This window comes from Paraferrimonas sp. SM1919, assembly GCF_010993985.1.
Lineage (GTDB): Bacteria > Pseudomonadota > Gammaproteobacteria > Enterobacterales > Shewanellaceae > SM1919.
In genome coordinates, this window is record NZ_WINH01000005.1 from 57672 (window position 1) to 173014 (window position 115343).

At 40.4% G+C, this 115343-nt stretch carries 101 protein-coding genes and 1 tRNA gene (2 of these 102 cut by a window edge); 36 read left to right on the forward strand and 66 right to left on the reverse strand.

The window, feature by feature from the left end; translation table 11 throughout:
* From GFB48_RS04260 to GFB48_RS04350, 19 genes are all read right to left on the reverse strand, one after another.
* Window positions 1-117, reverse strand: partial view of an acetolactate synthase 3 large subunit gene (locus tag GFB48_RS04260; RefSeq protein WP_163931611.1) — the 5' portion only. 1596 nt of this gene lie to the left of the window's left edge; only the first 117 of its 1713 coding nucleotides appear in the window; the start codon lies at window positions 115-117; its stop codon lies beyond the left edge, outside the window.
* Between the two features lie 466 nt (window positions 118-583).
* A complete protein-coding gene (locus GFB48_RS04265) occupies window positions 584-1831 on the reverse strand; it encodes a Y-family DNA polymerase (protein ID WP_163931614.1) in 1248 nt (415 codons plus the stop codon).
* A complete protein-coding gene (gene umuD, locus GFB48_RS04270) occupies window positions 1819-2241 on the reverse strand; it encodes a translesion error-prone DNA polymerase V autoproteolytic subunit (RefSeq protein ID WP_163931617.1) in 423 nt (140 codons plus the stop codon). The genes GFB48_RS04265 and umuD overlap by 13 nt, the downstream gene beginning before the upstream one ends.
* Window positions 2242-2353: 112 nt before the next feature.
* Window positions 2354-2704 (reverse strand): hypothetical protein, encoded by a 351-nt coding sequence (locus tag GFB48_RS04275; RefSeq protein WP_163931620.1) that lies wholly within the window; start codon window positions 2702-2704, stop codon window positions 2354-2356.
* A 62-nt stretch (window positions 2705-2766) separates the two neighbouring features.
* A complete protein-coding gene (locus GFB48_RS04280) occupies window positions 2767-3675 on the reverse strand; it encodes a hypothetical protein (RefSeq protein ID WP_163931623.1) in 909 nt (302 codons plus the stop codon).
* Complete coding sequence (locus GFB48_RS04285) at window positions 3665-4384, reverse strand: glycoside hydrolase family 25 protein (RefSeq protein ID WP_163931626.1); 720 nt, start codon at window positions 4382-4384, stop codon at window positions 3665-3667. The genes GFB48_RS04280 and GFB48_RS04285 overlap by 11 nt, the downstream gene beginning before the upstream one ends.
* A 13-nt stretch (window positions 4385-4397) precedes the next feature.
* A complete protein-coding gene (locus GFB48_RS04290) occupies window positions 4398-5996 on the reverse strand; it encodes a hypothetical protein (RefSeq protein WP_163931628.1) in 1599 nt (532 codons plus the stop codon).
* A 10-nt stretch (window positions 5997-6006) separates the two neighbouring features.
* Window positions 6007-8139 (reverse strand): alkaline phosphatase family protein, encoded by a 2133-nt coding sequence (locus GFB48_RS04295; RefSeq protein WP_163931631.1) that lies wholly within the window; start codon window positions 8137-8139, stop codon window positions 6007-6009.
* 21 nt (window positions 8140-8160) lie between these two features.
* Window positions 8161-9567: a hypothetical protein gene (locus tag GFB48_RS04300; RefSeq protein WP_163931635.1), complete on the reverse strand. Its 1407-nt coding sequence runs from the start codon at window positions 9565-9567 to the stop codon at window positions 8161-8163.
* The gene (locus GFB48_RS04305) at window positions 9564-10037 is read right to left on the reverse strand and encodes a hypothetical protein (protein ID WP_163931638.1); all 474 of its coding nucleotides are present in this window, start codon (window positions 10035-10037) and stop codon (window positions 9564-9566) included. Before GFB48_RS04305 ends, GFB48_RS04300 begins: the two co-directional genes overlap by 4 nt.
* Window positions 10038-10048: 11 nt before the next feature.
* Window positions 10049-11083: a hypothetical protein gene (locus GFB48_RS04310; protein ID WP_163931641.1), complete on the reverse strand. Its 1035-nt coding sequence runs from the start codon at window positions 11081-11083 to the stop codon at window positions 10049-10051.
* A gap of 23 nt (window positions 11084-11106) precedes the next feature.
* A complete protein-coding gene (locus GFB48_RS04315) occupies window positions 11107-11460 on the reverse strand; it encodes a hypothetical protein (RefSeq protein ID WP_163931644.1) in 354 nt (117 codons plus the stop codon).
* Window positions 11461-11516: 56 nt separating this feature from the next.
* On the reverse strand, window positions 11517-12035 hold the full coding sequence (locus tag GFB48_RS04320; protein WP_163931647.1) for a RebB family R body protein: 519 nt from the start codon (window positions 12033-12035) through the stop codon (window positions 11517-11519).
* A gap of 14 nt (window positions 12036-12049) precedes the next feature.
* Complete coding sequence (locus tag GFB48_RS04325) at window positions 12050-12262, reverse strand: RebB family R body protein (RefSeq protein WP_163931651.1); 213 nt, start codon at window positions 12260-12262, stop codon at window positions 12050-12052.
* 71 nt (window positions 12263-12333) lie between these two features.
* A complete protein-coding gene (locus GFB48_RS04330; protein WP_163931654.1) occupies window positions 12334-12600 on the reverse strand; it encodes a RebB family R body protein in 267 nt (88 codons plus the stop codon).
* Window positions 12601-12617: 17 nt separating this feature from the next.
* Window positions 12618-12893, reverse strand: coding sequence for a RebB family R body protein (locus GFB48_RS04335; RefSeq protein ID WP_163931657.1), 276 nt, complete (start codon window positions 12891-12893; stop codon window positions 12618-12620).
* A 19-nt stretch (window positions 12894-12912) separates the two neighbouring features.
* On the reverse strand, window positions 12913-13182 hold the full coding sequence (locus GFB48_RS04340; RefSeq protein ID WP_163931660.1) for a RebB family R body protein: 270 nt from the start codon (window positions 13180-13182) through the stop codon (window positions 12913-12915).
* Between the two features lie 48 nt (window positions 13183-13230).
* Window positions 13231-13518, reverse strand: coding sequence for a RebB family R body protein (locus tag GFB48_RS04345; protein WP_163931663.1), 288 nt, complete (start codon window positions 13516-13518; stop codon window positions 13231-13233).
* Between the two features lie 221 nt (window positions 13519-13739).
* Window positions 13740-15206: an AraC family transcriptional regulator gene (locus tag GFB48_RS04350; protein WP_163931666.1), complete on the reverse strand. Its 1467-nt coding sequence runs from the start codon at window positions 15204-15206 to the stop codon at window positions 13740-13742.
* A 255-nt stretch (window positions 15207-15461) separates the two neighbouring features.
* Here GFB48_RS04350 and yeiP point away from each other — a divergent pair, with 255 nt between their 5' ends.
* Window positions 15462-16028 carry an elongation factor P-like protein YeiP gene (gene yeiP / locus GFB48_RS04355; RefSeq protein ID WP_163931669.1) on the forward strand — a complete coding sequence of 189 codons (567 nt, stop codon included), beginning with the start codon at window positions 15462-15464 and terminating at the stop codon, window positions 16026-16028.
* A 77-nt stretch (window positions 16029-16105) separates the two neighbouring features.
* On the opposite strand, the gene GFB48_RS04360 is transcribed toward yeiP, so the two are convergent.
* The gene (locus GFB48_RS04360) at window positions 16106-19771 is read right to left on the reverse strand and encodes a hypothetical protein (RefSeq protein ID WP_163931671.1); all 3666 of its coding nucleotides are present in this window, start codon (window positions 19769-19771) and stop codon (window positions 16106-16108) included.
* A gap of 164 nt (window positions 19772-19935) precedes the next feature.
* Window positions 19936-22071, reverse strand: coding sequence for an alginate lyase family protein (locus GFB48_RS04365; RefSeq protein WP_163931674.1), 2136 nt, complete (start codon window positions 22069-22071; stop codon window positions 19936-19938).
* A 273-nt stretch (window positions 22072-22344) separates the two neighbouring features.
* On the opposite strand from GFB48_RS04365, the gene GFB48_RS04370 reads away from it, so the two are divergent.
* Window positions 22345-22701, forward strand: a complete 357-nt coding sequence (locus tag GFB48_RS04370) for a hypothetical protein (protein ID WP_163931677.1) — start codon at window positions 22345-22347, stop codon at window positions 22699-22701.
* 68 nt (window positions 22702-22769) lie between these two features.
* Here the strand turns inward: GFB48_RS04370 and GFB48_RS04375 are convergent, their stop codons facing one another.
* Window positions 22770-24176, reverse strand: coding sequence for a BNR-4 repeat-containing protein (locus GFB48_RS04375; protein WP_163931680.1), 1407 nt, complete (start codon window positions 24174-24176; stop codon window positions 22770-22772).
* Window positions 24177-24344: 168 nt separating this feature from the next.
* On the opposite strand from GFB48_RS04375, the gene GFB48_RS04380 reads away from it, so the two are divergent.
* The 4 genes from GFB48_RS04380 to GFB48_RS04395 are packed head-to-tail and all read left to right on the forward strand — an operon-like array spanning window position 24345 to window position 28005.
* On the forward strand, window positions 24345-24890 hold the full coding sequence (locus GFB48_RS04380; protein ID WP_163931683.1) for a GNAT family N-acetyltransferase: 546 nt from the start codon (window positions 24345-24347) through the stop codon (window positions 24888-24890).
* Window positions 24891-24934: 44 nt separating this feature from the next.
* Window positions 24935-25633, forward strand: coding sequence for an aspartate/glutamate racemase family protein (locus GFB48_RS04385; RefSeq protein WP_163931686.1), 699 nt, complete (start codon window positions 24935-24937; stop codon window positions 25631-25633).
* The gene (locus GFB48_RS04390) at window positions 25620-27227 is read left to right on the forward strand and encodes an alpha/beta fold hydrolase (protein ID WP_163931690.1); all 1608 of its coding nucleotides are present in this window, start codon (window positions 25620-25622) and stop codon (window positions 27225-27227) included. The genes GFB48_RS04385 and GFB48_RS04390 overlap by 14 nt, the downstream gene beginning before the upstream one ends.
* A 28-nt stretch (window positions 27228-27255) precedes the next feature.
* The gene (locus GFB48_RS04395) at window positions 27256-28005 is read left to right on the forward strand and encodes a sel1 repeat family protein (protein ID WP_163931693.1); all 750 of its coding nucleotides are present in this window, start codon (window positions 27256-27258) and stop codon (window positions 28003-28005) included.
* A 53-nt stretch (window positions 28006-28058) separates the two neighbouring features.
* Here the strand turns inward: GFB48_RS04395 and GFB48_RS04400 are convergent, their stop codons facing one another.
* The 13 genes from GFB48_RS04400 to GFB48_RS04460 form a co-directional block, all read right to left on the reverse strand.
* Window positions 28059-29228 carry a hypothetical protein gene (locus GFB48_RS04400; RefSeq protein ID WP_163931696.1) on the reverse strand — a complete coding sequence of 390 codons (1170 nt, stop codon included), beginning with the start codon at window positions 29226-29228 and terminating at the stop codon, window positions 28059-28061.
* Window positions 29229-29669: 441 nt separating this feature from the next.
* The gene (locus GFB48_RS04405; RefSeq protein WP_163931698.1) at window positions 29670-30029 is read right to left on the reverse strand and encodes a hypothetical protein; all 360 of its coding nucleotides are present in this window, start codon (window positions 30027-30029) and stop codon (window positions 29670-29672) included.
* 251 nt (window positions 30030-30280) lie between these two features.
* Window positions 30281-31639, reverse strand: coding sequence for an APC family permease (locus tag GFB48_RS04410; protein ID WP_163931701.1), 1359 nt, complete (start codon window positions 31637-31639; stop codon window positions 30281-30283).
* Window positions 31640-31693: 54 nt separating this feature from the next.
* Window positions 31694-32128, reverse strand: a complete 435-nt coding sequence (locus GFB48_RS04415) for a hypothetical protein (protein ID WP_163931704.1) — start codon at window positions 32126-32128, stop codon at window positions 31694-31696.
* Between the two features lie 95 nt (window positions 32129-32223).
* A complete protein-coding gene (locus tag GFB48_RS04420) occupies window positions 32224-33963 on the reverse strand; it encodes a diguanylate cyclase (RefSeq protein WP_163931707.1) in 1740 nt (579 codons plus the stop codon).
* 201 nt (window positions 33964-34164) lie between these two features.
* Window positions 34165-35187, reverse strand: coding sequence for a chemotaxis response regulator protein-glutamate methylesterase (locus GFB48_RS04425; protein WP_163931710.1), 1023 nt, complete (start codon window positions 35185-35187; stop codon window positions 34165-34167).
* 62 nt (window positions 35188-35249) lie between these two features.
* Window positions 35250-36089: a protein-glutamate O-methyltransferase CheR gene (locus GFB48_RS04430; RefSeq protein ID WP_163931713.1), complete on the reverse strand. Its 840-nt coding sequence runs from the start codon at window positions 36087-36089 to the stop codon at window positions 35250-35252.
* A complete protein-coding gene (locus tag GFB48_RS04435; protein ID WP_163931716.1) occupies window positions 36089-38869 on the reverse strand; it encodes a methyl-accepting chemotaxis protein in 2781 nt (926 codons plus the stop codon). The genes GFB48_RS04430 and GFB48_RS04435 overlap by 1 nt, the downstream gene beginning before the upstream one ends.
* A gap of 14 nt (window positions 38870-38883) precedes the next feature.
* Window positions 38884-39411: a chemotaxis protein CheW gene (locus tag GFB48_RS04440; protein ID WP_240464825.1), complete on the reverse strand. Its 528-nt coding sequence runs from the start codon at window positions 39409-39411 to the stop codon at window positions 38884-38886.
* A 44-nt stretch (window positions 39412-39455) separates the two neighbouring features.
* Window positions 39456-41531: a chemotaxis protein CheA gene (locus GFB48_RS04445; RefSeq protein ID WP_163931719.1), complete on the reverse strand. Its 2076-nt coding sequence runs from the start codon at window positions 41529-41531 to the stop codon at window positions 39456-39458.
* A 309-nt stretch (window positions 41532-41840) separates the two neighbouring features.
* Window positions 41841-42236 carry a DUF2391 family protein gene (locus GFB48_RS04450; protein ID WP_163931722.1) on the reverse strand — a complete coding sequence of 132 codons (396 nt, stop codon included), beginning with the start codon at window positions 42234-42236 and terminating at the stop codon, window positions 41841-41843.
* Between the two features lie 223 nt (window positions 42237-42459).
* The gene (locus GFB48_RS04455) at window positions 42460-44052 is read right to left on the reverse strand and encodes an isocitrate lyase (protein WP_163931725.1); all 1593 of its coding nucleotides are present in this window, start codon (window positions 44050-44052) and stop codon (window positions 42460-42462) included.
* Entirely contained in the window at window positions 44049-46211 is a 2163-nt protein-coding gene (locus GFB48_RS04460) for a malate synthase G (protein ID WP_163931728.1), read from the reverse strand. The genes GFB48_RS04455 and GFB48_RS04460 overlap by 4 nt, the downstream gene beginning before the upstream one ends.
* A gap of 216 nt (window positions 46212-46427) precedes the next feature.
* Between GFB48_RS04460 and GFB48_RS04465 the strand changes: the two genes are divergently transcribed.
* On the forward strand, window positions 46428-47048 hold the full coding sequence (locus tag GFB48_RS04465; protein WP_163931731.1) for a sulfotransferase: 621 nt from the start codon (window positions 46428-46430) through the stop codon (window positions 47046-47048).
* An 8-nt stretch (window positions 47049-47056) separates the two neighbouring features.
* Here the strand turns inward: GFB48_RS04465 and GFB48_RS04470 are convergent, their stop codons facing one another.
* Complete coding sequence (locus GFB48_RS04470) at window positions 47057-47413, reverse strand: hypothetical protein (protein WP_163931734.1); 357 nt, start codon at window positions 47411-47413, stop codon at window positions 47057-47059.
* Window positions 47414-47514: 101 nt separating this feature from the next.
* On the opposite strand from GFB48_RS04470, the gene GFB48_RS04475 reads away from it, so the two are divergent.
* On the forward strand, window positions 47515-47994 hold the full coding sequence (locus tag GFB48_RS04475) for a glutathione peroxidase (protein ID WP_163931737.1): 480 nt from the start codon (window positions 47515-47517) through the stop codon (window positions 47992-47994).
* Between the two features lie 32 nt (window positions 47995-48026).
* Here the strand turns inward: GFB48_RS04475 and GFB48_RS04480 are convergent, their stop codons facing one another.
* The 4 genes from GFB48_RS04480 to GFB48_RS04495 all read right to left on the reverse strand — a co-directional run bounded on the left by GFB48_RS04480 (window position 48027) and on the right by GFB48_RS04495 (window position 53184).
* Window positions 48027-48533 carry a TIGR00645 family protein gene (locus tag GFB48_RS04480; protein ID WP_163931959.1) on the reverse strand — a complete coding sequence of 169 codons (507 nt, stop codon included), beginning with the start codon at window positions 48531-48533 and terminating at the stop codon, window positions 48027-48029.
* Window positions 48534-48624: 91 nt separating this feature from the next.
* Window positions 48625-50100: a Ppx/GppA phosphatase family protein gene (locus GFB48_RS04485; RefSeq protein ID WP_163931740.1), complete on the reverse strand. Its 1476-nt coding sequence runs from the start codon at window positions 50098-50100 to the stop codon at window positions 48625-48627.
* The gene (gene ppk1 / locus GFB48_RS04490; protein ID WP_163931743.1) at window positions 50097-52184 is read right to left on the reverse strand and encodes a polyphosphate kinase 1; all 2088 of its coding nucleotides are present in this window, start codon (window positions 52182-52184) and stop codon (window positions 50097-50099) included. The genes GFB48_RS04485 and ppk1 overlap by 4 nt, the downstream gene beginning before the upstream one ends.
* Window positions 52185-52236: 52 nt before the next feature.
* The gene (locus GFB48_RS04495; protein ID WP_163931746.1) at window positions 52237-53184 is read right to left on the reverse strand and encodes a D-2-hydroxyacid dehydrogenase; all 948 of its coding nucleotides are present in this window, start codon (window positions 53182-53184) and stop codon (window positions 52237-52239) included.
* A 234-nt stretch (window positions 53185-53418) separates the two neighbouring features.
* Between GFB48_RS04495 and GFB48_RS04500 the strand changes: the two genes are divergently transcribed.
* A complete protein-coding gene (locus GFB48_RS04500; protein ID WP_163931749.1) occupies window positions 53419-53760 on the forward strand; it encodes a DUF413 domain-containing protein in 342 nt (113 codons plus the stop codon).
* A 49-nt stretch (window positions 53761-53809) separates the two neighbouring features.
* Here the strand turns inward: GFB48_RS04500 and fadJ are convergent, their stop codons facing one another.
* On the reverse strand, window positions 53810-55900 hold the full coding sequence (fadJ, locus tag GFB48_RS04505; RefSeq protein WP_163931752.1) for a fatty acid oxidation complex subunit alpha FadJ: 2091 nt from the start codon (window positions 55898-55900) through the stop codon (window positions 53810-53812).
* Window positions 55901-55907: 7 nt separating this feature from the next.
* Entirely contained in the window at window positions 55908-57197 is a 1290-nt protein-coding gene (gene fadI, locus GFB48_RS04510) for an acetyl-CoA C-acyltransferase FadI (RefSeq protein WP_240464826.1), read from the reverse strand.
* Window positions 57198-57386: 189 nt separating this feature from the next.
* Here fadI and GFB48_RS04515 point away from each other — a divergent pair, with 189 nt between their 5' ends.
* The 6 genes from GFB48_RS04515 to GFB48_RS04540 are packed head-to-tail and all read left to right on the forward strand — an operon-like array spanning window position 57387 to window position 64175.
* Entirely contained in the window at window positions 57387-58343 is a 957-nt protein-coding gene (locus tag GFB48_RS04515) for a MoxR family ATPase (RefSeq protein WP_163931757.1), read from the forward strand.
* Window positions 58344-58346: 3 nt separating this feature from the next.
* Window positions 58347-59264: a DUF58 domain-containing protein gene (locus GFB48_RS04520; RefSeq protein WP_163931760.1), complete on the forward strand. Its 918-nt coding sequence runs from the start codon at window positions 58347-58349 to the stop codon at window positions 59262-59264.
* The gene (locus GFB48_RS04525; RefSeq protein WP_163931763.1) at window positions 59261-59722 is read left to right on the forward strand and encodes a DUF4381 domain-containing protein; all 462 of its coding nucleotides are present in this window, start codon (window positions 59261-59263) and stop codon (window positions 59720-59722) included. The genes GFB48_RS04520 and GFB48_RS04525 overlap by 4 nt, the downstream gene beginning before the upstream one ends.
* Window positions 59723-60685 (forward strand): VWA domain-containing protein, encoded by a 963-nt coding sequence (locus GFB48_RS04530; protein WP_163931765.1) that lies wholly within the window; start codon window positions 59723-59725, stop codon window positions 60683-60685.
* Window positions 60686-60687: 2 nt separating this feature from the next.
* A complete protein-coding gene (locus tag GFB48_RS04535; protein ID WP_163931768.1) occupies window positions 60688-62565 on the forward strand; it encodes a VWA domain-containing protein in 1878 nt (625 codons plus the stop codon).
* Window positions 62559-64175, forward strand: a complete 1617-nt coding sequence (locus tag GFB48_RS04540) for a BatD family protein (RefSeq protein ID WP_163931771.1) — start codon at window positions 62559-62561, stop codon at window positions 64173-64175. Before GFB48_RS04535 ends, GFB48_RS04540 begins: the two co-directional genes overlap by 7 nt.
* Before the next feature lie 336 nt (window positions 64176-64511).
* Here the strand turns inward: GFB48_RS04540 and GFB48_RS04545 are convergent.
* A tRNA-Ser gene (locus GFB48_RS04545) sits at window positions 64512-64602 on the reverse strand.
* A gap of 147 nt (window positions 64603-64749) precedes the next feature.
* Entirely contained in the window at window positions 64750-65961 is a 1212-nt protein-coding gene (locus GFB48_RS04550; protein WP_163931773.1) for a methyltransferase, read from the reverse strand.
* A 415-nt stretch (window positions 65962-66376) separates the two neighbouring features.
* Between GFB48_RS04550 and GFB48_RS04555 the strand changes: the two genes are divergently transcribed.
* The 4 genes from GFB48_RS04555 to GFB48_RS04570 are packed head-to-tail and all read left to right on the forward strand — an operon-like array spanning window position 66377 to window position 72813.
* A complete protein-coding gene (locus GFB48_RS04555; protein ID WP_163931776.1) occupies window positions 66377-70057 on the forward strand; it encodes an ATP-binding protein in 3681 nt (1226 codons plus the stop codon).
* The gene (locus tag GFB48_RS04560) at window positions 70050-70670 is read left to right on the forward strand and encodes a hypothetical protein (protein WP_163931779.1); all 621 of its coding nucleotides are present in this window, start codon (window positions 70050-70052) and stop codon (window positions 70668-70670) included. The genes GFB48_RS04555 and GFB48_RS04560 overlap by 8 nt, the downstream gene beginning before the upstream one ends.
* A complete protein-coding gene (locus tag GFB48_RS04565; protein ID WP_163931782.1) occupies window positions 70670-71926 on the forward strand; it encodes a hypothetical protein in 1257 nt (418 codons plus the stop codon). The genes GFB48_RS04560 and GFB48_RS04565 overlap by 1 nt, the downstream gene beginning before the upstream one ends.
* Window positions 71923-72813 (forward strand): hypothetical protein, encoded by an 891-nt coding sequence (locus GFB48_RS04570; RefSeq protein WP_163931785.1) that lies wholly within the window; start codon window positions 71923-71925, stop codon window positions 72811-72813. Before GFB48_RS04565 ends, GFB48_RS04570 begins: the two co-directional genes overlap by 4 nt.
* A 124-nt stretch (window positions 72814-72937) precedes the next feature.
* On the opposite strand, the gene GFB48_RS04575 is transcribed toward GFB48_RS04570, so the two are convergent.
* From GFB48_RS04575 to GFB48_RS04590, 4 genes are all read right to left on the reverse strand, one after another.
* Window positions 72938-74707 (reverse strand): GGDEF domain-containing protein, encoded by a 1770-nt coding sequence (locus GFB48_RS04575; protein WP_163931788.1) that lies wholly within the window; start codon window positions 74705-74707, stop codon window positions 72938-72940.
* Between the two features lie 56 nt (window positions 74708-74763).
* Entirely contained in the window at window positions 74764-75021 is a 258-nt protein-coding gene (locus tag GFB48_RS04580) for a hypothetical protein (protein WP_163931791.1), read from the reverse strand.
* Between the two features lie 178 nt (window positions 75022-75199).
* Window positions 75200-76198, reverse strand: a complete 999-nt coding sequence (add, locus tag GFB48_RS04585) for an adenosine deaminase (protein ID WP_163931794.1) — start codon at window positions 76196-76198, stop codon at window positions 75200-75202.
* Between the two features lie 61 nt (window positions 76199-76259).
* A complete protein-coding gene (locus GFB48_RS04590) occupies window positions 76260-77456 on the reverse strand; it encodes a CaiB/BaiF CoA-transferase family protein (RefSeq protein ID WP_163931795.1) in 1197 nt (398 codons plus the stop codon).
* A 198-nt stretch (window positions 77457-77654) separates the two neighbouring features.
* Between GFB48_RS04590 and GFB48_RS04595 the strand changes: the two genes are divergently transcribed.
* Window positions 77655-78137, forward strand: coding sequence for a hypothetical protein (locus GFB48_RS04595; RefSeq protein ID WP_163931798.1), 483 nt, complete (start codon window positions 77655-77657; stop codon window positions 78135-78137).
* 16 nt (window positions 78138-78153) lie between these two features.
* Window positions 78154-78945, forward strand: a complete 792-nt coding sequence (locus GFB48_RS04600; protein ID WP_163931803.1) for a DUF2189 domain-containing protein — start codon at window positions 78154-78156, stop codon at window positions 78943-78945.
* A 15-nt stretch (window positions 78946-78960) separates the two neighbouring features.
* Here GFB48_RS04600 and arfB read toward each other — a convergent pair whose 3' ends face one another.
* A complete protein-coding gene (gene arfB / locus GFB48_RS04605) occupies window positions 78961-79380 on the reverse strand; it encodes an alternative ribosome rescue aminoacyl-tRNA hydrolase ArfB (RefSeq protein WP_163931806.1) in 420 nt (139 codons plus the stop codon).
* A gap of 86 nt (window positions 79381-79466) precedes the next feature.
* Between arfB and GFB48_RS04610 the strand changes: the two genes are divergently transcribed.
* Both GFB48_RS04610 and GFB48_RS04615 read left to right on the forward strand, forming a co-directional pair.
* Complete coding sequence (locus GFB48_RS04610) at window positions 79467-79817, forward strand: DUF2750 domain-containing protein (protein WP_163931809.1); 351 nt, start codon at window positions 79467-79469, stop codon at window positions 79815-79817.
* Between the two features lie 18 nt (window positions 79818-79835).
* Window positions 79836-80192, forward strand: coding sequence for a YibL family ribosome-associated protein (locus GFB48_RS04615; RefSeq protein ID WP_163931812.1), 357 nt, complete (start codon window positions 79836-79838; stop codon window positions 80190-80192).
* Window positions 80193-80256: 64 nt separating this feature from the next.
* Here GFB48_RS04615 and GFB48_RS04620 read toward each other — a convergent pair whose 3' ends face one another.
* The gene (locus GFB48_RS04620; RefSeq protein WP_163931815.1) at window positions 80257-81396 is read right to left on the reverse strand and encodes an arginase family protein; all 1140 of its coding nucleotides are present in this window, start codon (window positions 81394-81396) and stop codon (window positions 80257-80259) included.
* A gap of 100 nt (window positions 81397-81496) precedes the next feature.
* On the opposite strand from GFB48_RS04620, the gene GFB48_RS04625 reads away from it, so the two are divergent.
* A complete protein-coding gene (locus GFB48_RS04625; RefSeq protein ID WP_163931818.1) occupies window positions 81497-82459 on the forward strand; it encodes an AraC family transcriptional regulator in 963 nt (320 codons plus the stop codon).
* Here the strand turns inward: GFB48_RS04625 and GFB48_RS04630 are convergent.
* Entirely contained in the window at window positions 82445-83023 is a 579-nt protein-coding gene (locus tag GFB48_RS04630; RefSeq protein WP_163931821.1) for a thymidine kinase, read from the reverse strand. The two genes, GFB48_RS04625 and GFB48_RS04630, sit on opposite strands and share 15 nt — an antisense overlap.
* 62 nt (window positions 83024-83085) lie before the next feature.
* Complete coding sequence (locus tag GFB48_RS04635) at window positions 83086-84645, reverse strand: Na+/H+ antiporter NhaC family protein (RefSeq protein ID WP_163931823.1); 1560 nt, start codon at window positions 84643-84645, stop codon at window positions 83086-83088.
* Between the two features lie 373 nt (window positions 84646-85018).
* On the opposite strand from GFB48_RS04635, the gene GFB48_RS04640 reads away from it, so the two are divergent.
* Window positions 85019-85405: an H-NS family nucleoid-associated regulatory protein gene (locus tag GFB48_RS04640; RefSeq protein ID WP_163931827.1), complete on the forward strand. Its 387-nt coding sequence runs from the start codon at window positions 85019-85021 to the stop codon at window positions 85403-85405.
* Between the two features lie 49 nt (window positions 85406-85454).
* Here GFB48_RS04640 and GFB48_RS04645 read toward each other — a convergent pair whose 3' ends face one another.
* A complete protein-coding gene (locus GFB48_RS04645; RefSeq protein ID WP_163931829.1) occupies window positions 85455-88511 on the reverse strand; it encodes an efflux RND transporter permease subunit in 3057 nt (1018 codons plus the stop codon).
* Window positions 88512-88514: 3 nt separating this feature from the next.
* Window positions 88515-89585, reverse strand: a complete 1071-nt coding sequence (locus GFB48_RS04650) for an efflux RND transporter periplasmic adaptor subunit (RefSeq protein WP_163931833.1) — start codon at window positions 89583-89585, stop codon at window positions 88515-88517.
* Window positions 89586-89689: 104 nt separating this feature from the next.
* On the opposite strand from GFB48_RS04650, the gene GFB48_RS04655 reads away from it, so the two are divergent.
* Complete coding sequence (locus GFB48_RS04655; protein ID WP_163931836.1) at window positions 89690-90568, forward strand: LysR family transcriptional regulator; 879 nt, start codon at window positions 89690-89692, stop codon at window positions 90566-90568.
* Window positions 90569-90635: 67 nt separating this feature from the next.
* A complete protein-coding gene (locus GFB48_RS04660) occupies window positions 90636-91337 on the forward strand; it encodes a hypothetical protein (protein ID WP_163931839.1) in 702 nt (233 codons plus the stop codon).
* A gap of 61 nt (window positions 91338-91398) precedes the next feature.
* Here GFB48_RS04660 and aroA read toward each other — a convergent pair whose 3' ends face one another.
* From aroA to gyrA, 4 genes are all read right to left on the reverse strand, one after another.
* Window positions 91399-92679, reverse strand: a complete 1281-nt coding sequence (gene aroA / locus GFB48_RS04665) for a 3-phosphoshikimate 1-carboxyvinyltransferase (protein WP_163931842.1) — start codon at window positions 92677-92679, stop codon at window positions 91399-91401.
* A gap of 17 nt (window positions 92680-92696) precedes the next feature.
* Window positions 92697-93794, reverse strand: coding sequence for a histidinol-phosphate transaminase (gene hisC, locus GFB48_RS04670; RefSeq protein ID WP_163931845.1), 1098 nt, complete (start codon window positions 93792-93794; stop codon window positions 92697-92699).
* A gap of 1 nt (window position 93795) precedes the next feature.
* Complete coding sequence (serC, locus tag GFB48_RS04675; RefSeq protein WP_163931848.1) at window positions 93796-94875, reverse strand: 3-phosphoserine/phosphohydroxythreonine transaminase; 1080 nt, start codon at window positions 94873-94875, stop codon at window positions 93796-93798.
* A 119-nt stretch (window positions 94876-94994) separates the two neighbouring features.
* Window positions 94995-97661: a DNA gyrase subunit A gene (gyrA, locus tag GFB48_RS04680; protein ID WP_163931851.1), complete on the reverse strand. Its 2667-nt coding sequence runs from the start codon at window positions 97659-97661 to the stop codon at window positions 94995-94997.
* A gap of 312 nt (window positions 97662-97973) precedes the next feature.
* On the opposite strand from gyrA, the gene ubiG reads away from it, so the two are divergent.
* The 5 genes from ubiG to yfaE all read left to right on the forward strand — a co-directional run bounded on the left by ubiG (window position 97974) and on the right by yfaE (window position 103450).
* Window positions 97974-98684 (forward strand): bifunctional 2-polyprenyl-6-hydroxyphenol methylase/3-demethylubiquinol 3-O-methyltransferase UbiG, encoded by a 711-nt coding sequence (gene ubiG / locus GFB48_RS04685; RefSeq protein ID WP_163931854.1) that lies wholly within the window; start codon window positions 97974-97976, stop codon window positions 98682-98684.
* A gap of 1 nt (window position 98685) precedes the next feature.
* Window positions 98686-99372, forward strand: coding sequence for an HAD family hydrolase (locus GFB48_RS04690; protein ID WP_163931856.1), 687 nt, complete (start codon window positions 98686-98688; stop codon window positions 99370-99372).
* Between the two features lie 348 nt (window positions 99373-99720).
* A complete protein-coding gene (gene nrdA, locus GFB48_RS04695) occupies window positions 99721-102009 on the forward strand; it encodes a class 1a ribonucleoside-diphosphate reductase subunit alpha (protein ID WP_163931859.1) in 2289 nt (762 codons plus the stop codon).
* 53 nt (window positions 102010-102062) lie between these two features.
* Window positions 102063-103193, forward strand: a complete 1131-nt coding sequence (gene nrdB, locus GFB48_RS04700) for a class Ia ribonucleoside-diphosphate reductase subunit beta (RefSeq protein ID WP_163931862.1) — start codon at window positions 102063-102065, stop codon at window positions 103191-103193.
* Between the two features lie 2 nt (window positions 103194-103195).
* Window positions 103196-103450 carry a class I ribonucleotide reductase maintenance protein YfaE gene (gene yfaE / locus GFB48_RS04705; RefSeq protein ID WP_163931865.1) on the forward strand — a complete coding sequence of 85 codons (255 nt, stop codon included), beginning with the start codon at window positions 103196-103198 and terminating at the stop codon, window positions 103448-103450.
* A gap of 41 nt (window positions 103451-103491) precedes the next feature.
* Here the strand turns inward: yfaE and GFB48_RS04710 are convergent, their stop codons facing one another.
* From GFB48_RS04710 to GFB48_RS04720, 3 genes are all read right to left on the reverse strand, one after another.
* Window positions 103492-103662, reverse strand: a complete 171-nt coding sequence (locus GFB48_RS04710; protein WP_163931867.1) for a DUF6435 family protein — start codon at window positions 103660-103662, stop codon at window positions 103492-103494.
* A gap of 71 nt (window positions 103663-103733) precedes the next feature.
* Window positions 103734-105008 carry a site-specific integrase gene (locus tag GFB48_RS04715; RefSeq protein WP_163931871.1) on the reverse strand — a complete coding sequence of 425 codons (1275 nt, stop codon included), beginning with the start codon at window positions 105006-105008 and terminating at the stop codon, window positions 103734-103736.
* Window positions 105009-105016: 8 nt separating this feature from the next.
* Window positions 105017-105307, reverse strand: a complete 291-nt coding sequence (locus GFB48_RS04720; RefSeq protein WP_163931874.1) for a hypothetical protein — start codon at window positions 105305-105307, stop codon at window positions 105017-105019.
* 153 nt (window positions 105308-105460) lie between these two features.
* Between GFB48_RS04720 and GFB48_RS04725 the strand changes: the two genes are divergently transcribed.
* From GFB48_RS04725 to GFB48_RS04740, 4 genes are all read left to right on the forward strand, one after another.
* Window positions 105461-107143: a S16 family serine protease gene (locus GFB48_RS04725; RefSeq protein ID WP_163931877.1), complete on the forward strand. Its 1683-nt coding sequence runs from the start codon at window positions 105461-105463 to the stop codon at window positions 107141-107143.
* 67 nt (window positions 107144-107210) lie between these two features.
* On the forward strand, window positions 107211-107726 hold the full coding sequence (gene fabA, locus GFB48_RS04730) for a bifunctional 3-hydroxydecanoyl-ACP dehydratase/trans-2-decenoyl-ACP isomerase (protein WP_163931880.1): 516 nt from the start codon (window positions 107211-107213) through the stop codon (window positions 107724-107726).
* Between the two features lie 162 nt (window positions 107727-107888).
* Window positions 107889-109037 (forward strand): MFS transporter TsgA, encoded by a 1149-nt coding sequence (gene tsgA, locus GFB48_RS04735; protein WP_163931883.1) that lies wholly within the window; start codon window positions 107889-107891, stop codon window positions 109035-109037.
* A gap of 101 nt (window positions 109038-109138) precedes the next feature.
* Complete coding sequence (locus GFB48_RS04740) at window positions 109139-109624, forward strand: GreA/GreB family elongation factor (protein ID WP_163931885.1); 486 nt, start codon at window positions 109139-109141, stop codon at window positions 109622-109624.
* Here GFB48_RS04740 and GFB48_RS04745 read toward each other — a convergent pair.
* The 5 genes from GFB48_RS04745 to GFB48_RS04765 form a co-directional block, all read right to left on the reverse strand.
* Window positions 109596-109928, reverse strand: a complete 333-nt coding sequence (locus GFB48_RS04745; RefSeq protein WP_163931888.1) for a hypothetical protein — start codon at window positions 109926-109928, stop codon at window positions 109596-109598. The genes GFB48_RS04740 and GFB48_RS04745 overlap by 29 nt on opposite strands.
* A 133-nt stretch (window positions 109929-110061) precedes the next feature.
* Complete coding sequence (locus GFB48_RS04750; protein ID WP_163931890.1) at window positions 110062-110718, reverse strand: Bax inhibitor-1 family protein; 657 nt, start codon at window positions 110716-110718, stop codon at window positions 110062-110064.
* Between the two features lie 13 nt (window positions 110719-110731).
* A complete protein-coding gene (locus GFB48_RS04755) occupies window positions 110732-110932 on the reverse strand; it encodes a hypothetical protein (RefSeq protein WP_163931893.1) in 201 nt (66 codons plus the stop codon).
* A 92-nt stretch (window positions 110933-111024) separates the two neighbouring features.
* Window positions 111025-112875, reverse strand: coding sequence for a TonB-dependent siderophore receptor (locus GFB48_RS04760; RefSeq protein WP_163931896.1), 1851 nt, complete (start codon window positions 112873-112875; stop codon window positions 111025-111027).
* Between the two features lie 5 nt (window positions 112876-112880).
* A protein-coding gene (locus GFB48_RS04765) for a PVC-type heme-binding CxxCH protein (protein WP_163931899.1) crosses the window boundary here: on the reverse strand, window positions 112881-115343 show its 3' portion. Its footprint extends 1734 nt past the window's final position; 2463 of the gene's 4197 nt are visible here — the last part of the coding sequence; its start codon lies beyond the right edge, outside the window; it ends in the stop codon at window positions 112881-112883.

Genomic DNA, 115343 nt, shown 5'->3' on the forward strand with positions numbered 1-115343 from the left:
CTGATGCAGTGAATCATAAATATCTAAGACAGAGCCACCCGGATAACCGAATATCGTCTTAACCCCCTCATCAATCAGTGAACGAACAATCATGTCCGCACCCGATAACCTTTCCATATGCTACCTCTTTATTCTTTACAGTAGACCAATATAGGCTTTTGCTGTTATTGATTCATTAACACCATAATAGAACTTTAACAAACAAATTGTTATTTAAAATTTTTGAAATAGGCTTAAATTTGGTAGCAATTATTGCAATTTTGACTTCAGCAAAATGCAATCAACACAATAACATAAGGTAATAACGGCAAATTCCAGTCAATTTAACTTGAACCTTTGTTCCTGACTTACTTTTCTTTCTGTTTGTTCAAAGTTCATCCACCCACTAACTAAGGTCAATTAACCTCAAACATTATGTATAAAAATTAGCCTAGCTATAATCGCTTTTTCATTTAAAGCATTGCTCAGCCCAGCGCTAATACTTCTTTATCTATAGCATCCTTGCTGTACGCTTTTTTGCGTATAAGTTTTGGTGATAATTCGTTATTCGCCATCTGTTCGCTCTGTATGACACTTACTAGTATTAGCAATTAATTTTGGGAAGCTGTTGCCAGGAACTTAAATAGCTAGGTGATAAAAAATGACGCTGCATTTGCCAAGGTCGTTCTCCTACCATGCGGCTAGGGGTAATGGTGTGACGACCGTATTTAGCATTAATTTCATCTACGCAATTCATTAATTGTGGGCAATTAGGGTACTGGTTAAACATGTCTTTTTGATAATACTGACTGCTCTCTAATAGGGTTGCTCCTACACCACATTTGTAAAACGGTATGCCTGCTTGATAGAGATATTTTGCACAGGCTGCAATACTCTGACTGATAACTCGGTCATCATCGAAACCATAGGGGAATTCAATTATTTTACTGCGCCTAACATAATTTTCCTTATGGGGTGAGCTATGGGCAAAAAGCAGCATTTTTTTAATTAATAATCTTTGCTTGCGTGCTTTTGTGCATACTTCGACCCCATGACTGACCAATGCTTGGGTCAGTTCATCAATATTGCTGACGCCCTGACCAAAAGTGCGCGTTGCAAAAATTTGCTGATTTTCCGCTGGCAATTGATCCCATTTTAATACCGCTTGACCTTTTAGCTCTAACACGGTGCGAGCTAAAGGCCTACCAAAAGCTCGTCTGATACGCTGAGGTGATTGCTCAGCTAATTGCCAAGCACTATGGATATCCATCAGTGCCAATTTCTTAGCCAGTCTACGACCTACGCCCCATACTTGCTCGACTTTCATCTGCTTTAAAATCTGACTACGGCTGATTTCGCCATCAATTACCGCGACACCACTAAAACCTGATAGCTTTTTAGCCGCATGATTTGCGGCTTTCGCCAAAGTTAAAGTTGGGCCAAACCCAACACCTACCGGTAGCTTCAACTGTTGCCATATCTGTTTACGTATAGTTAATCCTAATTTGGCAAAACTATGTTGGTATCCTTGATAGTGCTGAAAGCACTCATCAATAGAATACACATACTGGTTATCACAAAAACTTTGGCAAATGTTCATCATGCGCCGGCTAAGCTCCCCATAAAGGGCATAGTTACTGGAGCGGATCACTACGTTATGACTGGCTAAGAGCTCCCTGAGCTTAAAGTAGGGCTCAAATTTAGGAATATTAAACTTTCTTGCCAGCGGACAAACCGCACAAATGCAGCCATCGTTATTGGTTAATACCACAACAGGTTGGCTGCGTAAGCTAGGATCGAGGCTTTTCTCACAGGAGGCATAAAAACTAATGCCATCAATTAAGGCATACACGCTTGGATCACCTCTGTTAATCGTTGCCCAGCATGTATTCTGATTGACGTGCTAATGACACCTTCAATTTGAAATTCATCCCATTCATTGATAGCAACAGGGCCATACTTAGGGTGCGCAGAACATAATTGCCGTCGTTGTTTATCCAATAGCTTACACACAAAGCTGCCATTATAGTTAGCAACAATAATATCCATATGGACAGCGGTAATGGCTCTATCGACTAATAATAAATCACCAGAATAAATGCCAACCCCTTGCATGCTGTCACCATTGGCAATACCAATAAAGGTAGCATTAGGGTGTTCAATTAACAGTTTATCAAGGGATAAACCGAGTTCTAAATATTGCGCCGCTGGAGATTCAAATCCCGTGATCCCAGCTTCAGCATATAGGGGAATAACCTGCATATATTATACACACCAAAAAAAGAACTGTTTATTTATACAGTATATGGTTGATGTGGCAATAGATCCAGATTAAATAAAACGGAGCGCTCAAATTGTGAACTGAGACATTCCATTAATAGTGATCTAAATGGGCGACATAGGCGGTCATAATAAAGAACGCTTTACTGATAGGTTGATGCTGTAACTCGTCTTGGGTGCACAGGGCGGTGAGGCCTTTTAGGAGTGGGCTTTCAGGCATTTCAACCAAAGGCTGTACATACTCAATAATATTGGTTAGCTTATCGATATAGTCTAGGGATTCGGCATCGTTTACTGTCGGCCCCGCGGCTTGGCGAGCGTATTTTATTAATAGGGATAGGGTGAAATAACGACCATGACAGAAGCCGAGAATATAACTGCGTTTCTGCTCTTCGCTGAAGTCTATAAACTCAGCACAGCTAATGTCATTTATATAGTTAGACAAATTTATAGTCCCAATAACTTATTCCCTATAAGTATGGATAAAAATTTAAATTCAACAAGTTATCAGTGATCTTTAGTCGGCTGGTAGTACTCATAACTGAGTAATTGGAGGGTGATTTTATACAACATAAAACCAATACCAAGGGGCATGAGAATAAGGTTAAACAACCACAACGTGGCTGCGGTAATGGTGTATTTTATTAGTGTTTGTACCTTGTCTTTGATACTAGAGTGGCTCATGCTGCTTAGATGACTAATACTGGCTTTGGCGCTTTTAGAAAGTTCTTTTGTGCCTTTTCCCTGTGTGATATGTTGATGTAAATGATTCAAGCTTTGGCTGTTATCGACATGAGTGCTTTGCTGCAGTCGTTCGCTTAACACTCCTGAGCCGTGAATACTGTAGGGTAAGAGTAAATAAAAGCTGATAAAAATCATGGCTGCAATTTTAGTGATCGCTGCGGATTTATTTAATACTGTGTGGGGGATCATCGATAGGGTTTTAAAATGCAATAAAAGGTAATGAATAAACCCTGCGCCAGCTGCAATATATAACGCCACTTCTGATAATAATAAAGAAAGATCATTGAGTGTTTTAAGCACAGTGATGAGCACTAAAGAAATCATCATCACTTTTTTGGCTTCGCTGGTCGTGCTCTGTACTTCGCTGATGGCCTGTCCTACGGTAACGTTAAAATCAGCAATAAAAGACACCCCAACTTGCGAGCTCTTAAGTATGTTTAATACAGCATCAACTTCGGTTAGCAGTAATATATCTGTGGTGGCCTGTAAGCTTATTTGATCCAAGTAACGGTCGTTACTGTCGATAATGGAATGTTCTGAGCCGGTATTAATCTTAAACTGAATAAGCAATACCAGCACTAGTCCCAATAATAAGGGGATGGCTTTCCTTAATACTGGCCAAATTGATAGCCCACTTAACTTTTTGCGCCATTGATTAATGCTAGCTGGCATAGCAGGCTCCTGTAGAGTGTTGGGCCACACTAAGATCCACATAACCACTTATGGCTGTTAGACGGCCTTTATCTGTGTACTGCCATAACAACTGGTTAGTACCAGCGTTAGGTGGGCCATTATTTATGCTTTGGTAATCCGCTACCCACAGTGGCTGTTTGGGAAAGGTTGAAGCGAGATTATCCTGCCAAAAGCTAAGATCGCTATAGATAATAGGCTGACAGCCTAGCTCTTTTGCTACGTAATCGAGCCAGGCTTTTACCCCTTGCTGCAATTTTGATGTGGACACTGTAGAAATGACTTCAACATCGAGCATCGCAGGCAATGTGTGTTTAGAGTGACGAACTAAGCTGACAAACAATTTAGCCTGTTGTATTGCATCAATATCAGGTTTGAAAAAATGATAAGCCCCGTTGGCGAGTTGAATTGTTTGTAGCCCTTCGACATTCGCTTTATACATGGGGTCGATAAAAGTATCGCCTTCTGTAGCCTTCACATAAATGAAGTCAACCTCAGTTTGTAACTTGGAAAAGTCGATTTTTCCCTGATAGTGGGATACATCAACGCCATAGCTTAGCCCTTTATGGGAAAAGCTAGTTGCCATAGGTCGAGCGGTAGAATCCGTTGTTATTGAACTTGAGCTAAAGTGTGGACGCCAAATTAATATAGTTAAGCCCAATAACCACAGAAAATATTTAAAAATCTTCATTGGCGAATACCACCTATGTATAAGAATGTTTAGTCATGACTTTAATGACGTCTAATGCAGGCTTTAAAGTTCTAGTCAGACGTTTTATTTCGCTATCATGATTACTTAGGGCATCCAGAAATAGGCCACCGCCACTGGCGTTGACTTCTTTTAGCTTGTAGGGCTGGCCTGGATCATTTCCAAATAATTGCTGTAAGCGGTCTTTTGTATCGCTAACTAAGGGGTAGTGATCATTATCTATGTATTTTTCTGCCTTCAACATGCAGTCAAGGCCAATTTTCATTTGATGGTAAATGTCGCGGTTCCAGCCTTTTTGAAATGCATCAGCAATTTCACATTGAGAAAATAAGCTTTCATCGACAGGTTGTCCTAGCTTTTGTTCGAACACTTTGCAACTGTGTGGTGGTACCCAAGACTCACCCCGGCCGAGATGAATTGATGATGGCGGAAAGCCAGTACTGTACATATAGGTAGAGCAAGGAAAACAGGAGGCCATTTTAGTAGTTTCGGTACCGGTAGCCATTTCATAAGGGGTGCACCAGGGGCCATATTTGCTCGATTCTACAATGGCGCTGCACATGCCATGGATGTAAGCTACTTTGATTTTATCGTTGTTAATTTGACCAAAGCCCTTGGGGAGTGGCTTTAGGTTTGGCTGGTCTGGGTTGTCCCAACCAATTAACCCCCAATTTTCTCTAGGTTCATTTTTGCTATCTACCGTTTTGCCTTGCCATTTTCGCATTGTGTATGTAGTCACATTAACACGGCGGGTGGGAAACAGTTTATGGTTAGCACTTATGGGGTTATCAACTAACCCTGTATAGGCACCACGGCCTGTATAAATGGTTGGTTGATCTGGAGCTTTTTTATTACGGTCTATTTCAATTTCCGCTATCGCATTTTTAATCATATCGGCTTTAGAATAAGTTAATGGCCGATTACGTTTTTTAGCGCTCTCAGTGGCAGAGCCTTGCTTACCTGTGATCAATTTACCTTCGGAACCAAAAGGGGATTGACCATCTTTAATAAAACTTCCGATTTCTACTTCGCAGCCTACAACAAATGAGAGGGCATCAAGTAAGTTATAAGAGTTCAATTCCATCTCCTTGACGAAATCTTCTACGATACGTTCTCCATAATTAATGTCTTTTAGGTTTTTATACTTTTCAAAAAGCTTAACCGTCCTACTTGTTGGCATATGCTTTTTTACGCTCGCGACTGTGGCTTCTGCTTCTTTTTGTTTTGCTTCATCTCCTTCGGAATACATTGTTAAGAGGTTTATAGCCTTTAGACTCTGCTTAAAAAAGTTAGCATCGACACATTTAATGTTTTCAAGTAATAACTTTTCGACCTTTTGCTCAATTTGCTTCTTTGCATCTTCACCACTACTGAAATACTCGAGCAGTAGCTCTTCACCAAGGGTAGGGTGCTCTATATCAAACTGACAAGGTTGATTTTGATAAAATCTGGTGAGAATAAAGCCAATAATCACGCTAGTGATTATTACATCGGACTCTAGGTCGACCTGTTTATTGTATGCTTGCTTATTATCATTAGTTTCATAGTCTAATTCTTTGCCTAATATTGTTATACGTGTAGTGGGTGTTGTCATTAGAGCTTCCTTAGTTGTTCACTTTTGTTATTTTCCAGATGGCCCATTCACCCGCTAAAGTGGTGAGATAATCGGCATTTTTAGGAGAAATGGTCATACGACAAAAGGGATCTGGTGTGATCCTTGAATAGCCTGGCTGCAATGGCCTTAAAAAACTTAACAGAAAAAGTTCATCGCCATCACGCAGGGTTTGTTGATTATCACGGCTAGAAAAATTAACAATTTGCCAGCGTTCGCCGTGCCAGTAATCTGTGGTGTTATCATCTGGGGTGTAGTAATACAAATAATGGGAATCATGAAAAGCACTAAGTACGTTCTTATTTCCCAAAATTTGCTCGGTGGAGGCAATTCTAATGGTCGCCATGTTTTTAATAGGTTTACCGGTATCTTTAGACTTATCAGCGAACAACTTAAACACGGCAGCGTTGCCCTTATTACTGCTTAGGGTGGGGTAAAAGGTTTTCAGGGTACGGGAAGACTTGGCTAAGTATTTGGAATATTGTCCATTACCCCATTTACTGCCAATAAACTCGAGCAGCACTTCATCCCCATAATTAATCACAGCCCCATTATTAACAGGTGTACCTAGACTCGCCATGATATTGGTGTCTTTGTCGCGGGCTTGATCAAGTTCAAGTACCGAATCAAATAGAGGTGCATTAGCCACTCGCTCACCAAGTAACCAAGACTTTCTATCAATATTTTTCCAATCCAATATAGTGGCAATAACGGAAGTATGGTCAAAGGGCTTGGTTAAATTACGGAAAACGGTTTTAGGTTTTACATAGGGAGAAGCGATGATCGTCGGAATACGAATACCAAAGCGATCAAACTTAAAACCGAATTGAGTGCGGGTGTCTTTATCCATATTGGGGTACTCCCCAGGGTATGGGGCTTTATCGCGGGCACTTGGGGTTGCCTTTGGTGGCGGTACATGATCATAAGTGCCACCGTTTTCATCGAAGGTGATAACAAAAACGGTTTGCTTCCAAAAAGGGTTCTCTGAACCATCTTCACGTTTAGAAAGGGCATCGTATAAACGCTGAACAAAGTTTTCAGCTATTAGGGTGTCGCTAACAGGATGCATATCATTGCCGACGACTCGAGCTTTACTTTTATAGGTACTGTCCCAGCTTGGTCCGCCGCCCCATTTAGGTTCAATCCAACTTACCGCGGGCAAGCGGCCTTCGCGGGCGGCCTTAAACAGTTTATTATCACTGTCATCAGGGTTAAATTTAACAAAGTTATCGTTGTACTTTTTATCGTCTAATTGTCGAAACATGGTGCGAACGTACTGATGTTCAAAACCCAAAGAGGCATCAAGCGGTGGCCACTCGCTTTGCCAAAAGACTTTCCAGCTAACGCCATTATCATTTAATAAATTGAATAAATTATTTGGATACTCGGGTAAACGATCTGCATGGGAGCCCTTAAGCAACCATTTAAGACCTTTTAAGCCGGGGTTCTTGGTATTTTTGTGGGCATCATAAAAGTTGTTTGTGACTAAGCCTAAAGAGGTGCCAGCGGTGGCGAACGCTCGGTTAGTATTGGTTTGCGAAGGCACTGAACAAAACCAATAATCCGAAATACAATAATGGCGGGCCAAACCACTTAATACAGGGAGTTGTTCAGGAACATAGGTTTCTAAAATTTCCTTGGCCATGGCATCAGTTGCACGAATGCCAACATCTTCCTCGATAGATTCAGCATAGTCGAGCACATAACCGTTCATAGGTGTTGAACCTATATCACTTATCTGTTGCGCACGAATAGTAGGATCCCCCCAATCCACTTCACTTCTGGGTTTACCATACATTTGCGCCATGATGTGAGTGAAATGTTCACCGGGGTTAAAAGAGGGGGTTCTAGGGGTGCTGGCACCTTTAATTGGCTCAATGGGTTGATCGCCATACTTTGGTTTATTCGCCAACTTTTTTAATAAAGCACTGGTCTCCTGTTTAGAGCCCCCACTTAAACCAATAAAATTTGGCTTATTATCACCACCAACCTGCAATACATTACTAGGTAAATCATCCGGGTTTTCATTGTCATACAGCCAACCCATGACATGATCAAAGCCACGGTTTTCTAGTGTAAGAACCACCACATGATTGATTCCGAGTTGATTGAGTCGATTGGCCATAATCAGGGTTCCTATTAAGTGCTAGCTAATAGAACAGTAATTGCCTTCCGCCCATACTTCGGCATTGGCAAATAAGCTGCTCAGAGCGGTCGCTCGAGATGCGTTGAGTTCAGAAAAAGACGTTTCCCAGGTGTGGTTGTTTTCATGGACTTTAATGACGTTGCTAAAGTCATTATTCCAATCAATAGGGAGAAAAACACATTTACCAGTGGTGCTGGAATACAGTAAATCTTGATTATTTAATTGGATAATTCTGCGCTTATTTTTAAGAGACAGCTCATTATCAAGAACAATATAAATCAAGCTAGAACGCAGTAAGGGGCTGATGGCTAATGGCGCTATTTCTTCTTTGACGGTCGGTTGATGGTCACTATCCCAATCTTGATTGTTATCAAGCTGCCAATAACAAAGGGCGTCAATCAGTAAAGCGCTGAAAGTGAGTTCGGGAGCCTCAGCATTAGCAATATTTTCGAGATGTTGCTTAATTTTGTTGGTTTCAGGAGTACTTGGTTCACTGTTACTGGCAAGCCATATCGCACGATATTGTTTACAGACTTCAAGCCGTTGTCTAACCAGACTGGGGCGGTTTAACCCAAGTACGTCAATGGTGGTCGAACCCTTAGAAAGCACCTGTGCAGAAATAGAGCTTTTAAGCCATTGTTGGTATTCCTTATCAAGGTCACTACAGCCGTTAATAGAGGGGATATTGCCAATATCAGACTGAAGCTTAGTGACTATATCTACTTGGTTTAGTGCAAATTTATCCTTATAAAATTGGCAAATTAAATCAAAAGGGTAAGCCTCTGCAGTGACTGGGTTAAAGCGAACAAAATCCCTAGGCTGCTCAAAATATGGGTTAACCAGTAAAGGCAATTCATCATCGATACCATGGGCTTTAGCTTGGTGTTTTTCAATCGTAGGAAAGCGGTCAGATTTATAATGCTCTGAGCATTCACGGCAACTAAACATCAGGTTATCTAGATTGTAAGCTTGCTTATAATAAGCTAAACGCTGCAGTTGGCCATTTTCTCGGCGGCCATAACTTGGCCGAAAATGGCTGATAATGCCATCACTGGCTACTTTTCTTTCACACCAGCAACACTTGTGATGATTGATATTAGTAAAGTGCTGATAAATCTCGTCACTGGCATAAATCGAAGGATCAAAGGCTTCTATAGTAAACCCAGTTACATGGCTATCTTCGCTGCTTTGGGAACTGGGGCGTTCCGTTAAGTAAACAAGATTATTAACAAGATCGCGGGCATAACCTTTGGCTTCAAGGTTGGCCCTATCCTTATTGGTTAATACCTTATGCTTGACCCAGGTACTGACATCGGCAATCAAATCTTGCATTTGCTTAACCGCTGCTTTTTGCTTTACCTGAGTATCGGCATTTAGGGTAATAGCCTTGTTGATGATATTTATCATGAAGCAGACTCAGGGTTGGTAGGCTCTGGGTCAGGTTGGGCTGCATTGGCCATGTTTGCCACTGATTGTTCTGTTGCAGAGTTTGCTTGATGCATTTGTTGACTAATACCCGCGACTCCAGCGCTCGTATTGGCAATCGCTTGTTGCATATTGTGAGTAGTTTGAGCAATGGCATGCTCAATCGTGGCAGTGCTTTGCGCCACAGCATCGTCACTTGCTGAATCAGCCGTTTGATTGACCACTTGCGCAACATTGGCAACTCCACTGGCAGTTTGAGTTTGCTCAGTTGCAGTGTCGTTGGGCGGAGTGAGCACCGATTTGGATTGTGCCGATAGCGCAAATGAATTCTTAATCGATTGATCAATTTGTGCCTGCGCCTGTTTAAGGTGGTCATCAACCTGCTGCATGAGTTTCTGCATATTAACGGGCGTGACTTGTTGCATGAGATCTTTATTAGTTGGAGTGGTCATCATCATTTCCTTTATTGTGAGTTAACATAGAACCAGTCAAGCATTAAGCGTCCATCCGGGCTCAGCACATATTGGGCATGAGCATTGGCACTACTGGCTTGATATAACCAAAATTGTCCGTCTTGACTCATCGACATAGAGTTAATTTCCGCTTGCTTTTGAAAATTAACTAACAACTTGGAAAACGTTTGCGATAATTCGGAGTAGTTAGCGGTTGTGATAGAGTTAGAGTGGAGGTAATGACTGAGCGCTTTAATGCCGCTTTGAATATCGATAAAACCAATTGCATTGTGATTATTGCCCCAGAATTGAATTAAGGTAGTGACGTTTTTGATGGTGTTACTGTCAGCTAAATTGGGACAATGGCCAAGATCTAAACTAATCTGCTTTAAATTTTGATATTCATTTAAAAGCAAAGCCGTATCTTTATTGGATGGTTTTGAGTTTGAGTTAAAACCATGTAATTGAAATAAATCATAAAAACTACTAAGAGCAATAAAGAAACCAGCTAAATTTACACATTGGGCACGAGCTAATTTAATTAAACTATTTATTTGGCTGGCTGCTAATGTAGTTAAGTCGCTATTTTTAATCGATTTACTTTGAATGACTGCTTCAATATCAACCATGCCCAACTCAAAGCTTTGCTTAAAACCTAATAGCCCCATCAACTCACTTAAGTTTTGATAATCACTATCACCAATGAGTTGCTGTTCATTTATGATTTTTAGGACATTTTTTTTATTCTGTGCTGATGGCTGCTTAACTTGGTTATCTATCATGGCAAGATCACTTTCCGACATTTGATAGAAAAACTCGCAATCAGCGAAAAGAGGGCAGTTTTGCGGCTTGATACTGCTAGTATTATGCAGCCCCTCATACACAGCCTGTATTAACGCCAACTCAGAGTTAAATTGATGGTGTTGTTGATCATTACTCGCCATTTCAAGCCAGTTGAGATTACAGTCAGACCAGCTTAGGATCATTTGTGCATTATTTGATAGCGATTTTAAGTCAATAACCGCATGCTGGACTGAAATCATCACTTACCCCCTTGAACTTAAAAACTCTAATCCCCAGTAGGGAATCCGTTTAGCACTTTACTGGCGGCCTCACCAATTTTCGAAAAATTCTCAGTACTGTTGGTCACCATGGTATTGATTTCGGCATATACCTGGGTGAATTCCTTTACGTTACCTGTCGCCAGTAATTGTGACATAGCCACACCAGCCGCAGTGGTACTGATGGTGCTCATATTACGCAACTGATCGGCAGCATCTTGAATCGCTATCGCGGTAGATTGCGACACCGACTGATAAGCTTTACCCGCCCCAGCATGCTTGATAATGTCACCTGTCATGGTTGCTTGCTGCACAGCTTGCAATGAATTAGTGACCTGTTGATTTACCACTTCGTTAGCCATTTTTTGGCACTCCCTATGGTGTGAGATAATCTGCTTTTATTCGTTTGAATCGACTTTCATGTAGCCGGAGGCTTAGGTTCATTATGTGAAGGCTCTGCACTTGCCGAGTTGGTGCTTTGTTCAGTAATGAATGCTTTCATAGCATCGAGTTGCTTGGTGATAGATTGGACACCCGCTTCAACATCTGCAGTGGACTCCCCCTTAGTATCAATTTTGGTTAACGCATCTTTAATTGCATTAATTTTATCCATAAGCGCGCTGTTATCTTTACCAGACACTTGTGGGCTATCAGGCCCAAGTTTCATAAATGGCGGTACTTCGGCTTTAGGTGTCGGCTCAGGAACCGGGGGCTGAATACCCAGCATTTTGGCACAGGTCGTGGTGATAGAGGCATTGGTAGTTAATTGAGCGTTTTGCTGTGCTGAAATGGCATTATGCATCGCCATCCCTAAAGTCTCAGCAGAAACGACATCAATCATCGCCATCCCTTGTGGGGCTGCCGTACCAGTGAGTAAAGTCATATTTTGTGTGACCGCATCAGTGATCACATCATTAGTCGTATTGGCGTTTGTCATGATTTATCCCTTCGCTATTTTCCCTTGGATATTCCTATTACACCTGAGGCAACCATTAATGCGCAGCATTGATTAACACTGGTGTTCGCCGTAATTTGGGCAAGTTTTTCATTGAATACCGCATTCTCCATCAACATTCCGACACTTTGACCTGCAGCAATGTAGGTTAAGCCCATGGATAACGGTGGGGCGATGGCAGTATTAAGTAAACTGGTATCAGTGTTCATTTTTTTATTCTGTTAAAAAGCACCTAAATAAAGCCAATGCTTATTTACTCCAGGTGCAAACAAATAGTTGATTAAGCAAATATTTGTGAAGTCGCCTTACCAGTAGAAGCAGTATCAATGCTATACAAGTTTGATACCCCTTGAACGGTAGCAGCTTGCCAAGTAATGCTTGACTGCTGTTGGGCAGTCGTCGCATTATGGGCTGCATTACTTAGCGCCTGTGACGTTGCCACCATTAAGTTACCCATTGATGATGCTGGCGCATCTCCAAGGACTTTGGTGTTAACTTGTGTCACAGAATCAGTTACTTGGCTGTTTACAGAAGTTGGATATGCCATTGTCGTTTCCTTATGATTTAACTTTTGCTGCTAAAAATTAATTTAGTAGTCTTTGCCGTTGCACTTGTGTCAAGTGAGTACAATAAACTCACTCCCGTAGTAGCAGCTGCTTGGGCAATAATGTTGGTCTGCTGTTGAGCAAGCGTGGCATTATGAGCAGCATTACCAAGGGCCTGACTGGTTGCTTGATATAAATTCGCCATAGATAGCGCTGGCGAATTAGCCAATACTGCTACATTAACCTGGGTAACCGAATCTGTAATTTGGTCATTAACAGATGTTGGAAATGCCATATATCAAACTCTATTTACCTTATGAACCTAGAATTGAACTGGTTGCTTTGCCTGTTGATGCGGTATCAATGGCGTATAAGGTCGCAACGCCCATAGTCGTAGCCGCTTGGGCGGTTACTGCTGTCTGCTGTTGAGCGCTGGTGGCATTGTGAGCCGCATTACTCAAAGCTTGTGAGGTTGCTTGAAATAAATTACCCATAGCGATGGCAGGGGCATCACCTAGTACCTTTACATTAGCTTGGGTTACTGAGTCAGTGATCTGACTGTTAACTGAAGTTGGAAAAGCCATAATGTTTCTCTCTTAGTTGATTAAATTAATGGATAAATGCTTTAGTGTTTAACCTAAACCGGCCACTTTTGACTGCAGAATTGCCCGAGTGGCTTTACCCGTTGATGCGGTATCTAGGGAATACAATGTAGTCACTCCCATAGTGGTTGCAGCTTGAGCAGTTACAGCAGTCTGCTGTTGAGCACTGGTCGCATTGTGTGCGGCATTACCCAGCGCTTGCGATGTGGCCTGAAAGAGATTTCCCATCGATAAAGAAGGGGCATCAGCAAGCACTTGTACATTTGCTTGAGTAACTGAATCTGTTATTTGGTCATTAACTGAGGTAGGAAATGCCATAGATAACTCCTTTAATTAAATTAGTGATACTACCAACGAACTTCCTGAGTACTTGAACTGATGATTTCCATCTTTATAACAAGTATTAAGATATTAAGCTGAAATTGAAGTAATTAAATGTAAAATCCTAGGGTAAAAGAGTATGAAGTAAGGGTATTAAATTAGTAAGTGTAAAAAACGAAGGTATATTTATAATAAAATGTAAAAAACTAAGGCAGATATTAAGATGCTAAGTATTGGGACGGAGTTTTATTGGTGACTTTTTTAAATGATTTTTCAAAATGACTTAAGTCATGAAAACCCACTTCATAGGATATGCTAGTTACATTTTTCTTAGGAACACTATTAAGGAGCTCAATAGCTTTGGCAATTCGTAAATGAACAATTAACTGCTTAATGGATATCTTCAAATTCTTTTTATATAAGTGAGAGAGGTGTTGAGGGCTAATATAGTTATCTTTAGCAATTTTTTCGATGGAGAGTTTATTTAAATAATTACTTTTTAGGTACCTAAGAGACTTACTTACAGCAGGATGCTCAATAGAGTTAATAATATTTTCACTTTCCAATATGCTAAAAGCCAACTCTAAAGATTGATTTTGTGCATGGCCTGCTAGCATTGGCTCACATGTTTGTTGCTGCAGGTGACGCAGTACAAGAGGTTCAGTGACTTGGGTAAGTTTAGGGAAGACCTTAATTAGGGAAGCTTTAGTCAGTTTGGTGCTATCAAGGTTTACCGCTAGAGTAACTATCATACTTTCAAGCTCTTTAACGTTCTCAACCCATGCATATTGGTTTAATAATTGGAGAGCACAATCAGCAAACTCTAGCTTGCTAATCCCCTGATACTTAGTACAAAAATATTGTACTAACAATTCGATATCTGTCACCCTCTGCTGTAAATTGGGAAGCTCTAATAATAGCCAGGGCGCAGTGGAATCATTAATCGATTGCAAGTCATGGTCTGGTGATGTTGAGCAGATAATGCGAACCTCAGGTTTTGTATCAAGGTAGATGCTCTCCCAATAATGCCTAATCTGTTTAAGGCTTTCATTAGGAAGGCTGTTGATATTGCGAATAAAAAGCGTTCCACCACTTGCTTGCTGGCACAACTCCTTCATTATCTTTACGGGATTTTCATTCACCCACTGGATCGCACAAGCCTCGACAAAAGGCTGGGATTTACGAGCTCCTAGTTGATGTATCGAATAAGCGGCGATAAATTTACCGGTTCCTCTTTTTCCATGAATAAGAACTGGAAAATTCACATTTGCATACTTATATGCTCGATTTTGAATATCAGTAATTGCCCTTGATTGACCAATCCAGCTCAAATTGAACTGATTGCTTGAGGGGACACTAAATTTCTTTTGATATTCTTTAATTATTAACAGTAAACTATCAATAATATGATCAAGGGTTCTTGCTTGGTATTCATAATTATTCAGGCATTCACTTGCTGGGATTTTAATTTTTCCAATAATTTCATTGTTGAAAATGAGTGATTTATCAATAGACAATTCTTCATTAGGTTGCCACTGTCCTGTTATATAATTAAAAGGCTTTTGACCTATAAACCCTTGGATGCAACTAAGCTCAATAGATAAGGAAAACCTATTGATTGCTGCCTTATTAAAGGCTTGCTCCACAAAAGTAGACAGCTCTAAGTTAATAGCATTATTATGCATATTAAGCCTCTTCCATGATTATAATTATAAATTAGCACTTAAATACTAGCTCACTTTATAACCATCACGGGTGATTTTTTATAATAAATTTTCATTAATTTTAACCATAAAAAATAAAACGAAAGCTAAAAACGGTGGAAGAAAAGCCTGTCAGAGTAGTAACTATCGCAACAAGATACAAAATAAGGTACCCTTAAGGGGAGTATAACAAGGGCACTATAGTGCTATTTAATATTAAGTATTGGGATTTGGATTATGCCTAAGGCAAGTGAAATCAAAAAGAACATGGCGATTGATTACAATGGCCGTACTTTCATCGTAAGAGACATCGAGCGTTCAGTACCCCAGGGTCGAGCTGGTGGCAGTATTTACCGTATGCGTATGTATGACGTAGTAACGGGTCAAAAAGTCGATGAAAGCTTCAAAGATTCAGAAATGCTAGAACTTGCGGACCTTGTTCGTCGTCCTGTCATGCTTTCATACATTGATGGCGAAGAGCATGTCTTCATGGATAACGAAGATTACACGCCATATCATTTAAACAGTGCATCTATCAGCGATGAATTACAATTCATTACCGAAGACACAGATGGTGTACAAGTCGTCATCGTTAACGAACAAGCAGTGGGTTTAGATTTACCAACGAACGTTGAGCTAGTGATCACAGAGACTGATCCTTCAATTAAAGGCGGTTCAGCGACGGCCCGTACTAAACCTGCGGTTTTGTCTACTGGTTTAATAGTTCAGGTGCCTGAGCACATTTCTACTGGCGACAAAATTAAAGTACACGTAGAAGATAAGAAGTTCTTAAGCCGTGCTTAATGAGTATTTAAAGTTTTAGCTTTAAATACTAAAATGCCGCAATGCTCAGATTTATAAAACAGAGCGTTGCGGCATTTTTATTTGGCACCGAACTGAGATTTTATCCCAAAGATCGACGATAGCGCGGCACTCGCTGCGCCTAGCACCACAAATATTGACTCACCAGAGCTCATTGCTAAGCCAATGACAGCAATAATAATCATGATGGTGAAAGGTATTTTAAATTGCTGCCAGGTACCCACTTGGGCCTGTTGTTCAAGCTTACGAAACTCTTCATCTGACTGAGCGCTTTTTATAAATACTTTGAAGCTATGGTTAATGATTTCAAGTTTGCCTTGATGGTATTTAATCAATCCTTTTTGGGCTAAGGCACTAATTAATGCTGCATTACACGGATTAGGCTGATGCTTATTGGCCGCTAGCTGATATAGCGCCAACTTTTCCAAATCACTGCAATTTTCCCACTTATAGCGGTAAGTCGCTTCAAATAAGTGCAATAAATAGCTGATGGTATGGGAACGGCTAGCCTGTCCCGAATGAGAAAATTTAAGTAAATTTAAATCTAAGTGGGATAATTCAGGTAATGCTTGCTGTTCGTCCAAGCAAAAAGTCTTGTCTAATTGATGGTAATAACGCTGCAGTTCCGGTCCCATAATGACCTGAAAATCCATTAAACACTCGGCCCAACGTAAAAGGTTAGCATGGTCTAAGGGCTGAAAAGCGATGTCATGGCTACTACCAAGGCCCGATTGCCAACTCAATTTTTGTAAACTGGCGCTGTTGCAATGAAGGGTAAAGTACTTAAATTGACCCGATTCCACTTTCTGCTTAATTTCACAGATTAAGTCGAATAAAGCTACACGAGTATCGGGGTGCTCGAGCGCGAGTTCAATATCAAACAGCTCAATATGATCGGTATCCGGGTTAAGGTTAAACTTTAATCCAGGGAAACTCTGTTGTTCAACTAGATCATTTGAGCTAGCCAAGTTAAAAGCATTTTTATAGGTAAAATAACCCCTATGGCAAGTTGTAAATCTTGCACTCCATAGGTCACCATTGATTTTAGTGACTCCTAATTGAATGTATAACTGACGAGTTTGATGATCCTGCTGTTCATATAATTGTTGATAAGCCTGCTGGTTCATCTCCTGCATTAATTGAATGTGTTTAATTAAGGAAGAACTTAAGAAAACTCGAGGCTTAATTAGCTTTAAAAATACCCAAATGAATCCCGCTAATGCGAGTATGCCAATAAAATAAAGAAAACGCGCAAGTCCACTTTGTTGCATCAAGGGGGAAGGGGAACTCTCTGGGGATTCAAATCGTTGCTCAAGCCAAGGAAGAAAAAGTTTTAATTGAGTGCTCTGCTCTAGGTTGGTTGGGGTTAATTGACGAACAGGTCTTGCTGTACTATCACCAAATTGATTAGCCTTGCTAATTAGCTCATCTAAGCCAGTGATCTTATCTATGCTATTGGGATAAAATTCATTAAAAAAAGCCAATTGCTGCTGAGCATTGTTTTGCAGAGTAAATTGTTGTTGCAGCTTTTGTTGCTGTTGAAGAGCGAATTCGCTGCCCTTAAAGCTTTGAAATGGCAATAGAAAGGCCCAGGCTAACAATATCACCATGATGGATATAGTTTGACGTTTAGGCATCTGCATCATTATGCGTGTGGTTAATAAGTAAAAAATGGCAAAAACTACAACGAGCAACAGTGCTTGTAGGTCATACCTCCAATCAAGGGTAAAGTTTAAAGTCAGCAAAATGCTGCACCCCATCAAGGTACTCAGGAGAGCGACAACAGGGTAAGAGGGCAGTGCTATGAGCTTTTGTTTGCTGTGCTTAGTTATTGCTGTGGCAATAAGCATTAATAAAACCAACGCCGTAAGAACCAGAGTTAAATAGACAAACTGATTATTAGCAAAAGTACGCAGATTATAACTTGGAATGAAACCCACAATTTTTAAAGGCCCTATACCTAAGTCTTGTTGTAAAAAGTAGCCGTAATCGCCGTGGTAGTAGCCGCGAATATGCGGTTTTTCAGAAGATTCAGGCATTAACCAGGTTTTAAATAGTTTTTGTTCTTGGTTAAACTGATAGAAATTTTCCTGCAAACTGTGGCTGTTATCACTGTGGAACAATACCTCTCCTGTTACGGGGTTTATGATCATGGTGACCAAATCACCAATAATGGCAGAATCTTTGGCTGTTGGAGTCAGCTGATAAATACTGGGAAGATAAAGATCTGCCCCCAGAATAAACCCTGGTTTTGAGTCCATGGGTAAACTTATCGTGGTACCTAGGCTGCCATCAGCAATATTAAATAAACGTTGTAAATAAAATGCGCTGCCATTTAATACCCATGCATTATGCTGCCTTTGCTTAATAAAATAATCCCTATGACCAACCGTATAATTATCTGTTACTAGTGGTTTTTCACTGTAATTGACTGAACGCCAAATTTTACCTTTAGCGTTAGCTGCAAAACTCGTCACAATTTGCTCTTGATTAATATCAAAAGCAGAGGATCGGCCATCACTGTTAATGGCATAGACATCATCAGAGCTTTTCAACAAATTTTTAGATAACAAAGCTAGGGTACAAGTATGGCTTGGCTGGGATAAGTCATTTGTTTTGTTATTGCTCAGACCGCTACCAAAACAGCCTTTCTCGGCTTTATAGTCTGAATAATCAGCTAGATTAACGTCACTATTAAAAGTGGTTTGTTGCTGCTTTAAAGCGGTTGCCGTTGTTTTTATTTGCTTTGCAATATCTTCTATTTTTAGCGCTAAAAACTCGCTGGTGGTATCGAGCCGTTGCTCAATAAGGGCATATTTGTATGCCTGCGAGAGGGCAAAGGCACAAGAAACAATAAAAAAAGCACAATAAATCGTTAAAGATAATGGTTTAAGCCATAAAGGTTGCGACTGATTTATCGGAAACCAGTACATAAAGGCGGCAAAGTAAACCACGCCAAGTCCAAGTATTCCCCAAAGTAAAAAAGCAATATTGTGGCTAATAGGAGTTCTATTTTCTATGTGTGCTTTGTTAACTAAACCAATTAAGAAGAACTGCTCATTTTGTGTGTGTTGTAAATACTTAATCTGGGGGAGTAAAAGCGGCTGCAAATAAAGGCGAAAAGCGTCACCAGCATTATGATAGTCAATAACAGAGGACTGTTGAGGAAGGGAGGTAACTCCCTCCATTACTGATGGGTTTGTAGTAAATAGCCTTTGTAAACTAGGGCGTTGCTGTTCCTTAAAGTGCGGGATTAAGCCATTAAAGCCACTAAATTGGCTAGTATTATGCGCGGTTCTTTCATAAACATTGCCTTTACTATCAATAAGGTAAAGATCACTAAAACTATGGTTTAGCTTACTAAATAAATCGATTAGTGAAACATTAATTTTGCTAGAAATAACAAAAGATAATCTACCCGGATCAATTGTAAAACTTGTCTTATCACCAGGTTTACAGTTTTTTACGTCTGAAATACTCGGGTAATTGGCCTCTAATGCTGCTTTGTCTCCCCAGTGACACAGGCTGCCTACTCGAGTGATCTGTTGCGAAAACTGCTGTTGCACCTCGTTTAATTGGTATAAATAGTCTTGATCAATATGATGCAAATTTCGGTTATGGTAATAAAAGAAAATCCCAAAAGTAACTGCAGCAACTAACAGTAAAAGCAGATAAGTGCGAAAATTAGAACGATTTGAAGTGGTGACTTGGGCAGAGGTTGTCATAGGTTGAAATCCTTTTGGGTTACAACACTGAAAACCACTTAAAAACAATGTTATCTATATAACCATTAAAGTTAATTTATCCTGTAGTTAAGGTCAAATAAACATACATCAATAAAAAAGCCCAAGCTTAAATAAGCTTGGGCTTAAACACAGAAAAGAGGGCACTACAGCTTTAAGCTGGCCTTGTTATTGGCGGTATCAACCTCTACCTGCCAGATGCCTTTTTCGGTGGTGATCTGATAAACATTGACGCCATCGGCGCTTTTCTCAACGGTTACCTGTAGCGCTTGTTTCACATCATCAGACACTTGGCCTTTTTGTGGGTAAAGGGCGGTCAGGTAAGCCACATCTTTAGCGTCGGTCTTATCAATGGCATAAGCCCAAGCAGGGCGCTCTAACTTATCGTTCATTAGGTAAGATACCCAACCTTCCTCTTGTTCCATTTTTAGCTTAGATTCGCCACCAAATAGTGAACTAAACCATGAATCAGAAGCGGTTTGGTCGAACGTTTTAACCAGCAGGTTAGCCCCATCGGCAAAGTTAGAATCAACGGTTAAGCCATTGTCACTAAACACTGGGGTGGTTGGTACAAATTGGTAATGGGCACGCACAGTACCCGTTGCCTCACCACTTAGCTCATCGTGAACAACAAATAACTCTTTATTAACGAAGATAATGCTGCGGCGGTGCTTAAGATCTTCATAGCTTTGGTTATCCACTACTACTACGCTTAGGTTATCGCTGTCATGCCATAAAATATGCTTAGGCTTTTGATCAACGTCTTTGTTATCTAGGGTGACAGTTTGATGAGCGCGGGAATCACGGAACCATTTGCGTAAGCGTTTCTCTTCAGGATCGTCACTTTCATAAATGTAAGCCCCAGAGTCCACCATAAAACTACGACCGTATGCACCCATCGAAAAGGTAAGGGTATCTGGCTGAGCATGCCATGCTTGTGAAGACGCAGACTCTAACCCTAAATGAATACCATCTTTAGACCAATCAGATTTAAAGAAGGTGAACCCACTTTCAGGGTAGTTAAAGCTGGTTTGCTGCCAGAGTTGGCCTTTTTTACCGTCAGTTGCTAAGTATTTATAGTGTGGTTCGTCTGGGTAACGGTCGGACCAAGTTTTATATATCCAATCGGCATAGCGAGGCTTATAAATACCATCTTCTTTACGATATTTCCAGGCGTCACCAAATTGAGTGGTCGAGCCATCAGGGAATAATGACACCATTTTAATGTCATGCATCTTTTTAACGGTATCAGCATAGTGAGCTGGCACCTGATCAAGCATATCGGCTTGCTTTAGGGCCTGATAAAAACCGTAGAAAAGTTCTGCATACATAGTGTGGTAACTAAATACGGTTTCTTTATTCATGCCATCTGAGTAAATTTGCTCATCTAACAAGCCAGGAATTCGGGTTAAGCCTTCATTACGCCATTCGGCCGATTTAGTAAACTCTGTCCATTCGGCACCATTTTTAAATACCTGAGTGAGTTCACCTAATAAATGATTACCCGCTTTAGCGTATTCAGTACGAATATGCTCAGCCTGATTATGGAAGAACCCCAAGAAGTACTGCAAAGTAGCTACATCAAACTTTGGCGAATGCACAAAGTAACGGAAGGCTTCTGTGGCACTTAATGTTCGGTAGTAAGACTCCATACCACGGCGAATAAACCAAGGGGTTTGCTTAGTTATAGGCAGTAATTCATTAGTGTATGACACTAATTGGTAGCGCCATTCGTCAAAGTAAGCTTCATTTTGGGTTTCTTGATAAGCTTTTGCCATCCAACTCCACCAATGAAGGCGATGGTACTGATATAAAAACTCCTTATCATGAATGGTTTTACCATCAATAACCGCAAGATCTGGCCATTGGATGTTGGCGCCACGAAATACCGGTGGGTAGTTTTTGTTACCTTTAATAATGTGGTTCAACGTTAGTTGAGCATACTCGCGCTGGTATTTATCTAAGCTAATTTGATCACTGTCTTTATATTTGGCGCGAAAATAAGCAAGCAGTGCTTCCATGGCTTGCTGTTCTTGGCCAATATCCGCTAAAGCTTTTACTTTTTCTAAGCCAGGATGGGAGAAATCCAATAAGGAAAGAATCGCTTTAGGGCTAATATCTATAGGGGCGGTAATTTGCCCGCTTTCAAATTTATGAGTGAATCCATTGACAACCTGAGCAACCTGCTGATCCTGTTCAAATCCACTAGCAGAAATCGCCATAATACTGCTTGCTAGTGTCAAAGCAACCAGGCTGTTAGTAATGAGATTGAGCTTAAACATATATAAATCCTTTATATTGTGATGCAGTGAATAAGTTAGGGAATCCAAGGCGTTTGCTCAAGAACTTAGCGGCAAAGAGGGTTAACTTTTGTTATATAAATTCATATATGGAGAGCTGAGCTCCTCATCAGGCATTAGATAATGAAAACAACTTACCAAAATGTAAATAAGCAATTAAAAAGTAAAATAAAAACAATGATTTAGGTGTTTTAATGTCATTTGGGTTTCGCTACCATTTAAATGCAAGCCACTATCACTTCTAAAGGATGAATCATGAAAGCGATTGGAAAATTATTATTAGATTCTGCAAAGCAAAACACCTTAGTAAGCCTGCATGACTTTTTAACCAAAAATAAAAAACTATTTGAATATGAACTCATTGGGGATTTAAGCTATTTACACCATAGAGCCTATAGTCCAGAAGGGATAGAGATTATTGAAGTTACAGAAATTGAGGACAATAAGTATCAATTAAACTACCAATTTGGAGTGAATATCTTTGCCTTGTGTAAGGATATTAGCTCGCAAACAAAACTAACGGGTAGCACAAAAATCGAACTGGATGAAAAGGGTGAAATCAGCTTAGATATTCTACAAACTGATAAATTAAGTGCTAGTGAAGAGTTTTAAGCTGTAGTAATAAAACAGACAAAAACAAACGGGCGGTCAAACCGCCCGTTTGTTAATCACTGCCTATCTCAGTAAACCACCTTGTAAAGAGTATTGAGACTCAGAAATACATCAGTTGTTGCATCCACCTGAATGGCATGAAAAGGGTAGCGCTCTTTGCCAAGTTTAAATTGGTCGAACGTTTTACCTCCATCTTTTGATTGGTGTATGGTGACATTCTTTTGCAAATCAGCTGAGAAAATATTTATCATGCCTGAGGTATTGGTTAGAGGTGGACGATTATAGTTACGAAGTGAGTCTAAGCCGTTGGTACTGACCCATTTCTCGCCGTTAAAATGGGAAACTCGTAGCACCCATAGCGGGTTATTTTGGCTAAAACCATTAATATTATAAGGGTAAGTAACCACCGGGTAGCCATCACTATTGAGGGTGACTTGGGGAGTTTGGATTTCTGAGGTTTTATCTCCCCAGGTGCCTGACCATTCATAAAAATGATCCATTTGAGGGTCATCTGCAGCAAGTGGGTAGTCCACTTGCTTACCATCGGCACGGTGGAATGTTTTATTTTGACTGTTAAACTTTAAATACGTGCCCCGCTGGAAGGTATTGCCACCACGATGCAGCTGAGACCAAGCTGTGACAATGTGAACATTAGAATCTTTGTCTGCATAGAGCTTACTCATATAAGCGTTTTTACCTTGCTGCTGTAACAACTCATATTCAGTCCACGTTTTCAATTTATGATCGTAATAATAAAAGTCTTGTTTTTCGTTAAAATTAATATCTCGAATAGAGCCATTAACGCCGTTAAGGTCGATACCGGCTCGACGCAAAATTATGGCAATATCACCATTGGCCAGCGAGACTGCATGAGGGTATGAATACAAACGGATGTCTGAGTTTTTATTTTGATCTTTTTTGATATGGCTATAATAAGTTTTATTCCCATCTGCTGGAGTGGGTATGTATTGCCAATCATTATAAGTGTCATCGTAGCTAGCCCAAGTGTTACTGTTACTGAGGTTAGTAAACGATTCTATTGAGTATGGAGCATTGGAGCGGTAATAACGCATTTGGTGATTATGCATGCCAATCCAGACGTGTACGAAGCCATCGCCATCAATCGCCATTGCCGAATCATTATGGCTGCGGTCGCCATCTCCGATGGTGAAAAAAGTTTGCTCTGAACGCTCAACTTCACCCGTTTCAATATTAACCTTCACTATCTTACCAAGGTAGTCGGCGCTATCCGTATAGGTGATATATGCATGCTTATCCGCAACAGCAATAGAGGAAGAACCTGAAGTATCATTAACAAAACGGGAGATTTTAGAAACTTCAAAACTTGCTTGTTTGGTTTGGCTTTGACTGGCTTGTTTAGCTTCAGGGCTTGGGGCTGCGGTTTGATTGCAGGCTGACAGTGCCGAGGCAACCATAAGCGCAAGACTGGCTTTTGTTATAGAAGAGAACGTCATTATCACCATCCTTTTATTTTTATCTTCAGATTGATTGTATGAATACAATTAAGAAGTGATAGCAATAAAAGTAATTTGGTTAAGTTATGAAACACAAAGGGTAAAAGTAGTTATTTTTCTAAACCTAAGGAATGTTTTACAATTAGATAATATTAAAAAGAGAACACCATGACCATTTTATTTAAAGCTTATCAACCACAACAAACCCAAGAAATCATATCTCTATTTACAGATACCTTTAGCAACTCTGAGGGAAAGGATGCTGGCGAAGCGATTAATGCATTGGTAACGAAACAATTTGCGCAATGCTCAAATGAGCAATTGCAATGTTATATTGCTACCGCAGGTGACACCATTATTGCCGCGATCAATTTATCAAGCCTGATGTTTACCGCCTCTGGGATCAAAGCAAAATTATTATCCCCTGTGGCGGTTTCGAGCAGTTATCAAAGGCAAGGGCTTGGACGGCAATTAATTGAGTTTGCTAAAAACGAGCTGAAACAGCAAGGTATTGAACTATTAGTGACCTATGGCGATCCTAACTACTATGGTAAAGTGGGTTTTCAAGCCGTAACCACTGAACAAATTCCAGCGCCACAGCCACTAAGTATGCCATTTGGTTGGATTGCACAAACCTTAGATGGTAGCCAAATACCCACTATCGGCGGGCAATCTACTTGCATTGAGCCATTAATGGATGCAAGTTACTGGTAAAGGGTTAAAGGTAAACAGTTAATCAAAGCAAAGGAATGCGAACAATGAAAACCATAGGGATCATCGGTGGCATGAGCTGGGAATCAACGATGAGTTATTACCAGCTAATCAATAAAGGAATTAAACAACGCTTAGGAGGCTTGCATAGCGCTAAAGTGATAATAAATTCTGTTGATTTTGCTGAAATTGAAGCCCTGCAAGCCAAAGGAGAGTGGCAACAGGCGGCAGTTATATTATCCAAAGCGGCGGTGTCACTGCAAAATGCCGGTGCTGATTTTCTGTTAATCGCCACCAATACCATGCACAAGGTCGCACCAGAAGTGTCCCAAGCCATCAATATTCCTTTGTTACATATTGCAGAGGCTACAGCCAGAGCACTGAAACAGAAGGGGATAACGACTGTTGCTCTGTTAGGCACTCGCTATACCATGGAGCAGGACTTTTACAAGCAGGTCATCATCGACCATGGAATAGAGGTTGTGATCCCTAGTAACCGTCAAGTCAATGAAGTGAATAGAGTGATTTACGATGAGCTCTGTTTAGGCCAAATTAGCCTTAAATCAAAACAAATCTACCTTAATATTATTAATGAGATGCAGCAGCAGGGCGCTCAAGGGGTTATTTTAGGTTGTACTGAAATAGGGCTATTAGTGCAACAAGCGGATACCAGTATTCCCTTGTTTGATACCACTGAGATTCACGCCAAGCAAGCCATAGAGTTCGCCTTGTATGAATCTGTTTAATCTTAAATTAAAGGCACTAATGGCGCTTATGGTGATAGCCCCGCTGAATTTATACGCCTATTCGCCAGCGAACCATGGGCAATTAACCGAAGCTTCCGTCGCTTTGCTAAAACAATGCCATTTATTACCCAGTAATTTTACTTCTGCAGCAATCGATTCACTGGTATTGGCAAATAAACAGCAAGATACTTTATTCAATAAAGCCATTCTTTGGCACTTTCCAAAACCTATAACCCCTGAACAGACCAAGCCTAAAACCATAGGGCATAGCTTATATGGCAAGATGGTCCACAGCACCACATTCAATCAATGGTATTCATACTTAAATTTTGCTGCTTTAAGAGTGGGAACCATTGAAGAAAAAGCCACGTTTTTAGGCGCAGGATTACATTACTTACAAGACTTAACCGTTCCAGCCCATGCGATCCCCATCTTTCACCCGAAAGGCTTAGTCGATTTTGATAACTTTGACTACCAACAATTGCCAGTAATCAGCCAAGCCATTGATTGCGATGAACTTACAAAGGCAACAACCGCGAATAAGCTATTAGTAGAAAACCAAAACTTTACTCTTGAACAGATCAAACAGCCAATATGCAGTAATGAAGCTGAACTATGCCAGTTAACCTGGCAGGTGATTTGGCCAACTGCCGTGAGTAAAGTCACTGGCTTTGGGCATTACCCCTGCAATAGGGATCAGTTTGGTGAAATTAGCCTGAATTGTCCTGAGAACTTGCAGATTGATGTTAACCCAGAATACTACAATGAATTGAGCTTAAAATTAGTTAATAGGGCAGTCGTCAGTGGCGCAAAGTACCTCTACCAAGGGCTCAATAGGGACAGGGTTTTATCTGAAAATGGCTGTTCCTTAAGTCATATTCCAACAAGAGATTTACTTAACTGTATTGCTAAACCTACGTTTGTGCTCGTCCATGGCACCTTCAGTGGCGGTTGGGTGTGGGACAGCACAGCGAACCATTTACGCCAACAAGGTTTTGAGGTCTTTACCCCAAGTTTATCTGGTCTAGGCGAACATAGAGAACAGTTACGCGCTGATATTAACTTAACCGAACACATTAATGATATTGTCAGATTGCTCGATTCTAAGGGACTTTATAATGTTGTTCTGGTTGGCCATAGCTATGGTGGTATGGTGGTGACTGCTGTTGCCGAACAAAGGCCAAGCAGCATTGCTAAATTAGTCGTAGTAGATGGTCATATTCCATTTAATAACGACAGTTTTATGGCCTTATTAGGCCCACGCGCAAAACAGTTTGAAGGTTTAATCCAAGGGGACTATTTAGTCCCCACTTGGGTTAAAACAGAGCAAACTTATCCAAAGGACAACCCACATCCTTTGGCGACATACCTAGAGCCAATTAAACTGAATCCCCCTAGACCTCAATTTAAGCCAAGCCATTTTATTTTAACCGTCGAGCACATCAATAAACCACAACTAGATGATTATTATAAGGCTTATCAAAGGGCTAAGGGATTAAATTGGCAAACTCATATAATACCAGCCGACCATTTGCCTTATAACTCCAATCCAAAGGATTTTAATGAGTTATTAAAAGTAATCGCCCAGAACTAAAATTAGGATGATAACAGAGGGTTACCCAATGAAGCATTTACTTAAATTTAAGCTTATATTTTTAAGCCTTGTAATAGCAATATTGCTAAATAATGAGGCAGAGGCACTATCTTGTGAGCAGCCAGAACAGCTCGAACTCAAACCCCTAGTGAGAGCTGAAATGACCATTACAGACATGTTATTATTATCTCACATGTACCAACAGGGGAAATATGTTGCCCAGGACTTGGCAAAGTCTGATTATTGGGCATTACAGGCAGATATTTTAAAATCAAAAACATCTGAGCAGGTACAAAACGTTGATGCTAATGAGACTAATCCATACCAATTTAATAGGAGGTTTGAAGAGCAATTAAGACTAGCAAAACAAGGAGACGCAGCCGCAATGGGGCAAGTAGCCAAAATGTATCTTGTGGGGATTTCAGCTGAGCAATCATTAGCAGAGGCTGTGCATTGGTTTGAAATGGCTGCCGCAGCAGGCGATAAATATGCTGCAACATTAGTAGCAGAGCGAAAGTTTAGTGAGATTAAACCGCTACTTAAACAACAACAAAGCTTAAACCCGAATATTTATCCGCAGCGACAACAGTTACAGCAAATAACGAATGAGATGAAATACATCATCCAAAGGTTAGTAGAGTTAACGGCAGCGTATGAGAAGCATCAAGCAAAAGATCTCAATTGCGACAGGGTATATAAAAACGCAGTAAAGCTTTACCAATACCGAGCAAAAATAGAACAACTAAAGCAATTTGCACTAAATAATCAGCCAGATTAAACGTTGAGCATTGGTTAAACGCAAAAGCTTATAAAAATATATTCATTAATTTTTTACTTATAACGGTAAGTATCACCTAAAGCTTTGTCTCTAAATGGCGAAAAAAAGATGGATATTTTGTCTGTGGGGCTGTAAACATCAATACTGTCTGAGTTCGGTAGCGATACTGGTTTCCTAGGCTCTCTGGAAGACACAATAGGGTTATTACGAACTAAAAGCGCTTTCTTTTTAATCGTTTCCATATTATCAAACACTTCAGGGTTAACTTTGCTGGAAGTGATTAAAAAGTCTAATTCCAATGATTTACCATTTTCAAATGACGCTTTTACTGTTGTTAACTGTTCAAGTGTATGGACATTCCAGCGTACCTTAGAGCTTGGCAAAAGTTGTGTCGACATTAACTTATTATCTTTACCCACTAAACCAAAAAACCAATCGAAGTTGAGTTGGGTGACCTTATCCCAATCCATTGTTTGTCTGCGTAAGCGATTCAGATCGTTGTAACGCTCTTTAGAAGTTGGAGTCCAAACAGCAGGTTCTTTTATGGCAGGGTACGTTTTACCTTCAAAACGCCCATCATTCTCATGGGCATACTCAATGGCTTGTTGCAGTTTAAGTGGTAACTTTTTAGCTATTAAACTGGATTCATGGCTGAATATCTTTTCCATTTCTTTTAGGTAAGCTTGGTTCGCTTCAAATACAGCTTTATCGGCTTGGTCAAATTTTGCCGTCGTTCTTTGATTTTGGTAGACGCCAGCACCATAAGCAGGCTTGCCCGACACAAAAGTATACTTGGCCATGGTTTCATCCCAATTAGGATCCTCTGCCGACAGTGTTATTTGGTTAAGTTGGTTGTTAATAGCACTTGGGAGGCCAGCTAATTTAGACACTATGCATATATGCTTAAGCATTTGCTCCTTTTTGGTTTGTCCTTGCTTTAATAAGCCTCGTCCCATGACTGATGAATTCTGGGTCGGGTTAAAGGTTAAAGAGTAGTTACCATGGGGGGAGTCATAGTAATAAGTGCCTTTTGAAATCGTGGTCGTGTTAGTAAAAACATAAGAGGGTTTGAATGTTTTTAGATTATTAATATCTGGGCCACACAGGATCCCATGAATGACAATATCTTGTTCTCTATCTATGTAAATATCTTTATAGCCTTCGACAGCAATTGATATTGAGCTAAAAAAAAGACTTAATACAGCAATAATATGCTTCACCATGGCATGAACCCAGTAGTTTATCTTTTATTATAATGGCATAGATATACCATTGCGTAAAACCAGGGCAGGGTTAATGACGGATGACGATCGTCACCAACTAAACTAATCTGATTATGAGGTAGGTACTTTTTAGGCAGGCTGGCAACAAACTCAAAGTACTAGGGTCTGATTAAATAAGAGTACAATTGCAAGGTAAATAGGATTGATAGCTTTAAATGTTCAAACCATTATGTAAAACCCTATTTAACATAATATATATTGTGCGCACAACTGTAGATAAGTAAAACCATAGTCCATAATCCTTAATGACTTCTAAGCCAGGCAAAGTTGTGTTTATTACGCGCTTGTACGTAAAATCTACCATGCTTTGGTGGTGATTACCTTACAGAATTCACGTACGTTTAGATGGTTGAATGTAACTATGATGGCTAACTCAAGCGATTAACGACAAGACAGATCTTTCAATGAAAATTCGGCGTGGGTTTGGTTATTATGATCATTATGCATAACCAGCTTATTGCCGTTTACATAGAAACGGTACTCATAGGCCCAGTCGACTTTACCAAGTTTGATGAGTTCAAAGCGGTTAAATGGCTTATCACATTTTAAATGGACATAGTGATATGCAGCGGCCATGGCACTTGGATCGATTGTGTTCACATAAATTTGCAGTTGCTCAACATTAAACTGCTGATGGGCATAGCTCAGCTTAGGCGCCAAAGCTTGCCCTGACTTAAGGTATTGAGGAGCTTTGCTTTGAAAAGTCGTTTGTTCGATCCCATCCCAGATAAAAGATAGCAACCTAAAACCACCATAACACCTTTAACCCAAAAAACAATAATACCAATATGTGCCATTGTTTTAGGCGAATCAAAATTCTGAATACCAAAAACCCCTGGGCTTAGACTCTCGATTAAGGGAGCAAAAATAAGGAAGATAGTCACAATAAATTTACTATTAGATGACATTGGCTGCGGTAATCCAGTTAAGTTTTAATGCCGATAATGATACTTATCGGCATTAACATAGATAACAAAATAGAATGATAAAAGTTAACGATAAACTTTACGTCTAGGCATTGTTAAATAACAAATATAGCCAAATAAAAACCAAGCAATAACTAATAACCACTCTTGCCATACAAGCGCTGCCGGCATATTCGGCAGGTAAAAGCTGCCAATAATAGTTGCGGCAATAAAACCAAAGTAGCCAAGCCCTACTCCACCTTTGACTTTAAAAGGACGTGGCATATCGGGCTCGTTAATTCTTAGTTTTACAAAAGACAAACACACTAGCGCATAGGCAATCATCAGACTAAAAGAACCGCCATCCACAAACCATATGAGTGCCCTCTTCCCTAGAAATGGCGCCAGCGTCACTAACACTCCAATAAACAATAAGGCGTTCACAGGTGTATTGTATTTAGGGTGCACTTTAGCAAACCATTTAGGCAACATGCCATCATTGGCCATAGCAAAAATAGCCCTTGAGCCCCCTATCATAAAACCATTCCAACTGGTTAATATACCGGCGATACCAGCGATTAATACCATGCTAGCGGCTGAATCCCCAAACGCCTGCTTAGCAGCTTGCACAGTTGTAATCGGGGCTTCTGCCCTCGCCTCTGGCGTTAAAATCAACGCGACACTCAATTCAATAAGTACGTACCAGGAAATCGCAAATGCTATAGAGCTAACCAGCAAAATTCCAATCTTTCGAGGGGGCAAATTAATTTCTTCTGCAGTCTGTGGGATCACATCAAACCCAGTCATCAAAAAAGGCATAATAGCCATTGTCGCTAAAATACCAATGCCACCATTAACAAACAATGGTTGCATGTTTTGTATTTGTCCAACTTGCCCAATACCGACAATAAGCATTGCCCCAGCCAACAAAATGACTCCCACCACAATGGTCTGGATAAATGCTGCCATACGCACACCGATAATATTTAACCCCATTATCACTAGGCTGGCACCACTGCCGATGAGTACCATATCCATGGATACTTGGGAGCCCGCCACGCTATAAACTGGATTTGATCCTAAATTCGGAAACAGGTTTTGCATCACACTTGGCAGAGCCACTGCTTCAAAAGCACATACCGCCACGTAAACAAATATAATCGCCCAAGTACAAATGAAACCACCGTTTACACCAAGTGCTCGTTTTGCATAAACATGTTCGCCGCCAACACTTGGCATGGCACTGGCTAATTCAGCGTATATAAAACCAATGACTAGAATTACAACCCCTATAATTAGCGTGCCAATAACCGCACCTATGCTTCCTCCTTTAGCTAAGATATCCCCCATTAACGCAACCCAAGACCAGCCAATCATGGCACCGAAAGCCAGAGCTAATGTATCTAAAGTGCTAAGAGTTTTGTCTAATCCATGTTCTGTTGTCATTTTATTTCCTACAAAAAAAAGCCGCTATCGCGGCCTTAAACATCTATAAATCACTTATTGAGCATCTAATGCTGCTTGAATTCTAGCTTTTTGCTGTTCATTTAGATTTGAATCCTTGATAAGGCGGATGATTAAATCTGTACTATCAGCTCCCTTTTCATGCCACTGATGGGTATTCTCTGAGTCAAGGGATATTATTTTTACTTTCTTTTCACCTGCAGCTACAGAGTGACTCTCAATATTGTCTACCAAATCTTGAACCACCTTTTGGGCATCAGGATCTAGCTTTTGCATGATCTTACCAAGCATTTGTGGATTATGAAGTTCATCATTGGCTAATTTAATCACCTGTAACTTACCGTTTTTAGTGATCTCAATTTGAGTCGCCGTTTGTGTTTTCTTTACTTCTACATTTAATTGAACATTTTCGGTGGCAAAAGCCAGACTGGAACCAAGTAGTAAAGCAAAAAAAATTGAGGTCTTATTCATTTTGAAATTCTTCCTTATGAACAGTTGATTAAGTAAATACTGACCCAGATTAATTATTGTAATAATCCTGCGGACATATGGTTGTATAAATTGCACTAATTATTCACATAAAATCCCGTCGCTTGTGAAGGTTGGAATACAACAAAGCGGTTCTTACCGCTAGATTTAGCATCCAGTAAAGCAATATCCGCTCGCTTTATCGCGGTGTCAAAGCTAATCTGACTGCAATTTTCTACACAAATTCCAATACTTGCTGTAACTTTAGGAGAGATTTCAAGTCCCTCAAGTTTAGAATTAGCTATTTCACGGAGCAATTGGCGAGCAACAGATTGGCTCTGAGCTAAATTAAAATCCGGTAGGATAACAATAAATTCTTCTCCCCCAAAACGTCCAAGAATACTCTCGGTCGACAAGCATTGTTGACATATTAAAGCCACTTTCCTCAACACTGAATCACCAATGTCATGCCCTAAGCCATCATTAATTTTCTTAAAATTATCAATATCGATAATAAGTACACCAGCGTTTTGCTTTTTATTCTGCAATTGCCCCCAAAGTTGGATCCCTCGTTCCATTAAATAACGGCGATTAGCTATCCCTGTTAAATAATCAGTCTGAGCTTTAAATTTGAAATTAGCCCTTGATTGAATTAAGAACCAAAAAATGCTCAATAGCAATAGGATAGATAACGTGATACCAGTGTATAAGGCCAATATATATTTGCTTTCATTGTCATCAGACTTAGCTATGGCACGACTTAATTGACGCTCTAGACTCATAAGCGCTTTGACCTGAGTATTGTTCTGGTTTAACTCTACAGCATCACGTTCTTGTCGATGATTAGATTGTAATTGTTCAAGTCTCTGGTAATAAAACTTAAGATGCTCACCTTGCCCAGTAAGATAGTTGATGAAATCAATTTCCAGCTGTTCCTGTTGCGAAGGAGAATAAATATCACTTTGTTGCCATTGTTCTAATGTACGTTCGAACTCGAATGTTTGTTCAGTTAGACTAAATGACTTTAAAAGCATAAAATAAGCGACATTAACCCAGCGTTTTTCCGCTGTGGTATCACTTATTTTCAGTGCTTTTTGAAGACGACTGATTGCATTTTGAAAGTCTTTTTGCGCGTAATAAACTCGACCTCGGTTAAGTTCATAAAAAAACGCAAAATCACCAACAGGGTCCTTATCTACAAGGTTTTGCATATGCTGTAAATGTAAATCGGCTAATTCCCAATTATGAAGCTCAATAGTATTACTAATTAAAAAATGCAGACTATTGAACTGCCCAGATAAAGCATCCTGCTGTAGCCATAACCCATAGGATTTATTAAGAAAGTCATAACTTTTCTTATACAGTTTATGACTGTAATAAAAACCACCAACGGCATTATAAAAAATGGCTAATTGTTCCAGATCTGGCTGTTCCGTAGCAAGGGTTTGTTGCAGAGCAGTTTCGATTAGGTTAGTGCCATACTCAATATCACTGATAGTATTTAAACAATAGAGGTACTGATTAGTGGCTTTAATTAATAAAATATTGTGTTTTTGGGCAATATCTAACGCTTTCTTTCTATCCGGGCAGTACAGCGCTTGATCCGTGGACATTAGATAATCGATGTAAGCTCGACTCAATAAAGCATTGATGTGAAGTTGATGATTTGATTGCCTATCAGATTGGTCGATAACTTCAGTATAAACATTCTTTGCTTTGCTGTAGAGTTGAGCACGCTGAAAGGCAATGCCTTGCTGATACAGCTCTTCGATTGAAGTGTTAGACGCTCGCCCATCAATGGCAAACAAAAACAAAAACAAATATACAATTCTATGCATTAGAGATTTATAACAGTTAATCTTAACAATACCTTAACCAACTCACTTGCGATAAACAATAAATTATTCTCTAGTTTAATAAAATCAAAACAGCATCACTGTAAAAAAACACTTCCACTCGTCTATTTGGGCTGTAACCACTTCTTATATGTTCGTTTTGGGTAATATGCAGGTTAATGCAGAATCCGATAATGGGATGGTTTATTTTTTAACTAATTGAATCAATGTCGGCGCAATTCGATTTAAGGCAAGTTCATAATCAGCAGCGCCGAGTTTCTTAGCCGCAAAAGGCATGCCATAGATAACGCTGGTTTGTTCATCTTGGATAATGGTCTTAGCCCCTGCTTGCTTCATAGCTAATAACCCATTAGCGCCATCTTTTCCCATACCTGTTAAAATCACTCCTATACTATTGTGTCTAGCATGTTCAGCCACAGAATCAAAAAGCAAATCAATGGATGGTCGATGTTTATTTAAAGGGGCTTCCTCACTTAAAATAGTGTAAAAACAGCCCGAACGTTTCTGTATGATAAGGTGTTTATCACCTGGAGCGATATAAGCCGTACCTTTTTTTAAAAGTTGATTATGATTGGCTTCGCAGACCTCTATTTGACATTGTGATTGTAATCGTGAAGCGAAGGATTTTGTAAACCCAAAAGGCATATGCTGAACGATAACAATTGCAGGACAATCTACTGGCATCATCTGTAACAATGTTGTTAACGCTTCGGTCCCCCCTGTGGAGGCACCGATAGCGATAATCTTGTGAGCAATGGTAATCATTGGTTCGGACTTAATGCCTAAGGGATGCTCAGCCACCTCTTGATGATTAAAACGAAAGTAGCTTCTGTGAATATACTTGATTAATAAAGGAGCGACTTTAGCTATTTCTGCCTCTGTCTGGGGCTTTTCAAGACAGGCAAAAGCCCCGATATCCTTTGCTTTTTTTACTAGTGCAGGTTGCACAGCCAAAAGCTTAGAAAAAATAATTACTGGCATTGGCCTAAGTGTCATTATTTTTCTTAAAAAACTCATCCCATCCATTTTGGGCAATTCGATGGATAATACTAACACATCGGGTTTATGGGATTTTATTAAGGTTCGAGCCTGATAAGGATCCTGGGCAAAACCCACCACTTGCAGATCATTTTGACTGTTAATAATAGCTCTCATTGCGTGACACACACTGACCGAAGCATCGACAATTAAAACTTTGATTTTCATGTTATTCAATTACGGTTTAAGTGTGGTGAAGCCATGATATCTCATACCAGTTGCTACTATTGCTAATGTTTAATGTACATTGTTCTTTTTACTAACTGTAGAGCTTCATGAGTGTGATCATCATTGTTTTTGTGGTAACTTTCTGAGTGTCCTAAAAACAAGAAACCACCTTTTTTTAAATATTTGGCTAAATGCAAAGTGATCGCTTGTTGTGTGACTTTATCAAAGTAAATGAGGACATTACGACAAAATATGACATCAAAGCTCCGTGTCAACGGCCAAGCTTTATCGATTAAATTAAGATAATTGAATTGCACCAGCGATTTAACTTCCTCTCTAATTTGATAACTATTATCGAGTTTATGATAAATAAAGTAACGGTCCTTTTGTTCAATAGTTAACCTTTCAAGTTGCTCAAGTCGATATATCCCTTTAACGGCATTTTTAAGTGCTTCAACATTAATGTCTGTTGCTAAAATTTTTATTGGCGGATGCAAGCTGCCAAACAACTCAATCATTTCTATCGCAATGGTGTAAGCTTCCTCACCGGAGGAACAGCCAGCAGACCAAACTCGAATGGGATAATCGAGTTGTTTCGCTCTAATCATTGCAATTAACTGAGCACGCAACATTTCAAAATGATATTGCTCTCGATAAAAGTAAGTAAGATTTGTTGTTAATGCATTAATAAAATAAGGCATTTCAGAAGAATTAGTATCGCTAACAAGATTTATATAAGTTGTAAAATCGTCGATTTTGGTTGCTCGCAAGCGAGTAACTAAACGATTATAAACTAGGTTTTTCTTACTGTTATTTAAAGTGATACCGGTATTTGCCAGGAGTAACTCCTTGACTCTTAGAAATTCCTTGTCACTAAAATGCCTATGATCAATGGTAGGCATTAAAATTCTGACCAATCATTATCATAAATATCTGAACTTGAAAGTTTTGGCTGTTGATGGGGTTGAGCAGCGATTTGCGCATTAACGCCGCTAGTGTGACCGGTATCAAAAGCGCTTGTGTAACTTGCCAAATTAGCCACTTGTTCTTCTAGTGAACTTGCCGCTGCGGCTCCCTCCTCTACTAAGGCAGAGTTTTGCTGGGTTACATCATCAACATCTAACATTGCATGACTGACTTGTTCAATCGCCTCACTTTGTTCAATGGATGCATTCGATATTTCCTCAATTAAGGCCGCCACAGATTGAATCGCCGTTACAACTGTGGTGATTGATTGCCCTGCTTGTCCAGCTAACGTCACACCTGACTCAATTTTATCTACAGATGAATTGATCAGTTCCTTGATCTCTTTGGCTGCCGTTGCAGAACGCTGCGCTAAGTTTCTGACTTCGGTCGCCACTACCGCAAATCCGCGTCCTTGCTCACCGGCCCTAGCGGCTTCTACTGCAGCATTGAGGGCTAATATATTGGTTTGGAATGCAATACTATCAATCACTGAAATAATGTTTATGATCTCTTGTGAACTTGAATTTATTTCTGACATGTTTTCAACAACATGCTTAACGATTTCGCCACCATTTAGGGCATTTTTGGCGGTTTGTTTCGCTAAATTATTTGCATTGATGGAATGTTCTGAATTTTGTTTTACTGTTACACTGAGTTGTTCCACACTTGATGACGTAACCTCTAAGCTGCGAGCTTGTTTTTCAGTTCTCTTAGCTAAATCGATATTGCCAATGGCTATCTCTTTTGCCGCCGTATTAATGGTGTCGGCGGAAAGCTGAATCTGCAAAATCATTTCTTTGAGTCGATTAACCGTTAAATTAGTGCTTTCCATCAATTCACCAAACGCACCAGAATATTTATTATATACTTGTACTGTCAAATCCCCTTCAGCAAGGGATGACAATACCGACGCAACATCTTTCAAACAGGTCTCATTAACCTCTAAAACACTGTTTAAGTTTTCGGAAAGCATATTAAAGAATTTGTTGTTACCTGAGATGGACATTCTTTTACTAAAGTCCCCTTTTGCTGCCGCTTGAATCACCGATTGGATCTCTGATTCAATGCTGAACTCTTGAGTACGATCATTCCATTCTGTTATATAGCCAATGTGGTGTCCATGGGTATCAATAACCGTATTAATATTGAGGCTGAATTGACGCGAGCCTATATCTAATTGTAATTCGACGGCTTCTTTTTGCGCTTTAGACTTAAAAATATCTTTATCTTGGCTGAGCTTTAACAGCAATTGTTTCATATTAAAGCCAACAATCTGCTCTGAATTGAACTCAGGATCGGCTGTGCTAAAATCTTTTTGAAAACGACTAAATGTTGAAATGAGTGAAGGGTTTACATATATAACATTACCTTGATTGTTTTGGATCATCATACAAGTACTTACATTATCCAAAGCAATTTTAATTTGAGTTGCTGAGATGGCTTGTTGCTTCACATTTTCCATGTTGTATGCCAACAACACCTTCATTGACTTTAAGGACTGTAGAACATCTGAAATTTCATCATCATTATTGATTGTTACATCAAAAAGGTAATCTTGCCTAACTAACCTAAAAAAGTAGTTTTTGATATCGTTGAGGCGATGATTAATATCCTTAGAAAACAAGTAGGCAACCGACAGATAAATGACGATAAAAAACAACGTCAATGAAACAGAAATCATCACATCTGAAATATAAATAAATTTACTATCCGCAATAATCTTATCGGAACTCTGAAGGTTAGCAGCGAGCGTCGTCTCGAGTTCAATAAGCAAGTCATCTATTTGTTTTTTTGAGATATCAACAAAGGAAGTTAAAGTCGCTTCTGAAAAAATTTGTTTAGGAATGTCTGCTAATTGTTCCGTTACATTTGAGCTGAAGTTTTGTAAAAGGTTTTTATTGCTCCTGAAAAAGGCGCGATAACTTGAGTCGAGCTTAGTATGATGATTATTGATAAGCTCATTGAGAATACTATCAAGTTCTACAAGTTTAAGATTGTTTTCTTTAATTTTACTGACTTCAACCATTTTTGCGCCAATATCGGAAGTCATTTTTAGTTTTTCTAAGCGGTGCTTGCTGTCTATCCAAATCCTCTGAGAATCAATCAGCTTGGCGTACATTTTGATATGTACTTGATGCAGTTGTTCAATTCCTTGCATTTCCTTATAAGCCCCATGAATGCCAACGGCTAAAACCGACAACAGAGAAATTGTCCCAATTGCAACCATCGCAAATAACTTCTGCTTTATTGACAATTCTGGTATCCACGACACTTTATTACGAACAACTTTACCTCTTTTAACGATGTAGCGATTATCTTGGGATTCACTAAGGAGACGGTAATCCAATTTTGCCTTCTGTAGGTCGATAGCATTTGGTGCAGATCGTACCGCTATGTAGCCAGTTTGAATGCCGTTTTCATAAAATGGGGTAATATCCGTTTTTACCCAACAGTAACCGCCATTTTTTAGTTTGTCTTTGACAATTCCTGACCAGGAGTAGCCAGCTGCTATTTGCCTGGAAAAGTCTTCATAAATGGCCGCAGGGATATCTGGGTGGCGTAAAATATTGAGTTGACTGCCCAATATTTCTGCTTCTGAAAAACCTGACACTCTTATAAATCCATCATTCGCAGAAATGATTTTTCCTGTCAAATCAGTAGTACAAATTAACAATTCATTTTCAGATAATATATATTCTTTACTCTCATTACTCATAATGTTTTTGCCTATTAGACCTCTGGTTTGATTGTGTCGCCGTCGTTAACTACCGGTTCTAACGCTTTTATTTCTTCATTGGCTATCAATTGAGTGATATTTAAAATAACCAGCATCAGTTTATCTAAAGAGACTAACCCTTCTATATATTCGATATTTAAGACTGCGTGAAGGCTTGGCGGGGGCTGGATCTGTGCTGGTTGTAAATGGACAACATCCTCAACGGCATCGACAACAATACCAATGGTTTTGTCATAAACCTTAATAATGATCACGACAGTCATGTCATTATAAGTAATATTTGTCATGCCAAATTTAAGTCGCATATCAATGATAGGAATGATTAAACCTCTTAAATTCATGACACCTTTGATATGTTGAGGGAGGTTAGGAATGGTGGTGACATAGCCATAAGTGCGAATTTCTTGAACAGTTAAAATATCGATTCCATAATATTCAGTACCTAACCAGAAAGTTAGGTACTCATTCATATTAGTTGTCTGTTCTGCAATGAAATATTGCTTATCGGTTAGATGCGTCAAGCTTGTGTCCCATGTTTCTTTAAAGTACTAAGCATAATTGATGGTCAGCATTTTGCTGTTTTTACCAAATCGGCGACATCTAATATCAGAGATACCCGACCATCACCCATTATAGTCGCCCCGGAAATACATGGTAATTTCTTATAGTTATCCACTATGTTTTTAACGACAATTTGTTGTTGTCCGAGCAACCTGTCAACCAACAAAGCAACCATCTGATCGCCATGCTCGAGTAATACTATGATGCCATCTTGTGGCTTACTATATTGTGACTCAATGTTAAAAAAGCGATCCAGTCTTAAGATTGGAACATAACTACCCTGTACTTTTATCAACGAATGGTGGCTATTTAATTGTTTAATTTCGGTGCTATTTGGTTGTAATGATTCGATAATATAAGTCAATGGTATGATGTAAGTCTGCTCCCCTACGGCCACAGACATGCCCTCGATAATGGCTAATGTTAGGGGCATTCGAATGGAAATTGTCGTTCCTTTATTGATTATTGAGCTGATTTCTATTCGTCCACCTAGCGCAGTAATATTGCGTTTAACTACGTCCATCCCTACTCCACGGCCAGAAACTTCGGTGACAGACTCAGCAGTTGAGAATCCTGGAGAAAATATAAGCTGAAAAATATCTTGTTCTTGCTGACTCTCTGGTATTGATAAACCAAGCTTCTGTGCTTTATCGAGTATTTTTCTAGGATCGATTCCCGCTCCATCATCTTCTATGTTGATGACGACATCACCACCACGGTACATTGCGATCAGTTTAATTATGCCTTGTTCACTTTTTGCAAGGGTTTGTCGTTGCTCTGGCATCTCTATGCCATGATCGATACTATTTCTGACTAAATGGGTAAGTGGGTCAACCAGTTTTTCCAGCAAGCCCTTATCCAACTCGGTATCTTCACCTTCAATTATTAAATTTATTTGTTTGTTCATTGATTGGCTTAAATCCCTCACCACACGAGGAAATCGTTTAAATAAAGTGCCAATGGGCATCATTCTTACTGACATGACTGAAGCTTGTAATTCCCGTGTATTGCCCTCAAGTTGATGTATTCTGCTTGTTAGCAATTCATGGTTATCCAGCCCAAGATCAACGATAAGATTCTGTAACATTGATTGGGTAATGATCAGCTCGCCAACCTGATTAATTAATTCATCTATTTTATGGGTACTTACTCTAATAGAAGTACTTTCTTGAACTTTGAAGACAGGGCTATCCTTGCTGGGTAGGTTTACTTGACTGCTATCGCCATGTTCAATTGAGGATAATAACGACTCTGGTTGTTTGGATTGGCCATACCAATGCCATATTTTTTGCTTTGCCGTCTCCACTTTCATCGGTTTGACCAGGTAATCATCCATGCCTGCATCTAAACATTTTTGTTTTTCTTGCTCCCCTATCATGGCAGTCATGGCAATAATGGGGATTGTTTTAACGGCCTCTCCGGCTTCACCATTACGAATTGCCATACTTGTTTGATAACCATTTAACACCGGCATATGACAGTCTAATAAAATAATATCGAAAGGTTGCTGTTGCGCATCTTGCAGGCTCGCGAGTGCAACTTGGCCATTCTCTGCAAGGGCATAATTTTTGATCCCTATCTTTTTTAAAATATGTGTGGCCAATTTCTGATTAACCGCACTATCTTCAACAATAAGAATATTAATGGCAGCAAAGTCATGGTTAATAATTTCATTAGTTGGCTCTTCATTAGCAAAAAACTGACGCAGTGAATCGCAAAGAGTGTTAATTTTGTTTTCACTGACGTTGCCCGAAGCGTCATTCTGATGGGCCTGCTTTAATGACTGTAAGATATCCTTAGCCTGCAGCAGCAATTCAATCATAGCTTGATTGATCTTAATTTTTTTGTTTTTAATGGATGATAGGAAATGCTCTAAAGTGTGGGTGACGGTTGCTATGTCATCAAAACCGAATATGGCTGAACCACCTTTAATTGAATGCGCAGCTCTAAAAAGTGCATCTAATAATTCGATATTATCCCTTTGATTATCGGTATCTAATAATAATGATTCCATTTCTTGGAGATGCTCACTCATCTCTTCAAAAAAGATCTGTTCAAATTGCTTATTATTGTCAACCATAAAGATAAGAGATCATATTAATTTAACTATTTAAGTATTTACATCAAGTGAAGTATGGTAGTGAGTTGCTACAACCGCAAGAAAATGACGATCAAGTTGTTTAACCACTGAATGAGGAACTTATTTGTCAGGCTTGCTAGCGGTCACGGCTAACTTTTTTAGTTCTAATGGTGAAAAATAGCGATATGGTTGAGGTGGTTTGCAATACTGTGTAATTAACTAACCTGTTGTAATATTACAGGCCATTAACAGTCACATCATTGCCCGAAAACTTATTGGTTAAATGTATCTTATCGTTACTATTAACCGTTATTCTTTATCAAAACTATCGACGATTATTGCGCCCATTGAGGCAGGCATTGTGATCACGACTAATCGTTTTAATGCCGTTACTGGCTCATCAAATAACGGAAACTTATCCAAAGCGAACAATACCAAAGCCACCACAAGTGCGGCAATGACATAAGCGATAATAATGCGACTTAAGAACACAGGCACTCGATACTTGATGTTTCCCTGAAAAACATTCTGATAGGCGAAAATTCCTAGGAAAATAACCGACAGAATAAAAAGCAGAATAAGGTTGCCTAGGGGGAGCACTTCGCCAAGTCTCCACGCCTCTTCTGAGAATGAAATCGGCACTGCCAATGCGAAAGCGCCAACAGTCACCTGACTTGCGTCTTCAGTATTAAAACTCAAATTCATGATCATAAACCTATCTAGCATTGCTTGTTTTTTAGCCTTAATTATTAAATCATAAAATAAGCAACCATAGCCAGTTACTATTCTAAGTACTTGGTTAAGAATAAAAACAATGGCTGGATCTTATTAATGGAGCTTTAACACTATTGCTGACATTAAAATTATTTTTAAAACAAAAAAGCGCTGGCAAATGGCAGCGCTTGATTAGGTATAGTTTCGATAAAGGTTAGCCAAACTGGTTCATGGTATTGGCTGCTCCACCAGCTTTAAGGGCATTGTCACCGCTAAAGTAGGTTTTGTGGTCGTCACCAATGTTAGAGCCTGACATATCTTGGTGCTTCACACAGGCAAGGCCTTGGCGAATTTCTTTTCGTTGTACCCCTTTAACATAAGCGAGCATGCCCATTTCACTAAAGTAATCTTTAGCAAGGTTATCCGTAGACAATGCCGCTGTGTGGTAGGTTGGTAGTGTAATGAGATGATGGAAAATACCCGCCTGGGCCGCCGCATCACGTTGGAAGTTACGAATACGTTCGTCTGCTTCTAATGCTAACTCGCTATCATCGTAAATGGCATTCATTAACTTCTCACGGTCGTAGGCTGATACGTCTTTGCCCGCTTCTGACCAAGCATCAAAGGTTTGCTGACGGAAGTTCAGCGTCCAGTTAAATGATGGCGAGTTGTTGTACACCAACTTAGCATTTGGAACTACTTCGCGGATACGGTCAACCATGGCTTTAATTTGGGCAATGTGCGGCTTCTCGGTTTCAATCCACAATAGGTCTGCACCCTGCTGCAGTGAGGTAATACAGTCAAGTACCACACGGTCTTCACCCGTGTTCGCTTTAAAGCGTACTAGCGCATTTGGCAGTCTGATTGGTTTAATAATGCCACCTTTTTGGCGAATAACCATGTCGCCCATTTCAATGTCTTCAAGACTAGTCACTGGAGTACCGTCAATAAACTCATTGTATTGCTCGGCTAAATCACCTGGAGTTTGGGATACAGGGATCTTTTGAGTAAGTCCTGCACCTAATGAATCGGTACGGGCCACAATCACACCATCTTCAACCCCTAACTCTAAGAAGGCATAACGTACCGCGTTAATTTTCGCTAAAAAGTCTTCGTGGGGTACGGTTACCTTACCATCCTGGTGGCCACATTGCTTAGCGTCAGATACTTGGTTTTCAATTTGAATGCAGCAGGCCCCTGCCTCAATCATCTTTTTCGCTAATAAATATGTCGCTTCTTCGTTACCAAAACCGGCGTCAATATCAGCAATTATTGGCACCACATGGGTTTGGAAGTTGTCAATCTGCTTAAGAATATTTTGCGCTTCAATCGAGCCCTTATCTTCACAGTTATCTAACGCTTGGTATAAATGGTTCAGTTCGCGGGCATCGGCTTGTTTTAAAAAGTCATACAGCTCAGCAATTAATGCTGGTACTGAGGTTTTCTCATGCATGGATTGGTCTGGTAATGGCCCAAACTCACTGCGCATGGCCGCCACCATCCAACCTGATAGGTATAGGTAACGACCTTTAGTGTTTTCAAAATGCTTCTTCACTGAAATCATTTTTTGTTGACCAATAAAGCCATGCCAGCAGCCAAGTGACTGAGTGTATTGACTCGGATCGTTATCATAGGCAGCCATGTCTGCTCGCATGATTTTTGCCGTATATTTTGCAATGTCTAAACCAGTACGAAAACGGTTTTGCAGTTGCATACGTGCCACGTATTCAGGGTTAATATTATGACTAATATATGGTGCCTGGTTAAGGTGTGCTTGGTTGGCATCAATGTTTAAACGGTAGCTCATGCGGATACTCCTTGTGATTGCTGTAGTTTAGCTAGTTTACGGTAGTGATGTAATAATGGTTCGGTATAGCCTGAAGGCTGTTTGTGGGATAGGAAAATAAGATCCCTCGAGCAGTTCAGGGCTGGATTATTCAGGTTATTTCTCAGTAGAGAACGGTATTGACTATCATGGCTGTTCTGCTGATCAACCACTTTAGCCATCTCAACAATGGTGGTTTCAACTTGTTCAGCGGTAACTAAACCATGGGTTAACCAATTATTGATATGACAACTAGATATTCTTAAGGTCGCTCGGTCTTCCATTAGGCCCACATTATTAATATCTGGAACCTTTGAACAACCTACTCCCTGATCTACCCAGCGCACCACATAACCTAAAATACCTTGTATATTGTTTTGTAACTCATCGGCAATTTGTTGGCTCGATAAGTTATTGTCCAACAGCGGCAGGCTTAACATGCCTAAAGGATCGGTATTGCAACTAAATTGTTTATGGCCTGCAAATACATCATGCATTTGATAATGCATGGCATGTAGGGTAGCCGCGGTGGGTGATGGCACCCAGGCGGTGGTAGCGCCGGATTGAGGGTGACTGAGTTTTTGCGCCATCATCGCCGCCATCTCATCGGGCATAGGCCACATACCTTTACCTATTTGTGCTCTGCCAGAGAAACCCGTTTGTAGACCGATATTGACGTTATTATTTTCATAGCAGCTATTCCACAGCTGCTTAAGTTCACCTTTTACCGCGTAACTGCCGGCGAAGTGGCTGGTATGGATTTCATCGCCGGTTCTGTCTAAAAATCCGGTATTGATAAACACCACACGCTCTTTTGCCCGTTCAATACAGTTTTTAAGGTTTAGCGAGGTACGGCGTTCTTCATCCATAATGCCAACTTTAATGGTGTTAGCTGCCAAGCCAAGCAGCCTTTCTACATCAGCCAACACCGCACAGGTAAATGCCACTTCCTCTGAACCATGCATTTTCGGCTTTACAATGTAGATAGAATCAGTGGCAGAATTAATATGTTTACAAACGTTTTGGTTAGTAATACCAATGCTGCCAATAAGGCTGGTGATCACCGCATCAACAATTCCTTCGGGGGCTTGCTGACCATTTTCTTTGATCACTAAGTCTGTTGTCATTAGGTGACCAACATTACGCACCATCATCAGTGCTCGACCTTTTAAAGTTTGTTCGTTACCTCTGGTATCTAGGTAGGTTTTATCAGAATTTTGCCTACGGGTAATAATTTCATCACCCTTATTAAAGGTATCGGTAAGGGTGCCTAGGTTTAACCCTAACCAGTTTTTGTAGGCGGCAATTTTGTCTTCACTGTCAACACAGGCTACTGAATCCTCAAAATCCATAATGGTTGAGATAGCCGATTCCAGGTTAATATCGTTGAGGCCCGCCCTATCTGTCTTACCTATATTGCCTTGTTTATCGATGCACATTTCCATGTGCAAACCATTGCGTTTGAAAAACAGGCTAAAACCTTGGCCCACTTGCTCTGACTGACCTATAAATTGGCTGGCATCCTTAAGTGCAACCACCTCCCCCCCTTTTAGGGTGGCAAGTAAATGTCGATAATAAACCCGATACTCGATCACATCTTTATGGGATCCCTTATAGAGAGGGAAATAGTTATCTAAGAATGCTTTTGCGTAATCAATAACTTGACTACCGCGTTCAGGGTTATAAGTGCCATCTTTTTGACCTTCAATAACATCTGTTCCATATAAAGCATCAAACAAACTTCCCCAACGGGCGTTAGCCGCATTCAGGGCAAAACGAGCGTTACTAATGGGGACCACTAATTGTGGGCCGGCAATGCTCGCGAGTTCCGGATCGACATTACTGGTGTTAATCGTGAAATTTTCGCACTCAGGTTCAATATAACCAATCTTGGTTAAAAATTGCTGCTGTGCTTCAATTTCAACACTACCACCATTTTTGAAGTATTCATTGATGGCGTGTTGCAATAGGTCTCTTTTTTGCAGCAGTTCAATATTTCGAGGGCTGTGTTTCTCTACAATCTGTGCAAAACCATCCCAAAATGCGGTTGGATTGAGTTTGGTAAACGGCAATACCTGCTCATCAATGAATTGCACTAACTGGCTATTAAACTGTAACTGTTTGGTGGCGGCTAAAGTCATAGTGTTTCCTTGTTTCTTGCCTATGACTTAACCCTAATTAATTTTTCAATAAAATTTCACAAATAAAATTACACAGTGTAAATTTTACAAAAAAAGCAGTTGTTAAATAACGTAAAAATCGTTCACAAAGCCTATAAATCATTTAAAATGTCGCCAAAATTACTAGAAGTTCACCTTTTATGGTGGTTACTTCTTTATATGAAGAGTTGTAAATATTTGAAAAAAATAATTATTATCGGGCTACCTCGAACCGGCACCACTAGCGTAAGTATATTTTTACTTGAAGCTGGCCTTAATGTTGCGCATATGGGATTTACTCAAGATTGTTTTTATGCGGCTGATGCCATAAGCGACGCACCATGCTTTAGTGACTACCAGTCATTACATAAGATCTTCGCTGATGCTAGGTTTGTCTATTTGAATAGAAATATTGAAACTTGGCTGCCTTCAATTACTATGCTATTGGCTAAAATGCAGCCTCATTTAGCACCAGAAGGCAAGTTTCATCCGATAATGAAGCGTGCTTTTACGAAAGTTTTTGGTGATCTAAATAACATTGATATAAGTGATCAGTGCTATTTGAAAAATTGCTACCAAAAACATCAACAGCAAGTGTTGAATTATTTTAAAGACCATAACAACTTTATCAGTATCGACATAGAGGCCCCCCATGGGGCTCAAAAGCTCAGTCACTTTTTAGGGTTAGATTTTATCAGCGATGGATTTTCGGTATACAATCAAGGCTTAAGGGTCGCTGCTTGGGATGAGTATAAACACCCCAACAAAATTAATAGTAATCTTGCTGGAGTCAATAGAAGGAAGTTCTTTAGTTATTGATTGTGGGGTTAGTTTAAAGCCATAACCTTTGATAATTTTTGGTCTCGTAACAAAGTAATCTCGTGCCGAGTTAAACTCGATTTAGGGATGATTTTTGATGTTTCAACCATCATAAAGAACACTCTTTTATTCATGGTATTCCATGCAAACAACACCCATTCACTTTGATTATAATTTTCAGGTAAAGTGAGATTGTCATTAGGATTCGGCGATAAACTTGGGCACAAAACAATATTCCCAAGTTGCCCCACTAATTGCCGCTGATTAGGGCCCAATTCAACCATAATATTTAATTGTTTGAAATGCTCGATGGCGATTTCTGCCAGTTGTCGATTCAATAGCTCTGGCTGAGTTTGCGTTAACATAAATTCCCCTACTATTATTTGGCTTAACATCTTGTTATAACTTAAACTTTAGACAAACTTATGTAAAATGAACAGTGCAACTTTGTTAATAAGGAAGATCCATGAGTGTGTATCACTATTCGGTAAAAGATGCTTCTGGTAATGATTTACCATTAAATCAATTTGAAGGGAAAGTATTGCTGATTGTTAATACCGCCTCTAAGTGCGGTTTTACTCCACAATACAAAGGTTTAGAAGCCTTACACAGAAAATATCAGGATAAGGGACTGGTGGTACTTGGCTTTCCTTGTAATCAATTTGGTGAACAAGAACCAGGTGATATGGAAGAAATAACCAAATTTTGCACACTTAACTACGATGTTAGCTTTCCATTAATGAGTAAAGTGAATGTAAAAGGCGATAATATTGAACCATTATTTCAGTATCTTATTGATACCAAAAAAGGCGTCTTCGGTAAAAATATCAAGTGGAATTTCACAAAGTTTATTGTAGATAAAACAGGCAAGCCTATTCAACGTTTTTCACCGACAACATCCCCTGCTGACTTAGAAGTTCATATATCAGAAGCACTAAGTGCTTAATAAAAAGGCTGAGTTAGAACTCAGCCTTTTGCTTATGGTTTATGTGTACTTTTGGTCATGCTATCTAGATAACCCATTATAAAAGCGGATGCAACAAAGGTAAGGTGCAACAACACATACAAGTAAATCTTTGTCCCATCACCTTCGAAATTACTTGGGTCCATAAAAATTTTAAGAAGATGGATGGATGATATCGCTACAATTGCCGCAGCCACTTTATTCTTTAAGCTGGTGGCATCCATTTTTCCTAACCAAGATAGTTTTGCCTCTTCATTATCCACATCTAACTCAGACACAAAATTTTCGTAACCCGAGAACATAACCATCACTAATAGGCCACCGACTAGAGCAATATCGATAAGCGAGAGTGTTAGTAGTATTAAATCTGACTCTTTGATATCCCAAATATTGGGAATAGCATGTAGCATTTCTTGGAAGAATTTAACAGCCAACAGCATAATGGCAATTGATAATCCAAGATAAATCGGCGCTAACAGCCAGCGGGTGGCGTACATAAGTCTTTCTATCGTTCTTTCCATAAAATCCATAATTAAAAAATTTTCCTAATTATTAATATTTATCTTCCGATGTCTACTTTAGCAGTCTACTGTCACTTCTGACTGCTGCAACTTAAATCAATTTGATGGCAATTGCTAAAGATTTTAACTTTTTTGTTTCATTCGCTAAATCCTGGTATAGCAACCTATTATTCTCCTTTACTAAATTTATGGTGATGGTTTTGCTGGAGGTTGCGGTAACTAGGTCGGCTAAATGTTGTACCTGTTTGCGACCCAAATTAAAAATGACAGCAAGGCGTAAAATGGTCACTAAGGGAACTAAGGTATTATATTGTGTAGTAGAAAATTGCTTCCAAAGCGCATCATCTATTTTCTTCCTATGGTGGCCTACAAGTTCTGCCAAAAGCATTTGTTGCTCTGCAGAAATACCTGATAAGTGACTATTTTTTATAATATAAGCGCCATGTTTATGATGGGATTTGGCGCTGATATGTATGCCTATTTCATGCAATAATGATGCTTGCTGTAGTAATAACCTATGCTCTGCTGTCAAATGCCAACTCTGCTTAACTCTATCAAATATGGCCAGTGCAGTCTGAGTGACTTTAGCACTGTGGCTACGATCAATATGATAAAGCTTTATCAAGTTCTCAATGGTGTTGGTTTGTACTTCAGGGAAGCCTTCTATGTTAGCCATCTCATACAACACCCCTTCCCTTAAAGCACCTGCAGCATAGCTAATATTACGCACTCCTAACCTTTGGCTAAATGCAATCAAGATGGCTAATCCTGCGGCTAAAACCTGATTACGATTGGCGTCAACCCCTTCAAAATTCAATTTATCACAATGCCCTAGCTCTATGCATTGTTGCTTTAAGTGCTGTAATTGATGCAAACTGATTGGGTGTTCAGTGTTGCCATTGATAATATTAACAATGGCTTTAGCGGTACCTGAACTTGCTACCACATTGTGCCAATGCTCATTAAAGTAATGATGAGGTAAATTTTTAAATAAGCGATCTGCGGCATCAATGGCTTTGGCAAAGCTTTTGGGGGTTAACTTACCGTCATTAAAATACTTTTTAGTAAAACTCACACAGCCACACCGTAAGCTCTGAAGCTGCTGAGGGTGTTTATCTTCAGCAACGATTACTTCAGTTGATCCCCCGCCTATATCAAGTGCAATCGCATCGCCATGAATATCTTGACTCACGCATATCCCTTGATATATCAGTCGGGCCTCTTCTGTACCTGAAAGGATCTCTATTGGGTATGGTATGACTTTCAAAGCCGCCTGCAGGAATTGTTTGCTATTGATCGCGACCCGTAAAGTGTGGGTTGCCACAATTTTCACATTAGATACATTAAGCTGATTAAAACGAGTATTAAAATCAGCTAAGCAATTAAGTCCACGATTGAATGCCTTATGCTCTAAATAATTGTTGTTATTTAAACCTTGCGCCAGTTGTACTGCTTGCTTCTCTTTATGGAGGATCTGCAACTGACCATCCTGCAAACGGGCAATGACTAAATGAAAGCTATTTGAGCCAATGTCGATGACGACAAACTGTTGTTGCGGGTTTATCATTTTAGCTCAACCTGTTGTACAAGCTGCTGTTGACACTGACTGATGTATTGATAAGTTTGCCACTGTGCCCTTTGATAGCTTGTTTGCTCTGGAGTATAAACATAAGCGTTATTTTGTTCGGGATTTAATATTCTGGCTTTAAAATCATCTTGTAACTGTATGGTTAAATAGTCCTTAACTGCTGATTTCAACCTTTGATCCAATATTGGCACCATGACTTCTACCCGATCTTCGATATTGCGAGTCATCCAGTCTGCCGAGCCTATGAAAATGCGATTATTACCATTAGCATAAAAGTGCATAATTCTTGCATGCTCTAGGTATCGGTCGATAATAGAGATGACTCTGATGTTATCACTCAGTCCTTTAACCCCAGGGATTAAACAACATACCCCTCTGATCACTAGGTCAATTTTGACCCCCACCTTAGAAGCATCATACAAACGTTCAATTAATTGCTTATCTTGTAAGTTGTTGAGTTTTAATTTGATAAAGGCCTTGTTAGAAAATTGCGCAGCCTTTATTTCAGCATCTATTAGTTCAAGCAATTTATTTCTTGAGTCGTATGGAGAGACGATGAGGTGATTAAAATTGTCTTTGGTGTAAGGTTTTTTGATTAAGTTAAAGACTTGTTTTACTTCTTCGGCGATTTCTTGGTTCACAGTAAATAGGCCGATATCAGTGTAAATTTTAGAGGTACTTTCATTGAAATTGCCCGTCCCTACATAGGCATATTTGACCAACTTGTCCTGCTCTTTTCTACTTATAAGGCACAATTTTGAATGTATTTTCAGGCTGGGTATTCCATGATGAACTTTCACTCCCGCTTCAGAGAGTTGACGCGACCATTCAATATTAGAGTTTTCATCGAATCTGGCCCGCAGCTCAATAATTGCAGTGACCTTTTTCCCATTATTAATAGCATCAATTAATGACTTTATAACAAGGCTATTGGGGGCGATCCTATATAGGGAAATCTTAATATGAGTAACCTTAGGATCAATGGCAGCTTGTCGTAACCACTCTAAAAAGTAGTCAAATTTTTGATACGGGTAATACAGTAATATGTCCTGTTTAAATATGGCATCAAAAACGTTATCCGCTTGTTCAAATTCATAACTTGGTAATGGCTGCCAACTGGGATTGCGCAACGACTTATGGTTTAAATCCGGGAAATTAAGATAATCCAAAAAGTTATGGTAGCTACCCGTACCTATCAAAAACTCAGTAGAACTGATTTTCATTAATTCGGTTAAACGATTCAGCATATGCTCTGGCATCTGCTTGTCATAAACCAACCTTACGGGCTGGGCACTTAAACGTTTCTTTAAGCCTTTAGTCATTTTTTCAAGTTCGGTGCTTTCAATTTCATCGGTGATATCAAAATCTGCGTCTCGGGTCAGTTTCATCGAATAGATATCGATATCATCATAGCTAAAAAAAGGCTCGAATAACGTCTCTATATTATGCCGAATGATATCATCCAGTAAAATTAGACTGTCACTAGATTGATTGAAATTAGGAAGTTTACAAAATCGTTTAAGCCTTTCACTGGGCACTTCTAGCAAAGCATATTGCCGCTGAGATTGCCTATACATACAAATAACAAGGTATGTAACATCACTCTTTAATGCTTTAGTCTGATCGACGCTTGTTGTTAAAATAATAGGGGATAAAAAGGGCAATATTTCTTGCTTAAAATATGCTTTTAACCAAGTAGATTGTTCAAAAGTAAGTTGTGCTTCATTAATAAAGGTTATGCCGTTAGCTGCCAACAATTCAATAAGTTCACCATGAACCCTTTCGAACTGCTGCTGCAGAGCTACGACTTTATTTTGAATTTTTGTCATTAAATGACGAGGATGATTGCCATAATCATCGAGTGAGGAAAGCAACATATTACGCCTTACTGCTGCGACCCTCACTCGAAAAAATTCATCCAAATTAGATGAGAAAATTCCTAAAAAATGCATCCTTTCAACTAACGGCACGCGAGTATCTTGTGCTTCTTGAAGCACCCTCTCATTAAAAGATAACCATGAAAGCTCTTTATCGATAAAATGCCGTTCTGAATATTTAAGCATTCCCAAAGTCCATTAACTTACCTAATTAGCTGAATTATAGTAAAAATATCTTTTAGTTAACGACATTTCGACGTTGATCTTGGTAAAAAGCCTGAATATTCTCAGCGATCTCATTAACTAATGTTTGTCTCGCTTCGATACTCGCCCAAGCCGTATGCGGCGTAACAATTAAGTTAACTGGTGTTGATGTCATAAAGTCATCAGATCTAGGCGGCTCAGTGACTAACACATCGGTCGCAGCGCCAGCAATTAAACCTTGTTGCAACGCTGTCACGAGATCTTGTTCATTGATGATCCCTCCCCTAGCGGTGTTAATGATGAAAGCCTGCTTTTTCATTAAACGAAATTCGTTCATGCTAAAAAGATTTGCCGTTTCTGGGGTTAAAGGGCAATGTATTGAAATCACATCAGCCTTTTCAATGGCTTCATTGAATGCAATACGGCCCTCCCTTACGGCACTAGTGCCTTTTCGTTCAGCGATTAATATTTTCATCCCCAGTGCTAACGCAGCTTGCTGTAATTTGGCACTGATTGCACCAGGACCCACAATAGCAAGGGTTTTTCCCTGTAATTCAAAAATAGGATAATCAAGCATACAAAACATATTGGCTTGAGCCCAACGTCCTTGCTTAACCGCCTGATCGTATTTATGGGCATTAGTCGCTAGCATCAACATTAAGGTCAGAGCATGTTGAGCCACGGTATTGGAACCATAACCACTGACATTCGCAACCGTTATCCCTAACTCTCTTGCACCAATTAAATCAATATTGTTGGTTCCAGTTGCTGCAACACAGATCAACTTAATTTGTGTCTGAGCCAATTGCTGTTTACTAAGTTTGACCTTATTGGTAATCACAATTTCAGCGTTGCCAATATGCTCAAGTAGTTGCTGCTCATTGGTACTTGGATATTGCTTTAACTCATCGCACTGTTGTTTAATTAACTCGATATCAATGCCATCACCCAAGGTGGCATAATCTAAAATGACCGCTTTCATTATTTTTCCATTTTTTATTGAGTGTCGGTGGTGATTTTTTTGCTGGTGTTATAACCATAGCAACTAACAACGTTGCTGATAACAAAGCATTTAGCTGAACGGTTTATGTGGCTGGTCAATTCAACCATGACCCATCTCACAAGTTTACCAAAAAAAATTCTTCTCTAGGATTCCAAAATCAAAAAGAAAGTCTATTTTTAATTTAGCACTACTATTGTCTAGGAGCACGCAAACATGACAAGCATACGCCAAGGTCAAAGACGTTTCTTTGACAACAAAAATTTTGCTAAGGGATTTAGTAAAAGCGGGGATTTTACTTTGACAGAAAGTAAATTGCTGGAACAGTACGGAGACACGTTAAAAGGCTTACAAGATGGTAAAATGATCCCTGAAAATGAAGACGAAATCCATTTTGTTCAGTCCACACGCAATCCCCAAATCGCAAACTGCAAAATTGAAACGACTTGGAACAAGTACGTCAAATTAACCAACACCCATAAAACCAGTTATGGATTAAATTCTAACCCTATAATAGACAATGACGATTTTGATGAAGATATTTTGGACTTAGACTAATTTTTATTAGCAGCCAAGTTATCCAAACTTGGCTGCTAATATACACTACTTACGAATAAAATTTGGCTTGGCTTTTCGCCATCTCAAGCAATAGTTGACAAGGCTCAAAACGATCACCGTGTAACTGTTGATAACCCTTAAGCTTGGCAACAATGGTTTGCACACCCACTTTGTCCATGTGCCAGAAAGGACCACCTAAAAACGGTGGGAAACCAATGCCGAAGATAGCACCAATGTCACCATCACGTGGGCTGGCAATCACCTCTTCTTCTAAACAACGCGCTGCTTCATTAAGCATTTGCATCAATAGACGATCGCTGATGTCCGTTTGCATTGGTTTAGTGGCAACACCAAGCCCTGCAGCAGCATAAACACTATCATCAACTTGGTTTTTACGCTTCTTATCAAAGTAATAGAAACCACGATTGTTCTTCTTACCCTTACGGTCGTCCGCAATCAGCTTTTCCATTAATGGCGTTGGCGTAAAGCGGTGGCCTAGGTTTTCAATTAAAATGGGCGTAATGTGGGCGCCAATATCTAAACCTACCTGATCCAATAACTTAAATGGCCCTAGTGGGAAACCAAAGTTAGCCATCTCATTATCAATTTTATCAATGGGCTGCCCCTCACTAATGGCAAATGCCGCTTCGTTAATGTATAAGCCAAGGATACGGTTTACATAAAAGCCGGCTTTGTCCTTAACTAGGATTGGGGTTTTACCTTGGGCCTTGGCTAGTGCCATCGTTTTATTAATGGTCTCGGCGCTAGTGCCTTCATGGGGGATCACTTCTGCCAAAGGCATTTTTTCTACCGGTGAGAAATAGTGAAGACCAATGACCTTATCTGGACGAATGGCATTTTGCGCGATTTGACTAATTGGTATTGAGGATGTGTTAGAAGCAAAAATAAGCTCATCACTGGCTTTAGCTTCAATCTCAGCTAATACCTGCTGTTTGATCTCTAACTTTTCAAATACCGCTTCAATGGCAAACTCAGCTTTACCGATCCCATCATAGCTGGTAGAGGTGGTGACCTGATTTAGCGCCTGCTTAAGTTGATTCTGAGTAATAATACGGCGCTTAACACGCTTGTTAAGAATAGGCTCTAGATACTGGTAGACAGCCGCAAGTGAAGTTTCGGCGATGTCTTTTACACGGACACTGGCTTTGGCTTTAAGGCTAGAGACTGCACTAATACCGCCGCCCATTAAACCACCACCAATGACCCAAAGGTTTTCTACTTTGCCTTCAACTTGGTATTCTTTTTTCATTTCAGTGGTGGCAAAGAACAACTGACGTAAGGACGCGGATTCATTGGAAACCACTAATTTGGCAAACTGTCTTGCTTCAAAATCATACCCCTTAGCACCGCCAAGTTTTGCCACACAAGCAATAATGGCAATGGGTGCAGGGTAATTCCCCTTAGTTTGCGACAGCACTTTTTCAGTCGCTTTCTTAAGTACAAAGGCTTTAAGTGGTGCCACGCTTGCCATTAGACGTACCGCTAAAGGTAACTTAAATGGTTTTAGCTTGTGCTGTTTAAGTGCGATTTTTTCGGCAACATCATTTAATACTGCCACTGGTGCCACTTCATCTACTAAGCCCATTTTTAAGGCTTTTTTAGCGCGAATTTGTTTGCCTGTTAGCATCATATCTAAGGCATTCGGGATCCCGACTAATTTAGGTAAGCGCTGGGTACCACCGCCACCAGGTAATAGCCCTAACTGCACTTCAGGAACACCTAGTACGCACTTTGGCGTATCCGCAGCAACACGGTGGTCACAGGCTAAAGCCAGCTCTAACCCGCCCCCAAGGCACATGCCATTGACCGCAGCTACCGTTGGGAATGGTAATGCAGCAAGGGCGTCAAACAATTGGTGACCAGCCTTAGACACTTCATAGGCTTCGGTCTCGGTTTGACAGGCTGCTAACATATTAATGTCAGCACCAACAATAAAGCTGTCTTTTTTACCAGAAGCAATGACTAGGCCTTTAATGTTGCTGTCATTTTGAATTTGCTCAATGATTTGAGTCACTTCTTCGGAGAACGCCGTTTTTAGGGTGTTAACCGATTCAGATTGATCGTTAATGGTTAAAAAGGCACAACCATTGTCTTTTACTTGTAAGTTGAAGATATTCATATCCCTATTACTCCACTTCTACGACTACGGCGGCACCTAAACCACCGGCGGCACAGGCTGTGGTTAATCCTAAACCACCACCACGGCGTTTCAATTCATTGCATAACTGAGTGATCAAACGAGTACCCGTTGCGGCAAAAGGATGGCCATAGGCAATCGAGCCCCCCATCACGTTAAACTTGGTCATATCAATCTCACCAATGGCGCTGGCAAGACCAAGTTTGTCTTGGGCGAACTTGTCTGAGGCAAACATTTTAACGTTGGCTAATGCTTGAGCCGCAAAGGCTTCGTGCATCTCAATTAAATCCATATCTGCTAAGGTGCAGCCAGCTTGTGCCAGTGCTTTCGGGGTGGCGTATGATGGCCCCATTAGCATATCTTCCCAAACATCAATGGCGGAGAAGGCATAACTTTTAAGGTAACCAATTGGCTCGTAACCTAGCGCTTTAGCCCGCTCTTCACTCATAAGCAGGACTGCTGAGGCGCCATCGGTTAATGGTGTTGAGTTAGCGGCAGTAACTGAACCAAATTTGCGATCGAAGGCTGGGCGTAACTTAGCGTAGCTCTCTACGGATGAATTGCCGCGAATATTATTATCACGGGCAAATACTTCTTTGTAGGGCGATAAATGACAGTTCATTACTTCATTGGCCAACTTCCCTTGTTCCCAAGCTTGGTGAGCTAAGGTATGACTGCGGTGGGCTAACGCATCTTGATCGGCACGGCTGATGCCATGGGTTTTAGCCATTTGCTCAGCGGTTTGCCCCATCGACAGGCCAGTTGAGTATTCTGCTACCGCAGGCGGCACTGGCGCTAAGTCTTTAAGTTTTAACTGCTTTAGTAATGCCCACTTTTGCGAAAAGGTTTTCGCTTTAGTTAAACGAACCAGGGTTTTACCCAGTTTATCGGAGGTAGTAATTGGCACAATCGAGCTACTGTCAGCACCGCCTGCCACGCCTATATGGCAATCACCTAGACGAATACGGTCAGCGATGTTGGCCACCGCCTGAAAACTGGTGGCACAGGCACGGCTCACGCTATAAGCATCGGTATGAACATTCATTTGGGTGGCCAGTACGATTTCACGGGCAATATTGGGCGCATTAGGCAATGTTGCCACTTGGCCATAGACCAATTGTTCAATTTCTTTTGGGTTTAAATTGGTGCGAGCCAGCATTTCATTGACGACCATGGCGCCCATATCAACGGAGCTGGTATCTTTAAATGCCGTAACCTGTTTGGCGAAAGGGGTTCTAAGGCCAGTAACAATGGCCACTCTTGATTGTTTTTGTGTCATTTTATTATCCATAATCAATACCACATACTTACTTCAACAGGTCAGACCAGAAAAATCAACAATTATCTAACAAATATCCCAAAAAAATTAGGAACTTTCCTCATTTTCATGGGTCTATGGGCTAGCTAATTGCGTTAAAAATTTTTAGTATTAGTTTTCAACCTAGATAAGAACAATAAAGTAGTGAACATGCCTTTATCTCAATTCAAAGCTCTTCATAGTTATTTAGATCAAATGATCATTGGCCAGCCACAATTAACCCAAGCCCTGTTAATAGCCATGATTGCCGATGGTCACTTATTAGTAGAAGGTCCTCCTGGCCTTGCAAAAACCCGTGCAATTAATGCCCTTGCCAATGGTATTGATGGGAATTTTCAACGAATTCAATTTACTCCAGATTTATTACCGGCTGATTTAACCGGCTCTGATATTTACCGTAACGAAACCGGTCAATTTAGCTTTGAGCCAGGTCCGCTGTTTCATAACCTTATATTAGCCGATGAAATTAACCGAGCCCCAGCCAAGGTGCAGTCAGCTCTATTAGAAGCGATGGCTGAAGGTCAAGTAACCGTAGGTAAGCAAAGTTATAAGCTGGATGACTTATTCCTAGTAATGGCGACCCAAAACCCATTAGAGAACGAAGGCACCTACCCACTACCAGAAGCTCAGCTAGACCGTTTTTTAATGCATCTATCACTGGATTACCCAAGTGCTGAAACAGAGCTACAAATTCTACGCTTGGCTAGAAATGAAGACTTAAAGCAACAAACCGCAACGGTTGAGGCTATTTCCCAAGAGCAAGTCTTTAGCGCCCGTAAACAGGCACTAGAGCTTTACCTAGCGCCATCCTTAGAGGGCTATATTGTTGATTTAATTAATGCTACCCGTCAGCCACAAAAATATTGTGATGAATTGGCCAGTTACCTTGAGTGTGGTGTGTCGCCCCGTGCCACATTAGCCCTTGAGCGTTGTGCCCGTGCTCGCGCTTGGTTAAATGGCCAAGACTTCGTGTCCCCAGAAGACATTCAAGCGGTATTACCTGACGTACTTCGTCATCGTTTGATCACTACTTATCACAGTGAAGCCGAAGGGGTTTCTAAAGAAGCCATTATCAACAAAATCCTATCTTTAGTAGCAGTACCTTAACCTATGGAAAATCAAGCGTTACCCCGTCATAGTGACGGGATTAACCTATGTGAGCAGGAATTGTTGGCCAATATGCAACTGGCTAACTTGCTCGAACCGCCAAAGACCAAAGTAAAGTCAGCCCGTGCCGGTTTATTTAATACCAAAATTAAAGGCCGAGGCATGGAGTTTGCCGAGCTTAGACAATACCAAGCCGGTGATGACGTACGTTCGATTGATTGGAAAGTAACTGCCCGTACTGGCAGAGCCCATACCAAGTTGTTCTCTGAAGAGCGCGAGCGCCCAGTGCTTTTATTTTGTGATTTGGGTTTAAGCAGTCGCTTTGGCAGTGCCCTAATGCTGCAATCGGTACAGATTGCCCATATTGCCAGCACCCTCGCCGCCCAAGCCATTAAAGCTGGCGACAGAGTAGGTGCGGTGATTTCTAGTGAACATAGCCACAAGGAATATAAACCCAGATCAAGACGTTCAGGTTTACTCGGCGTAGTGAGGGGCTTATTAGATGTGCACAACCACGGCAGTAATAAACTGGATAGTCAATACTTTGATCATGCGCTTGCAAGGCTGCAGCAATTGGCAAAACCAGGTTCTCTAATTTGGTTGCTCAGTGACGGCAGTAAATTCAACGCTAGCCACCAGCAGGTGCTGCGTAATATTAGTCAGCACTGTCAGGTGTTTATTATTTCGGTGACGGATCCTATCCGTGATGGCACCGTAGCCTTGCCTACTAATATTGCCCTGCCCGTATTTGATGGTCAGCAGCAACGTATTCTTGATTACAAAGAATATCAAATTTGGCTTGCCAAACAGCAGCAAAGTTTGGCTGAAGCCGATAATCTTGCCCGCTTTTTAAACACCAGACACATTAAATTGTCAGCCGGCACCGCCTTAGCCAAGCAACTTGGAGGGCCTTTGGTATGAACCCATTAGATCAAATGGCCGCCAATACCCCCCCCCCATCAATGGTAACGTGGTGGCAATTTAGCCCACTGTTTTATGCGCTGCTTATAACAATTGTCAGCTTGTTTGTAGTTGCGATTGTTTTATGGAACAAACATAAAACCTACCATTTTCGTAAGCGAGTGATCATTACCGAATTGAATAAACTCGATACCAATAAAGACATTCGTGAAGATTGTAATCGCTTAGTCAAGCTCAGTGCCATGCATTATCTAGGTAGAAGTCAATGTGCTCAATTATCGGGTAACGACTGGTTAGCATTTTTAGCCAAATACACTGACGCAACGAAAGATGAGTTGGCTTGGTTTAATCACTACCAATTGCAAAGTTTAACGGCAGAACAAAACCAGCAACTTATTGGTATTTCAACGGCACTAACCAGTTCATTTGCCCGTGCTGGTCGCAAGGAGCCCTGCTAAATGTTTCAACTTGAATGGTGGTGGCTATTATTTTGTCTACCACTGCCGCTTTTATTAAAACCCAAACGCTCAGCAGAACTCGGGGCGGCGTTGACGCTACCCGGCATAGGCCAACAGCAACAGAGTTTACAGTCTAAGTCGATTGCTAAACATCCTATCTTGCTATGGCTGACTTGGATTTGCCTCGTCGTTGCCGCCAGTCGCCCTGTTTACCATGGCGACCCTATCGAAATAGCACCTGAATCCCGCGAGTTAATGATGGCGGTTGACTTATCTGGCTCAATGGAAATGGAAGACATGAGTTTCAATGGTCGTGTGGTTAATCGCTTTGAAATGTTACAAACCCTGATGACAGAGTTTATTGAGCAACGTCTTGGTGACTCCCTGGGTTTGATCCTGTTTGCCGATGATGCCTATTTACAAGCACCTCTTACTCGAGATTTAGCCACAGTCTCTACCTTTTTAAATGAGGCTCAAATTGGTCTTGTTGGCAAAAGTACTGCCATAGGCCAAGCCATTGCCCTTGGAGTAAAACGCTTTAGCTATAAACCGGATTCTAATAAGGTGTTATTACTGATCACCGATGGTGCCAACACAGCGGGCAACATTACCCCGATGGAAGCTGCCAAGTTAGCAAAAGCCGCCGGCGTAAAAATATATGCCATTGGTATTGGTGCCGATATGATTGAACAACGTAGTATTTTTGGCAGCCGTATGATCCCAGCATCTTCAGATTTAGATGAAGCATCACTAAAGCAATTAACTCAGTTAACCGATGGTCAATATTTTAGAGCTAAGTCTGCTGCTGATCTACAAGCTATTTACGACAACATTAATCTACTTGAACCAGTAGAATCTAATGTGGTGAGTTATCGACCTAAAACCGAATATTACTATTGGCCATTGGCGGGCAGTTTGCTGATGTTGTGTTTATTAGTGTTATGGCAATCAAGGAGGAAATAATAATGCATTTTATTCGTCCTGAAGCCTTTTATTTATTATTGCTGGTGCCGTTATTAGCGTTGCTGTTTAAACGTAACAAAACCAGTTCTAGCTGGGATAAATGGTTATCACCACACTTAAGCAAGCATTTGCTTGGCGCCAGTGCACAAACCCGGTCTAACCCTTGGCCATTGGTCCTGTTAAGCACAATTGTGATAATTTCTTTAACTGGCCCAAGCTTAGAAAAAGTGAAAGTGCCAGTGATGGCCAATGAGCGTGCACGAGTGGTGGTGATGGATATGTCTTTGTCTATGTATGCTACCGATCTTGCCCCTAACCGCTTAACTCTGGCTAAGTACAAAATTAAAGATCTGATCAAACAATTAGATAACGCTAAAACTGGTTTAGTGGCTTATGCCGGTGATGCTTTTGTGTTGTCGCCGCTAACTCAAGACAAAGCAACCCTGACTAATTTAATCGACCCACTGAGTCCTGAATTAATGCCGGTATTAGGATCTGATCCTATCCGTGCAATTGAGCAAAGCTTGGAATTATTGAACAACGCTGGCCAACAAAGTGGCGACATTATTATGGTTACCGATGGTATTGATTCTGTTGATTTGGCAGACATAGTGGCCTTAGTAGGCAATAAATATCAGCTGCATTTAATGCTAGTAGGTACGCCAATTGGTGCGCCAATTAAGCTGCCAAGTGGTGAGCTATTAAAAGACCAAACGGGACAATTAGTGGTACCACAATTACAAATCAGCCAATATCGGCAGCTGCCTATAGGTTTTCCAGCCCCAATGCTATTGCAGGCGGATGACGATGACCTAAAACTTCTGCAACAGCGGCTAATTAATGAGACTGACTTAGTCAACAGCGATCATGACTTTGAACAATGGCAAGATTTAGGGGTGTATTTTATGCCTGTGTTATTGCTACTGCTGCTTATCAATTTTAAGCGTGGCTATTTAACCGCTATTGCCTTACCGTTATTGATGCTTTCTACACCAGAGTCCGCCTATGCCAGCTGGTGGCAATCTGATCAACAGCAAGCGGAAGCGGCTCATGCTTTGCAACAATATGATAAAAGCCTATCGCTCACTCAAGATAAAGCTTGGCAAGCAGCAAACCATTATCAACTCGGTAATTATGAACAGGCGTTGGCTTTGTATTCAGAATTAACTGGGATTGAGAATCAATTTAATAAGGCTAACAGTCAACTTAAATTGATGCAATTGCAGCCAGCCATTAATGAATATAAGCAGGTACTTAAGCAAAACCCTGAACACTCTAGGGCTAAGCAAAACCTTGCGATTGCTGAAGAGTTGCTGAAACAGCAAGATCAGCAAGATCAGCAAGATCAGCAAGATCAGCAAGATCAGCAAGATCAGCAAGATCAGCAAGATCAGCAAGATCAGGATAATAGTGACCAATCTGAACAACAACAGAACTCAGATCAATCAAATTCTAAAGATTCTGAACAAAATCAGCAATCTGAGCATTCAGATAACGACTCCCAAGCTGATCAAAATGATTCTGTAAATTCAGAGTCACAACAGCAACAAGATCAATCTCAGCAAGAAAATGAACAACAGTCTGACTCTGATGAGCAGACAAACGATGATAAACAAAATCAAGAGCAACAATCAGAACAACAGCAACAAGATTCACAACAACCACAGCAAAGCTCGGACGATGCAGAGCAACAACAAGCTGAGGCCCAAGCCGCTGAACAAAGTGATGAGCCTCAGGGGCCACAATTGCCTGCTCACATGCAAAAACAGCTCGATAGGATCAATGAAGATCCAAGCTTATTAATTCGAAATAAAATGCGCTTAGAATATCAAAAACGACAAAATAACAACACATTACAAAGGAATACAGAGATATGGTAAGAGCTTTATTTATTGCTGCTATCCTATGGATTACTGCTATTTCTCAAGCATATGCCGCACTACAAGCCACTGTAAGCGACAATCCAGTGTTGCTTGGGCAGCCTTTCACTTTGACTATTACCTCAGATGATAATGTTGATTCAGGGGATCTAGACTTAACTATATTAGAGAAAGACTTTATTGTTGGCCGTACCAACGTCAGACGTAGTACCCAAATTGTCAACTTTAGCACAACTAAAACCACCACCTGGCAAACCACCCTTATCGCCGATGAATTAGGCAGCATTACCATTCCTGCCTTAAAAGTGGGTAACCAGATGACCCAGCCCATTAACCTGCAAGTTACTAAAGATAAGCGTGATAATTCTAAAAAGTTAGCCTTTTTAGAGACCAGCGTCAGCCAAGATAGTGCTTATATTGGCCAAATCATTAATTATAAAGCTAAGCTGTTTTTGCGGGCGCAACTCAATGGTGGTTCGTTACAAACTGCCGAATCCGACCTTAAATTACAACAACTAGGGGAAGACAGCGATAACGTCACCAGCATTAATGGTGTTCGCTACCGAATTATTGAGCGTAACTGGGCGGTCACTCTTACCGAAGCAGGTCAAATTGAATTGCCACAGGTGGTATTCGATGGAACGATAGTACAAGGTAATCGTGGTTTTGGCTTTGCCGATACCAAAAGCATACGCGCCGTTAGTCCAAAAACCAACATTAAGGTGTTAGATAAGCCCAGTAGTTACCAAGGGGATTGGCTAGTAGCCGATATACTAGAACTGCAAGTAGAGCAAGGGTTCCCAACACAAGTGACTCAGGGAGAGCCTATCAGCTTAAAATACAACATTATCGCAGTAAATGCAGACAGTGAAGCGTTATCAACTCTGCCCCTAGCTTTACCGGATAGTTTTAGAAGTTACCCAGAATCACCAGAAGTTCAAACTAACCATCGGAATGGCAATGTGATTTCACAGCTTAGCCAAACCTACGCCATTATCGCGACTAAGCCAGGTACTTATGTCCTTCCAGAGGTCAAAATACCTTGGTTTAGCACTCAACAAGGCAAACAACAATGGTTAACGGTGCCTGCGCAAACCATTGAAGTGTTGGTGAATAATGACCAGCCACTGTTATTAACCCCTAATAATCAAACTGAAACCGTGCAAGTACAGCCAACAACGGAGACTAAACAAGTAGACAATTCTACATTATGGCCCTGGCAACTTGCCCTCGCCTTAATGACTGTTGCTTGGTTAATTACATTAGTTCTACTGGTTAAAAGGCCAAAAATACAGCAAGCGAGCAACACTGAACCAAATAAACTTGCCCAAAAGTATGATTTTAAAATGGCCTGCAAGCAAGATGACCTGAGTGCAATATTAACAAGTCTACCTTACTATTTAGATCAGCAGTTGGGGGGACAGTTAAGTCTGGCACAGCGCTGTAGAGAGTCAGATCCCCTCGCTAAATTAGTACAATCTTGGCAACAAGCCAAATACGGCCCTAAAGGGGGTAAACATATTCCAGGAAAACAAATTAAACTACAAGTTGATCAATGGCTTAAACAAGCTAAGCAGCTGCCTAAAAATGAATTTAAACTCAATCCTTAGACTGAGTACTAAACCCGCTCGATTGAGCGGGTTGTTTATATGTGGCAAAGAGATAGGGATTTGAACCCTCAGCATAAAGAGTTGCTATTAACCTAAGGTTAATAAAAAAGGCCAGCTATAAATGCTGGCCTTTGTTGATAGTGGCGGAGAAATAGGGATTTGAACCCTCAAGTTAAAGTGCGCTATTAACCTGAGCTTAAAACCAAAAAAACCCGCTCTATTGAGCGGGCTTTAATTTAGCGGAGAGATAGGGATTTGAACCCTCAAGGTAAAGGGCGCTATTAACCTGAGGTTAATACCAAAAAACCCGCTAACAAGTAGCGGGTTTCTCTTATGTGGCGGAGAGATAGGGATTTGAACCCTAGATAGGCTATTAACCTATGCCGGTTTTCAAGACCGGTGCTTTCAACCACTCAGCCATCTCTCCGAAGCGGCTTGAATAATAGAGGCAAACCCTTTCCCTGTAAACCATTAATTCACAAAAAATGGTTTGAATGCTTTATTAATCAACAAGTTGACCAATGAATATACATATTTCCATTTATTATTCATTTATTCCTATTCGACAGTAAGGCTAAGCTTTGTTTGCCTTAATCAATATATTACGTGGGGTTAAGCTTTCATCACAAAAGCTACCCAATTCTACTTGATAACCCTGCTCTTGCATGAAAAGCACTCTATCAAGAACTAACCAAAGTTCAATTAAATCCCTGAACAGGTGTTTAACTAAATCAATTTGCCTAATCAGAACTAACCTGTTTTTACCAGTAACAAAGTATTGTTGTGCATCAAACTTAGCGAGCTCAATTGACTTAACCTCAGCTACCCATAAGCAAAAATCCTTAAAGCTTGCATTTAACTGCTGCGGTTTGATGGTTGGGACTGGCATATAAGGCTGATTCGGGTATTGAGCTTTATACAAGGCATCAAACCCGAGTCGATAAGCCATCTTTTGGTCACGTTGACTTTGGGTCTTAGTCGATTCTAGCCTTTGTTTTTGCAGAGGTATTTGTAAATCTGCTTTTGCAAGCAGTAACCGACTATTTTTGGCAATGGCAGCAAGGGGCTGATAGCAATCAACATTGATTAAGTGATAGCAACAGGGCGAAACCACCACGGATTGTAACTGCTGCTGCGATGACTGTTTGAGTAATTCCACATGTAAATCTCCGCAAGCATGCAATGCCGCTGCCTGTTGTACTTGGCTAAATACATCTGAATCCGCATTAAAAGCGTCACCACAAATAAATTTTTGCGGTAATTGCCATAGATGAGCAAACTGCTCTCCTTGTTCACAAAGCGATGCTTGCCATTCTAAGGTGGTCACCTTGCGATTATTCACCTTGGCAAACAATCTGCCTAAATGCCCTTTCCCTCCACACCATTCCAGCGTATCTAATGAATCATCCAACTGCTGATTAAAGCGAACGATCTGCTGCCATTTAGGCCCCTTAATATGGGCTTGGAAATAGCTTTTATCTTCAAAATCAATATCTTCAGTGGCAGCTAATGGTTTCACTCTGAAGTCTAATAGCTGGCTTAACTGTTGGTGCAAGTGCTGGTCCATCTCAGCTTGTAATTCAGCTAAAAGGCACTCATTTAACCTATCTTGGTCATTATTAAGTTGATGGGTCTGCTCAAGAGTAAGTTCACTAAGCCAGCGACAGAACTGTGGATATTGCTCAAGCCAAGGTAAGCATTGATGATCAAAGCTACGTACCTGCCATAGCGGCTGTGTGTCTTCTAGCAACTGGTTCAATTGTTCAAAAAGTCGTTGGTAATTCATATAACAGACAGTAAAGAGGCAAGTTGAGTATTTTACGCCAGTTTGTAGGGTCTGTTAATCTTTCATGTTTAGTTTATGTATGAATTAAAGCTCAAGATCGCAAGGCACTCGAATGGAAGCATAGTTATTCTATGTAAAATGACAGTAACGCCGCTAGGTAACAGCGTTTGTTAGCCATTTGTACTGGGTTGGCGCTCATTGGTGGGAACAACCACAGGTCAATGACGCCGCCTTTGATAAAAGACTAACAAACTGCTGCTGAAATAAACTGCAAAGGTCAACAAAACCTAGTTCTGCCTAGCCGCTGTTAATTTGCTCGGTTAACTAACGCTTGTAGCCCTAAACTCTTGCCTTAGCTTGGCAGCACAAGTAATCTAAAGCATTAATAAAATAATAGTTAAAACAAGGACTCGGTATGTCGCAATTGACGTTCCAGCTAAAGCGAATACTTATCATTGATAGTTTTTGGAAAGGCAAAACCAATGAAATACGTTTCGATGAACACACCCAATTAGAAGGAACCAATGGCGCAGGTAAAACGACTATTATGCGCCTATTGCCTCTTTTTTATGGGATGCGACCGAGTGAAATTGCTTCTAAGGTCGATCAAGGCAAGAACTTTGCGGACTATTATTTACCTAGAGATTCCTCTTTTTTAGTTTATGAATATCAGCGACCATCCTTAGGTCAACTAAAAACTTGTATTATGATAGCGACCAGTGATGGTCGCCGTGTTAATTATAAACTGATTGAAGATCAATACCGCAGTGAATGCTTCATTGCAGTAGATGGTCAACCATTTAAGCTAACGGAAATCGAGCGTCATTATAAAAAAATTGGGGCCTACGTTTCTCGTAAACTAGGCGTAGATCAGTATAAGCAAGTCATCCAGAATCTTAATCAAAATAGGACTTCTGAATTAAAGTATGAGCAACAAAGGTTCAGTTTTAGCGATCGCCCTATGCCCCACATAGATAAGGTAGTAGCCGGCACCATTGAGAAGAACCTTGATTTCGACACCGTTAAAAATATGCTGGTGGCTATTTGTGAAGATCGTTTAGCAAGGCAATCCAATCAAATCAATAAAGAGCAAATCTCTTTAAACAAAGAAGAAATCGCCCATTGGCTCAGTGATATTCAAGCGTCTCGTCAAATCCTAAACTACCGAGAAGCGATTAATGACTGCCACAGTTTATTTATCCAATATGCGGATAAATTAGAACACTTAGGTCACCTCTATGCTTTGGTGCAGCAGCGAGAAATTGACACCCGCCAAACGCAACAAGGCCTGGATGCTGAACTGGCTGATATTAAAACCCAATTTAAACTGCAATCGGCAGAGCTGTCGAGCACAATTGATAGCATTGAAGACAGCAAGGCCCAAAACAAAGCTGATTTAAAGGGATATAGCGCAGAATTAGAAGCCTTAGACCGAGCTAAAGATCACTTTGATGAGCAAGATGCAGCTAGTTTCAAAATAAAGGCGGCGCAGCTCAATCAATTTCAGCAAGAGCTCATCGATGTCGAACAGACGATTAATAGTTACAGCGGTGAAATTGGCAAAACTGAGCAGCATTATCATCAATTAATAGAAAAGTTAAATTTAAAACGCAGTCAAGGAGAGCGGGATAAATTAGCACAGATCCAGCTGCTGCAAAATGAGCAAAATAAACAGCTTTCAGAAATAGAAAGTCACTACAACGATCAACGCAATCTGCTGGTACAGAGTCATCATGCTGGACAACTTGAAATTAATAAACAACAACTCGAACTGCAACAACAACTAAGCGATTTACAGCAACAGCTGCAAAACCCTCGATTACCTGTGGAGCATATAGAGCGAGTCGAGCAAAGTCGAAATGATTTAAATAACGTACAAGCAGAGTTGAACTACCAACTCAGACTTTTAAGTCAAGAAGACAAGGTACTTGCAGATTTAGACAAACAGCGTCAACAACAATTGGCGCAACTAAGCGTTCTCAAGCAACATTATCAAGAACTCGATAAACAATACTTAGCCCTAGAAAAGCAGCTTTATCCTGAAGCGGGCTCGTTACATCATTTCTTAACGCAACAAGAGCACCATAAAGACTGGATCAATGATATTGGCGCCCTGGTATCCCAGCAAACATTAGAAAGAACAGACTTGAACCCCCAATGGGTTGCTGGTGAGCAAAATCTATATGGTTTTAAACTCGATAAGCAAGTATTAAGTCTCAATAATAAGTTGGCATTGTCCCAAGAGCAACTTAGTGAACAACTTGATGCACTGGATAACGAACGTAATGACAAACAGGCACAGATACATCAAGCTGAATTAGAACTTACTCAAACCAACAGTCAATACCAAAGACAGCAACAAACCATTGCCACCACTGCTGCTAAAGAACAAAAAATTGCTCAACAAGTAAAGCAGTTACAGCAAGAATTAGATGCTTTAAGTGTCAAAGCTAAGCAACTTTTAAAAGAAGTCGTGCAAGATTTACAAAAACAAATAGCACTAAAGAATGATCATGCAAAACAATTCGAAAATAAGCTTAGTGCAATTTTAGAGCAACAAAGTGATGAACTTGAAAGCCTCCACAATAACTCCTTAGAGCAAAGGCTTCAGGTAGAATCAGAATTTGGCAGTCAGATTGAAGAACTTGAACTTCAAAAGCAGCAGTTAATTGAACAATGTGCTCAAGATAAAAAAGACTATCAACAACAATTAAAAGATGCCATCAAGCAGCTTGATAGTGACGGTACTATTGCTAAATTAGCCGAGCGTCGTCAAGCATTACTCGATAAAATTAGACAGTGCAGTGAATTTGCTAATCAAGCTCGTATGTACCAAGACTTTATGGAGCATCAATATATTAATCGCAATGTTTTATCTAATAAAGTTAATGAGCTTGAAAGCATTGTCAAAGCTCAGCAGACTGAGCTAGATCAGGCTAAGCACCAACTTAAAGCCTGTAGGGATCAGTTTAACCTTGGAAAAAATAAACTTAATCATCAATTAGAAGCTTTAGAACATCGCCAAACTTTACTATTGAGGGCGATTCGTGAATTAGAAAAGATTGAGGTAGAAGCAAAATTAGCCACTGACCGGCAACAATTTAGTGCGGATACTATCGCCAGTTTTGTTGATAGTGGGATCAGTGAATTCAAATCCCTCAGCATAAAGATAAAAAAATATAGCAATGATTTTGAAAACACTATTAGACGATTCCCGCGCTCGCAGTTGTATGATACTTGGTTACAATTACTCGACAGTCAAGATCAAGCACTAGGTCAAAGTATTCTGAAATACCAGCAACCATTAATCGATATTTTGCACGCTGCTGAACAATTAAAAAGTTTAACTTCACAAAAAGTTGTTGCCAATGCTAACTCTATTAATGAGTTATATCGACATCTTGAAAATTTCGACCGTCAAATTAAGGCTGTTGGTGCCAAACTTTCAAAGCAAGTCACTTCACTGGCACGATTCAGAGCCCTCGCAGATATTAATGCACATATAGTTACTCGCTTGGATCAGCAAGAATACTGGGCGCCGCTATCGAGTTTTGCTGAATGTTATGAAATTGCCAAAGACAGCCTTTTTAATGCTAATGCGGATATTCCAGAAGAATTGATTATTGCTATGGAAGAATTGGCACGAGTTTTACCAAGTGAAGGACTGATGCTTAATCACAGAGATTTATTTGAAATAGAATTTATTATTGCCGAACAAGGGCAAGTTAAAAAAGCACGTAATGCCCGTCAACTTAAGAAAATTTCTTCAACAGGTTTATCCTACCTAGCAATGTTATCACTGTTTTGTGGGCTGCTAGGGATGCTTCGAGAAGCATGTAAAATCCCATCACATATTATTTTGCCAGTCGATGAACTTGGGGAATTGGCGGCTGAAAATATTGAGTTGCTGCTGAATATGTTTTCTGACAACAATATTCAAATGCTTTCAGCATCTCCAGCTACTGATAGGCAAATTTTGATTCTCTATAAGACCCATTATAAGCTACAAAACCAGAAGATTTATCAAGCTAAAGTGCCTGTTACCAAGCTAGAAAAGCTGGCGCTCGCGGCTAAAGGAGCTGCTGCCCATGTTTAAACAAACAATTGAAACTCTGCTAGCGGGTAAGGTCATTTGTGTCACCGCCTATGAGGATGAATTTAATTACTTAAATGAGCCCGCACATTTGCATAGAGTCAATGAATATCTTCAGCAAATTGACCGCAGTGTTACTCAATTTGAACTGGCTGGTGCCTATTACTGTACCTATCAAAACATTGATGCCAGTAACGAAGAAGCGATCAGTCATCTGTTTTCTGATGTTCGTAGACATTTCCGCCCGTTAGTTGAATGGTTAGATATGTTGTTACGAGCAACGGGAGCCGATTTACCCTTACGAGGTAAAGATAAGCTGCACTTTAGTCGATTATTGGAAGCTTTTGAGCAAGACAGCAGTTTAACCGAGGGGCTTCGCCAATTAACGTCATTAGTTCCTTTCAAAACAACTAAATTAGAAGTCAAAGAGCAGTTAAGCCATGTATTTAAAAGACTTGAAGAGCTCGACTACTTAGTTCGTCATTCGCAAACGGGTAACAGTTATTATGCCACAGCTAAGTTTGACCTGATTTATTTGTTAATCGAATTTATCAACGATGTCGAACAACTAGAGCTTGAAGACAGCCCTGAGCAGCAAGAGGAGTTACAGTTTTAATGGCCACCGCTGATCTTGATTCTGTCATTGCTCTGTTAAAACGTGTTGGAAGCGGCGCAGAAGTGCTTAGCCAAAGTTACACCTTTGGCACCATTACCCAAAGCAAAGAAAACGAAAAACAAATTGGTGAGTTAAGAAAAGCAAAGCTGATTAGGCTGGGTAATGATGCTAATCAATACCGCTTAAATGCCGATTTAAAGCGGATGTTAAATCGACTCTTAAAGCAACAAACTCATTACCGTAGTCAAACGGCAATGGGCGACTTAGTCAATCAAGCCCAAGAGTATGCGGATGATTATCAATACTCACTCCTCAATGGCTTCGATGACGATGCCGATTATTATTTCGACGCTTTAGAAGATCTGTTATTTGATGCCAGAGATTCAATTGAGCGCTCTATTGAATCTATGGCCTATGCGATATCAAACCAATTTGGTTTCGTCAGCTCAATTAGTGCTAAAGTGCGAGAAAATGAACGAGCGCTGAAATATTCGCAAAATTTATTAACTGAATTATCTCAAATTAATCCAGAGCACTTTTATGCTTGGTTCGATTGGGCTTGCCCCAATGAATTTGCACGTAATATCAGTAACTTTATCCGCTGGTATCAACAAATCTTAGGGCGTATTCGTCACCTAATTGAGCGCATGAGTGAGTCATTGTTCCGCCTGAGAAAGCAAGAAAAGCAAGCCTCACAACTTAAGGCGATGGCGAGAATGCTTAGAAAAAGAGCAGACTATCAAATACCAGAAAACCTATATCAGCATCAGCTTTTGCCTCAGGCCCTAAAAATTACTCCAGCGTTAACCAATCAAGCTTGGGTAGACTTAAAGCAAGAAAATATTGCTGTTCCATTGACTAAAATTGTTCACCGATTACGTAAGCTCAGTCAAGATTTTACGAAACTCGACCGACAACGAGGAAGTGTTGAAGATCTTCAGCAAATCACCATTGAAGCGGTTCCAGATTGGGTGAATGATGAAATTGAAAATTACTTAGAAGCGGCCATTATTGAATCGGGGCAACAAGGACAATTGTGGGCGCTACAGTATTGGCAACATAATCAGCAAAAGTGGCTACATCAGCATCAACAGGAGTTACCCGCTAAACTGTGGTTAGAACTGATCTTCGCTTACTATTGTAAATTATCGCCGAGGTTACAACAAAGCTTTAGAATGGAATTAGAGGAGCAGCAAGTATGCCAAACCAATAATAATTTCACTTTTAGTGATCTTAATTTTACTCTGGCATCATGAACTTAAATAAATTACAAATGGCAACCATCAGCGATTGGTTTAACAAAAGGCCAAAATTCATCAGTTCGAGTAATAAAACCCTCAGCTTTTTAAATCATCAATTACAATTAGATATTGATTTTACCCCTAACCAGATCCCTCTTACTGGTCGGTTGCTAAGGGCCATAGAGGTGGGCTTAAAAAACCATCGTTACCCAAGTCCTCGCTCTAAAGAATTCACGGCCCCGCAAACAAGATTACAGGCCGCAAGCCGATCTCATGATGAAAAGTGTGGGTCGGTTCAGGTCAATCAAAATCAAATATTAATCGCCAGCCCATCTGGTAAACTACTAATAAATAATTCAATCGTCGAATTTCCATGCAGCCTGTTCGGCGCCAAACTCAACCTAAACTATAAGCTGATAGATAGTATACAAGCTCACTCTATAGTGGTTGTTGAAAATGAAATTATTATGAGTCATTTACATGATTTGATTTTGCCACCCGCTCTAGAAAATGCTTTGTTTATATTTCGGGGTACGGCTCAGAGTTCAAGAACCATCTCGGCCTGCGATCACTTCATATGCAAATGGCGCAAGAGCAAGCCCATAATTGGATTTTATGATCTTGATATTAGTGGATTAAAAATGATCAAGGAGCTTAAACCAGACCAGATTTTACTGCCACCACAACAGCTATGGTCGTCTTTATTCAGCCCACAATGGAATGATCTGATAGGCAATGAACAGCGTTTGTATAAGCAACAGCAACAATTTGATAATTTAAAGCAAACACTCAACAGTATCACTTGTCAGCAGCTGCTCGAGCAAATCACCAAAAACCATCAAACAAGAACCCAAGAACATTTATTACAACATAAAGTGCCTTTAGTCTTAATGGATTTTTAAAGATATCGCCAGCAACCCCAAATGCCATAAACCTAATAGTGAAACTTTCCTTAAAACAAGCAATTACCTAAACAGTAGTACTTGGCTGACAACAATAAACCAAACAATCTCAGTCTACTTCTGTCTAATTAACCACATTCGATAACGTTTGATTTTTGCTCACTTTATAAATATGTAACTGATTTTTCCCTAAAGATTTAGCCTTTAATAAGGCTAAATCAGCTCTTTTAATACCAGTTTCTAAATTAGTTTCTTCACACTTATTGGTACTTTGACCGATACTTACAGTAATCTTAGGAGAAATTTGTAAACCCTCAATGCTGGTATGCTCAATGGTTTTAATAATTTGCTCGGAAACGGCCTTAGCTTGAAGTGATGTGTATGTTGGCAATAACATTAAAAACTCTTCCCCTCCAAATCGGCCAAAAATAGCGGTTTTGGGCAATATTTTAACGCATGTATTACATAAATGTTTAAGTACAATATCTCCAACATCATGGCCTAAACCATCATTGATCTTTTTAAAGTTATCAATATCAATCAATAACACTGAACACTCTAGATACTTCTTATCCAGTTCTTTCCACAATAAACTTGCTTTTTCCATCAAATAACGTCTATTTGGTATCCCAGTTAAGTAATCAGTTTGCGATTTATGCTTGAATCTTAATCTGGATTGATGAAGTCCATAAAAGCTACTTACAATAATAACCATTACAAGTAGTACAACAAGGATGATAGCTAACTTCACTTTATTTTGTATATCATCAGACTGACTTTTAATTTCTTGGAGCTCTTCTTCAAGGTCAATGAGTTGTTTAAATTGGTTAGAATAGACATCACTAGTAAGTGCAGTAGAGGTATAAAAGCCATTGTCGGCAATGCTTTTAACCAATTGGTTATAGCGATTAAGAAGTTTGGGGTTTTGTTCGCCTAAATATAATGCTATATCAATCCTGTCCTGTTGCTCTTGTGTAAATTCCACCCCTTCTATCTCAGGAAACTGAGCAATGGTTGACTTCATCTCAGCAATTAAGCCTAGTTTTGAATAACTCAGTGCCAGTAGATAGAAACTGTTAGCAACAAAATAGTGTTCTTGAGTGGTGGTCTTGAGTTCTATGGCTTGGATAAAGCTCTCAACAGCATCTTGATAGTTTGCCTGAGCGTATTCACTGCGACCTTTATTGAACCAATAAAAGAACTGAAAATCCGTCCCCTGCCAATAGTTCTTAGACAGAGCAAGCATTTGCTGTAAATGAAGCTCGACTAACTCCCAATCTCGTAACTGTATTGTCACAGTGATCATAAAGTGTAATAGATCGAGCTGACCTTGAATGGCTCTTCGTTGCAGCCAAATCCCGTAAGATTTTGTCAGAAAATCATAACTGCTCTTGTATAACTTATGGGAAGAATAAAAACTACCAACAGCATTATAAAAAATGGCTAATTCCATAGAATCATCAATTTCACCATTTAGTGCAATATTCATGACTTGTTTAATTAAATACTGACCTTCGACAAAATCATCTTTTTCTGTGAAACAAAATAAATACTGATTAAAAGCCGCTAATTTAATTTTATCGCTGCCCCTAGTAAGCGCTATTTCAGTGGCTTTTTTTCTATCTGGGCAATATTCGTTACGATTATTTGTGAGCAGATAAACAAGGTAGCTACGACTAAGATAAGCTTCAACTAATGAATGAACATCATCACTGCTGGCGCCAAGCTCTATAGCTTTAGTGTATTGCTCAAGTGCCTGAGTGTAATCATTGGCAAGCTGATATTGCTCACCAGCGTTGAGGTAATCTTTTATGGCAAGCTGAGTATTCGCTATTGATGACACACTCGTTAGATAGCAAGTAGCAAATAATAATAATGATAACAAATACTTCATGGATAATTAACGTGGTTACAGTTCATTTACTAAGCTACCTAATCAGGATGCATTGTTCAATCAAAATCGTCTTCTAGTTTTAGCAGCCAAGCCTCAAAACTTGTCGAACATACCTCGCCTGTTGGTGCAGCCTCAATCTTAATGCGCTTTTCTGAATACTCATTTTCACAGAGATATTTAGCAATCATCATCCCCTCTTTCAGAGCGGAAACCCTAGCCACTTCGATATTGTCGCAAAACACGACAACCGCTCCAGTGTGCTTTGGGTTAACCTTAATTTCTAGATTTGATTGATATGGGTGACATTGAGTCATGTGATGGCCATCAATTTTAAAAGTGGCAAGAGTATGCTTGTTAAATCACGTAATTGAAAGGGTTAGTCGCAGCCAAAGATGGGTACAGTTTACTCAGTTTAAAAGACACAGTTCCAGCGAGAGCTGTTGGCAGCAACAAAAATCCCCCTTTAGGGGGATAAATCGATGGCTAGCAATATCAACTGTCTACTCTGCTGCTGAGCCAGGCTTTTACTTGATCATCAGCAAAACATGCATTTATTGAGGATTGGTAGATGGTTGCATAGGTTTCTTTGGTCAAAGCAAATTGTTTAAAAACTTTCTCTACTTCCTTGGTCATAGTGGTATTTGAAACGGTGCGATTGTCAGTATTAATACTGACAGGCAGTCGTTGCTGTAACATCTGTGGTAGCGGGTGCTTTGCTAAGCTATCAACCGCTTTTGTTTGGGTGTTACTGGTAGGGCAAGTTTCAATAGAGGTGATGTTATTCCTGACAAAATCGATATCACTTGTTCGCTTCATTAACGCAAGACCATGACCAATTCTTTGTGCTTTGAGCAAAGACACGGCATCAACGACATTTTGACTATCACCCTGCTCGCCCGCATGAATAGTAATATTAAGCCCTAAACGGCGTGCTTTGTCACAGACATCCACATATTGTTGCGCGAAGCCGGGGTTTTCTGCACCCGCTAAGTCAAAACCGACGATAGGGTCACCAACAAATGGCTGTACTTGTTCTAGTACCTCATGCATGGATTCCACTGACAAGTGTTTAAGCATAGAAATGATAACATTACCTTTTATGTCCAAATTCTGAACAGCCTTAGAAAGCCCTGCTTTGACTGCTGCAAATATTTGTTGGTAGCTTAAGCCATTAACTCTATGAAGCTGCGGACCAAAGCGTACTTCTAAATATTTAACATTTTCGCTAGCAGCATCTTCATAAAGCTCATACGTTACCCTTTCAATCGCTTCTGTTGTTTGCAACACTTTAAGAGGTAGCTCAAATCGTTGCAAATATTCACTAAGGGACTGGCAGTTTTCATCCACAACTAGCCACCGCTTAAGTTCGTTAACATCATAACTGGGTAGCTCGATATTCTGAGCAATAGCTAAATCGATAATAGTGGTAGGTCTCACACTTCCATCAAGGTGACAGTGTAAGTCAATTTTTGGTAGTCGATGGTAATCCAAGTTACAGCCTTTATGATTATATCTTTGCTTGCAATACTAGCATAAAGGCGCCTTTTGCACTTTAAATTATTACTTCGAGGAGCCTTAATTTTCTTATTTGCTCTAGGGTTAACCCTAGCTCTAATAAAATGCTATCGGTACTTGCACCAAGCGCTTCGGCTGCCGTCGTTGATAAACGCTGATTATCAATTTTAATCGGATTAGCAAGTTTAGTCACCCGCTTGCCACTGTGATGGTCAACACTTTGTACCATGCCAATGCGTTCAATATAAGGGTTGTTAAGAGCTGACTCAAAGGAATTAACTGCAGCACAAGGGATCTTTCCTTGTAACATGCCTATCCAATGACTGGTGTTTTCTTTAGAAAATATTTTATCTAATAATTGTTGGATTTGATCACGATGTTGGGAGCGTAATGAAGTGCTGGCAAAGAGTTCATTATCGAGTTCAGCAGTCCCTAATTGATTCACTAAAATCCGCCAAAACTTGTCTGTCATTGCCATTATAAAAATATAGCCATCTGCGGTTTTATAAAGTTGACATGGCACCGCTGCTGGATGGGCGCTTCTGGGCATACGCTCAGTGATATGCTGACAATTAAAATACCAGCTAGAGAGGTAGCTTAACTGGTGCAAAGCAACATCGAACAAAGACACATCAACATCACAACCTTGTCCAGTTTTGCCCGCACCAATAATGCCTGCTAACAATCCCATTGAGGCAACCGAACCCGTCATAAAGTCAACCATAGACACCCCGAAACGAGTGGGTGGAGTGTCTGCTTCACCGGTTAGAGACATCAAACCAGCTTCGGCTTGCATTAAATAATCATAACCCGGCCAACTGGCCCTGTCGTTATCACGTCCATACGCTGACAGATGGCCACAAACGATTTTGGCATTAATATGCTTTAAGCTTTGGTAGTCTAAGCCCAGTTTAACAGCTTGATCACCTCGGAGATTATTAGTCACAGCATCAGCATTGCTAACCAGTTGATGAAATATCGCTGTCCCTTCTTTGGTCTTTAAATCAATACCCAAACTATGCTTATTGCCATTAAAAGTTTGATAAAAATAACTATCATTCTCAGCAATAAAAAATGGCCCGGTTTGCCTTGAGACATCTCCCCCCATTTGAGGTTGCTCGATTTTAATTACATTGGCACCTAAATCTGCTAAATAAGCACTACCATAAGGGCCTGCTCCGTATTGCTCAATTGCAATAATTGTTATGCCATCAAGTGGTTTAAGCTTACTCATCACAAACCTATAATCTACTTAGAAGTTACCCTACTAAAGTATCATAATGTTGACACAAGCAAGAAAACTGATATCTCTCAAGATTGATTTTTGCCAATAGTAAGCCTAAAACACTTTGTCTTCGTATAATTAACTCATGTAGGAATTAATTTGCCCATATATAACGGATTATTGTACGACTCAACCGGAGAGTTCACTATGAACCAGTACATCTATTTGTTGAAAAATGAAAGAGCCGCCAGTGAGATCTATAAGCTACTCGCCAAAGCCCCTCTTCTCAAGAACAATGTTCATTTTGTCAGCCATGCCAAACAACCAAACCCCAAGCTTCCTAAATACAATTTCTTTATTGAATCGGATGCCATACACAGTGGTGTTCTAGGAGCTATTGCAGGTTTCGGGATAAGCGGCTTGCTGATCACCTTGTTAGAATTGAGTAACATTTTGACCCTGCCCGCAGTGGTGGTTATCGGCATTGGTCTGTTTAGCATTCTTTTCGGTTCCTGGCTGGGTGGCTTCATTGGCTTTCAGAAAGAAAACTATAGATATCATGAGTTTAAATCTGAATTAGACCAAGGTGAAGTGTTATTAATTATCGATTGTCCTGCAAACGCCGTAAAACAGACTACATTTGTTATGAAGCAGTTTGAAAATAATATACATAAACAAATTCAGCCATAAACATTAGGAGCCTGCCATGCCTAAAGTTATCGACTCTGGGGTAGTAAAACCAACGAACAAAGATTTCGCTCGAACTATCGAATCAACCAAACTCGACATTAATGCCCCATTTCATTGGCTTGAGTTAGCTTGGCAAGATTTTCTAAGAGCCCCTGGGTTGAGCTTGTTGTTCGGCGCTTGTTTTGCTGTCGCTACGTTCGCAATCATGTACTTTGTGTACCTGCAAAGTTCACATCTGGTGATATTACCCTCGCTCGTATTGTTTGTACTTGCGGGGCCATTTTTAGCCTCTTGCCTTTATTCCATAAGCTGGGACCTCGCCCGTGACAAACAACCGACATTGCAACACGCTTTGTTTGCGATCTCTCGCAACAAAACCAGTAAATGGGGTTTTGCAGTATTCTTGGCAGTCACTATGATTCTGTGGATGCGCATCGCCGCATTACTGCATGTGTTTTACCCAAGTGAAACGGGAGCGCCTATCTTCGAATTTTTGCCATTCCTATTAATCGGTAGCTTATTTGGACTGGTACTTATGACCTTTGTATTTATGGTATCAGCATTTTCTATGCCATTGATGATGGAACGGAGAGTGGACTTAATGACTGCCATCATCTCCAGCTTTAAAGCAGTTAAAGCCAACAAAAAAGCCATGATAATTTGGGCGCTGATGATTGTCATTGGTGTACTCGTCGGTATTCTCACTGCTGGAATTGCTATGATGGTGATCATGCCTCTCTTAGGCTATGCAACTTGGCATGGCTACCTAGAAACAATCACCACCAAACAACCCAGACATTATGAATAATGTCCTGCACAGCCGCTAAAACTTGACTGATTGGCGGTTTGTTTTTTTCTGACTCTGTTGTGATTTAGTTTCCAAGCGCCGTCTTTGGGAACTTTTTGTGGGCTTGGTCGCGACTCTTTTTTTCGTAACAACCATTGCCTTAGTAATGATCTCGGCAAGGGTAGCCAGTGCCTGCTGTCTATTTTTCAATTGAGTTCGATGACTTTGGGATTTTATTATAATGACACCATCTGAAGTCAGATGATGGTCCTTACTTGCCAGTATTTTGATCTTATATGCTGAAGGCAAACCACTACTATTGACATCAAACCTTAAATGGATGGCTGTTGAAACCTTATTAACATTCTGTCCACCAGCACCCTGAGCTCGAATCGCCGTGATTTGACATTCCCAGTCATGAATGGCGACATTATTTGATAATGTGATTAACTTCATACACAAATGCTTACTTAAATATACTTAAGCGCTATAATAACAAATATTTAGGCAATCACAGCCTAAAGTGACACTAGGATTGATTAATGATCGCACCCCAAGCCAGTTCAGATCCTGAATTAAGGTTAAAACATTTACTTAATGCCGTTAAAGCATCCAACAAGATTTGGATCCTTACCGATGCGGATGGTTGTATGATGTTGAATACAGAAGACGAAGATTGTGTTCCTATTTGGCCAAGTGAAGAAACCGCTAAGACTTTCGCTATAGATGAATGGCAACACTGTCAGCCACAACAAATTTCGGTTGCTAAATGGAAGAGTCGTTGGAGTTATGGTTTGGCGGATGACGAGCTTGCCATCGTCATCCACCCAGATTCTGAAGGTAACGGTGTTATATTAGATCCATTAGAATTTGACCAACTACTTCCAAAATAAACGTTTTCAGGAAAGCAAATGACTATTAAAAATAATTTACAGGCTCTATACGATAAATTGGAAAAATCTCGTCGCAAGTTAACAGCAGCAAACGATCGTGGTGACAAAGCAAGCAGTATTCAATTTACTCTAGAAATCAAACAACTTACTAAAGAGATTGAATCCAATAAGCAAAAGCAAAGCCGTGACTTAGGGGATAAAGCAAACAAAATAATGCAATTGAAATTTAAACGTGCACTGACTAAGGCTGAGCAAGCCGATATGGGTAAGCTTAAAAAATCAGTACGCGGTCTTGAAGTCGTTCACCCTATGACTAAATTAGGCAAGCAGATGGGTATTCAAGAAGTAACTGGTTTCGCCCCGACCAAGTTTTAATAAAAAATTAAATACAAATAAAAGGTCAGCAGTTGCTGACCTTTTTTATCATTACTAAATGAGATTAGAACTCAATATTACGACCGAAGTTCATTGGCCATTTAGTTGGGTTTTTCTTGTCTTCACGGATATGACGACATTCTGCAAGCCATACTAAGAACTCCCAACCAAACGCTGCTGTTAATAGCGCGTCTTTTTCATCATCGTTCTTTTGTGGAGCAAACTCGGCAATATCCGCACCCACTAAGTTAATGCGCTTAGTGGCTCGAAGTTTACGGAAAATATCGTAATACATTCGAGCAGACACACCAAATGGATCTGGGCTAGAGTTAGCACTGTGATCCAACATATCAAGCCCATCAAGATCGAACGTTAGATAAACCGGACGACCATCACCCATTTTCTCAAGGATAACATCGACAATATGATCAACACCTAGATCATATATCTCATCAGCAAGATAAAAATTGCCACCAACTGCTTTAGCTTTACCCTGTTGAGTTGCACACCAACGCCCACGCATACCTAAACTAACACTGGAAGCTGGGTTAATCGCCCCTTCAGAAGCTAAGCGCATATACCAGTTGCCAGAGTTGGCTTCGTAATCGAAATCTTTACGGGTAAGCAGATCAAAGTGACCATCAATATGAATAAGAGAAATTGGTCCATGTACTTTCGCTAAAGCAGAAGGTCCTGGGTAGGCAATAGTATGATCACCGCCAAAGAAAAATGGCACCGCTTTATGATTGATCACCATATCGTCGACAATTTCTTGAGCACTGCGCATTTCTTGATCCAGGTTAAAATGGCCTAGGCCATCCCAATTACCATAATCAATGATATTACACAGTTCAAATGGCATAGTACCATCTTGATGAATCAGCCCCATGCCAGTTTTTGAGGCGTCGCGGATCGCATCTGGACCAAATTTGTGTCCTGCAGCATTAGGGGAACACTTATCCATGGTTAAACCATACATAACGATGTCTGCACCAGAGAGATCATTGACATACGGTGCACCAAAAGCGCCTACATGCTGTTTACCCAGTAAGCTATAAGCTTCAACGCCCTGTTCGCTCATACGATTTTGCATTGGGCCAAATTCAGCATTGATATAAAAATCAGCATCTGATTTATTCCAAAAGATATCGTAATACTTATCAAGATCTGCTTTAGGAATTTCAATACGTTTAGGTGTGAACATTTATACATCCATTGTTTTAATTATTTTCACAGACAGTTTACCTCTAGATAACAATTCAATATAATGACTTTTGCGGACACTAGAGTGACATTTCAGGCCAATGCAATCATTAAATCAATTCCATCAAGAAGAAAACTTTATCAAGCACACCATCAAATATTTACAAGCAATTTTTGCTGACTCTTCTACATTATCTTCAATAAATGCAGAACATTTAGTCGATTTTAGTTCTTTATTACAGAAGGTAGATTTAATTACCACACAATTAAAAATTCCAGAAGTTGGCCTGCTATTAGGTAAGCAACGTAAACTGGATGATATGGGCTTACTGGCTTTTGGTATGCGCTCGTGTAAGAATTTACAGCAAGCCTTAGAGTACAGCCTACACTTCCCTAAAATGGCTGAATTATATGCAAAGATACAACTGTCGTTTGATGGTGAATATGCTTATATTGAAGTGACCAACCAAGCACCAATAGTCTTAGTCAATGACATCAGTATTGATGATTGCTTAGTACATTATTATTACGGGATCTTAAACCTAATTGACGTCAATCCAACCCATATACAGGTGCTACTTACTAGCCAAGATCCAGCCAAAATAAGCCAATACAGGCAATACCTAGATACCCACCCTATTATTAATAGCAGCAAAAATGCACTAAGATTTCCTCAACAATGGTTGTCTAAAAAAATCACTAGCAATATCAATATCCAAACTGAACAGTTAGATGATACTGAAGATGGATCTTTGATCGCAGAAATAAGATTAGAGCTTTTGAGACACTTAGGCGGTGAGTTGCCAAGTTTAGAAAAAATTGCAGCAAAATATAATGTCAGCAGTCGCACCTTAAGAAGAATGCTCGCCGATGAATCGACTAATTACAAAAAGTTAGTATTAGATTTTCGGATTGCGGTCGCGAAGCTCTACCTAGAACAATCCAAACTCGATGTCTTAAGTATCTCAATATTATTAGGATACCAAAGCCCTGCTCCATTTTTTCGTGCATTTAAACGAGAAACTCAGCAGAGCCCATCTAGTTATCGATCAAGCATCCATTAATTGACGATAATGTTTACGGCATAAGGATTCATAGACGTCGTTGCCTCCAATAGCAATTTGCTCCCCTCCTTTTACAGCATCTCCTTGCTCATTTAAGCGCACGACCATGGATGCTTTGCGGCCGCAATGACAGATGCTTTTTAATTCAATAAGTTTATCAGCCCATGCTAACAAGTATTGGCTACCACTAAATAATTCACCTAAAAAATCGGTGCGTAAGCCATAGCACAACACAGGGATATTCATGTGGTCTACAATATGAACCAATTGTAAAACTTGAGTCTTTGACAGAAATTGAGATTCATCAACCAGCAAACAATCAACAGCACGTTCACTGTTTAACGTTTTAACTATCTCAATAATGTCATCATTACCATTAAAGATTAACGCATCAGCTTGAATGCCAATTCGGCTGCTGACTTTACCAACGCCATATCTATCATCGATAGCCGCTGTTAGTATTTGAGGATTCATTCCTCTTTCTTGGTAGTTATAAGCCGATTGTAATAAAGAGGTCGATTTTCCTGCATTCATCGCGGCATAATAAAAATATAACTGAGCCATATATCCTTCTTTTACATAAAAAAACCTCGGCTAAGAGGCTTTTAAAACATCACTACTGGGATTTAACAAACAACGTTTTGTTTGAGCTTGGCAATAATGACCAAAAATACAATACAACACATTGCCAGTGCCATTAATACTGACCCAGTGTACCCTAATACAAGGTAACCTGCTACCGAGATAGTTGCCGTCATAAGTGCATAAGGTAATTGTGTCAAAACATGGTCAATATGATGACAATGGGCACCGGTAGAAGACAAAATCGTGGTATCAGATATCGGCGAACAATGGTCCCCAAATACCGCTCCCGCCAAAACCGCAGATAACATAGGTAGCATCAAACTAATATCCGCCGCTGCCGCCATATCTGCGGCAATAGGTAACATTACTCCAAATGTTCCCCAAGATGTGCCTGTAGCAAAAGCTGCCACACCTGCCAGAAGGAATAAAATGGCTGGTAACATCGCTATTGGTACAGCCTGAGCGGCTAGTGAAGCCATATATTTACCGGTTTGCATATCGGAAATAGCTGATGCTATCGTCCAAGCAAATATTAAAATCCATACCGCAGCAAGCATAGAGCGTATACCAGAGATCACTGCGATAAATATGTGTTTAACATTTTGACTTTGAATTAAAAAAAATAATGCTGTAGCAATAAATCCGATACTTGCTCCATAGAACAATGAAAAGGCGACATTTGTATTCTCGAAAGCCCCTAATACACTAAATGCTCTTGATTGTGCACTTAACGCATTGGCGCCACTGTGGATCATCAATGCAATAGTGGCAATAACAAGCAAAAAAATCGGCAAAAACAAGCCTAATTTACTGCCATTGTCACTTTGTGGTAACTCCGTGGCTTCGCCAGGGGGCGTGCCTTTAAGCTCATCAAATAACATACCTTTTTTAGCCGCTTGTTCTTGCTTGAGCATGGGTCCAATATCGAGCCCCCAATAAACCACCATAAAAAGCAAAGCTAAAGCAAACAGCGCATAAAAATTCATTGGTATCATTTGTACAAAAGCATTGAATTGCCCTATTTGCACTAAACCATGAGTTGTTAATAATCCACCGATTAAGGCAATGATATATGCTCCCCAGCTTGAAATGGGAGAAATCACACAAATGGGTGCTGCAGTAGAGTCAAGAATATAAGCTAATTTTGCTCTTGAAACATAGAAGCGATCAGTGATTGGTCGTGCTACCGCACCGACCACTATTGAATTGAAATAGTCATCAATAAAGATAACGATACCGAGTAACATAGTAAGCAACTTAGCATCACGTTTACAACGGATCCTTTCTTTGGCCCAAGTTGCAAACGCTGCTGTTGCACCGCTAATAGTGATCAACGCAGTGATCATGCCAAGCAATAAAATAAACCCTAGAATGTAAAGTTTATCTAGGTTAAATCCTGTATCTTTCCAAATGATTGAACCAAACTGAGACTGCACATACTCGGTACTGTGCACAATATTAAAATTAAACAATAGTAAAGCAGCGAGGATGATACCAATCGCTAACGATAACAACACATGGCGACTAACAATCGCTAAGAAAATGGCAATCAGTGGCGGTAACAGTGACATTGCTGAATCGGAATAATTAATCATTGACATAATTAGTCTTTAAAGAATCCATTGCTGATTCATAGAGTAGTTCAATTTACACTTTTTTACCTTGATGTTTCAAAATTTAAAAAAACATTTGTTTCACTAATGCAAATTAGGATAAGTTTCCTCTTTTGCATATTGCAGGGTTAGCAGGATAAGAAAGCGTTACCTAAGTTAAAAAGTTATCATTGATGATAATTATTCGTAACATTTACAAACAGCTATGCCTGTATTCATCTCTGGAAAATTTAATTAAAAATAATATTAAGGTATATACTAAGTGATATTAGATATTAATTTAGTAGGGATTAGATTTAAAATTTGTCTTTCCCTGATTTTTTAACTATTATATTTTTAAAATAATTAATAGGAAATCAACATGTCTGAATTCATCAGTATTTTGACCCATGGCCGTCGCTTTAAAGCTGCAGTAAAAGATCTATCTTCTAGTGAATTAAAAGAAGTTGCAGAAAAATTAGATAGTGTTATTCAAGCTAAAGAAAAAGAAGAGCAAGAGCTGCAAGCTTCACAAGCTGAAAAGATTGCTAAAATCGAAGAAATACGCAAACAAATGCAAGAATTAGGATTATCAACTGCCGATCTTGATGGCGGTGTAGCTGCACCTAAAAAGCGTGCTCCTAGACCTGCTAAATATGCCATCGATGTCGCTGGCGAGTCTATTACTTGGACAGGCCAAGGTCGTATGCCTAACGTGTTTAAAGAACAGCTAGATGCTGGTAAATCTTTAGACGATTTCTTGATTTAACAATGACAATCAATAAAAAAGGCACCGAGTGGTGCCTTTTTTATTTTAGCTAGATTTTAATTCGATAAACTAGCGTGTACATTACCGGTAAAATAATTAAGGTTAATACCGAGGCAAATCCTAAGCCAAAGATAATGGTTATTGCCATTGAACCAAAGAAGGCGTCTGTTAATAACGGCAACATCCCCAGCATAGTGGTGATAGCAGCCATAGCGACCGGCCTAACACGACTCACTGCTGAATCAACCACCGCAGCAAGCGGGGCTTTGCCAAGGTCTAGCTCAATATTAATTTGTTCTACCAGAACAATACCATTTTTAATTATCATTCCTGTTAAGCTTAATAAACCCAACAATGCCATGAAACTAAACGGAGCATCAAACAGTAATAGTCCCGATACCACACCAATTACCGAAAGAGGCACAGTAAACCATATAACTAAAGGTTGCCTTACTGAGTTAAACAATAATACCGTTATCAAAAACATCGCCAAATAGCCAAGGGGAATCGAACTGAATACTGATTGCTGAGCTTGGGAGGCTGTTTCATATTCTCCACCCCATTCTAGGGTGTAACCATCAGGTAGTACAATGGCTTCAATTTTCGGCTTTAACCTTTTAAACACTGAGTCAGCAGTTTCACCTGATCCATTTAGTGGATCTGCATACACCGCAATCATTCGTTTACGGTCCCGGCGCATGATCAGAGGGTTTTCCCACTCGCTATTGAAATTACTGACTACTTGGGTAAGTGGCACATAAACATTATTTTCGCTCCACACTTGGATCTTCGCGATACTTGATGCATCAAGTCGCTCGGATTCTGGCGCACGGGCAACAATTGGCATCAAATGACTGTGTTCTCGATAAACACCAACCACTTTACCAGTGAAATTGAGCAGCAGTGCGTTGTCGATATCACGCTTACTGATCCCTGTTTCTCTGGCTTGAGCCTGAGCTATTTCTGGTCTTATCACCATGACCTTATTGCGCCAATTGTGCCTAACTCCTGCTGCATTTTGCTCCTGCTCAAACACATTTTTAGCTTGTGCTGCTAATTGTCGCAGCACCTCAGGATCTTCACCGTAAAATCGTGCTTCAATCTTAGCGGCAGGTGATGGACCATTTTCCATATATTTAAAACGAAACTTAGCTTCAGGATAAAAATTTGGAATCGTCTTTTGTAATGCTAAGATCTGCTCTTTAAGCATGGGTAAGTTTTTCATTTTAATGATCAACTGCCCATAAGCACTATAGCTTTTCTCTGGAAAATACGGCAGTACAAACCGCTGTGCACCTTGGCCAATGACCGCAGTGACATTTTCAATGCCAATGTCATTTTGCTGTTGGAGATGCTGTATTCTTTGTTCAATATCCAATAATACTTTTTCAGTATGTAATATATCCGTTCCCTCTGGTAACCATACATCAACAAAGAAAATTGGTGTATTAGAAGCCGGAAAAAATACATTCTTAACTTTGCTAAAGCCAAAAATAGAAGCCACCAAAATAAAGACCATTAAGATTATCACCACTATTCGGTGCTTTAATGAGAAATTTAGAAGGGCTTTATAGGCTGTGAAAATAGCACCTTGATAGGGATCACTGTCATTATCTTCGCTATCTCCATCTTTAAACATTAAATCCACATAAAATGGTGTTAATGTCATCGCCGTGATCCAACTGATAAATAGAGAAATTAATAATACATAAAATAATGACGCACAGAACTCACCTGTTGCGGTATCGGACAAGCCGATTGGGGCAAAAGCGATGATGGCGATGACTGTTGCTCCAAGTAACGGCATTCTTGTTTGTTGGATCACTTTAGTGGCGGTTTGTAATTTGGTTTGACCACGCTTAAGGCCAATCAATATACCTTCAGTAACCACAATGGCATTATCCACCAACATCCCTAATGCAATAATTAACGCGCCTAACGAAATTATTTGCAATTCGATTGCCAGTACTTGCATCACGATAAAAGTACCAAGAATAGTAAGCAATAAAACGGCACCCATCAAAATACCGGAACGTACGCCCATAAATATCAACAATACCGCCACCACAATAGCAATGGATTGCGCTAGGTTGATAAGAAAACCACTGACGGTTTGTTCGACTTGTGCGCTTTGATCATAAAGAGTAATTAGCTCTATCCCTATGGGGCGCTCTGCCTCTAATTGCTGCAATTTTGTGCGTATCAATGCTCCAACCTCAACAACATTAACACCGCTGCTAAAAGCCACCCCAAGGGAAATGGCAGTTGCTTGGTCGCTGTGATAAATCACGCTCGGTGAGTCCGTTTCGCTTTTATAAACTTTGGCAATATCACCTAAACGGATCACTTTTGCAGAACCCGGTGGGCTTATCAACAATTGCTCCATTTGTGCAACACTGGCAAATTCTCCCGTTGGATTGATTCGAATACGATTATTAGCGACTAATACTGAACCGGCATTTGACACGCCATTTTGATTGGAAATTTGTCCATAGATATAATCTTGGTTAAGCCCTAAAGCGGCTAATTTCTGCTGGGATATCTCAACTACTACCTGCTGCTGACGTAGACCTGATAAATTAACTTTCTTGACTCCTTTCACTAGAATCAATTCACGTCGCAATTCATTGGCATAATTTTGTAATTCTCGCATTGAATAATCAGCACCGCTGATATTAAACAGCATGCCATACACATCACCAAAATCATCGATAACCTGAGGGCTTTGGACACCCGGAGGTAGATAGGGTTTAAGATCATTGATTTTTCGTCTAAGCTCATCCCATAGTTGGGGTAACTTATCCGAGGGAACATGCTCTTTTATTTCTACCTGAATTTGAGATAAACCGGCACTATTTATGGACGTAATATTTTTTATATTGGGTAATTTTTGAATGGCATCTTCTATTGCTAAGGTAACTTCCTCTTCCACCTGCTCTGGCGAAGCTCCTGGATACTTAGTGATAACCAATGCCGTCTTAATGGTAAATTCTGGAAATTCTAGCTGGCCTAACTGCAAAAATGACACGCTGCCGCCAATTAATAAAATAAGCGTAAACATCCAACTGACCACTTTGTTTTTAATGGCGTATTTAGCAAAATCCATGCTTTATACTCCTCGCTTCCAAACCAGTGGCTTTACTTTTAAATTAGGCGTTAATTGAGTTATGCCTGCACTGACGATTTTATCACCATGGGCCAAATCGCCATAAACTTGGATCCCATCTTTAGTTATCTCACCTATTTTAATGGGGATAGGATTAACCACAGAGGTGAGCGGATCATATTTCCACACCAGACTCTCACCTGTATGGTCATCGGTACTCACGGCTTGAATAGGAACGATAACTTCAGTAGTTTGCGGCTCTATCAGTGCTAAGTAAACTTCTGCACTCATACCAGGTAAAATCGTCGTATTCGCTGGAGGTGTTAAAGTATATGTGACTTCAAAACTTTGGGTTCCAGGGGTTACTTCGGTGGCATATTCCCGCAGGGAAATGGCAAATTGTTGCTCTGGCAATGAGGCAAAAGTCACCACTGATTGGATTTTCTGTTCAGAATTTAAATATTTCGCCAAATATTCTGGTACTTGAATTTTTACATCTAGCTGATCGGCTTTTTGGAATGTGATCACCGGCTGATTCATACCAATCACCTGAAAATTGTCGGCATTGATACTGGCAATGGTGCCATCATAAGGTGCAAACACTTGATGATAACTTAGATTACTTTTAGCCAGTTCTAAAGCTGCCTTAGCAGAAGTTAATTGTGCTTTGGCCGTGTCATATTCTACTCTTGAAGTCAGCTGTTTGGCATAAAGTTTGTCGCTGCGCTCAAATTGCAATTTCGCTATATCAAAACGGGCTTGCCTATCTGCCAAGGTATTACGAGCGTCGCGATCATCTAACTGTGCAATTAACTCCCCTTTTTTTAAGGTTGAGCCTGCTGTTTTATAAAAATTAATAAGTTGTCCTGATACCCGAAACGCGATATCAACCTTTTTAGTTGAGGCAACCTTACCTGGAAAGGTTCTTTTTTTTACAGACAGATTGTGATCAATTGTGAATAATTTAACAGGTTGAATAACCCCCTCAGGCTCATTAAACGTCTGTTGATGGGGATCACAACCCGCTATTAGCAATGTTGTGCTGATGGCAATGGTAGTCAAAACTGCTTTCATAATAATTATCCTAAAATATCGTAACTTAAGAATAGCATTTAACACTGTTGATAAAAATGAGATAGAATGGAACTTACAGTTGCAACTATTACAACAACTTTAAAATGAAAACAGAAGATATCATATTATTTCAACGCATTATGGAATCGGGCAGTTTAGTTGAAGCTGCGAAATTGACTGGCCAATCAAAGTCAACCCTAAGTCGACGGATCAGCCAGTTAGAAGACGATATTGGTACCAAGTTGTTTCATAGACATAATCGCCAATTTCAAGCCACTCGTTCAGGGCTGCATTTTTACGAAGCTAGTCTCGATATTATCAACCAGCTAGAGTCCACACTTACCGCTATCAACAAAGGTCAACAACAGCTTAGTGGCCAAGTTCGTGTGCTGCTTTTTCCTGGACCTGATCTAATGATGATTTTAGACAGCATTTTTAAGTTCATGGACAAACACCCCAACGTCAATATTGAGCTGATGCAGTCAACTGGAACTTATGACTTGATTAAGCATCAAATAGATTTGGCATTCATGGTGCAAGATACGTTCAACGGTCAAGAAGTCGTTGCCCGTCCTCTCGTTAACCACCCTCTGTTATTTACCGCGAGTCCGGTTTACCTGTCTCAGCACGGAACCCCCTCTCAACTGAGCCAACTGCAGCAACACAAGTTCATACTATATCGATGGCCTGGTAATCCAGTGATCCATGATCTCCCCCTTAAAGATGGCAACAGCTTATCTGTAACCGGTACATTATGCGTTAACTCTGTTCACCTAGCGACTAGCGCTGCAGTACAGGGGCGAGGGATTGCTTACCTGCCGGAAACATTCTGCACACCCTACATAGCACGGGGAGAGTTAGTGCATTTATTTAAAGACGTAGAGCCCTTTATTGGCACCGGTTACCTAGTTTACCCGTCAAGGCGTTTTATTGCTCCTGCAGCAAAAGCACTGATTGACCATCTATACCATGAATTATTATGAATAGTGACTTTTAATAGCCCTGTTTATTTGTTATTTTTTATTAATAATTTCAGTTGATTAAAGAAGAATGCCTTTTAACATCACTAAAGTTCTACTGGCGAGTTTGCTCTATCCAGTGGTAAATTTCCGCCGGGTTATTAATGCCGTCACTCTACCCTTTTTTATTTTTACTATGAATTGGGCCATAACCTTAAAATTTGGCTCAGATTCTATCGCTATTACTTGGCTTGGGTTTGCAATTCAAATCATAGCCATCGCCATGTTACTGGTAAATTGCATTTATCTTACTGTGAGCACGAAACCGTTATCTTTGGGCCGTAAATTAACCTGCTACGGCCGTGTAACCGTTCTCTTAGCGGGCTTTACCGGCTTACTTTTTATCGGGCGCATTATTTTCTTAGCGCTTTACGTAATGCTGTTTAACCTAGATAAGGCCAACTTTCAGATGGTAGATTATTTGGCTTATCTATTATCCTCTGCGGTATTATTTTGGTCGATTATGGTTATTCCTAACTATATAGAAACAGGTAAAGTCAATTTAGCTCAAGTCAAGCGACTAACGGCAGGGGTAAAACTTAAACTATTAATGTTATGTCTTATCTATCAGTTACTGATGTATATTCCTATTATTTTAATAGGACAAAATGGCACGCTGATTTACCAACTGATATTCATAATTTCACACTATGCCAGCTATAGCATTGGCTGCTTTGTTGTCGCATTAAGTTTTCTCGAACTCAAAGACAGCCGGCCTAAATATACTGACTAACTTAAATGCTATTGATACAAAAACGCCGCTTACACAGCGGCATTTTTTATCGGATTAACGCTTAGTTGCTGATCTGTGAAAATCGTTCAAAGTAATCAGGGAAAGTTTTAGAAGTACATTTAGGATCATTAATGGTTATGCCACAATCAGCCAAAGCGACCAATGAGAAACACATGGCCATTCGGTGATCATTATAGGTATCAATCGCCGCAGTATTGATCCTTGCTGGTGGTGTAACCTTAATGTAGTCATGGCCCTCTTCCACAATCGCGCCCACCTTTTTTAGCTCGGTCGCCATCGCAGCCAGACGATCGGTCTCTTTAATACGCCAGTTGTAAATATTGGTCATGGTGGTAGTGCCTTTAGCAAATAAAGCCGCAACCGCAATAGTCATCGCCGCATCAGGGATATGATTCATGTCCATGTCAATGGCCGTTAATGGTGAACCGCGAGCAATGATGTAATCTGGACCCCATTCAATGTCTGCGCCCATTGCTTCTAATGCTGCGGCAAATTGCACGTCACCTTGAATTGATTCTGTACCGACACCAGTTACTTTTACGCTGCCGCCTTTAATGGCACCTGCAGCTAAGAAGTAAGAAGCAGAGCTGGCATCACCTTCTACGAGCAAATCACCGGCGCCTTGGTAAACTTGACCACCTTTAACTACGAACTTCTCATAGTTTTGGTTTTCAACCACTACACCAAACTTAGCCATCAAGGACAAGGTAATATCAATGTATGGTTTAGAAACTAACTCACCCACTACATTAATGATCACATCTTCTTTGGCCATTGGCACAACCATTAATAGCGCCGTTAGGAACTGTGATGAAAGGTTACCGCGAATATCAACACTGCCGCCGCTTAGGCCTGTGCCTTCAATTTTTAACGGTGGAAAGCCTTCATTTTTTAGGTAAGTCACTTTCGCGCCTAACGGCTCAAGGGCAGAGATCAGATCGCCAATTGGACGCTCTTCCATTCGTGGCTCACCCGTTAAGGTAAACTCACCACTTGAAAGCGTTAATGCTGCCGCTAATGGGCGCATCGCCGTACCAGCATTGCCTAAAAATAACTCTAACGCCTGGGTCGATTCAAAACCACGCCCTAAACCTTCAACCACACATTCGGTTTTGTCGCTCGATAGTTGGTAATTCACACCAAGCTGAGTCAGTGCATCCAGCATATGACGTATGTCGTCAGAATCTAACAGGTTAGTTAAACGAGTTGTACCTTCTGCCAAAGCTGCTAGCAGCAGTGCACGGTTTGAGATACTTTTTGAACCTGGAATATTGATTTCGCCATCCACTTTTGCGATGGGCTTTAATGTTAACTGCTCCATTTTACTCTCTGTCACTCTTATAATTTTATTAGGTTCATAGCATCCATAAAGGTGCGATTTTCAGATTCCGTACCAATGCTTACACGCAAATAATCCGCTAAACCATATCCAGCAACGGGGCGTACAATCACCCCCAATTTTAATAGTTGTTGATAGATATCATTCGCTTGCGGACCTACTTTAATACAAATGAAATTGCCCTTTGAAGGAATATATTCAATCCCCTTTTGTTGCAAAAACATTTCTAACAACTGCATTTGCTCTGCATTTAATCTTACCGAAGTTTGTAAATATGACTCATCTTGTAAACTTGCCTCGGCAGCCACTAAGGCTAAAGTGTTATTGTTAAAAGGTTCGCGCACTCGATTAAGCATACTTGAAATCGGCTGTGAACTCATGGCATAGCCTATGCGCAATCCCGCTAAACCATAGGCCTTTGAGAAAGTACGGCAAACAATGAGGTTATCGTGTTTGTTCAACAGCTGGGCAATATCTAATCGCTCACTGGCTGCTAAATATTCGGTATAGGCTTCATCTAATACAATCAGTGTCTGCTTTGGCACTGCGGCAATAAAACCAGCCATGACTTGTGGTTCTATAAAGGTTCCTGTAGGGTTATTCGGATTAGCAACACACACTAACTTAGTGTTCACATCTATCGCAGCCAACATGGCCTCTAAATCATGGCCATAGCTTTGTGCTGGGATTTCTCTGTGTTCAGCCCCAATCCCTTGGGTTAACAGCTTATAGACAATAAAGGCGTATTGCGAATAAACCACGTTGTCGCCACTGCCAACAAAGGTGCGGAAAATCATTTCTAGGACTTCGTTGGAGCCATTACCTAAAGTGAATTGGTCTGAACCTAACCCGTGTTGTTGAGCTAAAGCCTGCTTTAAGTCATGGCCACTACCATCTGGATAACGGGTGAGATCTTCAATCGCGCTTTTTATCGCTTGCTTGGCTCTTGGACCAATACCTAACGGGTTTTCATTAGAGGCGAGTTTAACGATATTGGTAATGCCTAATTCCCGTTCTAACTCTTCAATGGGTTTACCTGGTTGGTACGGGTGTAAGCCCGCTACCCCTTGGTTAATAAGTTTATCAAGGTTAAGCATATTACTGATTCGCCTTTGCAAATTTATCCATAAAAGCCACTAAAGCAATCGCACCTTGTTCAGGCATAGCGTTGTAAAGACTGGCACGCATACCACCTACAATTCGGTGCCCTTTTAATGCTAGTAAACCTGCTTTTTCAGCTTGCTGCAAAAACTCTCCATCTAATTCGCTGTTTAGTAATTGGAAAGTTGCATTCATACGAGAACGATTCTCTGTTGCCACGCCATTAGTATAGAAATCAGACTTGGCAATATAATCGTACAAGGTTGCTGCTTTACGGATGTTCTTTTGTTCAATTGCCTTAACTCCACCTTCTGCTTTTAACCACTTAAATACCAATGATGCTAAGTACATGGCATAGGTTGGTGGCGTATTAAACATAGAGTCGGCATCGGCTGTGATTTGATAGTCAGCAATCGACGGCATCGCTAATTTAGGTAACTTAAGCATGTCTTTACGAACGATAACTAAAGCGAGACCAGATGGGCCAATGTTTTTTTGTGCACCCGCATAAATAAGGCCATATTTAGATACATCAATCTCACGGGATAAAATGCAAGATGACATGTCGGCAATGACCGGCCATGGTGCATTTGGCTCTTCAAAAATCTCAATACCATCGACGGTTTCATTTGGGCAATAGTGCACATAGCGATAATCACCCTGTGATGGATCAAGGGCTGGGAATTTTGCACCTTTACCATCTTCAGTGGCAAAAGTAATATCTAACTCATCAACGTCAGCAAATTTTCTTGCTTCTGCCACCGCTGATTTTGACCATTGACCAGAAGTCAAATAAAGCGCTTTACCATTATCGCCTAGAAAGTTTTGAGCAATCGCGGCAAATTGACCACGACCACCACCATGCATGAATAAGACATGGTAGTCATCGGGAATATTCATTAATTCGCGTAAGTCAGCTTCAGCTTGATTAGCGAGAGCGATGAATGGTTTACCACGGTGGCTGACTTCCATTACCGACACACCTTGATCTTGCCAATTAATAAACTCAGCTTGAGCTTGCTGCATTACTGCTGGAGGTAACATGGCTGGGCCAGCACAAAAGTTAAATACTTGCATGGATACATTCCTTGAACAGCTTAAAGGTAAAGCCTTAAATTATATTTTTAAATTAGCTATATAATGCCAGAAACAAAGCGAGCGCCATATAGGCGCTCGCATTTTTTTATTGAAGATTTTTATTCTTCGGTTGCGTTTTCGGCAACATCACCGGATGCACTCGCTTCGACTTGCTCCAGTTCAGAATTTTCAACATCCTGATCTTGTTCTATCTCATCGATACGCTCTAGCCCAACGACTTTTTCTTCTTCAGAGGTTCGGATAAGTGTAACACCTTGAGTATTACGTCCAACCTGAGAAACACCCTCAACAGGGGTTCTCACCAGAGTACCCTGATTAGAAATGAGCATGATTTCATCATTAGGATTAACTTGAACCGCACCAACGACTAGGCCATTACGCTCACTCACCTTGATGGATACGACACCTTTCGTTGCTCTTGACTTCGCAGGATAATCACCAATAACAGTTCGCTTACCGTAACCATTCTCAGTTACCGTTAGAATGTCACCGTCACCCTTAGGAACAATCAGAGAAACCACTTTTTGCTCGCCTTCAAGCTTGATACCACGAACACCTGTAGCCGTTCTTCCCATTGGACGAAGCGCCAGCACTTCATTGCCTTCTTCATCGACTTTGACCAAGCCAGTTTCGCTATCACGAACCTTCTCACCAAAGCGCACGACTTTACCTTCGTTAGAGAACAGCATGATTTCGTCATCACCATTGGTAATATCAACACCAATAAGCTGATCGCCCTCTTTCAAGTTTACGGCAATGATGCCGTTAGCACGAGGATTTGAATAGGCCGTTAATGCGGTTTTCTTAACAATACCATCGGCCGTTGCCATGATAATGAACTTATCTTCCGCGTATTCGCGCACAGGAAGAATTGCGGTAATACGCTCGTCTTCTTGTAAAGGTAATAAGTTAACAATTGGACGACCACGAGCCTGACGACTGGCAAGCGGTAACTGATAGACTTTAAGCCAGTACATTTTACCAAAGTCAGAGAAACATAAGATGGTGTCATGGGTATTAGCCACCAGTAATTTCTCAACGAAATCTTCGTCTTTTACCTTAGTTGCAGCTTTACCTTTACCACCACGACGCTGAGCCTGATAGTCGGTTAAAGCTTGATACTTAACATAACCCGCATGCGATAGCGTCACCACCACATCTTCTTCAGTAATTAAGTCTTCAAGGTTAATATCATGGGAAGCATTAGTGATTTCTGTGCGACGCTCATCACCAAATTCAACGATAACTTCGTCTAATTCATCACGGATGACTTCTAATAAACGCTCTGGTGAACCAAGAATGTATAACAGCTCTGCTATAAGTTGTAACAGCTCTTCGTATTCATTAATGATCTTACCGTGTTCTAAACCTGTCAGTTTTTGTAAACGCAAATCTAGAATCGCTTGCGCCTGCTGTTCTGTTAGGTAGTACAGACCGTCACGAATACCAAATTCTGGCTCTAGCCACTCTGGTCGGGCGGCATCGTCGCCGGCTTTCTCAAGCATCGCGGCCACCGTGCCGAGTTCCCAACCACGAGCAATCAGCTTGGCTTTTGCTTCACTCGGCGTTGGCGCATGCCTTATCAGCTCAATCACTGGATCAATATTAGCCAACGCAACGGCTAGTGCTTCTAAGATATGGGCTTTGTCACGGGCTTTGCGTAAATCATATACTGTACGACGAGTCACCACTTCACGACGGTGAAGTAAGAATGATTCCAGCATTTCTTTTAAGTTGAATATACGCGGCTGACCATTATCAAGGGCAACCATGTTGATCCCAAATACGGTTTGCATTTGAGTCTGAGAGTAAAGGTTATTTAATACAACCTCACCCACTTCGCCACGTTTGATTTCGATAACAATACGCATGCCGTCTTTATCAGACTCATCTCTAAGCGCAGAAATACCTTCAATCTTCTTATCTTTAACCAGCTCGGCAATTTTTTCAATTAAACGAGCTTTATTCACCTGATAAGGAATTTCGGTGACGATAATGCGTTCTTTACCGTTCTCTTCTTCCACTTCAGCGCGAGCACGCATATAAACTTTGCCGCGGCCAGTATTATATGCATCAATAATGCCCTTACGGCCTGAAATAATACCCGCAGTCGGGAAATCCGGACCTGGAATGTACGCCATTAACTCTTCAATTGTGAGTTCTGGATTATCAATCAGGGCTAAACAACCTTTGACGACTTCCGTTAGGTTATGCGGAGCAATGTTGGTAGCCATACCTACCGCAATACCCGAAGAGCCATTTACCAGCAGGTTTGGAACACGAGTTGGCATTACCGCAGGAATTTGTTCAGTACCATCGTAGTTAGGGACAAAATCAACGGTTTCTTTATCTAGGTCGGCAAGCAATTGGTGGGCCAATTTATCCATACGGATTTCGGTATAACGCATTGCCGCTGCACTATCACCGTCGACAGAACCAAAGTTACCTTGGCCATCAACTAGGGTATAACGCATTGAGAAATCTTGAGCTAGACGAACGATAGTGTCATATACTGCACTATCACCATGGGGATGATATTTACCGATTACATCACCAACCACACGGGCAGACTTTTTATATGGCTTATTCCAGTCATTACTTAATTCGTTCATTGCAAAAAGCACACGTCTGTGTACCGGCTTTAAGCCATCACGAACATCTGGTAATGCACGCCCAACGATTACACTCATGGCATAATCAAGATAGGACGCCTTTAATTCATCTTCGATATTAATTGGCGAAATTTCTGTAGCCAGATCGGTCATAACTTGTTCTATCCCCTAAAAAAATGCTGACAAAAGCTTCATGCTTAAGACTGCTTTGTCGAAAAGTTAAAAATAAAGTTATTCCAACAACCCTATTACGTTATCAACTTTATGATGGAAAAACTTAATAGCCCAATACAACAGTAGTCTGGTTAAAGTTTAACCCTGACAATAAACAACCTTTGTGCAGCCAAGTAACTTTGCATTCTAACACAGAAAATTTGATTATCTAGAGGCACTTTATCCTCTTTGCAAATCTTATTTAGCCTTTATAATGAAACAAGACATAAGTTAACCAAAATAGAGCAAAAGATGTCCAATAATCAAAATGTTGACCCACAAGAAATAAGTAAGTTTGAAAAAATGGCAGCCACATGGTGGGATTTGCAAGGAGACTTCAAACCTCTTCATAAAATGAACCATCTAAGACTGGATTACATTGACCGTGGCGCAAACGGCTTATTCGGCAAGAAAGTGCTCGATGTTGGTTGTGGCGGCGGTATCTTAGCGGAATCAATGGCCAAACTCGGCGCCAAAGTTGATGGCATTGATATGGGGCACGACCCTCTGGAAGTGGCAAAGCTGCATGCATTGGAGGCTGGTGTTGAAGTTAATTACCAGCAAATTACCGCAGAGCAACACGCTCAAACTCACCAACAACACTACGATGTCGTAACCTGTATGGAAATGTTAGAACATGTTCCAGATCCTGCTTCAGTGATTAATGCCTGCCAACAAATGCTGAAACCTGGCGGTGTTGCATTTTTCTCGACCATTAATCGTACCGTGATGTCCTACCTGCAGGCGATTATCGGCGCTGAGTATGTGCTTAAAATGTTACCTAAGGGAACCCATGATCACTCTAAATTCATGAAACCTTCAGAGCTTATCCAATGTGCTGAGAATAATGGCTTAGTATGCGAAGGGTCAATGGGGGTTAAGTACAATCCATTAACTGAAATCTTTTCGTTAACGGCTGATCTTGGGGTGAACTACATGATCATCACTCGTAAGCAAAGTTAATATGACTAAGAAAAATTTAGGGGTGCTGTTCGACTTAGATGGCACCTTAGCAGATACCGCTGCTGATTTATTAAAGACATTAGAACTTACGTTACAGCATTTGGGTTACGATACTTCTCAATTGGCGGATCTAACAGAATATGCCTCGGATGGTTCTTTAGGGCTGTTAGAGGCGGCTCTCGGGCCTTTACCCGAAACCAAACAGCAAGCGTATAAGCAAGTATTTTTTGAACAATTTTATGGGATTAATGGCCAGGCTTTCCGATTGTTCCCAGGTGTTGAAGAATTACTCAAGCATTTACACGACCATGAGATACCGTGGGGCGTCGTTACCAATAAGCCCGCATGTTTTGCTAGGCCGCTGTTAAAGCAGTTCCCATATCAGCCCCAGACTTTTATAAGTGGTGACTCATGCACCACTCGAAAACCCGATATCGCCCCTATGTTATTGGCATCGCAACAGATTAACGTCGACCCGGAAAATATTTATTACTTGGGAGATGCCCTCAGAGATATTGATGCTGCTCGGGGAGCAAACATGAAAAGTGTCGCGGTGTATTGGGGTTACATAAAAGCAACAGATGATCCCCAAAAATGGAACGCTGAATACTATATCAACAATCCAACCGAGTTGCTCAGTTTGTTAACAAATTGCAAGATTAAAAAAACAGCGAACAGAACAAGCTAATCAAAAAATTATTTAGCAATAAAAGGCTAAGTAAAGTATCTAAGTGCGTGTTTTAAAAAGGGGTCTCAGTTAGGCAATACTAACCCCTTATTTACTCCCCAAGTTATCCACAGATATGCCCACAAGCTATCCCTTGCAAATACCTGCAAACCTCACTATCTTGTCGCCAAATTAAATTTAAACACTAGATGTTGTGTTTGGCACCCGTGTGCGACCAAATTGGCAAATAACTTAAATCAGTATTGTAATACTTATTTGTTACTGATATGTTAACCCTACTTTGGCCCTTTTATATGGATATTTTTGATGCCAACACAACATAATGATTTTGTTTCAAGGCAACTTAAAATGAATAACAACTTGACCGTTACCAAACGCAGTGGAAGCAGAGAACTGATTGATCTAGAAAAGATCCATCGAGTGATCTCATGGGCCGCTCAAGGCTTAGATAATGTTTCGGTATCTGAAGTAGAATTAAAGTCTCACATCCAGTTTTTTGATGGTATGAAAACTGAAACTATCCATGAGACCATTATCCGTGCTGCAGCAGAACTTATCTCAACCGAAACGCCTGATTATCAGTACTTAGCTGCACGTTTGGCCGTTTTCCATTTAAGAAAAAAAGCCTATGGTCAATTTGAGCCACCGACACTCTATGACCATGTAAGCAAGATGGTTGAGCTAGGTAAATACGATAGACATATCTTATCTGATTACAGCAAGCAAGAGCTCGATGAGTTAGACGATTACATCGACCACTGGCGAGACATGAACTTTGCTTACGCCGCGGTCAAACAGCTTGAGGGTAAATACCTAGTTCAGAACCGTGTAACAGGAGAAGTGTACGAAAGTGCTCAGTTCCTATATGTACTGGTTGCTGCGTGTCTGTTTGCAAATTACCCTAAAGCAACACGTTTAGAATACGTGAAACGCTTTTATGATGCGGTATCAACATTCAAGATTTCTTTACCTACACCAATTATGGCTGGTGTACGTACGCCTACGCGCCAATTCAGTTCATGTGTACTGATTGAAACCGATGACTCATTAGACTCGATCAATGCAACTGCTTCTTCGATCGTTAAGTATGTTTCTCAACGAGCTGGTATTGGGATTAATGCTGGCCGTATCCGAGCCATTGGTAGTGCTATTCGTGGTGGTGAAGCCTTTCACACCGGTTGTCTTCCTTTTTATAAGTACTTCCAAACAGCTGTAAAAAGTTGTTCACAAGGTGGTGTACGTGGTGGTGCCGCCACCCTATTCTACCCATTTTGGCATCTAGAAGTAGAATCATTGCTGGTACTTAAGAATAACCGTGGCGTAGATGAAAACCGTGTTCGTCACCTCGATTATGGTGTTCAATTAAACCGCACTATGTACCAACGCTTAGTGGATAATGGTTATATTACTCTATTTAGCCCTTCAGATGTCCCTGGCTTATACGATGCATTTTTCGAAGACCAGAATCTTTTTGAAGAACTCTACAAAAAATACGAACTCGACGAAAGCATTCGTAAGCAGAAGGTTAAAGCAACCGAACTGTTCTCTACATTAATGCAAGAGCGTGCTTCGACAGGTCGTATTTATATTCAGAATGTGGATCACTGTAACACTCACAGCCCGTTTGATTCTAAAGTCGCGCCGATTAAGCAATCTAACTTATGTTTAGAAATCGCGTTACCAACCAAACCGTTGAATAATGTTGATGATCCTAACGGTGAAATTGCCCTATGTACCCTATCAGCGTTCAACTTAGGGGCAATAGAAAGCCTAGATGAACTGGCACCATTAGCCGATCTAGCGGTACGTGCTCTTGATAGTTTACTTGATTATCAGGATTACCCGATGATTGCCGCTCGCAAAGGCTCTATGGATCGTCGTACTCTAGGTATAGGTGTGATTAACTTCTCTTATTACCTAACCAAAAATGGCGCTAAATATTCTGATGGTTCAGGTAATAATCTTACCCATAAGACCTTTGAAGCAATTCAGTATTATCTATTGAAAGCCTCAAATGAGCTTGCGATTGAACAAGGTGCATGTCCAAAATTCCATGAAACGACATACTCAAAAGGTATTTTACCAATTGATACCTACAAAAAGGCGCTAGACCAGATTTGTGATGAGCCATTACACCTGGATTGGGAAGGTTTACGTAAGAATATTGTTCAGCATGGTCTGCGCAACTCGACCTTATCAGCGCTAATGCCATCGGAAACGTCATCGCAGATGTCGAATGCGACTAACGGTATTGAGCCACCCCGTGGGCTGATCAGTGTTAAGCAGTCTAAAGATGGTATTTTGAAGCAGGTTGTGCCTGAGTTTGAAAGCCTTAAAGACAACTACGAATTATTGTGGGATATGCCTAATAACCAAGGTTATCTTGAGCTCGTTGGTCTAATGCAGAAGTTCGTAGACCAAGCCATTTCTGCTAACACCAGTTATGACCCGAGTCGTTTTACTGACAACAAAGTGCCAATGCAGGCACTTTTAAAAGACTTGTTAACTTCATACAAACTTGGTCTAAAGACACTTTACTACCATAACACCCGTGATGGTGCGTCTGACAAAGTGTCAGATGGTGAAGTCGTAGAGAAAGAAGATGAAAGCTGCGCAGGCGGCGGTTGTAAGATTTAATATTATGGGGTCTCTAGGCCCCTAATTAGCTTTGCACATGGAGCGCAGCTTTAATGAAATATAGTATTTTTAACCAAACAGCGAACGATCAAACCAAAGAACCCATGTTCCTTGGTAATAGCGTCAATGTTTCTCGTTATGATCAGCAAAAACACGAAGTTTTTGAAAAGTTGATTGAAAAACAACTTTCTTTTTTCTGGCGTCCGGAAGAAGTCGATGTATCAAAAGATAAAATTGATTTTGCTCGCTTACCTAAGCATGAGCAGCATATTTTTATCTCCAACTTAAAATACCAAACGCTTCTTGATTCTATTCAGGGTCGTTCTCCAAACGTTGCTTTCTTACCGCTAGTATCCATTCCAGAGCTAGAGACTTGGATTGAAACTTGGTCATTTTCTGAGACCATACATTCACGTTCATACACACACATTATTAGAAATATCGTCAACGATCCTGCTGAAGTTTTTGATGATATTGTTGAAAATGAAGAAATTAAAAAGCGTGCCGGTGATATTTCACAATACTATGACCATCTCATTGAACTGACTCAAATCTTTCACTTACACGGTGAAGGTGAACATGAGATTGATGGCAAGCTTATTAGTGTTAGCAAACGTGAAATCAAAAAAGCACTGTATTTATGTATTGCTGCAGTTAACGTTCTTGAAGCTATTCGTTTCTACGTCAGTTTTGCTTGTTCATTTGCGTTTGCCGAGCGTGAATTGATGGAGGGTAATGCTAAAATTATCCGTTTGATTGCCCGTGATGAAGCATTACATTTAAACGGTACGCAGCAGATGATTAACCTAATGCGTAATGGCCGTGATGACATTGAGATGGTTGAAATCGCTTTTGAACTAGAAGATGAAGTAAAAGACATCTTCATTAGAGCCGCTGAACAAGAAAAAGAATGGGCCAAGTACCTATTCAAAGATGGCTCAATGATTGGTCTGAATGAAACCATTTTATGTCAATACGTTGAATACATAACTAACCAACGTATGAAGGCTATTGGTCTTACCCCTGCTTATGAAGCTAAATCGAATCCATTACCTTGGATGAAGAATTGGTTAGAATCTGATGCTGTTCAGGTAGCCCCACAAGAAGTTGAGGTATCTTCTTATTTGGTTGGCCAAATCGATGCCAATGTCAATGTCGAAGAATTTGGCGATTTCGAGCTGTAATCATGTCATGGATTACGGTTAAGGAACATAGACCCATATTTTATCAAGATGAGTCAAAAACCTTACTCGACACCTTAGAAGATGCAAAAGTAGAAATTTACTCAGAGTGCCGCAATGGTTATTGCGGTTCTTGTAAAAGCAAATTGATTAGGGGGGAAGTTTACTATCCAGAATCTCCCCTCACCTTTCTTGATGATCAGGAATGCTTGCCTTGCATCTGTTACCCTAAAGGTGATGTCGAAATCGAAATTGAATAAAACTGCCAATGGCAGTTTTTTTATAATTTAAATGGCTCAGTTTAATCAGACTTTAGCCTCTTAATATCCACAAACAGCTCTTCAGCTTCAGCCATAATCCTCATATAAAGTTGTTCTTTTCCAGCTTTTTTTGCTTTAAAAGCTTGTTCTAACAACTTTGAATGCCTTACCTTAAGTTTTTTGGCTTGTTCGCTACTGTTGTAAATATTCATATCAGCTCCTTTTCAAAAGCTAATACGTCATCCACTCTAAAACCGCTTAAAGCCCCTAAGCCATGGCGCTGCTACAGCACATCAAACTGCTTGCGCTTAGCAGATTGCTGTCTTTCTTCAAAGCTGGTGTGCAAATATCCAGAAGTGGTGTCGATGGATTGATGACCTGCATCTGCCTGCACATGTGACAAAGGTCTGCCATAAATGTTGATGTCATGGGTAATTCCGGTATGACGGATATTATGACAGGTCAACGAACGAATATGCTCAGCATCATCGTTAAAACCATCAGCTTGAGCCAATAACGCCCCCTGTTCAAGTAAATAATGGATGTCTTCCCTAAGCTGACGAATACCCAAATTGGCATTTAATACGCCGACATCTCTACCTCGACCAGCAGCCCGATGCCTAACGAACAAAGGCGATTGTTCAAATGGCCCTGGCAGCGGTGCCATTGCTAAAGCAATTCGATATTCTTTTAATGCTTCAAGTAACTGATCAGAAACAGTGACGGCCCTAGCTTTGCCTCCCTTACTGGCTGGGATATTAAAACGCCAGCTGCCAGTCGTTTGATCGAGCTGAAATTGGCTCATCATAGGACTATAACCGGGGCGTGCCGCAACTTCAGATACTCTTAGGTAACATGCATACATGAGCTTTAATAAGAATAAACTGCGTTGATGCTTTTGTGGATTGCTGCGCGCCAATTCAGTGGTCGACTCTAATATGTACGACCATTGTAACGGGGTAAATGCCAATTGATTAATGTCTTCATTACTGAGTTGATACTTGCTAGAGTGAGCAAAACGAGAATGACATAACCACATTTGTGCTGGATTACGTTCGCAGTATTCCTCCGCTAATAAGTAACCATAAAATGCCGAAAGTATCGCAATTTTAGTTTTAAGGGCGTTATCACTAAGCTGATAAGGCAAGGCTTGATTATTGTCTTTTTTACCTCTAAATGGCTTCCACTTATTGTTTATGAAACGTTCACCAGAAGCTTTATCTTGCTTAAATTGAGCAACGTTATAATAATTGATTAACGCTTCAGGTGGCCTTTGACAAAAATCGATATATCGACCCATTGATTTTCGTGTTACCTCAGCAGGACTGATTTTCTCCACATAAAAACACCAAAGTAAAAACGTAGTAAGTTCACTTCGGTAAGCTTTGTAATTGTTCTCACTATGGCGTTGTTCATATAACCATTCACAGGCGAGTTCATAGCTCAGTCCTGCATCGCTAATACTGGTTACTGTAAGCTCTGTAATAGATTGATTTACTTGTGGATTACCTTGTAAAAGGTATTGAGGTGAATCAAATAAAGGGATAAAGAACTGCATTGGCACCTTTAAATATGTTGAGCCCTATTCCAATTAACCAAGATTTTTTTCCAAGTGATTTTTTCTTCCGCTTGCTTAGCATAAATCACCCTTAACTCAATTAATAACTGTTGTGGATCTTGCCCTAGGGAGTAAGCCATGAAAATCCCCAGCTTATCACTCAGGCGGCGGCGACCTTTTTTAATATCACAAAGGTAGGCTTTCGAGATTCCGAGATTTTCAGCTAAAGCTTTATCTGAAGTGATCTTATTACGCTGTTTATAACGTTCGAACAATTCCATTATGTGATGAACATCCATGACCATACCAACAGTTAACGTAAAAATTAAATAAATACTAACACGCCAAAACTTGATATCACATACTAATTTTAACTACTGTAATGCAAATTTAAGCGTATTAGCTAAGCCTATGTTAATATTGCTGCTAATTACTCTAAGCTGAATTTTCCTATGAGCGCGCAAACTTTAAATCCAACGCAACTGGCTCCCCAGTTTAACTTTATTACTCAAGAGTTAAACTCTGACCTACAAGATTTACTATTAAGCCAAGATCGGCTTTGTAGAACCTATTTACTTGCCAATAAACAGACTCAGCCTTTACAACATTTGTATGTCTACCAAGCTGGTGGCTCTAATTGGCGTCATATCATGCAGGCTCTCGATAAATTAGCTAAGCGCCCAGTGCAATATTTAGGGTGTGAACAAGGTCAATATCAGTGGCACCAGCAACCGCCTTCTGAGGTAATCACCACTCAACAAAGCCAACCTATCTATATCAGGAATCAGATCAGCATCAAGCAGTTATTTGGCTCTTTAGATAATGGATCCATGCAGCTAGGGCAATTGTTTAGCGCCAGTATGGTATGGATAAGCGCAGACTGTTTATTAAAACAGCGAGGTCTAGCACGAAAACTATTTAGTACTTTAGAACAGGGGTTTTACCAGTTAGGCCAACATAAGCTGCCCATTAGCAGTTTAGTCGGTATTGTCGGAAATTATGATGACTACGCTAATTTAAAGTACAGCTTTAGTGATTTTAACGACTGTTTTACCTTATTTGCTGAACAACAATTAGATGGTCATCAATTGAATCATAGTGACTATCAAAAATGGTTACAACAGGTGGCTAAGCTATACCATTGTCAGCTAGAACCATCCGCTTATGCGCCTTTAATGACCTATGCCAGTAAGTTGTCTGAACAACAAAATAAGCTTTCCCTACAAGATAAAGTAATTGGCCAGCTACTTGAGCAAGCAAAGCTTATAAGCCACAGCAATATCATCACTGGTGCTGCCATATCTCTGGCCCTTAAAGAAGCACAATATCGTGCAAACTCGCAACAGGATTTCTCACTGCAATCCTTCACTGAGAAATTTGTTCATTTAGCGACCACAGGGGAAATGGTCGGTCAAATTAATGCGTTAACGGTTATTGATTCTTTGGATCATAGTTTTGGTGAACCCGCTCGAGTCACCGCATCAGTTCACTACGGTGACGGTGAGGTCGCTGATATTGAGCGTAAAAGTGATCTTGCGGGAAATATTCATGCCAAGGGTATGATGATTTTAACCGCTTGCTTGTATCGTATTTTTGCGACAGATGCCCCACTACATCTCAGCGCTAACATTGTGTTTGAGCAAAGTTATCAAGAGATTGACGGTGACAGTGCTTCATTAGCAGAATATTGCGCGCTGATATCTGCAATTACTGAGCAGCCAATCAAGCAATCGTTAGCGATCACTGGTGCTATCGATCAATTCGGTAATGTGCAGGCAATTGGCGGTGTCAATGAGAAAATCGAAGGGTTTTATAATCTTTGTGCAGCCCGTGAGCTCGATGGCCATCAAGGTGTCATTATTCCTTCATCAAACATCTGTCAGCTTAATTTAGCCCAAGAAGTTATCGACGCAGTGACTTCAAATAAATTCACTATCTATGCCGTCGACCATATTGACCAAGCCGTGCCTTTGTTAATGTCATGTGAGGCTGGTAAAGCCGATAAAAACCAAATCTTTCATAAAGATAGTTTATATGGTCGAGTGCAAAATAGGTTAGCAGAGCTTGCCGGTCATTTAGATGAAGAGCCCTCTTTACTGGACAGACTAGTTGAAAAAGTTTTATTTTGGCGCTGATCGGACTTGTTTAGCTTACACCTGTTCGCTAATCTAGCCGCCGTCACTCAACAACTAGATTATAGAAATGACCAAAGCTAATAGTTTTAACAAGGAAGACCTGATCGCCAGTGGTAATGGCACTCTGTTTAACCCAAATTCAGCACGTCTACCAGTAGACAATATGCTGATGATGGATCGTGTTGTAAAAATCACCGATGAAGGTGGTAAATACGGTAAGGGTCAAATCATTGCAGAACTAGACATCAAAGAAGACCTTTGGTTTTTTGATTGTCACTTCATCGATGATCCAGTGATGCCTGGATGTTTAGGTCTAGATGCAATGTGGCAATTAGTCGGCTTCTTCCTAGCCTGGCAAGGTGCTGACGGCAAAGGCCGTGCCTTAGGTGTAGGTGAAGTGAAATTTACCGGCCAAGTATTACCTACTTCGAAGAAAGTAACCTACAAACTGGATTTGAAGCGTGTTATTAACCGTAAGCTGGTTATGGCACTTGCTGATGGTTCTGTAGAAGTTGATGGTCGTGAAATTTACACCGCTACAGATCTTAAAGTAGGCGTATTTACGGATACTTCTTCATTCTAAACTTAACTCAGTTTAAGTCATTAAGTCAGCCCTAGTGGCTGACTTTTTTATTGGCTTTAATTCTTAAATAATTGTCACTGACTTCACAGTTTTAACACCCTATTCGGATATCAAATTTCATTTGATATACCCTTGCCAGCAAATCCCCTTGTGCTATCAAACATGAAACACACTCTTACTTTGATCAGTCTTCTTATTAACCTACTTATGGCTGGTTTTACAACTCAGTTTGGTATGCTTATCGAGCCTTTGTCCCATGCTTTTAGTGCCCAACACACAGATATTGCGCCATTATTCTCAGTCATCACCGGTGGAGCCTTGGCTGGAACCATCTTTAGCTTTTTCTTTTTGGAGCGCATTGGACACAAACCAATGTTATTAGCAAACTGCTTGGTTATTGCCGTTTCCACGGTGGTGATGAGCTATACCGACTCGATTGCTGTTTTAGCCTCATCTTTAGCAGCCATTGGTTTTTTTGGAGGTGTGGGCTTATGTATTGCAGGGGCAACGGTTTCTCGTATTTGGCAAGGCCCAAAACAGCGCACTGTGTTGGTGTTACAAGATTTAACTTTCAACCTATCAGGGGTTATTTTTCCAATCATTACTACCTACGCACTGACCACTGGGTTAATTTGGAGCAGCAGTTACTTAGTGGTAGGTGCGGTAGCAGTCGCTACAGGCATTTTAACGCTATTAACTCCTTTTGAGCAGAATAAGCAACAGTTGTTAGCCGCTCAAAATGCCCCGATGTCACTTGGCGTAGCGGTTGCCGCTTGCTGTATGTTAGTAGGTCTAGGGGCTTTATATATCTTCTTAACTTGGGCGCCCATGTATCTTAATGACAAGTTTGCTATCGGTTTTGAACAAGCTGGTACCATTATTACTCAATATTGGTCTGCGGCATTATTTGGTGGATTTTTTGCTTCAATGATCATTTCTCGTTTTACTATCGCGAGCTATGTTATTGGTAATATGGCTATTACCGCAATTATTACAGCGTTGATAGTCAATAGTAACTCCTTAGAAATGATTCAATATCTCACTTTTGCTTTTGGCTTTATTTGCGCTGCTATTTATAATGCATTTATCGCTTACGGAATGAATTATGCCCCAGTGATCAGTTCCAAGTATGTTTCATTAATCATGATTTGTGGTTCCAGTGGTGCCATGCTAAGCCCATTAATCAGCAGTAAGCTTGTTGAGCCTTTAGGATTACCTGTGCTGATGCAGGCCATTCCTTACTTATTCGCTGCTGTGGTGTTAATTCTGTTAAGTCACCAAATCTATTTGCGTCAAAGTTCAGCTCGCTAGCGATTGGCAATAATAGTTGCTATGGTGGTTTGGATCTATAGCATTTAACAAATATATCGTTATTATCAACGGTGTGCCTGTTGACGATTTAATTACCACCTATGCAAATAAATAAAACAAAAATCATTGAATTATATATAGCCGATTTAACAAATAAGCTATCAGTGGCGATCAATGCGGCAGAGCAGGCTAAAGCAACAGCAACCCATAGTGACTCTGTTGCCCGCAGCAAATATGAAACTTTCGGATTAGAGGCATCATATCTGGCCCATGGTCAATCCGTTAGAGCCCAACAATTAATTGAACAGTTAGCACAAATTAAACAGCTTAACATTCGACAATATCCCCCTAACATGCCGATAGCCATTGGATCTTTAGTAGAGATTATTAACCAATCAAAACAAGTAAAGTTGATTTTTATTGCGGTGCAGGCAAGTGGACAGGTTAACTATGAGGGACAAACAATCACGTTAATCTCAAAAGCAACTCCCCTTGCCCAAGCGCTATTAGGTCAACAGCTTGGGGATGAGATTGTGGTTGCTGGCGTAAACGAAAAGATCAACTATCAGATACTTGCTTGTTACTAGATAAATCATGACCAACAGGATGGAGCTTGAGACTACCAAAAGTTAAACAGATTTTAGCCATTAGATTGGCAACATCTGCAGAATATTCATCCACTTCATGACGAGCAGCATAACTGCCACCTTGCTCAACCGCTAATAGTGCCCTGTGCAGTAACGCTAAATGGTAGGACGTTTCACTAATTAACTCAAAGGCATCGGGTGACCATTCAACCATATTGCCTTTATAGTGGTTGGCACCAATTTCGAACTTCATCATCGAACTGAACTGGTTAACTAATTGCTCTTCCTGAATGTATAGCTTCATGATGGCATTCCCTTAACGTTAGCTTGCTCAAACAAGTTTAGTATAGTTTCACCAAAAACACGAAAACTTCAGCGAATAAGGGGTGTCAAAGCCGTTATAAAAAAAGCCCTGCTGTAGCACAGGGCCATGTACTTCATCGTCTTGCCATAATTCTCAAGATACGTAAAAACAAGTTAATAATATCAATATATAAGGCTGCAGCACTATCGATGGCATTATCATAAGTTTTAGGGATCGCGTTAGCCCTTGCCCAATCATAACCAATATAGCCGCAGAAAATTAACGCTACAATCCAATCCAAGATGCCACTTTGGGTACCAAAGAAAAACATTTCTATGAGCTGCACGACAATAACGCATATTAAGGCGATAAATAAGCCCCCTGCGATTCGTTCGAAAAAGGCCGGATAAGCTGACCCTAAAAGCATCATCACAAATGTAACCATACCGGTAACTCGAACTGCCGCAAGCACAATTTCAGGATCAAACTGACTGACAACAATATTGATCACTAAACCAAAAGGCACCACTACAAAGTTATAGCCAATAAAACTGACGACTGGATTGTCGGATTTATTGAACAAGTAAATACCAAAAAAGCAGCTAATAAAATAAGCAATTATGAACGGCCAAAAACCGAACTCCAAAATGCTCTGCGTGGGTATATTAGCCACCATAAAGTAGTTAATGATAAATCCCCATAATAGCGTTAGCCCTATGACCAGGTTATAACTTGCGGCACTTATTATTTCGTCATTAGTATCTGTTCTAGAAAAAACATTGGTATCCATAAAATTTCCCTATTTAAGCTTGCTGTGTTTCTTCTGAAGGGTTTGAGCCTTGCTTGACTAACAGGTAACCTAACGCTATTTCAATATAAGCACTGAAACGCCATATAATTTCGGGAAGCTGAACGCCGAGATTACCCCACAGATCAAAATCAGCGTAGCTACCAAACAAATCTATTAAGCCAAATGCAATCAATAATATTCCTATAATTTTCATCTTAAGTTCCTTCTGTTGTGTAATATTTATACTGCACAAACCAAGGTAACACCGTGAAAAAATAAATTCAACTTATTGATATTAGTGTGCTTTTACCAGGAGAAAACGAATTTCACAAAAAATTGTCGACCCGCAGATGGGGTGCCTACTGCTTGATAATATTGCTCGTTTAAAATATTGCTGACACTGCCTATCAAGTCATAATTAGGTGCTAGTTGCCAACTTAATTGGGAGTTCAAAATTTGATAATTAGTTAGCTCAACCATCCCGGTTACCAGAGAGGATTGGTAAGATTTACCGACCCAGGCATAATCCATAGTTAAATCAAGGTTATCATTCACCGCATAGTCCAGATTTACGTTTAGCTTGTTATTTGGTCTCCCCCGTAGTGGCGTATCTGAGCCAGCCAAGTCAGTTTGATTATAGAAACCGTTGATAGCCAAGGTCAGGACATCTAATAGTGGCGCAGACGCACTCATTTCAATGCCTGATATTTTGATATTCGCTCGATTTACATGGGTAAAATTATGGGAATCAAAATCTATTAAATTCGTAAAGTCGCGAAAATAAGCGGTTGCATTAAGCGAAAGCTTTTTATCTATGTAGCTTAATGACAGGTTATGTGTTTTGGCATACTCAGGTTGTAAATTAGCATTGCCAGTCAAACCATGCCCTAAAGCGAAAAAGCTTGGCATTTTAAATCCTGAAGCACTGTTAATTTTAAGGCTAACTGAATCAGATAAATCAAAACCCCATTGAATTTGATAACTATTATGATTGAATGCTGCCACTCTATCTTGCCTTATACTGGCTGCAACATATGAATTAGCCCCGTCATACCGACTTTCAATAAAAGCACCAACTTGATCTCTATTTAAATTAAAATCAGTAGGGATCAACATCCCAAAATCAACATATCCCTGAGCGTTGGCATTTTCATTTTGGTAATCAAGCCCCGCACTCACGGCAAGTGCTTGCCAATTTAGTTGGTGGTTCATCATCCATCGGCTTCTGCTGAACTGATTATCAGTGCCATTTGCTGGCACTTGATTATAAGGGGCAATACCAGGAGAGTCATGTTGCTCATTAAGCTTGAGGTGCTCTGCTTTAAGTTGTAATTGATAATGGTCGGTTAAGGCCAAATCAGCATTCACTGCGTAACTCCAACGTGTTTGCTGTTTGACATCAAGCTTATCTGACAATGCCAACTCTGGACCACCTGAATCCTCAGGATAGGCATTGCCCTGACTGTCCTGATAATTAACGCTGGCAGTGATTAATTTGGCGGCTGACCAATAATGGTGATATTTGGCGTGGACCGACCGCTGTTGTTGACTAAAGCCGGCAACCGCCTCACCACTGTGGGAATTACTGAAATTCAAGCCAAAGTGATGATTTTTGTTACCCGTATTAAGCTTCAACCCTTGTGAGTGATAATCAGAACTGCCAAGGTTAACCATCACACTACTATCATGCTGTGGACCCGCCTGAGTAATGATATTAATAATCCCAGCCATTGAACCAGAACCATAAATCGCAGAGGAAGCCCCCTTGATGATTTCAATCCTATCGATGTTATTTAAATTAATACTATTTAAATCTACCGCTCCACCTTGGGTATTGGTTGGATCATTAAGTTGAACACCATCAAGCATGATACTGGTGTAATTTGGCTCAGCCCCCTGCAAATAAAGATTACTGGTGCCACCAGCACTACCCTGCAAAGCGATATGAACCCCATTGAACTGGTTAAGCAATTCAACTAAAGAACGACTGTTACTGGCTTTAATTTGCTGATAACTGATTATTTCAACAATATCCTTAGCACTGGCAGAGGCATAAGGTAAATTAGAGCCGGTAATGGTTATACGTTCAACATCATCTGTGGCCATAGTCTGGCCACTAGCAGCCAATAAGGCAGCATAAAGGTACTTCATGTTCATTATTATTACTTTTCCATTGGGTGTTGCTTTAGCAACAATTCTTCCGTGTAAAATGTTTGCTGTTGAGCCGTTTTAGCTCGAACCTTTTGGACTTGTTCAGGGCTAATAGATGATCCTTTATTACCCCAGCTGTTGCGAATATAAGTTAATACTGCGGCCAACTCGTTATCTTTAAGTAAACCGCCAAATCCCATCATTGGTGGAATGCCCTTTTCAGGAGAATATGTTACGCCTTTAACGGTAATGGGGCCTTGTAAACCGTGTAATGCAATTTTGATTAGCCGCTCTTGGCTTTGTAATACCCATTCACTTCCCTGCAAAGGAGGATAGATCCCTGTAAGCCCTTTGCCATCCTCTTGGTGACAAGTGCCACAATGGGCTTCCCGTTGATAGACCTCTTTGCCAAGTTCATATTGGGCTTGGAGCTTGGGATCACTAAAGCGACTAACAGCGAGTTCATCTTGCTGCTTAACGGCAACATTCCTATTGAGTAATTGCGTTAACAATGGCAATTGTTGCGGCGTTAAACGTCCTTGTTCAACGGCCAGTTTGATTTCGCTTCCCAAGGTTTCCATGGCGCTATTGAGTGGCTTGGCGAGCCATTTATCAATAGGCTGCTTTGCCACTTCAACTAAGATATTGGCGCCCGCTTGACCGCCAAGCCAAGTTGCGGCTGCTAGCGCCTCTAGGCGAACGCGGCCATGACTATCTTCAGCGGCTAATAGCAGCCATTTGCTTGGGTTATCTATCAGATGCAAACTATGACGCAACACACGAACTGTTGCAGCCCTCACCTGATGGGACTTGGCAGTGAGTAAGCGTGCGATTAGATCGTTGGATAATTGCTGCTGTCCCCACTGAACCCATAGGGCATTTAACAAATACAGTTCATTTTCAAGATGTGATTGTTGCCATTTCGATACCGCAGCAATCACCTCCTGCCTTGGTCTGGACCTCAATTCCCGCAAAGTTCTCACCTTGAGATTTAGCTGCTGAGATTTAAGGTTCTCTAATAATTGTGCAACCGTTTGCTCAGTCACATCAATAATGGCTAATAACGGTTTGTGATCATAAGTGACCCTATATACCCTGCCATACTGACTAGAACGATTTGGATCTCTGGCTGAATGTTGCATATGGCCGATTAAGGCATTATGCCAATCAATAAAATACAAACTGCCGTCTGGGGCAACTTCTAAATCCACGGGTCTAAAGTTAGGATCATTAGTTTGAATAAGATCTTGACGATGCTTACCTGAAATACCTGTGCCATTCTCATAGCTTTGAAACTGTTTGATCCCTAAAAAGCCAATCACATTGGCATACAAATAATCCCCTTGCACCTCATCAGGAAAATGTGCCGAGTAGAGAAACTCTGATCCAGAGGTAGGTCGTACTCGATGTTCCCAATTAAACATTTCAATTTTAGGATTAGATTGACCATGGTTCAGTTTTAGAGACAGGGGCAATAACCAATGTTGACGCCCACCAGAAGCATCATTCAAAAACGTTTGCCCATATTGATCTATGGCCAGTCCCCAAGGATTGGCGTAGCCCGACTGCGAAACCCGCTCTAAGGCCCAACGATTAGGGTCAAAACGCCAAACGCCACCATTTACCATACGTTGTGGACCATAAGGGGTTTCAATCTGGCTATGGATAAAGGTTCCTTCTAGCATAAATAAGCCCCCAGCTGCATCATGATTAAATGCAGAGATGGAATGATGGCTATCATGCTGATCAAAACCACTGATCAGATACTCTTTATGGTCACTGATCCCGTCACCGTCTTTATCTTGTAACAACACTAGATAGCCAGCTTCCGCCAAATACACACCTTCTGGCGCAAAACTGAATCCAATCGGTAAATGCAAGTTATCAGCAAATACCGTTTGCTTATCTGCACGACCATCGTTGTCGGTATCTTCTAAAATAAGCAATTTATCATTTGGCTTGGCATCACCTGGCTTGTAGTGGGGATAACTTGGTGAAACCGCAACCCAAAGTCGGCCTTGATTATCAAACGACATTTGCACTGGATTTTCCAGCAATGGAAACTGGGCTTCTGAAGCAAACAAATTTACAGAATAACCCTCAGGTAACTGAAAATGCTCAACGGCTTTGTCCGCGTTGGTATATTCAATCTTTTTAGTAAAATTAGTCTCTATTGGCGTGAGTTCTAAGGTAGTACTGTCATCCACAACCAAGTCCGTTGTCAGTTGTTGAGCGATTTGCCAAATTTTTTGATCCCGCAGTTCAGTCATTTGCCTGATCTTTTGGATCTCTTCTGGGTAGTTTTTGTCCCCAAAAGGCTGCCAACGTCGACCATAAGAATGAACACCGTTTAATGGAATAAAGTCGCTGCGCCAAAACCAATTCTTATCAACGACTACTTTTCTTAAATGATTATTAATATCCTGCTTAGCTGCTTGTTCACCAAATAGTGTTGACATTAAAATCGGTGCCAA

Bases quoted from the DNA above. Each gene is read 5' to 3' on its own strand.
- GFB48_RS04475 (WP_163931737.1), top strand. From the start codon at position 47,515: ATGAGTGTGTATCACTATTCGGTAAAAGATGCTTCTGGTAATGATTTA.
- GFB48_RS04615 (WP_163931812.1), top strand. From the start codon at position 79,836: ATGACTATTAAAAATAATTTACAGGCTCTATACGATAAATTGGAAAAA.
- hisC (WP_163931845.1), bottom strand. From the start codon at position 93,794: ATGCTTAACCTTGATAAACTTATTAACCAAGGGGTAGCGGGCTTACAC.
- gyrA (WP_163931851.1), bottom strand. From the start codon at position 97,661: ATGACCGATCTGGCTACAGAAATTTCGCCAATTAATATCGAAGATGAA.
- GFB48_RS04630 (WP_163931821.1), bottom strand. From the start codon at position 83,023: ATGGCTCAGTTATATTTTTATTATGCCGCGATGAATGCAGGAAAATCG.
- GFB48_RS04365 (WP_163931674.1), bottom strand. From the start codon at position 22,071: ATGTTTAAGCTCAATCTCATTACTAACAGCCTGGTTGCTTTGACACTA.
- GFB48_RS04575 (WP_163931788.1), bottom strand. From the start codon at position 74,707: ATGAAGTATTTGTTATCATTATTATTATTTGCTACTTGCTATCTAACG.
- GFB48_RS04360 (WP_163931671.1), bottom strand. From the start codon at position 19,771: ATGACAACCTCTGCCCAAGTCACCACTTCAAATCGTTCTAATTTTCGC.
- GFB48_RS04690 (WP_163931856.1), top strand. From the start codon at position 98,686: ATGACTAAGAAAAATTTAGGGGTGCTGTTCGACTTAGATGGCACCTTA.
- GFB48_RS04410 (WP_163931701.1), bottom strand. From the start codon at position 31,639: ATGACAACAGAACATGGATTAGACAAAACTCTTAGCACTTTAGATACA.
- GFB48_RS04560 (WP_163931779.1), top strand. From the start codon at position 70,050: ATGTTTAAACAAACAATTGAAACTCTGCTAGCGGGTAAGGTCATTTGT.
- GFB48_RS04395 (WP_163931693.1), top strand. From the start codon at position 27,256: ATGAAGCATTTACTTAAATTTAAGCTTATATTTTTAAGCCTTGTAATA.
- GFB48_RS04750 (WP_163931890.1), bottom strand. From the start codon at position 110,718: ATGGATACCAATGTTTTTTCTAGAACAGATACTAATGACGAAATAATA.
- GFB48_RS04300 (WP_163931635.1), bottom strand. From the start codon at position 9,567: ATGATAAATATCATCAACAAGGCTATTACCCTAAATGCCGATACTCAG.
- GFB48_RS04450 (WP_163931722.1), bottom strand. From the start codon at position 42,236: ATGAATTTGAGTTTTAATACTGAAGACGCAAGTCAGGTGACTGTTGGC.
- fadI (WP_240464826.1), bottom strand. From the start codon at position 57,197: ATGACACAAAAACAATCAAGAGTGGCCATTGTTACTGGCCTTAGAACC.
- GFB48_RS04305 (WP_163931638.1), bottom strand. From the start codon at position 10,037: ATGACCACTCCAACTAATAAAGATCTCATGCAACAAGTCACGCCCGTT.
- GFB48_RS04340 (WP_163931660.1), bottom strand. From the start codon at position 13,182: ATGGCTTTTCCAACTTCAGTTAACAGTCAGATCACTGACTCAGTAACC.
- GFB48_RS04375 (WP_163931680.1), bottom strand. From the start codon at position 24,176: ATGACGTTCTCTTCTATAACAAAAGCCAGTCTTGCGCTTATGGTTGCC.
- fabA (WP_163931880.1), top strand. From the start codon at position 107,211: ATGACCAAAGCTAATAGTTTTAACAAGGAAGACCTGATCGCCAGTGGT.
- GFB48_RS04390 (WP_163931690.1), top strand. From the start codon at position 25,620: ATGAATCTGTTTAATCTTAAATTAAAGGCACTAATGGCGCTTATGGTG.
- GFB48_RS04295 (WP_163931631.1), bottom strand. From the start codon at position 8,139: ATGGCCAATCGACTCAATCAACTCGGAATCAATCATGTGGTGGTTCTT.
- GFB48_RS04610 (WP_163931809.1), top strand. From the start codon at position 79,467: ATGATCGCACCCCAAGCCAGTTCAGATCCTGAATTAAGGTTAAAACAT.
- GFB48_RS04290 (WP_163931628.1), bottom strand. From the start codon at position 5,996: ATGACAACACCCACTACACGTATAACAATATTAGGCAAAGAATTAGAC.
- GFB48_RS04760 (WP_163931896.1), bottom strand. From the start codon at position 112,875: ATGAACATGAAGTACCTTTATGCTGCCTTATTGGCTGCTAGTGGCCAG.
- GFB48_RS04445 (WP_163931719.1), bottom strand. From the start codon at position 41,531: ATGGTTGACAATAATAAGCAATTTGAACAGATCTTTTTTGAAGAGATG.
- GFB48_RS04720 (WP_163931874.1), bottom strand. From the start codon at position 105,307: ATGGATGTTCATCACATAATGGAATTGTTCGAACGTTATAAACAGCGT.
- GFB48_RS04745 (WP_163931888.1), bottom strand. From the start codon at position 109,928: ATGAAGCTATACATTCAGGAAGAGCAATTAGTTAACCAGTTCAGTTCG.
- GFB48_RS04370 (WP_163931677.1), top strand. From the start codon at position 22,345: ATGAAAGCGATTGGAAAATTATTATTAGATTCTGCAAAGCAAAACACC.
- arfB (WP_163931806.1), bottom strand. From the start codon at position 79,380: ATGAAGTTAATCACATTATCAAATAATGTCGCCATTCATGACTGGGAA.
- GFB48_RS04625 (WP_163931818.1), top strand. From the start codon at position 81,497: ATGCAATCATTAAATCAATTCCATCAAGAAGAAAACTTTATCAAGCAC.
- GFB48_RS04470 (WP_163931734.1), bottom strand. From the start codon at position 47,413: ATGTTAACGCAAACTCAGCCAGAGCTATTGAATCGACAACTGGCAGAA.
- GFB48_RS04570 (WP_163931785.1), top strand. From the start codon at position 71,923: ATGAACTTAAATAAATTACAAATGGCAACCATCAGCGATTGGTTTAAC.
- GFB48_RS04645 (WP_163931829.1), bottom strand. From the start codon at position 88,511: ATGGATTTTGCTAAATACGCCATTAAAAACAAAGTGGTCAGTTGGATG.
- GFB48_RS04620 (WP_163931815.1), bottom strand. From the start codon at position 81,396: ATGTTCACACCTAAACGTATTGAAATTCCTAAAGCAGATCTTGATAAG.
- ubiG (WP_163931854.1), top strand. From the start codon at position 97,974: ATGTCCAATAATCAAAATGTTGACCCACAAGAAATAAGTAAGTTTGAA.
- GFB48_RS04710 (WP_163931867.1), bottom strand. From the start codon at position 103,662: ATGAATATTTACAACAGTAGCGAACAAGCCAAAAAACTTAAGGTAAGG.
- tsgA (WP_163931883.1), top strand. From the start codon at position 107,889: ATGAAACACACTCTTACTTTGATCAGTCTTCTTATTAACCTACTTATG.
- fadJ (WP_163931752.1), bottom strand. From the start codon at position 55,900: ATGAATATCTTCAACTTACAAGTAAAAGACAATGGTTGTGCCTTTTTA.
- GFB48_RS04350 (WP_163931666.1), bottom strand. From the start codon at position 15,206: ATGCATAATAATGCTATTAACTTAGAGCTGTCTACTTTTGTGGAGCAA.
- GFB48_RS04565 (WP_163931782.1), top strand. From the start codon at position 70,670: ATGGCCACCGCTGATCTTGATTCTGTCATTGCTCTGTTAAAACGTGTT.
- GFB48_RS04400 (WP_163931696.1), bottom strand. From the start codon at position 29,228: ATGGTGAAGCATATTATTGCTGTATTAAGTCTTTTTTTTAGCTCAATA.
- GFB48_RS04460 (WP_163931728.1), bottom strand. From the start codon at position 46,211: ATGACTTTAGCCGCCACCAAACAGTTACAGTTTAATAGCCAGTTAGTG.
- GFB48_RS04415 (WP_163931704.1), bottom strand. From the start codon at position 32,128: ATGAATAAGACCTCAATTTTTTTTGCTTTACTACTTGGTTCCAGTCTG.
- GFB48_RS04325 (WP_163931651.1), bottom strand. From the start codon at position 12,262: ATGAACACTGATACCAGTTTACTTAATACTGCCATCGCCCCACCGTTA.
- GFB48_RS04420 (WP_163931707.1), bottom strand. From the start codon at position 33,963: ATGCATAGAATTGTATATTTGTTTTTGTTTTTGTTTGCCATTGATGGG.
- GFB48_RS04740 (WP_163931885.1), top strand. From the start codon at position 109,139: ATGCAAATAAATAAAACAAAAATCATTGAATTATATATAGCCGATTTA.
- GFB48_RS04435 (WP_163931716.1), bottom strand. From the start codon at position 38,869: ATGAGTAATGAGAGTAAAGAATATATATTATCTGAAAATGAATTGTTA.
- GFB48_RS04595 (WP_163931798.1), top strand. From the start codon at position 77,655: ATGAACCAGTACATCTATTTGTTGAAAAATGAAAGAGCCGCCAGTGAG.
- GFB48_RS04755 (WP_163931893.1), bottom strand. From the start codon at position 110,932: ATGAAAATTATAGGAATATTATTGATTGCATTTGGCTTAATAGATTTG.
- GFB48_RS04725 (WP_163931877.1), top strand. From the start codon at position 105,461: ATGAGCGCGCAAACTTTAAATCCAACGCAACTGGCTCCCCAGTTTAAC.
- GFB48_RS04495 (WP_163931746.1), bottom strand. From the start codon at position 53,184: ATGAAAGCGGTCATTTTAGATTATGCCACCTTGGGTGATGGCATTGAT.
- GFB48_RS04655 (WP_163931836.1), top strand. From the start codon at position 89,690: ATGAAAACAGAAGATATCATATTATTTCAACGCATTATGGAATCGGGC.
- GFB48_RS04555 (WP_163931776.1), top strand. From the start codon at position 66,377: ATGTCGCAATTGACGTTCCAGCTAAAGCGAATACTTATCATTGATAGT.
- ppk1 (WP_163931743.1), bottom strand. From the start codon at position 52,184: ATGCTTAAATATTCAGAACGGCATTTTATCGATAAAGAGCTTTCATGG.
- GFB48_RS04635 (WP_163931823.1), bottom strand. From the start codon at position 84,645: ATGTCAATGATTAATTATTCCGATTCAGCAATGTCACTGTTACCGCCA.
- GFB48_RS04385 (WP_163931686.1), top strand. From the start codon at position 24,935: ATGAAAACCATAGGGATCATCGGTGGCATGAGCTGGGAATCAACGATG.
- yeiP (WP_163931669.1), top strand. From the start codon at position 15,462: ATGCCTAAGGCAAGTGAAATCAAAAAGAACATGGCGATTGATTACAAT.
- GFB48_RS04600 (WP_163931803.1), top strand. From the start codon at position 78,154: ATGCCTAAAGTTATCGACTCTGGGGTAGTAAAACCAACGAACAAAGAT.
- GFB48_RS04280 (WP_163931623.1), bottom strand. From the start codon at position 3,675: ATGCCAGCTAGCATTAATCAATGGCGCAAAAAGTTAAGTGGGCTATCA.
- GFB48_RS04550 (WP_163931773.1), bottom strand. From the start codon at position 65,961: ATGAATTACCAACGACTTTTTGAACAATTGAACCAGTTGCTAGAAGAC.
- aroA (WP_163931842.1), bottom strand. From the start codon at position 92,679: ATGGAGCAGTTAACATTAAAGCCCATCGCAAAAGTGGATGGCGAAATC.
- GFB48_RS04380 (WP_163931683.1), top strand. From the start codon at position 24,345: ATGACCATTTTATTTAAAGCTTATCAACCACAACAAACCCAAGAAATC.
- GFB48_RS04520 (WP_163931760.1), top strand. From the start codon at position 58,347: ATGGAAAATCAAGCGTTACCCCGTCATAGTGACGGGATTAACCTATGT.
- GFB48_RS04535 (WP_163931768.1), top strand. From the start codon at position 60,688: ATGCATTTTATTCGTCCTGAAGCCTTTTATTTATTATTGCTGGTGCCG.
- nrdB (WP_163931862.1), top strand. From the start codon at position 102,063: ATGAAATATAGTATTTTTAACCAAACAGCGAACGATCAAACCAAAGAA.
- GFB48_RS04320 (WP_163931647.1), bottom strand. From the start codon at position 12,035: ATGACAAACGCCAATACGACTAATGATGTGATCACTGATGCGGTCACA.
- serC (WP_163931848.1), bottom strand. From the start codon at position 94,875: ATGCAAGTATTTAACTTTTGTGCTGGCCCAGCCATGTTACCTCCAGCA.
- nrdA (WP_163931859.1), top strand. From the start codon at position 99,721: ATGAATAACAACTTGACCGTTACCAAACGCAGTGGAAGCAGAGAACTG.
- GFB48_RS04650 (WP_163931833.1), bottom strand. From the start codon at position 89,585: ATGAAAGCAGTTTTGACTACCATTGCCATCAGCACAACATTGCTAATA.
- GFB48_RS04455 (WP_163931725.1), bottom strand. From the start codon at position 44,052: ATGAGCTACCGTTTAAACATTGATGCCAACCAAGCACACCTTAACCAG.
- GFB48_RS04345 (WP_163931663.1), bottom strand. From the start codon at position 13,518: ATGGCATTTCCTACCTCAGTTAATGACCAAATAACAGATTCAGTTACT.
- GFB48_RS04485 (WP_163931740.1), bottom strand. From the start codon at position 50,100: ATGATAAACCCGCAACAACAGTTTGTCGTCATCGACATTGGCTCAAAT.
- GFB48_RS04540 (WP_163931771.1), top strand. From the start codon at position 62,559: ATGGTAAGAGCTTTATTTATTGCTGCTATCCTATGGATTACTGCTATT.
- GFB48_RS04285 (WP_163931626.1), bottom strand. From the start codon at position 4,384: ATGAAGATTTTTAAATATTTTCTGTGGTTATTGGGCTTAACTATATTA.
- GFB48_RS04715 (WP_163931871.1), bottom strand. From the start codon at position 105,008: ATGCAGTTCTTTATCCCTTTATTTGATTCACCTCAATACCTTTTACAA.
- GFB48_RS04640 (WP_163931827.1), top strand. From the start codon at position 85,019: ATGTCTGAATTCATCAGTATTTTGACCCATGGCCGTCGCTTTAAAGCT.
- GFB48_RS04530 (WP_163931765.1), top strand. From the start codon at position 59,723: ATGTTTCAACTTGAATGGTGGTGGCTATTATTTTGTCTACCACTGCCG.
- GFB48_RS04335 (WP_163931657.1), bottom strand. From the start codon at position 12,893: ATGGCATTTCCAACATCTGTTAATGACCAAATTACAGATTCGGTTACC.
- GFB48_RS04580 (WP_163931791.1), bottom strand. From the start codon at position 75,021: ATGACTCAATGTCACCCATATCAATCAAATCTAGAAATTAAGGTTAAC.
- GFB48_RS04480 (WP_163931959.1), bottom strand. From the start codon at position 48,533: ATGGAAAGAACGATAGAAAGACTTATGTACGCCACCCGCTGGCTGTTA.
- yfaE (WP_163931865.1), top strand. From the start codon at position 103,196: ATGTCATGGATTACGGTTAAGGAACATAGACCCATATTTTATCAAGAT.
- GFB48_RS04590 (WP_163931795.1), bottom strand. From the start codon at position 77,456: ATGAGTAAGCTTAAACCACTTGATGGCATAACAATTATTGCAATTGAG.
- GFB48_RS04430 (WP_163931713.1), bottom strand. From the start codon at position 36,089: ATGCCTACCATTGATCATAGGCATTTTAGTGACAAGGAATTTCTAAGA.
- umuD (WP_163931617.1), bottom strand. From the start codon at position 2,241: ATGCAGGTTATTCCCCTATATGCTGAAGCTGGGATCACGGGATTTGAA.
- GFB48_RS04515 (WP_163931757.1), top strand. From the start codon at position 57,387: ATGCCTTTATCTCAATTCAAAGCTCTTCATAGTTATTTAGATCAAATG.
- GFB48_RS04315 (WP_163931644.1), bottom strand. From the start codon at position 11,460: ATGGCTAACGAAGTGGTAAATCAACAGGTCACTAATTCATTGCAAGCT.
- GFB48_RS04660 (WP_163931839.1), top strand. From the start codon at position 90,636: ATGCCTTTTAACATCACTAAAGTTCTACTGGCGAGTTTGCTCTATCCA.
- GFB48_RS04500 (WP_163931749.1), top strand. From the start codon at position 53,419: ATGACAAGCATACGCCAAGGTCAAAGACGTTTCTTTGACAACAAAAAT.
- GFB48_RS04425 (WP_163931710.1), bottom strand. From the start codon at position 35,187: ATGAAAATCAAAGTTTTAATTGTCGATGCTTCGGTCAGTGTGTGTCAC.
- GFB48_RS04525 (WP_163931763.1), top strand. From the start codon at position 59,261: ATGAACCCATTAGATCAAATGGCCGCCAATACCCCCCCCCCATCAATG.
- GFB48_RS04330 (WP_163931654.1), bottom strand. From the start codon at position 12,600: ATGGCATATCCAACTTCTGTAAACAGCCAAGTAACTGATTCTGTGACA.